We start from the raw sequence: 115,343 nt of genomic DNA, 5'->3' as shown, positions 1-115,343 counted from the left end.
CTTCACCTGCACCAAGGCGGTCGGCAACAAGCCGGCCGACATGAAGACGCTGGTGGTGGGGCCGTACGGCGAGCCGTTCCTGACCGATGGACACCACTCGTTCACGTCGATCTGGGACGCCGACACCGGCGGCGCGCAGTCGAAGATGTGGATCCGCGTGCAGGACAACCTGTCCACGCTGAACCGCGCCACGTTCTTCCGCACGCTGCGCGAGCGCAAGCTGATCTGGTCGAAGGACGGCGCCAACCAGCCGACCTACCCGGCTGACCTGCCGCGCGCGCTGGGCCTGAAGAACGGCCTCGGCAACGACCCGTACCGCGCGCTGGTCTACTTCACGCGCGACATCGGCTACAGCCAGCCGACCGATGCCACCGAGTTCACGGAGTTCTATTGGGGCGATTGGCTGCGCGGCGTGGTGGACCTGAAGACGGTCAACCTGGACGACACCGCGAGCTACCTCGACGCCGTGCACCGCGCCTCGGCCGCCATGGTGGCGCTGGCGCCGGACGCCGTGGTCAGCAACGGCAAGACCGCCGCGCAACTGGGCGGCCTGACCACGCTGAACGAAACCGAGTTCACGGCGCTCTCGCAGCCGGTGGGTTCGACCAAGCCCGGCAAGCTGCCGTACGCAGTGGCCTACCGCCTCGGGCTRAAGCCGTAAGGCAAAAAAAGACGCCCGCTGCAATAGCGGGCGTCTTTTCATAGCAGCGGGCGTACCCGTTTCTGCGTGGGCGGATTACTCCGGCTGGATGTTCGCCGACTTGATGATCCGGCCCCATTTGGCCGATTCCTGACCCTGGAACTTGGCCAGCTCGGCCGGCGTGCTCGTGAACACCTCGGTCCCGGTTGACTGATAGAACGTGGACGCGGTGTCGCTCTTCGCCGCCTTCACCAGCAGCTGGTTGAGCTTGGTCACCACCGCCGGTGGCGTGCCGGCCGGTGCGTAGGCCGCGAACCAGTAGCTCATCTCGTAGCCCTTCACCCCTGCCTCGTCGATGGTCGGCACGTCCGGCGCCAGCGGCGAGCGCGCCTTGCCCGACACGCCCAGCGCGCGCAGCTTGCCCGACTTCACCTGCGGCAGGCCGGTAGCGGTGTCCGTGATCATCATCTGGATCTGGTTGCCGAGMAGGTCGGTAATCGCCAGCGGATTRCTCTTGTAGGGCACGTGCAGCARYTGCACGTGTGCCATCTGCTGGAACAGCTCGCCCGCGATGCGCGACGACGAACTGCCGCTGCCGAAGCTCAGCTTGCCCGGCTCCTTCTTGGCCAGCGCGATGAACTCGCCCACGGTCTTGGCCGGCACCTGCGGGTTCACCACCATGATCTGGCCGCCCCGGCCCAGCGCCGTCACAGGCGCGTAGTCCTTCACGGGGTCGTAGGGCAGCTTCTTGAACAGGTGCTCGTTGGCCGCGTGGGTGGTGTTGGTGGTGATCAGCACCGTGTAGCCGTCCGGGCTGGCCTTGGCGACGTCGCTGGCGGCGATGAAGCCGTTGGCGCCGGGCTTGTTGTCCACCACCACGGTGACCTTGCTGTCCACGGTAATGGCCTGGCCCACGGCGCGCGCGAGCTGGTCCGTGGCGCTKCCGGCCGCGAACGGCACGACGAAGCGGATCGGCTTGTCGGGGTATTCGGCCCAGGCGCTGCCGGCCGGCAGGGCCAGGCAGGCGAGCGCGACCAGGGTAAGCGGGCTGCGGAATCCGTACATCGTTGTCTCCTCGATTTGTTGTAAGAGGTCGCTGGATCAGAAAAAAGCGAAGAATCGATCAGGAAGTGCCGGCGGCAAGGCGCGGCGGCACGGGAATCGGCAGGCCCAGCAGCAGGAACGCGAGCGCCTTGCCGTGCGTGTCGAGATTGAGGGCGTCGTTGACGCCGCCGTCGAGCACGCCATCGATGACGAAATTCATCGCCTGGATGGACGGCACGACGTAGCGCTTCACCGCCGTGGGCTGGCGGTGGGCRAACAGGGCCCGCACGGCGTCTTCGGTCACATGGGTCACGAGGTGATCGAAGTCGCGCGCGTCGTAGGCGATGACGCTGATATTGGAGCGGTCGCCCTTGTCGCCGGTGCGGCCGTGGGCAAACTGGTAGAGCGGGGCGGTGGCGGCGGTGGTGGCAGTCATGGCGGTCTCCGGTCAGGCAACGAGGACGTGGGTGGGCGACACCGCATCGCGCGGCACCAGGCACGACATCGCATTGAGCCGCGCGCGCAGCGCGGTGCGCACGCCGCCGCCGCCGGCCGGGCCGCAGGTGTAGAGCGCGTTGACCTCGCGCAGCAGCGTCTGGGCCACCGCCTTGTCCTCGTGGGCGAGCGCGGCGCGCAGGCGCACATCCTGCGCGGCGGCCTCGCCCGGCTGGGGCGCCGCCAGCATGGCGCCGCCATCGTCGGCAAACACGCTCAGCACGCCAATCAGGTCGAAGCGAATCGGCACATCGTGGCCGAGGCCCTGCATCCGCTTGCGCAGGATGTCGGCCGCCAGCCGGGCGCGCGCCGCCGCGTTGGGCCCCGCATAGGAAATCTCGCCCTCCGCGAACCATCCGCCCTGATAGAACAGGTTGGCCTTGAGTTGCTCGGGCCGGGGGTGGCCGTGGATGTTGCGCACCGCCACGCGGTCCGGGCCGATCTGGGACACGGTCACGGCGCCGATGTCCGCCACAACGTCCGGGGTCAGGTAGGCGCTCGGATCGTGGACTTCGTACAGCAAYTGCTCCTTCACCGTGCGGAGGTCCACGCAGCCGCCAGTGTTGGCCGCCTTGAAGATCTCGATGCCGCCGTCGGCGTCGAGCTGGGCGATGGGGAAGCCCACCGCGTGCACGTCCGGCACGTCCTTCATGCCCGGATCGGCAAAGTAGCCACCGCTGACCTGGGCGCCGCATTCGAGCAGGTGGCCGGCCATGGTGGCGGCGGCCAGGCGGTCCCAGTCGTCCCAGGCCCAGCCGAAGTGCGCCATGGCCGGCCCCACGGCCAGGGCGGGGTCGGCCACGCGGCCGCAGACCACGACCTGCGCGCCGTCGCGCAGGGCATCGGCAATGCCGCGCGCGCCGATATAGGCGTTGGCGCAGACGAAGCGCGCTTCCGGGAAGGACGGGCCCACGATGCCGCGCAGCACGGCGCGGCCGGCGTCGTGCGAGAGGTCGTCGCCCTCCACCACGGCCACGCGCGGTGCCGCGAGGCCAAGCTGCGCCGCCAGGGTGCCGATACGGCGCGCCGCCGCGCGCGGGTTGGCCGCGCCGAAGTTGCCGACGATGGGGATGCCGTTGGCCAGGCACAGGCCGAGCACGGGCGTCAGGAGTTGGTCGAGCAGCGGCTCGTAGCCATGCTCGGGATCGCTGCGCCGCGCAAGTTGCGCCAGCGCCAGCGTGCGCTCGGCCAGCGTCTCGAAAATCAGGGCCGCCGGGCCGCCGGCGGCGATCAGCGTGCGCACCACGGGCAAGGCGGCATCGGTACGGTCACCGGAGAAGCCGGCGCCGGAGCCGATCAGCAGGGGAGCAGTCATGGGCGTTCGCGGAAGAGGGGGGGAAGGCGATCCGATTCTAGGCTTCGCCGCYCCCACCATCAAACAGATCATTTGGATTAATCTATCGGTTCTGTGGATAAATCCMGCCYGCCATGATCCCGAACCTGTCGGTCAAGCACCTGCGCGCCTTCGTGGCGCTGGCCACGCACCGCAATTTCACGCGCGCGGCGCAGGCGTGCCACCTCTCCCAGTCGGCCTTCAGCACGCTGGTGCAGACGCTGGAGGAGCAGGCCGGCAGCCGGCTGTTCGAGCGCACCACGCGCCATGTGGAGCTGAGCGCGGACGGCCGCCGCTTCGAGGAAGTGGCGCGCCGGCTGCTGGCCGACTTCGAGACGGCATTCGAGGACCTGCGCGACCACGCCGAGCGCCGCAAGGGCCGCGTGGCCATCGCCGCCCTGCCCTCGCTGGCGGGCGGCGACCTGCCGCCGCTGCTCGCGGACTTCCATCGCCGCTACCCCGGCATCTCGCTGGAGTTGCACGATCAACTGGCCGATGGCTGCATCGATCTCGTGCGGCGCGGGCAGGCGGACTTCGCGTTGGCCCCGGCGCCGGCCCAGGACGCCGACCTGCGCATCGAGCCGCTGGTCCACGACAACTTCCATCTGGTCTGCCCGGCAGACCATCCGCTCGCGGCAAAGCGGCGCATCGCGCCACAGGCGCTGGCCGGGCTGCCCTTCATCCAGCTCTCCCGCACAAGCAGCGTGCGCCAGCACCTGGATGCGGCGCTGCACCCGCTGCGGGTCAATGGCGTGATGGAGGTGGAGCACCTGGCCACCGTGGCGGCGCTGGTGGAGGCGGGGCTGGGGGTCTCGGTGGTGCCGGCGCTGGCGCTGTTCCAGTTCCGGCGCGAGGGGCTGGCGGTGCGGCCGTTGCAGATGCCGTCGCTGGTGCGCGACATCTGCCTGGTGCGGCTCAAGGAGCGGGGCGATTCGGCCGCCGCGGCGGCGATGATCGACTGCCTGCGTCAGAAGTGGCCGAGGTAGCCGCCATCGACGGCCAGCACCTGCCCGCTGACGTACGATGCCGCCGGTGAGGCGAGGAAGACCGCCGCGCCGGCCACTTCGTCCGGCTGGCCCCAGCGGCCCAGCGAGGTCCGGTTGCGCAGCCATTCGGCGACCGTGCCGTCCGCCACCATCGACTGGTTCGGCTCGGTGGCGAAGTAGCCGGGCGCGATGGCGTTGACGGTGATGCCGTGGCGGCCCAGATCGGCCGCCATGGCGCGCGTGAGGGCGTCCAGCCCGCCCTTGGTGGCCGGATAGAGCACGTCGTTGGCGCGCGCCACCTGCCCGGCGATCGACGAGACATTGACGATGCGCCCGTACTGCCCGCGCTGCATCAGTTGCGCAGCGTGGCGACACAGCGTGTAGGGCGCGACGAGATTGGTCTCGAGCATGGCGCGCAGGTCACCAGCGTCGAGATCGACCATGGAAGCGCGGTTGCGGGTGCCGGCGTTGTTGACCAGGATGTCGAGCCGGCCCGGCCGGGTGGCGAGCGCCGCGAAGGTGGCGGCGACGGCGGCTTCGTCGGTGATGTCGAGCGGCAGGGCTTCGGCGCTGCCGCCACTGGCCTGCAACTGCGCCACGGTGTCCGCCACGCGGTCGGCGCTGCGCGCGCAGACCAGCACGTGGGCGCCCGCGGCGGCCAGGCCGGCGGCAATCGCGCGGCCAAGGCCCTGCGCGCCGCCGGTGACCAGCGCGACGCGGCCATCGAGCGAAAAGGGGGACGGGGAGACTGCGGTGGAAATCGGCATGCGGCGACTATACCGCAGCGCAGCAGCCGGAAAAACACCCCGGCATGGCGCCGGGGGTTCCCTGATGCGTCAGCGAATCAGCTTGCCCGTCGACGAGACGATCGACATCTCGACGAACGACGAGCCGGTGTGGCGCGTGGCGCTGTAGCTGATCAGGATGCCGCCGAGGTCGTAGTCGCGCAGGCCTTCCAGCGCGGTCACGAGCTTCTCGCGCGTGGGCTCCGCGCCGGCGCGTCGCAGCCCTTCCACAAGCACCTTCGCCGACATGAAGCCTTCCATGCCCGCGTTGCTCGGCTCCACGTTCTGGGCCTTGGCCATGCTGCGGTACTCGCTGGCGATGCTCATCTGGCTGGAGTTCATGCCCGGCACCACCTGCGTGATGATGAGCCCGCGCCCGTCATCGCCCAGTTCCTTGATGAAGGAGTCGGCGGCGTTGTTGGAGAGCGTGACGAACTGCGCCTCGCTGCCGGCGCGCTTCAGTTCCTTGATGATGCGCGCGGCTTCCGAACCCGAGCCGATCACCATCACGGCCTGCGGATTGGCCTTGTGGACGTTGGCCACGCCCTGGCCGATATCGCCCATCGGCCGGTTGAACGAGGCCGCCGCCGCCGGCTGCACGCCGCGCGCCTGCAGCGCGGTGGTGAAGCCTTCGAACACGTCCTGCCCGAAGCCGTCGTTGGCGTAGAAGATGGCGATCCGGCTCATGCCGGAGGTGGCGAGGTGGTTGATGGCGCGGGCCACTTCGTCCTGGTACTTGGCGCGCACGTTGAACACATAGCGGTTGACCGGGCGATGCAGCGTGATGGCGCCGGTCAGCGGGGCCACCAGCGGCACCTTCTCCGCGCCGATGATCGGCAGGATGCTCTCGTTCTGCGGCGTACCGCGCACCATGAACAGCGCGAAGACCTTGTCCTCGGCAATCAGCTTGCGGACGTTGTCGGGGGTGCGCTTGGCGTCGAAGCCATCGTCGTAGGTCACCAGCTCGATGCGGCGCCCGGCCACGCCGCCGTTGGCGTTGACGGTCTTCAGGTAGACCTGCGCCCCGGCGATCTGCTCCTTGACCGAGCCSGCTACCGGGCCGGTCACGCCGGCCGACTGGCCGATGCGGATGGTGCCCTTGCYGATCCCCGGTTCCGCGTGCGCGGTGTGCACCGCCACGGGCGCGACAAACCCCAGCGTGGCGGCAAGCATGCCGCACGCAAAGCTCCTTGCGTTCATTGTGACCCCTCCAAAAGCTGCTGGCTGACTAGTAATTTTTTGCCGCTGCGGCACACGGCGCGCCCCGTGGGGACGACCGTGCGATGCCCGCAACTTACCTCAACGGGGGTAAATGTTCAAACATCCAGATGGGGAGGGTCGGGAGGGGTGTTGCTGCGGCAGCACACCGTTTGCCTGTAAAGCTCCGGGTGGCGGCGCGGGTGTGGCCGCAGCGTGGCGCACGACAAGCCGTGCGCCGGGGCGCGCCACGGGGGCGCGCAGGCTAAGCGTTGCAATGCAGCGAAGCGTTCCGCGAAGGGCCCAGGAAGGGCTCAGGGGAACGCCGGCACTGCGGGGTCCATCCCGGCGAAGCGGGCTTCCGGATGGGCGCGCTGGAGCAGCATCTCGATTTCCTCGATGCGGCCACGCGGYACGTCCACCATCAGCAGCAGCTTGCCGTCCTCGATGTCYTTCTCGAAGGCGCGCAGCCGGCTGTTGGGGGCCGAACTGCCGATCATGCTCGAGGCCCAGGCCCCGAACACCGCGCCCAGCACGGCCAGCACGCCGACCAGGCCCCACTGCGGCGTGTCGCTGACGATAGGGAACATCGCCACCACCACACCGGCCACGATCCCCACGCCACCGCCCACCATCAGCCCCATCTCGGCGGCGTGGACGATGTCGGAGGTCTGGAACAGGTTCGCCTCATGCAATCCGGTCATGTCTGACCCATCGCGCGCCACGAAATGGATGTGGCTATTCTCGATGCGGGCCAGCAGCAAGTCGTCCATGGTGCGGCGGGCGCTTGGCAGGTCGGGCAACAACCAGAAGATGCGTTTGCGCATGGCTWGTCTCCTCTTCAGGCTCAGGCCGCCCCGGCTTGGGTATCCGTCGGTGCGGGACGGGATAGGTTCGTTCTACTCCGTTCGCAGACCGGTTGCAAGGCGCGCTGCGGCACGCTCCGTGGTGACGCGCGCTTGAAACATCGCGCATGCGCGCCGCGCGTCACCTCGCGCTATCTGCCTGCGTCAGAATGTGATCGGCAGGCGCAGCGTGACAGTCAGGTCCGGCGTGTCGCGGGTCAGGCCGGCACCCACCGACAGGTTCAGCGTGTAGCGTGGGCTGAAGCGGTACGAGTAGCCCACCAGCAGCGTGCCCTGCGTGATGCGCACCGAGCCCGGAATGGTCTGCCCGTTCTGCTTGGTCGGCCAGATGATGCTCTGGTCATAGCCGATACTGAACGAGGCATGCTCGTTCAGCGAAAGGCCCATGCCGAAGTTGAACTGGAAGATGTCCCCCGGGGCGATCTTGCCCAGCGACTCGGTCTGGCCGTTCAGCACGGTGCGGCTGACGTTGTCCCGCGCGAAGTTGTGCAGGTAGCTGAAGGTGCCGAAGAACACCGCCGGATCGGTCGGCAGCAGCCAGGTCACGCCCGGCTGGATCGCCTGGAAGCCGGTACCCGTCGGCATGCCCAGCGGCAGGCCGGTGCCGGTGGTATTGCTGACGCAGCGCGTCACGCAATCGGTCACCACTTCGAACGGATCTTTCCCGGTATTCGACTTGTAGCGGAGCCAGCCGATGAAGTACGGCATCTTCTCGTTGCCGTAGTTGAGCTGGTAGCGCAGCGTCGCCTCCACGTCGCCCAGGCCGTTGCCGCTGGAGTTGAACACGTTGTCGAACGCGCTGCCGGTGAAGACTTCCCGGCTCACGGTCTGCGACTTCGCGCTGACGTAGGGGACCTTGGCTTCGATCTCGAGCCGCTTGGTCAGGCCGTAGCGGAACGCCACCGCGCTGAGGTAGGTGGTGGTCTTCACCTCGCGCACATCGATCAGGCCGATCAGCACGGCCGGGATCACCGTGTAGCCGACCAGCGCCACGCGGTTGTTCGACGAATAGCCGTACTGGAAGCTCGGTTCCACCACCAGGCTGCCCTGGGCCGTCAGCACGCCAGGCTGGTCGAAGATCGGGGCGATCTCGGGCGGACGGCCGTCCGACACCGGCGCGCGGCCCACCGGCTCCTCGGCGCCGGCGAGGGACTCGCCCTGCTGGGCGCCCTGCGCCACGTTGTCTGGCGGGGCCTGGTTCTGCGGATCGCCCGGACCGGCAGGCTGCTGCTGGGCCTGCTGCTGCATGCCCTGCTGCACCGTGTTGTTGATCTGGGTGGCGCTGCTGCCGGCGGCCGCAGCAGCCGAGTTGGTGGACACATCGGCGCCGGTACGCTGGCCGCCGCGCTTGCGCGCGAGGGAGTCGGGGCTGATGGTATTGCGCAGCTCGCGGATGGTGGCTTCCTGCTCCGCCAGCGCGCGCTTCATGGCTTCGAGCTGCCGGGACTGTTCGGTCAGTTCCTTCTGCAGCGTCTCCAGCCGGGCGGCGGCCGGTGGCCCCGCGTCCGGCGGTGTCTGGGCGTGGCTCATGCCGCCCAGCAACAGCATCGTCGAGCAGCCGGCAAAACGGATGCCCTGCAGCGAACGCTTCTTCATGACGTCTTCCTCCCCCGGGGACGGCGGGCTGTCTCGCAGGAGCCCGCAACCTGTACCGCTTGTCCGCGTATTCGCGACTTACCTCATGCTGGCTGTCCTTTGGATGACACTGTTCAGCGCAGTATTTGCCATCTGCGTGCGGAACGCCGCCAGCGTGTTCACGCTGGCGTTGATTGTCATCAGGCTCTGGATGCTCTGGTTGTTAAGCGTATTCTGGATCACCGTGCTCGGCATGTTCGCCATCGCACCAACGTTGGCCGTATTGCCTGCGCCGTTCTGCACGACGTTCGACAGGCCATTGGTGGTCACCGTGCCGGTGGCCGTGGCCACGGCCTGCGAGGCCATGCCCGCCGCGCCCTGCGCCGTGGCATTGGCACCCTGCGCGGCTGCGTTGGCCGCTGCCTGGGCCGTGCCTGCCGCGCCCTGGGCGCTGGCGGCCGCGCCATTGGCCGTGGCGGTGGCCGACTGCCCCGCCGCGCCCGCCGCACCCTGTGCATTGGCGGCCGCGGCATTGGCGGCTGCCACGGCGCCGGTGGCGGCGTTGTTGGCGTTGGCTACGGCAGCCGCCACGCCGCCCAGCGTGGCTTGCAGCTGCTGCGCCTGCGCCGCCGTGATGCGGCTTACATCGGGAATGTTGATGCTGGTGGCCACGGCCAGCGCGCCGTTGACGAAGACCGCGCGGTCGATGCCGAAGCTGACCTGCAGGCCGGCCACGTCAAACCCGCCACGCTGTTTGTCGAGCCGCGCCTGCGCCACCGGTTTCCATTTGGCCATGCCGCCGCGTGCATCGGTCACCGGCGCGTCGGGGTCGCGCGTGGCAACGGTCATGGCCTTTGCCAGCGGATCCTCGGCTGCGCGGTGCTTCGCCGTGGGGGCCCTGGCCACCGGTCCCTCGGACGCAGGCGCTTGGGCAACAGGGACAACAGGGTTAGCGGAAGGTGCCGCCACGCGTTCAACGGGCGGCGGCACGGGGATATCGGCGGCCAGCTCCACTTGCGTGGGCATCGCTGGCAGATCGATGGCATGGGACACGGCCACGGCCGGGAGTTCCGGCGCTGCGGGCACGGTAGGGACGTCGGCGGTCGCGCTCAGCGCGATGTCGATTGCCGTATCGGGCATGGGCGCACCCATGTCGGCGTAGGCATTGCCGGCGCAGGCCAGACCCGCGCCCAGCAGGGCCATCGCCGCCGCACTGCCGGCTCTGCGCCGGAGTGCGGGTGAAGCGGTTGTCAGGACCATGACTGCTCCTCGACTCAGAAATCGTTCACGCCATGCTTGGGCATGACGGTGAAATACAGGCTGTCGCGGTTGATCCCCGAAGAGTAGGGGCCCGAGGGCGCGACGCGCCAGTCGGACACCAGATTGAAGCGCGCGTTTTCTGTGCGGTTGTGGATCACGAACAGCAGCTGGCTGTCCCAGATCCGCTCGAAATGCTCCCGCTCCAGCGCGCGCGTGCCACGTGCCGGATCACCGATCAGCACGCGGTTGCCCTTCACGCCCTTCACCACGACGAAGTGGTGATAGCCGTTCTCGACGATCAGCACGATCGCCGGTACCTGCGTTTCCTCCAGCTTGGAGAGCGGCAGTTCGTAGCCATCGGCCAGGAACCCGCGCGACTCCAGAAAGCGCTTCATGTCGAGCAGCGAGAACCCTTCGGCCCGAATCTTGGCCTGGTCGCCGTTGACGTACATGTTGGCAAAGACCACCTGCTCCGTGACCGGGTAGCCGTATTGGTAGGTCAGCAGCGTCGCGATGGCGGCCGAGCCGCAACTGAAGTCGAACTGCTGGCGGATGGTGGTGCGATACCGGGCCTCGCGGAGGCTGGTGACCGGCACGTAGTAGTTCTTGCCGCCGTCGGCGGGCACGTTGATGTAGTCGGCGCGGGCAGCGGAGAAGCTCCCCAGCGTCGCCGCCACGGTAGCGGCGGCCAGCAACAGGCGGCGCATGATCATTTGAACTGGACGTTGAGGATGGTCGCGTTCTGGATCAGCACGTTATTGCCCGAATTCTGGATCACGGTGGGCAAGCCCGCCGCGTTCGAGAACGCGCCATCGGAAACGATGTTGCTGCCAGACAGCGTGTTGATGGCGGCGTTGTCCGCCACGGTGCCGTGCAGGCGCATGTCGTTGACGACGAGTTCGGAGCCGCCGCGTACGCCGTCCAGCTTGTCGCTGCCAACCGCGCGTGCCGTGGTGCCGAACAGATTGTTCCTGGGTGCCGCGTCCGGCTTGACCGCCGTGACGCTTGCCGCTGCGCCGGCCACCGCGGTGGCTGCGCCCGATTCACTGCTGGCCACTGCCACGGCCGATGCCTCGGCGGTCGGTGGTCCTGCTACAGCCTGGGCGAACGGCCAGGCCAGGAGAGCTGTCGTGACTGCCATGACAGCGGAGCGATGCGAACACATGGTGCGTCTCCCTCTTGTTCCGACCTCGCGGCTCCCATCCGGGCCACGGTATCGGACCTCCCAGGCACCTCGACAGACAAGCATCCCGGCCCTTGCAGGCGCCGGGATACCCGTCATCTCGAATGCCAACCGTGCAAGCCTCCGGCCGAAGCCGGAGGACTCACTCGGACTTAGCGACCGGCATTCACGTTCGCCTGGACGTTGACGCTTTGCTGCACCAGCGACGCCATGCCGCTGTTCTGGCTGGCGATCATGACGCCTGCGGCGGATTGCCCGACGCTGGTCATGGTGTTGGACATGTTGAAGGCGCCAGCATCGACGACGTTGTAGCCGCCGTTGCCGCCAGCGCCGCCCACTGCACCGTTGCCGGTACCGCCCGCGCCGCCATTGCCCACGCCACCGGCGCCGCCTGCACCGCCCGTGCCCGATGCGGCACCCACAGCGCCGTTGCCGGCCGTGGCGCTACCGTTCGAGGCCGACGATGTGGCGCTGCCATTGGCCGCCGCGCCGCCCGTGCCGCCGTTGCCGGCAGTGCTGGTTTGCGCGCCGCCTGCGCCGCCCGAGGCCGTTGCCGCGCCAGCCGTGGCCGTTGCCGCACCGCCCGTGCCTGCGCCGCCGGCGCCGCCCGAGCCCGTGGCCGTGCCGCCCACTGCCGTCGAGGTGCCCGTGCCGCCGGCCGCGCCTGCGCCGCCCGTGCCCGAACCCGAGCCGCCCGTGCCGCTACCGGCACCACCGCTCGCCGATACCGCACCGGTCGTGCCCGTGCCGCCTGCGCCGGCCGTGGCCGTGCTGGAGCCACCAGCGCCATCGCCGCGCTCTCTGGCCGCGCTGCCGGCACCGCTGCTGCCGCCCAGTGCCGCGGCTGCGCCCAGTGCCCCSCCGCCAGCGCCCAGTGCGCTGCCGCCGGCGCCCAGTGCGCCACCGCCRCGGCCACCGTCGCCGCCAATCGCGCCGCTGTAGCCGCCGCCAGCACCCGCAAGGGCCGAGCCGCCACGGCCACCCACGCCAAGGCTGGCGCTGAGGGAGCTGCCGCCGCTCGCGCGGGCGTTGCCGCCATCACCGGCGCTGCCGCTGGCGTTGCCGCCACGACCGCCATTGCCTGCCGTGGCGCTGCCATTGGTAGCCGCGCCGTTGGTAGCGCTGCCGTTGGTGGCGCTGCCGCCCGAACCGCCCGAGCCGCCATTGCCGCTATTGCCGCCGTTGCCGCCATTGCCGCCGCTGCCGCCTTCGCCGGTCCCGCCAACCCCACGGCCGCCTGCACCACCCGTAGCGCCATTGGCATTGCCGCTGTTGGTGGCATAGTTGCCGATGTTGCTGATGGTATTGCCGGACACCGTGCCGCTGAGTCGGCTGACGGCGATGGCCTTGGTCGAGTTGAAGGAGTTGGCGATCGACGACGTGGCCGTGCCGCCATTGGCCGCCGCGGCATTACCGTAGCCATCCACGCTCTGGCGAACGCGGGTGCTGACGCGGGTGGACGTCTTGTTGAGCGTCAGCGTGGCGGTCCTGTTCGAAGTCCTGTTGGTGGTAGTGGTGCTGTTGTCCTGAGTCGCAGTGGAATTTTCGTTGGCGTTGGCGCCATCGCCTTGGGTGGAAGTTGCGGTGGCGGTCTGCGTGTTGTCGCCCTCGCCCGAGTCGTTGTTGGTTGTCGGGTTCGCATAGGCCTGGCTACCAAAGAAGGCCAATGTGATCGCCGACGCCAGTAATGTCTTTTTCATACGATGCTCCCAGGAAGTTTGTGCTGCGGCTCAGCCTCCGGCCGGCGCTCTCGAGAACATCGGCTGGAGGTTCAGGTCCGGCACGGGACCAGACCAGCCTCCCCTTGCGCACAAACAGTGCCAGCGGGCGCCCCGCGCCGTGTAATCCGTTGAAATACAAGGGCTACCAACCGGTGACCGGGAACTTTTCTAGCGGCCACCCATCTCCGGCGATGCTGCGATGCTGTGAACCGCAGTAGACATGTCACACCGTTGAGACACCGCCAGCCGCATGGCTGCGTGGGGGCCCSGTGCAATTGCGAAAAAACCGTGATTTTTCAGTGGCTTGGCGCGRCGCCTAGGGGAACCCCGCAACGCTGCGGCCCGTTACGGCGGTGAAACAGCCGGGCCGAGGTGACCGCTACGCAATCACATGGCCTGTGCGAAGTGCCTGATATGTCAAGAATTGCAATCCCTGATAGGCACCCTACCCCGCGCCCCGGCGCCAGTGCGACGTGAGCACCGGCTTTCAGAGGGAATCCCGCCCGGCGGCGGGCCTTTCTTGCGCGCGCCGCGCCGGCGATGCGGGACCGCAACAAATGCGGGCGTACGGAGTGCTCAGAGCGCCGCCAGCCTGTTTCATGCTAGGCTCTATGTCTGATTTAACGTACATTAGTCTCGTCTAGGACTTGTCAGCGCATCCGCAAGGGAAACCATGAGTGAAGCCGTCGTTCCCCTGTATCACCAGATTTACGTAGTCCTCCGCCAGCAGATCGTGGAAGGCCGTTTCGGGCAGGGCCCGCTGCCGGGCGAGATCGACCTCGCCAAGCAGTTTCACGCCTCCCGCGTGACCATGCGCCGCGTGTTCGACCGCCTGGTGCAGGAAGGTCTCGTGCGGCGTCATCGTGGCCTGGGGACCTTCGTGAACCCGCATCCGGTGAAGCCGGCCGCCACCGAAGAGCGCACCACCAGCCTGCTCGGCAACATCATCGACATGGGCGAGAAGACCGCCGTCAAGGTGATCTCGATCGACGAAGTGCACGCCACCCCCGATGTGGCCGAGGCGCTCAAGATCGAACCGGGCGACCCCGTGGTGAAGGTCGTGCGCGTGCGCCACTACCGCGACCGTCCGCTCTCGCATATCACCGTCTACCTGCCCGTGGACCTGGGCCGCCCGCTGCAACGCAAGGATCTGGAAGGCACGCCGATCCTGCGCCTGCTGGAGGCCGCCGGGGTGGAACTGGGCCGCGCCAGCCAGGTGCTGACCGCGCGCCTGGCCGACGTGGTGGTGGCCCCGCTGCTCGACGTCCCCGTGGGCGGCGCGCTGCTGGCCGTGCGCCGCGTGGTGCTCGACAAGGCGGGCCGCCCGGTGCAGCTGCTGCTGGGCCAGTACCGGCCCGACCGCTATGAGTACCGCATGGACCTGTCGCCGATGGGCGGAGACAGCGCCAACGTGTGGGTGGAAAACGAGACCCGCACCGGCCTGCGCGACTGMCCCCCCTCCTGTCCACTGCCGCGCGCGGCGGATTCCGGGCGATACTGCGCACTCCTGATCACACTGTCGAGGAGCTACCGTCATGCCAGTCGTCCGCCCGCGCGCGCACCAGCTCGCTTGTCCGCCTGCCTGTCCGCCCGCCCGCGCTGCTGTTCTTCGCCCCTTCCACCGTCTGTTCCAACACCTTCCCGCCGCGCTGATGGCTTCGGCCTCGGCGGCGCTGTGCGTGGCACTCGTGCTGCCCGCCGGCGCGCACGCCGCGGTAGCCGGCGGCAAGCCGATCCGCATCCTCGTGGGTGCGCCGGCCGGCGGCACCACGGACACCCTCGCGCGCACCATCGCCCAGGAAATGTCGCAGTCGCTGGACCAGCCGGTGGTGGTGGAGAACCGTCCCGGCGCCGGCGGCAACATCGCGGCGGACATGGTGGCCAAGAGCGCGGCCGATGGCAGCACGCTGCTGATGAGCTTCACCAGCCATACCATCAACGCCACGCTCTACAAGAAGCTGCCGTTCGATCCGATCCAGGATTTCACGCCGATCACGCTGGTGGCCACGGTGCCGAGCGTGCTGGTGGCCACGCCGAAACTGCCGGCCAACAACATCCCCGAACTGATCCGGCTGGCCAAGTCCGAGCCGGGCAAGCTCAATTTCGGCATCGGCTCGGTTGGCTCGTCGGTGCATCTGGCCGGTGACATGTTCAAGATGATGACCGGCACCTATATCGTCAACATCCCCTACAAGGGCACCACGCCGGCCATCACGGACCTGCTCGCCGGGCAGGTGGACCTGATGTTCGCCAGCACGCTCAACGTCGCCCAGCACGTGAAGGCGGGCAAGCTCAAGGTGCTGGGCGTGACCAGCCCCGCGCCGCTGCCCCAGTTCCCGGGCGCGCAGCCGATTGGCGCGACGGTGAAGGGTTTCGAGTCCAGCGCGTGGTTCGGCCTGTTCGGGCCGGCCAACCTGCCGCCGGAGGTGACCCAGGCGCTGTATCAGGCCGCGCGCCACGGGCTGGAATCGCCAGCGGTGCGCAAGCGGCTCGAGAACGACGGCGCCCAGCCGAGCGCGATGGCGCCGGACGCCTTCGCCACCTTCGTCAAGCAGGACGTGAAGCGCTGGGCCACCGTGGTCAAGTACTCGGGAGCCCAGCCGGAATGACGCTGCCGAGCGGCCACGCCGCCGAGCCCCCCGCCSCCCCGCCGGCCACGCTGGCGCAGAAGCTGGTCGCCCGGGCCGCCGGCGTGGCGCACGTCACGCCCGGCACGGTGGTGATGTGCAAGGTCGATCTGGCGATGGCGCACGACTCCAGCGGCCCGCGCCGCGTGGCACCGTTGCTGCGCGAGCTGGGCGTCAAGGTGTGGGATCCCACGCGCTTCGTGGTGGTGACCGACCACTACGTGCCGGCCGCCGACCCCGACGCCGAGGCCATCGTCCAATTTACGCGCGACTGGGTCCGCGAGGCCGGCATTTCGAACTTTATCGATGGCCAGGGCATCTGCCACGTGGTGCTGCCCGAGCAGGGCCACGTGCTGCCGGGCCGCTTCATCGTCGGCGGCGACAGCCACACGCCCACCGGCGGCGCGTTCGGCGCCTATATGTTCGGCATCGGCGCCACCGAGATGGCCGGCGTGCTGGCCACCGGCGAGATCTGGCTGCGCGTGCCGCAGACCATCCGCATCGACTGGCGCGGCGCGCTGGGCACCGGCGTCTGCGCCAAGGACATGATGCTGTTCCTGTGCGCGCAGCTCGGCATGGCCGGCGGCCACTACGAGGCCATCGAGTACACCGGCGCCGCCGTCACCGCCCTGCCGATGCAGGAACGCATGACGCTGTGCAATATGAGTACCGAACTGGGCGCGCAGACCGGGCTGGTTGCGCCGGACGCCACCACGCTCGCATGGCTGGCCGAAGCCGGCGTGGATGCCACCGCGCTGGCCGCCATCGACACCCGCCACTGGCGCAGCGACGCCGGTGCGCCGGTCCTGACCACCCATTGTTTCGATGCCAGCACGCTCGCGCCGCAGGTGGCCGCGCCGCATTCGCCGGCCAACAGCGCGCCGGTGGAAGTCAGCGCCGGCCAGCCGGTGGAGATTGCCTATCTGGGCGCCTGCACCGGCGCCAAGCTCGAGGACTTGCGCATGGCCGCCAGCGTGCTGCGCGGGCGCAAGGTGGCGCCCGGCGTGTCGCTGCGCGTGGCCCCGGCCTCCCTGCGTGACCAGGAACAGGCCGCGCGCGAAGGCACGCTGCAAGTGTTGACCGATGCCGGCGCCGCGCTGCTGCCCAACGCCTGCAACGCCTGTGCCGGCTATGGCGCGAGCCGCTTCCCGGCCGGCAGCCACGCCATCGCCTCCACCGCGCGCAACTTCGCGGGACGCATGGGCGATGCCGGCAGCGAAGTCTGGCTGGGCTCCCCGATGACCGTAGCTGCCAGCGCGGTGACCGGGCGCATTACCGATCCCCGCACGCTGCTCGCCTGACTCGCTGCACCCGCATCATCCGTAGCATCCCCATAAAAACCAGAAAGAGACAGACAACGCGTTACATGCCCCCCGCCCCCGAATTCCCCCTGCCGCAAGCCGGCCGGATCTGGCGCTTTGGCGATGATGTCGATACTGACGCCATGGCGCCCGGCACCTATATGAAGGCCGGCATCGACGTGCTCGCCCAGCATTGCCTGGCCTCGCTGCGGCCGGAGTTTCCGGCCTCGGTGCGCCCCGGCGACCTTGTCGTGGCCGGCAGCAACTTCGGCATGGGGTCGTCGCGCGAGCAGGCCCCGCAGGCGCTGCGCCACCTCGGCGTGGCGGCCGTCATCGCGCCATCCTTCGCGGGACTGTTCTATCGCAACGCGCTCAATCTTGGCCTGCCGGTGATGGTGTGCGCCGAGGCGGCGCTACTGGCCGATGGCGCGCGCGCCACGCTGGATCTGGACGGCGCGCGTATCCGGCTCGAAGACGGCACGCACCTGGCGTGCGAGCCGATGCCGGACTTCCTGCGCGCGCTGCTACGGGCGGGTGGGCTGGTGCCGCACCTGAAGGCCCGGCTGGCTGCCCGCGGCGGTGATCGCTGACAACTGCGCCTCACGCAGCAGGGTCAGCGCCTCTTCGTCACTGGTCTGCGTGAAGTCGAGGTAGAAGGCGCCCACGGCGCCGAAACTGTCCGGGGTCTTCAGGCACACCACTTCGTCGGCCACTTCGCGCAGCGAATCGAGCCCGTCCGCCGCCCCGACCGGGGTGGCCGCCACGACCCGCGCCGCGCCGGCGGCCCGCACCGCGTGCAGGGCCGCGCGCATGGTGGCGCCGGTGGCCACGCCGTCATCGACGACAATCACCTGCCGCCCCTGCATCGCCGTCACGGCGTGCCCGCCGCGATAACGCTGCTGGCGCCGGCAGATCTCGTTGAGCTGGCGGCCGCGCTCGGCATCGAAGGCGCCGGACTCCACCGAACGCTGCGCCCACGGATCGTCATTGACCACGGTATGCGGCTCGCCGCCGCTGGCATCGCCCTCCACCACCGCGCCCAGCGCCAGTTCCGGGTAGCCGGCGGCGCCGATCTTGCGCACCAGCAGCACGTCCAGCGCGCCGTCCAGCGCGCGCGCCACCTCGAAAGCCACGGGTACGCCACCGCGCGGCAGCGCCAGCACGAGCGCCGGCTGGCCATCATCGGTATGGCCCATCCCGCGTTCGGCGAGATCCCGGCCCAGATAGGTGCCCGCCTCGCGGCGGTCGGCATAGCACGGCGGTAGTGTCATGGCGTGCTCCCGCAGGCGTTGGCGGTGACTGGAAGGACAGGGGGACAGGCGCCGCGAGGGAGCGGCTCCCCAGCCCACTATAGACCCGTCACGGGAAGGCGGCGGCGCTTTCTGGGGCGAGTGATGGGGGAAGGGTGGACCCTATCGGCCCGATAGGTCCCGACGATTGATGGCGATCGTGAAATAGTGTTTTGAGGCGCGCCCCGATGATCGATACGCATTGCTTGCGTAGGATTCAACCCGTGGCGGCGATCCCGCCCGTCGAACTTCCAGACCCCGGCGCCCAGAACGCGCCATTGACTTGAGCGAGCGTTACCGTGAATCCGCAACAGACTTCCCGCACCGACGACCAGACCGCCCAGCACGACCTGGACCTCGACATCCCCTTCGGCTCGCTCGACGCAGCCGCCATGGCGGAACTGCCCTACACCTTCCGCCAATCGGGCCATTGCACGCGCTACTACAACGAGTTCTTCGGCTGAAGCCAGCCTCCGGGGCCCTAGGCCTCGCGTGGCCGGCAGATCATGAAGACTTGCGAACTGAGCCACCACGGCAGCTGACGCAGGGGGCTGGTGGATTCGGCTTCCACGTCGAAGCGCATGCTCACCTGCGCGCGCAGCTTGCGGAAGTCGAAACCCTTGTGGGTATGGCGGGGATTGTCCGGCCGCGTGACCGGCAACCCCATCAGCGCCCGCAGTGCCTCGCCCGGCGTGTGATCCATGCGTAACGTGCGCTCGCTGACCATGCCGTTGAGCAGCTTCGGCACGATGGCGACGCCATACATCACCGGCACCGAGATGATCAGCGTGCCGCTGGGGCGCAGGATGCGCAGGGCGTCGTCGAGGAAGGTGTCGACCTCGTCCGCATAGAGGTGCTCGCAGACTTCGAACGCGGTCAGCATGTCCACCGAGTCRGCGGGCTGGGCGTCCATTTCGGCCAGATAGCGGATCTCGGGGTAGTCCGGGGTCTTGTAGGGGTCGAGTCCGGCCAGCGACAGGTCAGGCCGCGCCTGGCCAAGCCGGTGCAGGAACAACCCCGGCCCCGCGCCGAAGTCCACCACCGTGCCGCCGTGCGGGCAGCGGGCGGACACCATGCCGAGGCCCAGCGCGATCCGGCTCCGGTGCGCAAAACGTGCCAGCGGGTTGGACGCGTTGATGGTCTGCTTGTCGTAAGTGATCTGCATGGCCCGTGTCTCCCCCTGGGTTGCCGCATGGCAGTTTCCTGCATTCTGGCGAGGGGAGGCGCGCGGCCTCTGTGCGATCCGACACACGGAAATGCCGGGGCGGCCTGCCCGCCCCGGCGCCCTTCAATACGTCTTGTAGGGCAGGAACTTGCCGGACATCTCGATCCGGACGCGGTCCCCGTTGGGGTCCGCTTCGCGCTGGAGGTCCATGCGGAAGTCGATGGCACTCATGATGCCGTCGCCAAATTCCTCATGGATCAGCGCCTTGAAAGTGGTGCCGTAGACGCTGACCAGCTCGTAGAAGCGGTAGATCAGCGGGTCGGTGGGGACCTGGGTGGGCAGGGAGCCCTTGTAGGGCACGGTGCGCAGCCACGGCTCGGCTTCGGCGGGGAGGTCGAAGATCTCCATCACGGCGCGCGCGCCGGCTTCGTCGAACACCATCTGGCCCAGGCACGCGGCCGTCGTCCATTCCTTGCTCTTGCCCACGCGCTCGGCCACCTGCGCCCAGGAAATCCCGCGCCTGACCTTGGCTTCGATGATCAGATCGGTCACGTCACTGCGATTCATGTTCCCTCCGTTGGTATTTGGCATTGGCCCGGGAGAGAACGGCGGATGGGGTCACGGCACGCTGGAGCGCTCCATGACCGCGACGGCATCGCCCCTGTCTTCGAACTGCATCCGCGCGAAACGCGGCACCGACAGCGGGCTCAGGCCTTCGAGCGCCTGCAGGATCAGCACGATGAACATGACCGGCATGACGTCCTCCCTCGGGAATACGGCGAACAGACTGGCGCAAGCTTCGTGCCACGCGCGCGGCCCCGGAATCGGCTGCCGATGACGCACCGTGGGGCGTTTTCGGAGACCGGCGAGGGCGTCGGCGCGGGGTGCGCACCGTTGCGGGGAAGCCCGCCGTGCGGGGCGCACAGGCTGAAGCGTACCCGTTTCTGCGCGAAGCGTGGCGACGTCAATGGATCAGGACAGCGCTGCCCCCGGGGCAAATCTTTGCAGCAGACATTTCCGATGTAACGCCACATTACCCTGGGCCTTGCGGCCAGCCCCGCCGCGGGCGTAGGCGTCACTTCGCCGCAAAGCCTTATCCGACAAGGGCTGGCGGGCGATGGGCCAAGCCGATTGGGAGGCGTTTTCGCCGCATCCGGCGCGAAGACTGCCTTACAAGTGCAACCGCGCGGGGCGGGGGTGCGTCGCTACAGTGAAGCCGTGTTCAACGCGAACCGCCACCGAGCGAATCGCATACGGAGTCCCACATGAAACGCGCCATCGCCCTGACCCTTTTGCTGGCCACCACGAGCGCCCTGCTTTCGGCCTGCATCGTCGTGCCGCCGCGCGGCGGCCATTACCACTACCACGACCGCGGCCGCTATTGATCGGCCACGGCGTCGGACTTCATCGAACAAACCCAATCCCGCAGCTTGCTTTGCCCGACCGGATGACCCGGTAGAAGGAGAACCACCATGAAACGCCAACTGATGCTTGCCGCCGCTGTCCTTGCCGCCGGGAGTGCCTTCGGGCTGATGTCGCCCGCCCAGGCCCATGGCAATGGCTACGACGACCGCCCGCCGCCGCCGCGCCATGAAGTGCGCCCGGCGCCGCGGCCCGGCAAGGTCTGGGTGCCCGGCCACTACGACCGCGTGCAGGGCAACTACGCCTGGCGCGGCGGCTATTACCAGGCGGCGCGCCCCGGCTACCGCTATGTGCCGGACCGCTGGGTGCAGAGCCCCCGCGGCTGGGTGAGRCGTCCAGGGTATTGGGCGCGCTAAGCGTAGCCATTGAATAAGGAAACGGGCCGGACCATGGGCATGTGGTCCGGCCCGTTTCCTTTTCGTTTCCCTTCCTTTTCCTATTCCGGCAATCGGTCCATTGGGCTTTCAGCCCTCCCCCGGGAGGTGGGGTGTATCCCCACGAAGGTGGGTGGCAAGCCGGGCGCCGCCCCCTTAACACCCTCGATTACTTTCCTCCGGAGGTGGGATTTCACTCTCATCCTTTTGCACTAGGCCACGAGACTCCCCACGAAAGGAGAACTGCTCCTGCCGCCATCCGCCAGTCATTTTGTAATGGTTGCAAAACTGGCGCATAAAGCAGACTTTCGTTAATGCCATACCCCCCAGTCGGGTGAGCTTTTTCCATTTATCGTGTGTCTTTTATTCAATATGGTTGCAGTGGTGAAACATATTCGGGACCGCCTGTATCAGGCCTGCAACCGGGCGGCCAGCCTGTGCCAGATGGCGTTTGGCGAACATCGCCGCCCAAACGCATGAGGGGTGGCTCGGTTTAGCAACGGATTATGAGTTCGTTTTCATTCCACCTCAGCAGACGCTGAATTCCACCCGCTTGCTTTCGGATGAACCAGCCCATAAGATGAATTTAAGCCGAATTTAGGAGCGAGATTTTTTCGGGTTAGGGTTCGGGTCAACCTTCCGGTCGCGCGGCAAAGTCCAATCTCACAACTGGACATCGACTGACACGGAAGCACGGGGTTCAAGCGGTCTTCGCGGCATCTGTCATGGGTGGCCGCCCTGCCGGTGATATTCCCTTACGCAAAGCGCCCGCAGCTCACCCGCCAACGGGGAGTGAAGAATAATGAACGCCTTGCTGATCGAGGAGCATCCACTGCTCCGCCTCGGGCTGTTGCAGATGCTCGAAACCATCCAGGAATCCGGACATGTACTGGCGCTTGCGCCAGCCGACATCGGCAAACTGGACACCCCACWCCGCAATGCCGACCTGCTGGTCTTCGGTATGCCCGCCGACGAGTTCGCCGGCTGGACACAACTGGAACTGGCGCGCGAACGGCTTGCGCCGCAACGCATCCTGGTGCTGTCCGACCAGCTGCCGCTGCATGCGCCCACGGCTGACGCCGCGCGGGGTATCTGCGGCTGCCTGCCGAAATCGGCCTCGCTGGCCGTGATCGAAGCCGCCATCCGGCTCGCCATCTCCAGCGTGCAGGGCCTGATGTTCGCGGGCGATGCCCTGCCGGCCGCCGTGGCGACCGCCCCGGCCGCCTCGCGTTCGGCGCTGCCGGCCACGCTGTCGCTGGCTTCGGCTGCGCCGCTGCCGCTGACCGCCACGGTGCAGACCGATCCGCACGCGCTGGCCGCCTGCGCCGCCACGCCCCGCGCCGCAATGGGCGCCCTGCGTGCCACGGCCCAGCCGCTGACCGAGGACGAACCGAGCTACGACGAAGCCGAGATGCTCAAGATCACGCCGCGCCAGTACGAGGTGCTGGTGCTGCTGGCACGCGGCTATCCGATCAAGACGGTCAGCCGCATGCTCAATATCTCGGTGGCCACGGTGAAGAGCCACGCCTGCACGCTGTACCAGCGCCTGAAGGTCAAGAACAAGGGCGAAGCGGTCTACGCCGCGCTGCAACGCGGCGCCACGCTGGACTGGGTCAGCGGCGACGAGCGCGCCACGCGCGCGGCGCCGGCGGTACGGCGCGAGGCGTCCTTCCCCACGCAGCCCGGCATCTGAGCCGCGTTTGCTCCCCCCTCCCCGGGGCTCCCCGCGCGCAGGCGCGGGAGCCGGGGAGTGAGTGAGCGAGCGTACAGACCCCGGTGGCCGCGCCTCCCAGACTGACGAAGACAGCCGCACAGGCTGCAAACGACGATACGGGCACCAGCCCGACGGGAGAAATCGCCATGTCAGCCAGCTTCCTGCCGACGTTCTCGCTGTGCATCTGCACGCGAAACCGGCCCGACGACCTGCGCCGCGCGTTGCAATCGGTCCAGACCTCCACGACGCCCGTGCACCAGCTGATCGTCTCCGACGACAGCACGGATTACCGCACGCGCGACATGATGCTGGGCGAGTTCCCGGCCATCACCTACGTCGAAGGGCCGCGCCGCGGCCTCTGCGCCAACCGCAACCGCGCCCTGGCTGCCGCCACGGGCACGCACGTGCTGTTTATCGACGATGACGCCACGCTGGGCGAGACCTTCCTCCAGCAGATGGCCGAACGGCTGCTCGACGACCACGTGCACCACGTGGCCGCCGGCGGGCCCGCCAACCGGCTGATCCTGACCGGCACCGAGGTCTGCCACGGCGAGCGCGTCCGGCCGCACAAGGGCGCCTTCCTCGGCTTCCAGCAGCACAACTACCGCTGCGGCGAGCGCATGTACTCGATCGTGATCAACAGCACCGTGTTTCCGCGCGAGCTGTTCGAACACGTGGCCTTCGACGAGCAGCTGGTCTATGGCTACGACGAGATCGACCTGGCCAGCCGGGCGGTGTTCAAGCACAACTTCCGCATCGAATGGCTGGCCAGCGCGGCCAATCATCATTTCCCGTCGCCAGCCAACCGCGACTACTACCGGCCGTTCCTGCACGCCTCGCGCATCTACACCACGTTCAAGCGCTATGGCTGGAGCGAACGCCGCCCGGCCAAGGCCGCGGTGTTCCTGATGGCGGCCGTGTCCCACAACCTGGCCCACAACGTGCGCCAGCAGGGGCTGCGCGGCGTGGCTGAGGCGTGGCGCACCACGCGGCTGGCCTGCGGCTACATCCACCGSCACGCGCGCGGCGCGGGCACCACCGGCGGCGTGACGCCGATAACCGCCGACTCGGCGACCGGTTCGGCAACCGGTTCGGCAACCATCACGCCACGCTGATCTATCTAATTAGTCAGGAAGGAAGTCAGACGGCGGGCGCGTCCTGCGCCACGCCGTCTCGGCGTGCCACGTCGGCCACGATGCGGTCCACGGCCGTGAGCATGGCCTGGGGGGAGAAGCGCGCCACCGCTGCCGCGCGGGCGCGGACGCCCATCCGGTCGCGCTCGGCGGCGTCAGCCAGCCGGGTCAGGGCCGCCGCGAGCGCCGGGGCATCGTCGCAGGGGATCAGGATGCCGGTCTCGCCATCGTCGACGATCTCGGTGACACCACCGGCCGCCGTCGCCACCACCGGGCGCGCCGCCAGCATGCCCTCCACCACCACACGGCCGAATGGCTCGGCGCGGGTCGAGGCATGCACCACCACGTCCATGCAGTGCATGAGTTCGGCCACATCGGCCCGGAAGCCGGTGAAATGGACGCGCCCCGCCAGGTCCGGCTGCGCCGCGCGCTCGCGCAGCGACGCCTCGTAGGCGTGCTCGCCGAACAGCGCCCCGCCCACCACGACCATGGTGGTGTCGGGCATGCGCGACACCGCATCCATCAGCACGCGATGGCCCTTCCAGGACGTCAGCCGGCCGAACAGGCCGACCACCAGGCCCCGGGCGGGCAGGCCGTTCGCCACGCGCAGCGCCATGCGGTCGCGCTGCAGCGCGGCGTCGAACGGCGCGGGATCGATGCCGTTATGCACCACGTCCACCGGCACGCCTTCGCCCGCCAGCCTGCGGAACGCRTCCGCGCTGGCCTGCGAGTTGGCCACCACGCGCGAGAGCCCGCGCGACAGCCAGCGGATCGCCAGTAACTGCGTGCCGCCGAAAAAGCTGTCATCGACGATATCGCGCAGGTGCCAGACCACCGGGCGGCGATGCAGCCACTTGCCGAGCACGCAGACCGCCATGGCGCGCTGCGTGTTGGCGTAGACCACGTCCGCGCCAGCCGCACGCCGGGCCACGCGCCGCACCAGCGAGGGCAGCGCCAGCAGGCCGCGCAGCGCGCTCGCGCCGAATCCGCGCTGGCGCAGCGCCGCCACGGCGTCGCTCGCCTCCACGCGCACCACCACGCCCTGCGCGGCCARGCGCTCGCGGAACGGGCCGTCGGCGAGCAGCACCACCTCGCTGTCATGCCGGCGATGCCGCGCGATGTCGAGCAGGCTGAGCTGCGCACCGCCGATCTCRCCGCTCTGGTCGACGAACAGCACGCGCCGTGCAGGCGACGGCTGATGGTTGCCCGTCCTGGCGCCATGGGCCAGCAGGTCTACGTGCAGCATACGTGGGGGGTCCTGTTCAGCCATGGCGCGCAAGCTCCTTGGCGGGCTCGGTCACGCCGGCGACGGGAAGGGGGGCATGGGGGRCGTGCTGGGGCGGTCGCGCCYCCGCCAACTGCTCGGCCAGCAATTCGGTGTAGATGGCGCCGTAGTCGCGCTCCACGCGGTCCACGCGCAGCCAGTCGATGTCCTGTGCGGCGCGCGCGCGCCAGCCGTCGAGCGTGTCGCGGTCGCGCAGCAGGCTCGACAGCGCCTCGCCCAGCAGCCGGGGCCGCTGGGCCGGCACGATCAGGCCCGCCGCGCCGTAGCCGAGCGCCTCGGGCACGCCACCCACCGCCGTGGCGACGATGGCGCAGCCCGCCTCGCGGGCTTCGCTCAGCACCAGCGGGAACGACTCCGAGTGCGAGGCCAGCACGAATACGTCGGCGGCCCGCATCCACGGCCGGGGGTCGCGCGCGAAGCCGGGCAGGTGCACGGCGTCGCTGACGCCCAGATCCTCCGCCAGCTGCACGCAGGCGGCGCGGTCCGGGCCGTTGCCGACCAGATAGAGCTGCGCGCCCGGCACGGCGCGGTGCACATCGGCGAAGGCATCGATCAGATCGAGCACGCCCTTGCGCGCGTAGAGGCCGGATACCGTGACGATCGACGGCCCCGCCAGCGTCTTTCGTGCCGCCGGCAGGCGCGCCAGCCGGGCCGAGCCGATGGTGCCGTTGCGCACCACGCGAATCTTGTCCGCCGGAATGCCGCGCCCGGTCATCGACGCCGCCACGGCGCCGCTGACGGCCACCACGCGGTCGCCCAGGCGCATCAGGTCCGAGCTGCGCTGGAATTCGTTATGGACCGTGGTCACCAGCGCGTAGYGCCCGCCGCCCGCGCGGCGCGCCAGCGCSCCGACCAGCGCSCCRGACACCATATGCGCRTGGACGATGTCCGGCGTGGTCTCCCGCGTCAGGCGGCGCAGTTCGCGCACCGCCAGCGGCAGCGCGAGCGGCTTGCGCTGCGCCAGCGTCACGTGCCGCACGCCCGAGCCGGCCAGCAGTTCGCCAAACCCGCATTCGGCGGAGGCGATGGTGACCGCGTGCCCGGCCGCGGCCTGCGCCACCGCCAGGTCCACCATGACGTTCACGATGCCGTTGCCGACATCGCGGGCGTGGTTGGCCAGGTGAAGGATCCTCATGTCTTCCCTTCGTGGTTAGCGGGCGCGGCGACATCCGGTGCCGCGCCATCGGGCGTGGGGCGCGGCGACACGCGCCGCCAGGCCGACTTCGCCACATCCCGGAACGTAGCCGAGCTGTGCAGCGACCATCCCATGTTGCAAAGGGCGAGCGCCGTGCCCGCCGCCAGGCAAGGGAGCCAGCCGTCCACGTGCGATGCCAGCAGCAGCGCCAGCGAGACGAACACCAGGTGCGGCGCCATCTCATGCACCAGCGGCCTTGCGCGCATGCCGCAGAGCCGCAGCAGCGCCGCATACTCGGCCACCCCGCGCACCAGCACCGCCATCACCGCACCCTGGATGCCGAACACGTAGACCCCGCCCCACAGCAGCAGCGCAAACGCCGGCAGCAGCAGCAGCGACACGTGCGCCACACCCGCCTCCTTGCCTTGGGCCAGCATGAGGTTGCGCGCCACGGTCGTCTGTCCGCCAAGCCACACACCCAGGATCATGATCCGGCCGATCTCGCCCGAGCTGGACGACAGCTCCTGCCCCACCCACGAGCGCAGGAACGGCTCCAGCACGAACAGCGCGCCAATCGTCACCGGCGTGAGCAACGTCTGGAGGAAGCCGAGCGCGTGATGGGCGATCTCCACCGCCTCCTCGCGCGGGGCGGCGGCCAGGCGCGGGAACAGCGTGCGCGAGAGCGCACCCGAGAGCAGGTTCAGCCGGGACACCAGGTTCTGCGGCACCGCGTAGTACGTGACGAAGCGCGGCGGCTGGAGCGCGCCGACCACCACGCGGTCCAGCGACTCGCCGATCATGTTGGCCGCCACGGTCAGCTGCAGCCAGCGGCCGTAGCCGAACAGCGCGCGCACGCAGGCGCGCTGGGCCCGCTGGACGGTGTCGATCTCCAGCACCCGCACCGCCGCCACGCCCAGCATCAGCGCACTGATGGCCCGGGCGATCACCGCCGTGCACAGCGCCACCTGCAGGGTTGGCGCGAACACGAASGCCGCCGTCACCGGCAGCACCTGGAACATCACCGTGCCGATGGTCTGGTTGATGTTGAAGACCGAGAAGCGCTCTGCCGCGCTGATGGCCCCGGCGAACACCAGCGCCACGTTGCCGACCGGGATCGACAGCGCGATCCACGGCAGCGCCCGCGTCACCTCGTTCAGCAGCGCCTCGGGCGCGTGCGTGGCCCAGTGGAAATAGGCGCCGGCCACGCCCCACAGGATCACCGCGCCGATCAGCCCGGTGACCAGGCTGGTCCAGAGCGCGCTCCAGAACGTCAGGGCGATGTCGGTGCGGTCGGCGACGGCCAGCGCGCGGGCGATGCGCTTCTCGCCGGCCAGGCTGATGCCGAAGTCGCACAGCGTGAAATAGCCCACCAGCACCCAGACCAGCGTCATCACGCCGAAGCGGTCCACGCCCAGCACCTTGATATAGAGCGGCACGGTGACCAGCGACACCAGCGTCGGCAGGGCGAGCCCGGTCAGGTTGATCAGCAGGTTGCGCCGCAGGGTGACGTCCATCATGGCCGTTTCGCCTCCCCGGCCGATGCCGCCGCCACCGCCGCCGGGCGCCACCGGTACATCAGGTTCTTGCCGCGCGCGTCTTCCTCGACGAAGACCACATACTCGCCATTGGGGCGRCGCAGCGCGGTGATGCCCATCGGCACATCGACCCAGCCGCTCTCGTTGCCGACCTCGCCGCCCGGCGTCATCACGCCGATATGCCGGCCGGTGCGGTTCTCCAGCACCCGCACATGGGCCTTTTCGGCCTCGACCAGGAACATGTAGTCGCCGGCCACGGCGATGCCCTCGATGCCCTGCGTCGGGCGGCGGCCCGGCAGGCTGTCCAGCTCCACCACGTAGCGCGGCTTGCGCACGGTGTTGCGGCTGGTGCCGCGCCAGTTGTCGTAGCGCGCCACCACGCGCCCGATCGAGTCCCACTGGCCGGGGTCATAGGGCTTGGCGGCCGTGGCGCCGGTCAGGTACATGGTGTCGGTCTCCGGGAAATATTGCAGGCGCTGCACCTTGGTGAACGGCGCCGGCATCKGCTCGCGCTCCACGGTGTCGAAGCTGTAGTCGGGATTGCCCTGGCGGTCCAGCCCGCGCAGGCGGAAGCGGCGGATGCCCTGGTCGTAGGAGCCGGCCCAGACGTCGCCCCGGTCGTCCACCCACCAGGCCTGCATGGCGGGGGCGTCGCGGCCGCTGTTGCGCTCGAACTCGTTGGCCTGGAAGCGGGAATCGCCGTTGTCGTCGTGCCAGATCCATTCGCCCGATGGCGGCTGGAACGGCGGCCAGTTGCCTTCGATGCGCCGGGTCGAGATGAACCCCGCCGGCACGGCCAGTTCCGAGCGGGCCGGATCGAAGCGATAGATCTTGAGGTACTTGGCGTGGCGGTCCGTGAAGAAGCCGAACAGCCGGCCCTGGATGCGCCGCATCAGCGGAAAGCCGCGCCCCTCGGGGCCCGCCGCGAAGGCGGCGTCCTGCGGGTAGCGGAACGGGTCCTGCGTGATGCCGGTGTAGCGCCACTCGCTGCCGGGGTCCATGTGGTCGAAGTCGAGCCGGAAGCGCCGGGTGCCGGTGTAGGCCCAGCCGGGGTCGCCCGGATCGACATGCACGGTGTCGAGGAACAGCAGGCCCTCCAACCGCCAGCGCGGCTTGGCGTCCGGCGTGTAGCTTTCGAGCACGGCGCCGAAATGGTAGGGGCGATGGCCCACCGGGCGCGGGCCCATGCCGCTCATCGCCACGTAGATATTGCCCTTGCGATCCAGGCCCACGCTGGTCAGGCCCTGGAAGCGCAGCGGTCCCACGCTGCCCGCGCGCGCGCCGTTGCGGGTGCTGTAGGCGCCGCCGCGCTCGCCCAGCTCGCCCGCCGGGGTCACGGTGTTGCCCTCCACCTGGAACCAGAGCAGGTTCTGGTTCGGGCCGTTGTCGGCGATCAGCAGGCGGCCGTCCACGCCCACGGCGATGTCCACCGGCAGGGTGCCGGCCGGCAGCGGCACCTGCGCGGTGCGCTTGCCGTCGGCRTCGAAACGCACCACCTGCCGGCCCTGCGTGCCCGCCGTGCGCAGGATCACCCACAGGTTGCCGGCGCCGTCCGGCGCCATCTTGCCCGGCTGCTCGGCCTCCCAGGTGCCCAGCCGGCGCATGGTGCGCGTGTCGAAGCGGTCGATGCGGTTGCGCAGCGGCGTGGCCGCATAGAGCACGTTGTTCTGCACCGCCAGCCCGCGCACGGCGGCGTCCTCGCCCTCGCGCACGGCGGTGATACGCAGGAAGCTGTTCAGCACCGGGCTCGGGTTCACGTCGTCGGCATTGCCCACCCCGCCCTCGAACGGCGCGCCGCGCGACAGGTGGTCGAGTTCGCGCCGCATCAGGCCGAACCAGACCGTGTTCTTCTCGGGATAGCCGGGCCGGTTGGCCAGCTTGCCGCCGGCATTCTCGATGCGCGCCGCCGTAAAGGCGTAGCCGTCGCCCACGGCGATCGCGTCGCCGCCGAAGTTGCCCCAGCCGTGGGTGTGGTCGCCCACGCCATCGACCTTGCCGTCGCGGATGAGCGTGATCTCGCCGCCGGCCTCGTCCCACTCGGTGTTGGTCACCACCACACCCTCCGGCGTGACGGCGATGTCCTCCACGGCGTTGGGCACCCAGCGGCCATTGCCGAACCCCAGCGTATTGCCGACCCAGGACGTGCGGTAGTCGAGCCCCGCCGCGCCCACTGGTGTGCACAGCAGCAGCAGGACGATCAGCCCCAGCGTGGCGAGGAAGGAACCGAGACAGGGACCGAAACGCGTCTGGCCTGGCCGGGGCACGCACGCGGGCGGCACCCGGTGCGCATCAGCCATCGCGCCACCCCGCAAAGCCGTCGAGCTGGTCATCGCGCACGGGCTGGGAGGCATCGTCGCCCCCGCCGGACGACTTCCCCCCGGCGGCGATGGCCCGCGCCCGCGCCACGAAGCCCAGCAGCGCCTCGCGGAACTGGTCGGCCGARAACTGCTCGGCGTTGAGCCGGCAGTACTCGGGGCGGAACAGTTCGGGCTGGCGCTCGAAGCGCTCCACGGCGTCGATAATCGCCGGCACGGTCTGTTCGGCAAAGAACAGCCCGGTGGGCATGGCGCTTTTCTCGTCGCGCACCGTCTCCAGCGCGCCGCCCCGGCCATAGGCGATGACCGGCGTGCCGCAGGCCTGCGCCTCCACCACCGAGATGCCGAAGTCCTCCTCGGCCGCGAACAGGAAGGCCCGGGCGTGCTGCATGGTGCGGCGCATGGCCTCGAACGGCAGGTGGCCCATCACCTGCACATTGGGCCCCGCCGCCTGGCGCACCTTGTCCAGCTCCGGGCCGGTGCCGACGATGATCAGCTTGCGGTCCGGCATCTTCGCGAAGGCCTCGGCGATCAGCGGCACGCGCTTGTACGGCACCAGCCGCGACACCGTGACGTAGTAGTCCTCGCGCGGGCCGCCGGGAACGAAGGCTTCCACGTCCACGGGCGGATGGATCACGCTGGCATGGCGGCCGTAGATCTTGCGGATGCGCCGCGCCACGAACGCGGAGTTGGCGATGTAGTGGTCCACGCCATCGCGCGTGCGGGCRTCCCAGTTGCGGATGTAGTGCAGCAGCAKGCGCGCCAGCACCGAGCGCAGCCCGTATTGCAGGTTGCTCTCGCGCAGGTACTGATGCTGGAGGTCCCACGCATAGCGGATCGGCGTGTGGACGTAGCTGATATGGAGCTGGTCGGGGCCGGTCAGCACGCCCTTGGCCACCGCGTGCGAGCTGGAGATCACCAGGTCGTAGCCGGACACGTCGAGCTGCTCGATGGCGAGTGGCATCAGCGGCAGATAGCCGCGATAGCGCGTGCGCGCGAACGGCAGCCGCTGGATGAACGAGGTGGTGACGGGCCGCCCCTGCAGGAAGGCGCGTTCCTCGGCGAAGTCGATCAGGCTGAACACGTCCGCCTCGGGATAGCAGCGCAGGATCTGCTCGAGCACCCGTTCGGCGCCGGCGTAGGCCACCAGCCAGTCATGGACCACTGCAACTTTCATCTTTACTCCCTCGATCCTGCTGGCCTGTTCATTCGCATTGATTGACCGCCTCGCGGTACACCTGGGCCACCTTCGCCGCGATGACCGGCACGTCGAAGCGCTCGCGCACGTAGCGGCGGCACGCGTAGGCGTCCGGCAGCCGCAGGTTGCCGCGCAGCGCATCGGTCAGGCCGGCCGCCAGCGCGCTCATGCCGCTGGACGGCAGCACCAGCGCCTCGGACAGGTCGCGCACGGCCTCGGGCAGCCCGCCCACGGGCGTTACCAGCACCGGCGTGCCGGCCGCCAGCGATTCCACCGTGGTCAGCCCGAATCCCTCCAGCGAGAGCGTGGGCACCACGCTCACGTCCGCCGCGCGGTAGATCAGCGGCAACTGGGCATCCGGCAGCGCGCCAAGCAGCCGCACGTGATCCTGCAGGCCGATGGCGGCGACGCGCTCGCGCAGTTCGGTATCGAGCGTGCCGCGCCCGACGATCAGCAGCAGCGCATCCGGCACGCTCCGGCGCACGCTCGCCATCGCATCGATCAGATCCTCCAGCCCCATGCGCCGCACCAGCCGGCGCAGCGTCAGCACAATCGGGCGATCGGTCGGCAGGTTCAGCGCCTGGCGCGCGGCGCGGCGGTCCATCGGCACGTTGAAGCGCGCCGCATCGACACAGCCCGGCACGATGCGGATCCGCGCCGGGTCCACGCCGTAGCGCGTTTGCAGCACGCGGCCGAAGGCCATCGACAGCACGATATGGAGCCGGCAGCGCGCATAGACGGCGGCCTCCACGCGATGCTGGATGCGGCTGGCCGCGTCCGCCACGCCCTCGGCCTGGTTCTCGGCGGCCCAGGGGCCGTGGAAATGCATCACGGTCGGGTAATCGCGGATCAGGTCCAGCCCGGGCAAGGTGTAGAGGGCGAAATGCGAGGCGATGACATCGGGCTTCTCCTGCGCCAGCATCGCGCGCAGCGTCCGGCGCGCACGCAGCAGCCGCATCGGCACGCTCGCGTCGGCCGGCGCGAACGCCTTGATGGCGCCGTGGGTGTCGGCCGCCGCCGCGCCGGAGCCGGCCAGCATGCCGCGCACCTCCACCCCGGCTGCCGGCAGCGCGCCGGTCAGCGCGTGGTACATGCGGTCCAGCCCGCCCGCGCGCTCGGGAAACCAGTGCATGCCGATCTGGAACGCGGACAGCGGCGGGCGCGCGGCTTGCGCGAGTTGTGCCGCCAGCGTCTCGGGGCCGGCGTCGTTCGCGCCCGGCTGCACGCGCAGCGCGCCAGGGGGATGATGCGGTGCAGTCAGGTCGCCAATCGCCAGTCGTGCGGTCATCGGGTCTCTCCCTTCAGCGTCATGTCGGATTCCTGCGATCGGATGGGTACGGGCCGCACGGCCAGGCGGCGGTAGAGCTGCAGGTAGTGCTGGCCCATCGCGTCCCAGCCCTGCGCCAGCATCGCGGCGCGGCCGACCTGCCCCATGCGCCGCAGCGCACCGGGGTCGGCCGTGAAGTGGCGGATCGCGGCGGCCAGCGCCACGGCGTCGTCGGGGTCGTCGATCACGATGCCGGCGCCGTCCGGCACCAGTCCGGCCGCGCCCGTGGAGCGCGCGGTCAGCACCGCCATGCCGCTGGCCATGGCCTCGAGCACCACAAGCCCCATCGGCTCGTACCGCGACGGAAACACCAGCGCGTCGCAGCTGCGCATCAGCGTGGGCATGTCGGCCACATGGCCGAGGAAGTGCACGCGGTCAGCCAGCCCGAGTTCGCGGGCGCGCTGCGGATAGGGGCTGCCTTCGGCGTTGCCGGCCACGGCCAGCGCCACGGGCTCCGGCACYTGGGCGAGCGCCGCCAGCACGGTATCCAGGTTCTTGCGCGGCGTGCGCAGGTCGCCCGCGAACAGCAGCAGCGGCACGCCCACCGGCAGCCGGAAGCGCGCGCGGCAGACCTTGCCCGGGGCGAACTCGGCGGTATCCACGCCGTTCGGGATGACCTCGATGCCRTCCACCGGCACGCCGGTCGCCCGCAGTTCCGCCACGATGCGCGGCGACACCGCCACCACCGCCCGCGCGCGGCGGAACGCCATGCGCTCCAGCCGGGCGTTGAGCCGCGTGTAGGCCCATTGGTAGGCGGCGCGCGCGCCGTCGCGCAGGCGGTAGGGGTAGTAGCCGGAATGGAGCCAGCCGTGGTGCACGAAGTGCGCCGTGTTCACATCGGCATGGGCCCAGGTGATGAAGCCGTTCACGTGGACGATGTCGAACTGCCGGCGGTGCCGCGCCAGCCACCAGCCACTCGCCACGGCGAAGGCCTGGTAGCGCAGCAGCGCCGTGGGCAGCCGCGCCTCGGGCACGGCGTGCCAGCGCACGCGCGGATGCTCGCGCCACATCGCCGCCACCTGGCTGGCCACGAGCGTCACCTCGCAGCCCGCCGCCAGCGCCGCCGCCACGATCTCGTGGTTCACGCGGCCCTGCCCGTCGTTGCGGTCCACCACGTGCGTGACGATGGCGACACGCAGCGGCGGCACGGCCGACACTGCCGAGGCCCCTGTGGCGGATGCCGGCATCATGGCGTGGCCCCGCCCGATGCGGCCAGCATGCGCGCGTAGCGATGGCCGATCACGGGCAGCGTCACGCCGAGCTGGAACAGGATGCCGTCGAACGCGTTCAGCGTGTTGCTGAACACCAGCATCGACACCAGCGCGATCGACGTCCCCACGGCGGCGGCAAGCAGCCGGTTGGACTTCATCGCCAGCCCGCGCTTCATCGCCCGGCCAATCATCCACAGCAGCCCGGTGAGGTAGAGCAGCGTGCCGGGCCAGCCCATCACGAACGGAATCTCCATCAGCCCGCTGTCGAACACGCCGAACTTGCCGAGCTGGCTGGTGGCGGAATCGAGCTTGGTGCCGATGCCGACCGAACCCATGCCYGCCCCGGCGATGTCGCTGGTCGCCGCGGCCAGGAAGGACTCGTAGAAGCGCATGCGGATCTGGAAGCTGCGGTCGTCCTTGATCGAGGTGACGCTCTCCATGCGGTCCAGCACCGGCTTGGCGAACTCCTCAACGGCGAACATCGGCACGGACAGCGCGGACACGATCAGGATGGCGAGGATCACCCGGGCACGCGTGCGGGCGTCGATGCAGGCCAGCGCGTAGATCCCGCCGATGATCAGCCCGCCCCAGGCCGAACGCACGGCGGTGAGCATCAGCACCACCAGCCCGGACACCGCGCCCACCCAGACCACCTTGCCGCGCCCGGCCAGCATGAACAGCAGGCCGCCCATCAGCACCGTGGCGAGCGGCCCCGGCGAGTTGAGCGTGCTGAACACGCGGAAACTGAACGGCAGCGGCTCGCCCACCGAGCCGATGCCCGATTTCAGCATCCACATGGCGTCCCAGGGCGGCATCAGCACGTACTGGATCACCCCGTAGATGCCGATCACGAACATGCCCCAGCTGAACGTGGAGACCAGCACGCGCGAATAGACCGGGAAGTGCTTCCAGGTGGCCAGCACATGGAAGCCGACGAAGACCGGGATGATGGCGTAGCCGAACGAGAACAGCGCGGACGGCACCGAGTTGCGGATGCATCCCACCACCAGCGCGTACGTCATCGCCAGCACGATCAGCAGCGACGGGAAGGCGCGCYTGGTCGCCACCACGCGGTAGTGGGTGAGCACGGTCAGGCCGCTGAGGATGGCCACCAGCACCGGCGCCATCTGGATCGGGCTGATCGGGTTGTAGGCGCCGTTGAAGAAATCGGCGATGCGGCGCACCTCGGGCGAGAGGAAGTAGAGCCAGCACATGAAGGACACGTACTCGGCCGGGTTGCGCCGGTAGCACATCAGCCCCACCAGCACGGCGCCCACCGGGTACGCCAGCTCCACCACGCGGCCCAGCCTGAGCAGGATCAGCACCAGCACGAAGGCGAAGAACAGCCCCGGCACCAGCGCCGGGTGGAGCTGGCGGTTGGCGCGGCGGGGGCCGTCGAGGGCGAGGGTCATCACGGGCGGGCTCCCGGGAGGGGTGCGTGGTGTGCGTGACGTGCGGGGCGGCGCATCAGGCGGGCTGCCCGGACGCGCGCGCGAGCGTGTCGCTCAGGCTGTCGGACTGCGGCACGGCCTCGCCGACCACGGTGTTGAGGATGCCCCCCACCACGTTGCCGCCAGCGCGCTTGAGCCGCTTGACCGCATCGACGATCTGTTCCTCGGTATGGGCGCCCGTGCGCAGCACCATCACGGTGGCGCCAGCCAGCGCGGAGACGGCCATCGCATCGTTGTGGTCCAGCACCGGCGGGGTGTCGATGATGACGAGGTCGTAGGTGCGCGAGTAGGTGTCCAGCGCCTGGCGGAAGCGGGTGTTCATCAGCAGCTCGGCCGGCGTGGCGCCGAAGTTGCCGGCGGGCACGATCCAGAGGTTCGACACGCCCGTGGGCACCACGGCCTGGTTGGCGTCGATGCGGCCGCCCAGCATTTCCGAGAGGCCCATGCCGGCGGCCCGGTTGAAGTAGCCGGACAGGCGCTGGCGGCGCAGGTCGCCATCGATCAGCAGCACGCGGCGGTTCGACTTGGCCAGCAGCGTGCCGAGGTTCGACGTGACGAAGCTCTTGCCGACCCCGGAGGTGGCCCCGACCATCGCCACCACGCGGTGGCCCATCTGCTCCAGCGTGAACTGGAACTGGGTGCAGATGCCGCACAGCGCCTCGATGGCCTCGTCGTGCGGCCGGCTCTCCGCCAGSACCGGACGGGTGGCGGCGGGCAGCCATTCCTCGGCGCGCTCGGGCGTCACCGGCACGTGCTCGGCGCCGGCCAGTTCCACCGGCAGCGGCAGCTCGGGCGGGGCCGTGGCCTCGAGCCGCGAGTAGTCCTCCAGCCAGCTCTGCGCCGGGCTGAACGGAATCTCGCCGAACATCGGCAGCGCCAGGCGGCGTTCGATCTCCTCCATCTCGTGCATGCGGCCAAACACCGCGCGGCGCATGAACACCGTCAGCACGGCCAGCACCAGTCCGAGGATCAGCCCGGCCGCGATGATCAGCGCCCGCTTGGGCTTGACCGGCGACGACGGCACCAGCGCCTCGTCCAGCACATGCACATTGCCGACCATGCCGGCGCGGTTGATCATCAGCTCCTGCGTCTTGTTCTGCAGCGAGATGTAGATCTCCTGGGCGATCTTCACGTCGCGCTCCATGCGCACGCCGGCCTTCTCGGACGCGGGCATGTCGTGGAAGCGCGATTCCAGCTTCTGTTGCAGCGCGCGCAGCTGCCCGAGCTGCGTGTCGATGGTCTGCACCTGCGGATGGCCCGGCATGAAGCGTTGCAGCAGCTGCGTGCGCTGCAGGTTCAGCTGGGCGATCTGGCGATCCAGCTCCAGCCCGCCCGCGAGGTAGGACTGGGCTTCCGACGTCGGCTTCACCGCGCCCTGGCGCTGTTGCAGCGCGGCCAGCGCGTCCTCGGCCTTCTCCAGGTCGGCGCGCACGCGCGGCACCTCGGCGTTCAGGAAGTCGAGCGTGCGGGCGGTTTCCTCCTGATGCCGCTCCAGGTTCTGCCGCACGTAGGACTGCACCACCGCGTTGGCGATCTGCATGGCGCGCACGCGGTCGCTGCTCTCCATCGAAATCTGCACGATGCCGGTCTGCTTGCCCTGCTCCAGCACCAGCAGCGACTTGGCCAGCCCGCCGATGGCGGCAAGCTGGTTCGAGCGCGTGACCGTGAACTCGGTGCCGGGCCGCGCCACGAGCTTGCCGATGCGGATCTGCAGCGGACCGTCGTCGGCAATCTCGCCCACCTGCCCGGTCAGCAGCTTCACCCCTTCGGGGTCGTACAGCGCGAAGCTGTCGTTGCCGAGCGCGCGCAGCGTCAGCGGCACCCCTTCCAGCGCCGCCGGCACGCCGAGCAGTTCCAGGTCGATCTGCTCGCCGCCCCAGGCGTAGCGCGACAGGCCGAACCAGGCCGGCGCCGGCTCGCCCGACTTGGCGAAGCGCCGCGCCAGGTTGCCGAGATAGGGCATCACCACCGGCGACACCGAGACGTTGAGTCGGAACGCGTTCACCACCGGCTCAAGCACCGAGCGGCTGCGGATGATCTCGATCTCGGTCTCGGTCCCCAGCTGCGAGGTGCCGCCCATCACCTGCGAGGCACGCGACAGCGGGCTGTCCGAGTTCTTCGCCTGCACCTGGAGCAGCGCATCCGCCGCGTAGATCGCCGGCAGCGAGTAGGCGTAGAGCGTGGCCACCGCGGCCACCACGGCCGTGATGCCGATCACCCAGCCAAGCTGCTGGCGCACCATGCGCACCAGATCGCGCAGGATGAACTCGTCGTCCTCCAGGGGCAGTGGCGTACCGTAGGGACGCTGGAAAGGGGTATTCATGTCGGCTCCGTCCTGACGATGCTAGCGAGCCAGTTCCACTGTGAAGAACAGGGTCTGGATGGTGGGGGTGATCTGGTCGAGCACGCGGTTGAAGCGCACGGCGTCCGAGGTGCCGACGTAGACCACATCAAGTGGCTCGAGCCGGAACTGCGTGGACAGCAGCATCGCGTCCACCTGGGTCATGTCCAGCCGGTACACGTCGGGCGTCTGCGGCTTGTCGCGCATGCCACGGATCACGAAGATCTGGCGCGGGTCGGCCGCCTTCACGTCGATGCTGTTCACGCCTGCCAGCGCGTCGGCCAGCGACAGCCGTCCCTTGTTCATCAGCAGCGACTGCGGGCGCGCCACCTCGCCGAGCACGAAGATGCGGCTGGACAGGCGGTCCGGCACGTAGACCACGTCGCCGCCGCGCAGCAGAAAGTCATGCGCGCCGTTGCGGCGTTCGATCAGCGCCTCGAGGTCGAACTCGAACAGCTTGCCGTCGCGGGTCAGGCGCACCTTCTGCACGTCCGCCTCCGGCGCGAAGCCGCCGGCCCGCGTGATGGCGTTGACCAGCGTCACCGGGACGTCCGTCACCGGCAGCATGCCCGGCGTGCGGACCTGCCCGGTCACGTCCACGCGCTTGCTGCGGTAGGCGATGACGCGCACATCCACGCGCGGGTCGCGCACGGTGTTCTTGATCGCCCCGGTGATCATGGCGCGCACCTGGTCGACGGTCTTGCCGCCCACGCGCAGCTTGCCCACCGGCGGGTAGTACATCTCGCCGGTACGGTCCACGCGGTAGCCGCTCTGGTCCGATGGCAGCCCGGTCGGGGTGACCTGYGGCACGCCGGGCACGGGCGCGGTGGCGCCGGTGACCGGGGCGGTCAGCAGGCCGGAACTCATCTCGGGGTGGTCGAGCACGGTCACGCCGACGAGGTCTTGCGGTCCGATCAGGTATTCGTAGCCGTCRAGGTCGTCGCCCAGCTTGCCCGTGCGGGCCGGCGAATCGGGCACGGCGGCGGCCAGCGCGATGGAGTCCGGTTGGGCGCGCACCACGTCGGCGGTGATCAGCTTGACCGGATAGACATCCGTGCCGGTCTTGGCGGACAGGTCGTCCTGGATGCGGCTGCTGTCCAGTGCGGGCCCCGGTGCCCAGGTGCAGCCGCCAAGCGCGGCCAGCATGGCCAGCGTAACGAGGCGGGGGAGGAATCGATTTACCATGGCAGCTTCTCCTTGTCGGCGCCTGCGCGCCCTTGTTGCTGCATACCGATGGGAGTCATTGAAGCGCCGCCGGCATCGGGGCGGACGTCTGTTTCCGCACGTTCGGGCACACCGGACGTGGGCGGCACCACGTGGGGCATGCGCCGCATGGCGTCGGGGGCATGCAGCGCCATCAGGGCGTCGGCCCGGGCGCGCTGCGCGAGCGCCATGCGCCGCCAGGCGCGGCCACCCTCGCCGCCCAGGCACAGCGCCAGTGCGCGCAGCCAGCCCGGGTAGTTGCGCGAGCCCGCCAGCACCTGCCACGCGCCCGCCATCGCCCGGCGGCTGGCCGGCACGCCGGTGGCGCGCAGGTGCTCGTCGAGTACCAGGTGGAGGTTGTAGCTGGCGTTGTAATAGGACTCGGCGTTGAAGACCGCGCGCTGGTCGGCATCGGCACGCGGCGCCGGAAAGTGATCGACACACAGCGCCGGGTCGTACAGCAGCCGCCAGCCCGCACGGCGCACGGCCAGGCTGAAGGCGAGGTCGTTGTGGACCTGGGCGCCCGCGCCGCGCAGCCGCGTGTCGAAGCGCAGCCCGGCCACCGCGCTGCGCCGCCACGCCATGTTCACGCCCTTGAGCACGTCCACGTCGCGCGGCGCGCCGGCGCCGATGTGATGATTGCCGATCACGCGGCCGTACCAGCGCACCTGGCCCACGCAGTTCGCCGCGCCTTGCAGGACGCGGCCGGCTTCGTGCACGCGGTCACGCCCGCCCACGCCGCCGAGGCTGGCATCGCGCGCGAAATGGCCGCCGATACGCGCCAGCCAGTCTGGATGCGGCGCGGCGTCGTCGTCGGTCAGGCACAGGATGTCGCCGCGCGCAGCCGCGAAGCCGCGGTTGTTGGCGGCCACCTGGCCCGGCTCGTCCACCGTCACCAGGCGCAGGCCCGGCAGGGTGTCGGCGCTGGCCGTGGAGAGCCAGCGCGAGAGCAGCGCCAGCGTGGGCGCGTCGTCGGCGCGCGCCACCACCACCACCTCGTCGGCGGGGCGCTGCTGGCGCGCCAGCGCGCGGAGGCAGCGGTCCAGGTCGTCGCAGCGCCTGTAGCTGGGAATGATTACCGATAGGTCCATCTTGGCGTCCCCCGGCGGATCAGCGGGCGGGCTCCATTGCCGCGCTGCCTTGCCGCCACATCACATACCGTGTCTCAGTACGCCCGCGCTGCTCTCAGTAGGCATTGCGCCGGAGCAAAATGCACGCCGGCGTGCGCAGGATGATCTGCATGTCGAACCAGAACGACCAGTTCCGGATATAGAACAGGTCGAACTTGACCCGCGTTTCCATCTTTTCCACCGTGGACGTCTCGCCGCGATACCCGTTCACCTGCGCCCAGCCGGTCAGGCCAGGGCGGATGCGGTAGCGGTGCATGTAGCCCTCCACCAGGTTCTTGTAGAGATCGTCGTGCGCCAGCGCATGCGGGCGCGGCCCCACCAGCGACATCTGTCCGCGCAGCACGTTGAGCAGCTGCGGCAGTTCGTCGATCGACAGCGCCCGCAGCACCGCGCCCACGCGCGTCACGCGCGGATCGCCGCGCCGCGCCTGCGTGACCGTGCCGGGCGCCTCGTCGTGCAGGCACATGGTGCGGAACTTGAGGATCTCGAACTCGCGGCCGTCGTAGCCCTTGCGGCGCTGCCGGAAGAACACCGGCCCGTGCGAGGACTGCTTGACCAGCGCCGCCACCACSACGAACAGCGGCACCAGCGCCACCAGCGCCAGCGCAGCCGCCACGCGGTCGAAGATCTCCTTCGGCCAGAGCTGGTATTCATCGGCCGGCGAGACGGCCAGGTTCAGCGTGGGATAGCCGAGCACCTTGTCCACCGAGCACTGCAGRTGCGGCAGGCCGCGCAGGTCCGGCATGTAACGGATGTCAACAAAGTCGTTGCGGAACTCGCGCACGAAGCGGCGCACCAGATGCTGGTCCGCCAGCGGCAGCGCCAGCCAGATCTCGTCGATGGCGCGCGCGCGGACCATGCCGGCAAAGTCGCGGAAGTTGGCGCAGACCGGCACGTTGTGCAGCCACTCGGGGGCATCGTCGCTCTCGTCATAGACGCACACCGCCCGATACTGCGCGCCCGGCGCGTGGGCCAGCTGCGCCAGCATGTTGCGGGCATGGGCGCGCGTGCTGACCACGGCCACCGTGCGCGTGCGCGTGGCCGCCCGGCCCAGCCGCCGCGCCACCCAGCCCGGCACCAGCCGCGCCAGCACCAGCATGCCCGCGGAGGCGGCGGTCACGGCGATGAACCACGAGGTCGGCACGTTCTCCAGGCGCGGCGTGCACAGCAGCGCCATGCCGGCCAGCGCCACCACGCCGCAGGCCGCCAGCACCCGGTGGGTGAGCTGGCTGAGCGAGCGGTCGCGCCACTGGCCGTAGACCCCGAACGCGGCGAACAGCACCACCGCCAGCAGGGCGTTGAACAACACCAGCATGGTCTGCGTGTCCGACCAGGCCAGCGGCAGGCCATGGCCCGGCAGCGCGGCGGGCACCATGAGCTGGTGCACCAGCAGCGCGCTGCCCGCCACCAGCAGCAGGTCCAGCGCGCAGGCAATCAGCCCGGTCATCGCGGCATCTCCTTACTTGCGGCCATAGTTGTCCTCGAAGCGCACGATGTCGTCTTCCCCCAGATAGGCGCCCGACTGCACCTCGATGATCTCCAGCGGCGTCTTGCCCGGGTTTTCGAGCCGGTGCAGCGTGCCGATGGGGATGTAGGTGGACTGGTTCTCGCTGAGGATGCTGACGGTCTCGCCGCAGGTGACGCGCGCGGTGCCGCGCACCACCACCCAGTGCTCGGCGCGGTGGTAGTGCATCTGCAGCGAGAGGCTGGCGCCCGGCTCGACCACGATCCGCTTCACCTGGAAACGGTCGCCATGGTCGATGGCGTCGTAGCAGCCCCACGGGCGGTGCACCTTGCGATGGTTGACCACCTCGCTGCCATGCTCGGCGCGCAGGCGCTGCACCACGTTCTTCACGTCCTGCACGTGGGCCTTGTCGACCACCAGCACGGCGTCGGCGGTTTCCACCACCACCACGTCATGCACGCCCACGCAGGCAATCAGCCGGCCTTCCGAGTGGGCGAGGCAGGCCGTCGCGCCATCGAACACCACGCGGCCCCGCGCGGCGTTGCCAAGCGCATCCTTGGGCGCGATGTCCCAGATCGCGGCCCAGGAGCCGACATCGGACCAGCCCGCATCGAGCGGCACCACGCGCCCGGGCACGTCGGGCAGGCTTTCGAGCTTTTCCATCACGGCGTAGTCGATGGAGTCCGACTGGCACGCGCCGAAGGCTTCGCGGTTCAGCTTGTACGTGTCGCCACCCGCCTCGCCAGCCTCGTAGGCGGCGCGGCACTGCATATACATCTCGGGCTGGAGCTGGCTCACCGCGCGCAGCCACACTGCCGCGCGCACCACGAAGATGCCGCTGTTCCACCAGTAGCCGCCCGAGTCCACGTAGTGGCGGGCCAGTTCCAGGTGCGGCTTCTCGACGAATTTTTCGAGCGTGTAGGCGCCATCGACCGCCGTGCCGCCGGCGCGGATATAGCCGTAGCCGGTTTCCGGCGAGACCGGCACCACGCCGAGCGTGACGATGGCACCGGCGTCGGCATGGCGCACCGCCGTGGCGAGCGCCTGGCGGAACGCCGGCACGTCCGTCACGCTGTGGTCGGCCGGCGTCACCACCAGCACCACATCGCCYCCATCCGTAGCCGCCATCGCGTGCAGCGCCGCCACGGTCAGCGCCGGGGCGGTGTTGCGGCCGCAGGGCTCGGTCAGCAGGCGCGCGGGCTTGCCGGCGCGCTTCATCATGTCCGCGATCATGAAGCGATGTTCCTCGCCGCAGACCACCARCTGCGGCGGCTCGATGCCGGCCGGGCGGCCTGCCAGCACCGCCACGCCGTCGAAGCGGTGCGCGGTGGCCTCCAGCAGCGTGTCTTCCGCCACGAGGTTGAGGAGCTGCTTGGGAAACTGTTCGCGCGAGAGCGGCCACAGCCGCGTGCCGGCGCCACCGGCCATGATCACGGGCTGGATCGGAAACTGGATGACGGGCAGTGCCGCGGTCACGGGCGGCGCGAGGGCTGCGCCGAGCGTAACGGGCGGCAGGCCCACCGGAATCGGTTGGTTCATGGAATGCTCTCCCGGCCGGGCCGCATGCGGCTCAGCGTGTCAGACGGAACAGCCGGGCGCGCGCGCGGGGCGGCTGCCAGACCATGCCGATGAAATGCGTACCGTGTTCCAGGTACGGGCCCTCGCGCTTGCTGAAGCCGAACCCCTCGCAAAATTCGCGCAGGTAGAACGGCACCTGGATGCCCACCGGCGCACCGGGCCAGCGCGTCTGGATGGCCTCCTGCGCGCTGCGCATCAATGCCTCGGCCGTGCCGTCGCCGCGACGCGACATGCGCGTGAGGAACTTGTCGATCCGGATCTCGCTGCCTTCCCCCTTGAGCAGGCGGGCGTAGGCCACCACCTGCTGTGTGTCCTCGGCCGGCTCCACGCCGAGCACGTGCGTGCCGACGATGTCCTTGCCGTCGACGTCGAGCAGCAGACTGCCCTGCTCCACGATGAAGACCTCGCTGCGCACGCGCAGGATCTGATACAGCTCCCGCGTGGTCAGCTCGCTGAATTCCTTGTCCACCCAGTTCATGCCCGCCTTCCTGGTCTGTCCAAAGGCATGGACGGCGCTGCGCACTGCGCTCACGCTCCCCATGCTCACCGCTGTCTCTCAATGCGCGCGCCGCAACGCTGGCGGCACGCGTCCCAATCCATGAGTTGCAGTGTAGGAACGGCCCCTCGCCGTCTCTGTACGCTKCCGCACACCTTGCCCGGCGTGCGGTGGCGTGCCCATCAGAGCGCGAAAAGGCCGGGAAAAGTGCCACTGCCTGCACGCGGCCTGCCCCTTGCCGGTGCCCCGCCAGCATGCGCGCAAACGTGCACCTTGCTGCGGCGCCTGTGTTGCCTCGCGCACCAATCTTTGGCGCGGTTGGGGCTGTAATGGAGACCGTCTGGCCGCGCCCGGCTGCGCGGCATGCCTACACAGCGGAGGAGAATCCATATGAATGTCACGGCGACCCTGGCACGCAGCACGCCGCAGCCCGCGCCGCATGCGCTGCATGGCGAGGACGTGATCTGGCAGGAGACCAACTGCTACATCGACCTGTGGATCGAACTGCTCAACGGCTGGGGGCTCGARCCGCGCGCCGCGCTGCCGTTCACCGTGACGCAGGACTTCGAGGGCGATCACTTCACCTTCTTCAAATACCCGACCAACGACATCGAGCGGCTCTACGGCACCGTGGTGCAGGAGATGGCGCTCTACGATGCGCTGGAGGCGCATCTCGTCGAACAGGTCGGGCGCGGCCACACGGTGCTGGTGGAGGTAGACAGCTACTACCTGCCGGACACCAAGGCCACTTCCTATCGGCAGAAACACGTCAAGACGTCGATCGGCGTGGACATGATCGACGCGCAGGCGCGCCGGCTGGGCTACTACCACGGCCTGGGCTACCACACGGTCAATGGCGACGACTACGAGGGCCTGCTGCGCCTGACGCCCGAACTCTCCGGCAATCCGGACCTGCTGTTTCCCTACGCCGAGTGCGCCAAGCGCGTGCGCGCCCCGGTGGCGCCGGGCATGCTGGCCGATGCCTCGGTGCGGCTGCTGCGCGAGCATCTGGCGCGGCGCCCCGCCGCCAACCCGGTGAGCCGGCTGCGCGCGGTGTTTCCGTCGCATATGGAGCGGATGCTGGCGCGCGGCGATGCCTACTTCCACCAGTACACCTTCAACGTGCCGCGCCAGCTCGGCGCCAACTTCGAGATGCTGCATCACTACCTGACGTGGCTCACGCGGCAGGGGCACAAGGTGCCCGAGCCTGTGGTGGACGCGGCGCACAGCATCGCCACGGAAGCCAAGGTGCTGCAGTTCCGGCTGGCCCGCGCGGTGGCGCGCGGCCGGACCGATGCCTGCTCGGACTGCCTGGATGTGCTGGAGTCCGCCTACGACCGCACGCTGTCTGGCCTGGTGGCCACGTTCGGCGCGGCGGGGCCGGTGCACGTCCATGCGGGTGCCTGAGGGCGGCGGCGCCATGGGCGGCGCGGGCGACGGCCCGAACGAGGACGGACACGGGGACGGACACGGCGGCCACGGGCCGCATGGCCCGGGGATGGTGCACGCCCTGATGGAACCGCTGCTGTTCGACGGGTGCTACGGCTGGCTGCACCGGCCCATCGTCCCCCTTGCCCCCCTTGCCCCCCTTTCTGCCGATCCCTGCGGCGTGGTGCTGTGCAACCCGTTCGGGCAGGAAGCGATCATGACCCACCGTGGCTGGCGCTACCTCGCCACGGCGCTGTCCGCCAACGGCATGCCGGCGCTGCGCTTCGACTACCACGGCACCGGCGATTCCGATGGCGACGAGAGCGATCCTGCCCGGCTGCAGGCGTGGACGGCCAGCATCGTGGCCGCCGTGCGCGTCCTGCGCGAACGTACCGGCGTGACGCGCGTGGCCTTGTGCGGCATCCGCCTCGGCGCGCTGCTGGCGGTGCTCGCCACGCAGGAGATGGAGGCGGAGGCGATCGACGCGCTGGTGCTGCTGGCGCCGGTGGTGCGTGGGCGTGACCATCTGCGCGAACTGCGCGCGTTGCAGAGCACCGCGCGATCGTCCCCGGCCGACCAGCTCGATCCGGCCGAGACCGAAGACTTCATGACCGTGGTCGGCAACCGCTTCTACCGCGACACCATCGACGCCATCCAGACGTGCGACCTCGGCAAACCCGGGCAGCTGCACCAGCGGCCCGCCGCACGCATGCTGATCCTGTCGGCCAGCACGCTCGACGGCGCCGGGCGGCTGGCCGAGAGCGCCGCCGCGCTCGGCTGCGACGTGACGCAGGCGCCGTTCGACGAATACGAGACCTATGTCAGCTACCCCGAGCTGAACGACCTGCCCTGGCAGGCGTTCCGGCACACCACGGCGTGGCTGGCCGGCGTACCCGAGACCGATGTGCGCGAGCCCGACAACGCGCGCGTGCGCCGCCTGTCCGCCGACGACGCGCCGGTGCTGCACGGCGACCGCTTCGTGGAGCGCCGCGCGCACTACGGCGCCGACGGCCTGTTCGGCATCCTGTGCGAGCCGCCTGCCGCCGCGCGCGGCGACGGCGCGCCGGTGGTGCTCATCATCAACACCGGCGCTGGCCATCATGTGGGCGATGCGCGCATGGGCGTGCTCTGCGCGCGCTACCTTGCGCGGCGCGGCATTGCGTCGATGCGGATGGATCTGGGCGGGATTGGCGACAGCGTCTCGCTGGCGCTGCCCCAGTACGCCTTCCAGCCCTACGGCAGCCACCTGCGCCGCGACGTGACCGCCGCCGCCGCGTGGCTGGCCGCGCAGGGCTTCGGCCGGGTGGTGCTGTTCGGCATCTGCTCGGGCGCCTTCGTGGGGCTGCACGCGGCCACCGGCAGCGAGCACGTGGCGGGCGCGGTGCTGGTCAATGTGCAGAAGTTCCAGTGGCCCGAAGGGCTCGGCATCCAGGACGTGGTGCAGCAGCGCCCCAGCCCGCGCCAGGCGGCCACGCGCGTGTATCTGACCGCCGCGCTGGACACGCAGAAATGGGTACGCGTGTTCAAGGGCGACGCGGAAATCGGCTCGATTGCCATGGAGTTGAGCCGCCGCATCGTGGCCCGCGTGCGCACGCGGGCGCAGACACTGGCCGCGTGGATTACTCGCGCTGATACGCCAGTGCGTCAGGTGCACGGCCTCATTCGTCGGCTCGATGAACGCAGCGTGCCGGTGTGGCTGGTCTTCGGCGGCTACGATCCGGGCCTGGGGGAACTCGCCACGCACTTCGGCGCGCGCGGGCGGCAACTGCGGCGCTATCGTCATGTGAAGTGCGTGATTTCGGATGAAGTGGACCACGCGCTGCGGTCCTACGCGGCACGCGAGGCGGTCTACGCCATGCTCGACCAGTACCTGCGTACCCATTTCTGCGAGGACGCAGACACCATCGCGGCCCTCGTGGCCGGCATCGATCCGGAGCCGGCGCTGCGCTGAACCAAGGCGGTACAGCGGTCGAWCGGGCGCCCGTAGCCGGGCACCCAAGGCACTCAGAACACGAACTCCCGCCGCACGTGGTCCACCACGGTGACCGTGCCGGTGCTGGTCATATGGTGCGAGCCGATCAGCCGCCGGCCGAAGTCSGGGTCGATGCGGCGCACCTCGCGCTCGCGGTACGCCTCGTCGGAGACCGCCAGCACCTCGTTGACGATCAGCCCTTCGCCRTAGCGGTCGAAGCCCTGGCGCTGCGCCAGCCGGTAGATGCGCCCGCCGTCCATGATCAGGCCGGCATTGCGCCCGCCGGCCGGGTCAATCCGCACCGGGTTGGCCGCGCAGGGCGTCCAGTCCGTGCCGAGCGGGGACGGCCCCGAGAACAGGTACAGCTCGCTGCAATGGTCCTTCACGTCGGCGGGGTCCATGCTGGTCAGCATCCACCATTTGCCGTCGCGCGGGAACAGCACGGTGTCCGCGGCGGAGACGTTGTCCATCAGCACGGCGGCCAGCTCCCACTTGAGCGGGAATTCGGCGCACCGATAGACGCGGATCTGTCCGGACCCCGAGCATTCGGGGCACATATATAGCGCCCCTTCGTACGAGAACAGGTACGGGAACGACATGTGGTACGGCTCGACGATCACCGCGCCAAGGTCCACCGCGCGATGGCCGACGATTTCCAGCGCCGAGATATGGGCGCGGCCGGTGGCGTAGCGGTAGTCCTCCACGAAGCAGACCACGCGCCCATCGGGCCCGGTCCACAGGAAGGGATCGGCCCAGAAGCGGCCGCGCGGCGCGGTCACCTCCACGGCCTGCCGCAGATCGGCGTTGCGCCAGGAGCCTTGCAGGATCGAGATGCCGAACTTGCGCCGCATGTGCAGCGCGCGCTGGGTGCCCTTGATCGCCGCGCGCTTGAACAGGCGGCCCGCGTAGCCGACGAGGTCGCGCGCACGGGGCCGGGCCAGCCCGGGAACCGGCGCGCCGGCSGGCGAGGGCAGCGTGCCCGTCGTGGCGATGCCCGTCAGCAGCGCGCGCAGGTGCACATCGGCCTTGCGGTACAGGTGGGCCTGGTTTTCGAGGTAGCTCACGCGCGTGCCCACCCGGCCCGCGCGCAGCACGCGGCGCGTGCCGTCGATGCGTTCGATGGCGAAGCCGGTGGCCGGCTCGGCGTGCCGGCATTCGTCGAAGCCGGCGGCTGGCGCCACGCCGCCCCGGCCATAACGCATCCACAGCGTGCCGATGCGCGCGGCAGCCGCAATCCGCGCATCGACCGTGGCGGGGCCGAAGCCGAGCAGCAGGTCCAGCCCGAGGGCGCGTACCTGTTCCACCGCGGCGACGTCGAACTGYATGTGACCGTTGGCGCCGGGCATCGGCGCGGCAATGTCCAGGCGCTCGGGGATCGAGCGCGCGAGGTCGTGGCGGGTCAGGTGGCCGCGATAGGTACCGCGCAGCACCGTGCCTTCGGCCCGCATCAGGCCGCGCAGCGTGGCCGCGAGCAGGCGGTCCCACGGCGAGACGCCGCCCTGCACGGGCCCGTGCACGATCAGATGGGTGATGGCCAGGCCCGGCTGCTTGCGGGCCCAGAGCACGAGCTGGTAGAGGTGATGCAACGCCTGCGGGCTGTCCAGCAGCAGGCCGATGCGTAGCGGGACGACTGCCGCCTGGGCGTCGCCGCCCGGCTTGGCATCGAGGTCGGGCAAGTCAAGCGAGGTGACCGTCATAGCGGGCTCTCCGGTTGGCGCAAGGATCCTTCGGCAGGAATGCGATGCGGCGCGGCGTGATGCCGCGCCGCATCGCCCTGCGGAAATCAGGCTTGCACCAGCGCCGGCAGCAGGCGGTCGTACTCGCGCTTGACGAGCTTGTAGCATTCGCAGGAATGCTTCTCCAGCCCGCAGCGATCCAGCACCGTGATGTGGCCACGGCTATGGTGGATCAGGCCCAGGTCCTCGAGCTTGCCCGCCGCTTCGGTCACGCCCTCGCGGCGCACGCCGAGCATGTTGGCGATGACCTGCTGCGTGATCACCAGTTCGTTGGAGCTCATGCGGTCGATGGCCAGCAGCAGCCAGCGGCACAGTTGCTTGTTGAGCGAATGGTGGCGGTTGCAGGCGGCGGTCTGCGCGATCTGCGTCAGCACGGCCTGCACGTAGAGCAGGGTCACGCGTTGCAGGGCGGGCATGTGGGCCAGTTCGGCACGCAGGGCGCGGGCGGGGATACGGTAGGCGAAGCCGGGGCTGCGCACTTCCACGCGGCTCGGCATGGTGTCGCCGCCGGTGACCACGGGAATGCCGACGAGTCCTTCGTTGCCGACGGCCGCGAATTCCACCGTGGCGCCGTCTTCGAGCAGCGACAGCAGCGAAACCACCGACGTGGTCGGGAAGTACACGTGGACGATGCGCTGGCCCGAGTCGGTCAGCAGCTCACCGGCGCGGAGCCGGACCAGTTCGAAATGCCGCGAAAGCGTTTCCCATTCGTGACGCGGCAACGCGTTGAGCAGGTGATTGACATGCAAGTCTGACCGATGCGTAATCATGGTGATTCTCCTCCCTCTGACCCGGGAGCAGCATCGGTCCTCCACCCCGCATGGCAATCTCCATGCAGGCTGTGACCCGATCTCGCCGCTCCACCCGTTTGCGTTTTCTGGCGATCTCTGGCAGCCCCGTAGCTGCCACCCTCTTTACCCCCGGCACCTCGCGGGCCCCGGTTTTGCTATCTCGTTGTTGACTCTATTAAGGGCCATGCAGATCAGAATCGACAGTAGGCAGACGGTTGGTGCGGCGGTCATGCTTTGGGAGGGAAGGAGGATACAAACGGCGGAGAGGCGGGGATGACGCGGGGATGACGCGCGACGGGCCGGASCCGGCGGATRTGCCGCCCTGCCGCGCCGCATATGGCGCAGCGGGCAGGGGTTGAGAGGATGAGATCAGGCGTCGTAGGAGAGCGGGCGCTCGGCGTTCAGGGCGGAGATCTCGCCTGAAGGAATGGCGTCCGACCCGCCCCCTCCCCCTGCCTCATTCATCAGGCGGATACGCCGCGATTCCCCCGGTCCRAGGTGGAACCAGTCCTGCTCCGGGCGGTACGCATGGTCCTCGATGTGCACCCAGCGTGCAAAGCGCTGCGCGCTGACGGTCAGCCACCACACGCCCTCCAMCTGTTCCACCTGSGCACTCAACCCTGGCGCGCGCAGCGCGGCGGCGCGGCGGTCCGGCAAATACGCCGCCTGGCTGAGCAACGCGTTGCTGTCCGCGGGGTCGTGCAGGGTGGCCAGGACGACGTCGTGCGCGGGCGGGCCGAAGCGGTAGGCGTAGGTGAAATCGAAAAAGTGATCGATGAGTTCCGCCGCGACGAGCCGGCGCGTCTCGCGCGGGGCCAGCGTGAGCGTTTGCGTGGCGTGGACGGTGGCGATTTCGCCATCGCGCAGGCAGCGGAAGGTCAGTTGCACGGTGCGYGGCGTGGCCGATTCGTTGACCACGTGCACGTGCAGCCCGTTCAGGCCCTCGTCGGTGATCAGCACCTGGAGCGGCTGCCAGACCTGCCGCAGCGCATGCCAGGCCGATTTCGGCCGGCCCCGGGCATCGACGATGCCCCAGCCGGCGCCCGGCAACAGGTCCTGCAGTTGCCAGACCAGCCCGCCCATGCAGGTGGAACCGGCGCGGCGCCATTCGCTGAAGACGTCGGTCATGATCTCGGCCACCACGGCGCGCGAGAGCGCGAGGTAGCGCGCCGGCTGCTCGTAGCGCAGGCGGGGCGGATCGACCTCGTACAGCGCCCGCAGGTAGAAATCGCGGATGTCCTCGAAATCCCAGGCGGAACCGGCGTCGCGCGGCACGCGCGCCTTCCAGCGCGGGTCGTGCAGCGGCTGCGAGAGCCCCGCCTCGGTCAGCGTGCGCGCGCACGGCACGTTGGCGAAGGCCAGGCACTCGGACGTGAAGCGCACGTTGGCCAGCCGGGCATCGGCCAGCGGGCGCTGGTAGGCGCCCACGCCGTAGTAGTGCGTGATGCCGGTATCGGGCTGGAACGGCCAGGCGCCTTCGCTGGGCGAATTGCGCACATAGACCACATCGGGACGATGCTCGGCCACGAGCGCGGGAATCAGGGTGTCGAACAGCGGCTGGCGCCACGCGCCGCGCGGCGTGCCGAGCATGGCCGCCTGCTGCTCGGCCTCGCTGCCGCCGCAGAGCACGGCGAGGCTGGCATGGGCGCGCGTGCCGGCCAGCCACTGGGCGACCTCGCGCGCGGCGTCGTCCATCAGGGCCGGCGACGCGCTGGTCTCGCTGCCATAGTCGAAATTGGCGAACATGAAGTCCTGCCAGACCATCAGGCCGAGGGCATCGCATTGGCGGTAGAACGCTTCGCCGGGATAGCAGGTCACGCCGCTGACGCGGACCATGTTGGCGCCGGCATCGCGCGCCAGCCGCAGCCAGTTGGCCACGGCGTCGTCGGTGTCGGCCAGGCCCGGCAGGTCGTGGCTGGAGACGCAGGCGCCCCGGCAGAACACGCGCTCGCCGTTCACGCGCAGCGCAAACGCGCCGGGCTCGCCGTCGCGATCTTCGGTGATGGTGCGGAAGCCGGTCTGGCCGCAGGGGATGGCATGGCCACCCACTTCGGCCTGCACGCGATACAGCGCCGGCTCGCCGTGGGTATGGGGCCACCAGCGCCGGGCATCGGGCACGCGCAGGGTGCCGGCCAGCGAATGCGCGCCCACACGGCGCAGTTCGCCCTGCCAGACCCCGCCATCGGACCCTTCGGCCCGGAAGCTGCCCTGCATCGGCGCCGGGCCGGGAAAGTGGAGTTGCAGTGCCACCACGCCGTCGCGGCCATCGAGATGACCGGCCAGCACGGCGCGCGCGCCATGCACGACGTCCGCGCCTTCGGGGTGCAGCAGTTCGATGTCGCGCCACGGGCCCACCGCGTGCACGGGCGGGCACCAACCGGGCATATGGCCGAGCAGCGTGGTGCGCACCGCGCGCAGCGTGGGCGGCTGGATCATGCGCGGCTTCCAGCGCACCGCGCCGCGCTGCGTGCGCAGCCACGGATGCAGCGCGCGGAAGCAGATATGGAGCACGTTGTCCGCACCCTGGAGTTGCACCGCCACCTGGTGCGCCACGAACATATGGCGCGTGGTGAGCACCTGCACGCCGTTGAGCCAGACTTCGGCCAGCGTCGCCAGCCCGTTGCAGCGGAGCACGCGGCGGCCACTGCCGGCGAAGTGGAGCCGATACCAGTAGTCGTGCTGGTGCAGCGGGGGCGGGGCGGACTCGTCCCACCGGCCGGCGGCGCGCAGCGCGCTGGCCACCGTGCCCGGCACCGGCGCGGGCAGCCAGTGCCCGTCCTCGCCCAGTTCACGGGGATGCGTGGCCGCGCCGGCCAGCGTCTCCAGGAAGGTCCAGTCGCCCTCCAGCCGCGCATCGCCCACGGCCACGCCGGACCACAGGACAGGTTGCAGCGCCGGTTCCGGATCACGCGCAGTCATGAGACGGTCTCCCCGAAATAAGCGGCCAGCGCCGGCACGGTGCCTTCGTACGACAGCTCGAGCTGGTCGAGGCAGTCCTGGCACGGGTCCGGCTTGTGGCTGATGACGGCGCGCATCAGGCGGAACTGCATCACCATCGCCTCGGACGCCATCGTGTAGCAGGCTTCGCAGATGGCGTCTGGCAGCGGCTGGCCGTGYTCCGAGAGCCAGCGCAGGTAGCGCCCCAGCAGCTCGAAGTTGGCGCCAAGCTGCCGCAGCACGCTGGCCGCGTAGACCTGGAAGTTGGGCTCGCCGCGCGCCATCAGCTGCTCCAGGTGCGCGGGAAACGCGCTGCGGAACGCGGTGATCGGGTTCTGGCGGGGCCGGCAGGCCAGGTGGTGACGCAGCAGTTCCAGCGAGGCCGCGACCAGCGCCTCCCCCGCCTGCGCCGGAAAGCGCCGGCGCACGACCTCGGCATGGGGGAACGCGGGCGCCTCCCACTCGGGGGCGATGGTCGCCTGACGGAAGATGGCCGTGTAGTCGTCCCCGCTGGCCGTGTGGTAGCCATCGCCATGATAGAAGCCCACGGCATTGGCCTCCGGTACCAGCACGTCGATGCCGATGGCCGAGCGCGTGTGCTGGCGGCGGTAGGCATTGGGCGGCTGCGGCAGGTAGAAGCCGTCCACTTCCAGCAGCACCACGTTGCCCCGGCAGGTCTGCGCGGCCACGTGGGTCTCGAGCTTGTCGTAGGTGGACAGCTCGTTGGTGTGGATGCCGTACAGGCGCTCAAGATCCCCAGGCGGAAAGCTCGCCAGCGTGAACTGGTCGCCCTCGAAATCCTGTGTCACGGCAAACGGCAGGGCCGCCACGGGCTCCAGCTCCCATCCATGCAGCAGCTCGACCCAGAGATCGATATGGCGATTGGCGTGTGCCCACACCGGATTGCCACCATGCAATGCCGGGCCGCCCCGCGGCCGAAGCCTGCCGTCACCGTACATTTACTGGCCTCCGAGCGTTTCCCGTACCGACTGCGGCCAACGGGCCGGATCCAGCCCGTGATGCTTGAGCAGCGCCAAGGTGAGACGCTCGATGCCAAAACCCACGCAGCCGGTGTGCGCCGTGCCGCCATCGGCGGTGCGGATGCCCCACAGCGCGCCGAAGTGGTCCATGTGATAGTTGAAGCTCATGCAGGCGGTGGGCCCCAGCCCGTCGTTCACCGGAATCAGCAACTCGAACTTGAGCTTCAGCTCGCGCTGGCTGTCCGCCACGATCTTGCCGCCGCGCCCGAAGAACGGGTCGTTGGCCACCTCCACCTCCATCGGCAGGCCCAGCGCCTGCACGGCGGCCTGGCCGCGCTCCATCCACAACTGGCGGAACGCGATGATCTGCTCGGGCGAGCCSATGCACACGTATTCGTGCTGGCGGAACAGCTGCATGCGGGTGGGCTCCAGCGACGGCTCGTGCCGGTAGCAGTAGGACATCACGTTGATGATCTTGCCCTCGGGCGGCAGCGGCCCGCGCCGCGCGACGACCGGATACACCGGATAGCAGGCGGCCGGCGTCAGCACCACGCCGGTGGGCTGCTGCTGGTCGGTCCAGTCTTCCTTGTCCTCGAGCCGGGCCAGCAGGCGGCGATGGCCGCGGTCGTCGCCGCAGAAGCTGTGGATGGTGCCGGCGAGCTGCGGAAAGCTCTTCAGGTACTCGCTGGTCTCGAAGTCGTGCTGGCCGATGGCCGGCGGGAAGCGCAGCGTCTCGGCATGGTGATCCGCGCCCAGCCGCATCACCATGCGGTTGAGGCTTTCGGCGATGGCCTCGAAGGTCTCGCTACGGCCATACAGCCCCAGCACGCCGCTGGGAAYCAGCAGCCCGGCCTCGGTCAGCTGCTCGAGGAAGGTGGGCGCAGCCGCGCTGCCACCGGCTCCGCCGATGGCCTGCGCGTCTGCCGTTACGGTTTGGGCGTCCATGGAAGCTCCTTGTTTCGACTTCTCTCAGGTCCGGTCGGCCAGCAGCAGGTTGGCCGTGTTGGACAGGATGCGATCGTTGTTGATCATCAGCGGCGCCGACCACAGGTCGCGCAGATGGCGCCCCAGGCTGAACGGCGTGCCGTGCTTGTAGCCGGCCATGCCGCAGACCAGCATGGCCTGCTGCACGACTTCGAGCGCCATGGTGGAGACGGCCGTCTTCAGCCCGTTCATCTCGGCGGCCAGGGTGAAGGACGACACCCCCTGGGCCACATGCCGCGCGCGCTGGTGGGCGAGCGCGAGGTCCAGCCGGGCCTCGATCATCTGGAGCAGGCTCACGGCCTCCGCCACGCGCGGCGCGGACGGCGGCATCGAGCCCGGACGCGCGCGCGCCTGGCCCTGGAAGAAGGTCTTGGCGCGCTGCACGGCATCGCCGGCAATGCCGAGCCAGAGTGCGCTCCAGACGATGTGCGACACCGGCGTCATGGTCTCGTCGGCAATCTGGCCGAACGGCACCGGCAGGATCTGCGCCACGTCGCCCGCCGCTTCGAGGCGGAAGCCGTTGCTGCAGGTGCCGCGCATGCCGAGCGTGTCCCAGGTGTTCAGGCTCTGCAGCGTGTAGTCAGCCTTCAGCGCGCAGACCAGCACCTGGTCGGACGGCGCGGCGTCGGCGCTGCGGCGTGCGGTGATCAGGATGCCGTCCGCGTGCGCGCCGTACGAGATCGTCGGCGCCATCTTGAGCAGGTGGAAGCGCTCGCCCTCGGCGTTGACCGCGCAGCCGCTGTTGCGCAGCGCGCCGCCAATGGCTTCCTCCGAGGTGGCCGAGGCCAGCAGCAGCTGCTCGCCCGCCACGCGGGACAGCAGGCCCTCGTGCCACGGGCTGCCCATGCCGTGCTCGAGCACGCACGCCACCTGGATCTGGTGCATCGCGTAGACCATGCCGGTGGCGGCACAGGCGCCGCCCAGCACGCGGCAGATGGCGGCCACGGTATCGAGCGTGGCGCCGGCRCCGCCGAGGTGCGTCGGGATCATCGCGCCGAGCAGGCCGTGCTCGCGCAGCGTGACGAAGGCTTCATCCGGGAAGCGCGCGTCGCGGTCCACCGCATCGGCATGCGTGGCGGCGACGGCGGCGGCAGCCTGGGCGGCGGCGATCAGGGCGGCGGGGTCCGCCGGTGCGGGATGCGGCGACGCCTGGTCCACCGCGGCGAGAACGGGGTTCATCACGCAGCCTCCTGCAGTTGCGAGGCCGCCGCCGCGAGCGAGTTCACGCTCTTGAAGAGCTGGCGGGTCAGCATGTGATCCGGAATCTCGATGTTGAACGCGTTCTCGATGGCCAGCATCACGTGCACCGTGGCCAGCGACGACAGGCCCGCCTGGTAGAGGTCGGCCTGATCGTCCAGCGTCTCGATGGGGACGTCGAGGCGGGCCACTTCGGCAAGGATCTGTCGGATGGTTTCCTTCATGGCGTATCTCCTGGTCAGAAGGCAGGTGTGGCGGCGGCCGTGGCGGGCGCCTGTTTAGGATCGGTTCCTGCTCACGGTGCCATTGGGCCGCAGCGGGGGCACGGCTTCGGTGCGGTGTCCAACAAACTCCCCGGGGCACGCGCGACAGGTCACATTGCCGCGCCGGGTCAGCCGTCAGTAGGCGTCCCGGCCGGTCCAGCCGTAGACGGCGGTGTGGCCGATGATGCGGAGGTCCAGGACGAAGGACCAATTGCGGATGTAGAAGATGTCGAACTCGGTACGCCGGCGCATTTTCTCCACCGTGTCGGTGCGACCCCGGCAGCCGTTGATCTGCGCCCAGCCCGTGATGCCGGGCTTCACGCGGTGGCGCAGCATGTAGCGGTCCACGATCTCCTTGTAGAGCTCGTTGTGCTCGATGGCGTGCGGGCGTGGGCCGACCACGGACATCTCGCCGCGCAGCACGTTCAGGAACTGCGGCAGCTCGTCCAGGCTGGTGCGGCGCAGGAAGGCGCCCACGCGCGTCACGCGGGGGTCGCCGGGCGCGGCCTGCGTCACGCCGGCATCGGTGTGCGCCACCATCGACCGGAACTTGAAGACGTGGAACGGCTGGCCGTCCATGCCGAGCCGCGCCTGCCGGAACAGGACCGGACCCGGCGAGGACAGCCGCACGGCGAGGGCAATGGCGAGCAGCAGCGGCGACAACCCGAGCAGCACGGCCAGCGCGAACACGCGGTCGAAGCTGGCCTTGACCAGGCCGGTCACGCCCGAGTCGGGCGGGCTGTTGAGGTCGATCACGGGCAGGCCCATGAATTCGGAGAAGCGATGGCCGAGCAGCTCGACGGACATGATGTCCGGCACCCAGCGGATATCGACAAGATCGTTGCGGAAGTGGAAGACCACGTCGTAGAGGTCGCGGCAGGCCGCCATCGGCAGCGTCAGCCAGATCTCGCGCACGCGGTGGGCGTGTACGAAGGTGCAGACCTGATCGAGCGAGCGCAGCGGGGCCACGCCTTCGGGGAGGTCGTCGGTGCCGGCTTCGTCGTAGATGCCCACCACCTCGTAGCCGGCGCCCGGAATCTGCGCCACGCGGCGGAACATGTCGTGCCCGAGCGGCCCGTAGCCGAGGATCACCACGCGCTTGGCGTTGATGCCCTGCTGGCGCACGCTGCTCAGGGTGCCGTAGAGCACCACGCGCGAACTCACCAGCCCGACCGCCGACCACGCCACCCAGAGCACCGACCACAGCCGCGACACGCCAGCCACCTGGTGCAGCAGGAAGGCGGACACCAGCGCCAGCAGGCAGACCACGCTCCAGGCCGCCAGCACGCGCACGGCCAGCCCGGCCTTGCTGCGTCCGCGCCAGGACCCGTACAGGCCGCAGGCGGGAAAGATCAGCAGCGCGCCCAGCGCGCAGAAGGCGGTCAGGAAGCCATGGACCGGCGCGGCGCCGCGCAGGCCTTCGGGGAAGACCAGTTCGCCGATGGCAAAGCCGGTGGCGCCGATGACGAGGGCGTCGGTCGCGCGGTACAGGTACTGGAAGGTTCCCTGTCGCCCAGCGACGAAGGCGCGCACTGCTGACATGTTGGTTCTCCTGCCGGGGCGGAGCGGGCCACCCTGTCAGGTATCGTCGTGCTGCCGGGCGGSCGGGTCTGTTTGGTGGCGCACACAGCGCGCGGCGTCGCCGGTCAGCGCGGCAGCGTGTCCCTGTCGCGCTTCATGCCTGCCGTGCCCACCCAGCCCATCGTGCCATTCGCCGCGCCGGTAGGGCTCCTCCCGCCCGGCGAGATGGCTGGCGATGCGCTCGAGCATGCCATGCGTCGGCAGGCTCACCGACGGATGCGGCGCCGCCAGCGCCAGCAGCAGCACGACGCCCGCCACCACRCGCGGCGCGGCGCGCAGCGGCCGGGCGGACCAGACCAGGAAGCTGGCGCTCGCGCCGAAGCCCAGCGCCAGCCCGGCCACGATCTCGGCCGGCGAATGTACCTCCAGCGCCAGCCGCGACACGCCCACCACGATGGCAACCGCCACGCTCACTGCCACGGCCACCACCGCCATCACGCGATGGCGCTCCGGCACCAGCAGCCGCGCCAGCACCGGCAGCACGGCGGCGGCCATCGTGCTGTGCCCGGAGATGCCGGTGAAGTCGAAGGCGCGGCTGCCGATGCCCCAGCCCATGAAGGCCAGCTTGCTGGCCACGACCAGCGCCACGGCGCCGCCGAACGTGAGTGCCCAGCGCATGGCGTTGTCGCGGTCGTGCGGGGCGCGGCCCGACTGCAGCCACGCGAACACGACGAGCGCGCAGGGCATGAGCAGTGCGCTTTCGCCAACGCGGGAGACAAGGGGCCAGACAGACATGGTGCGGCAGCTCACAGAAAAGGATGACGGGGTTAGGCCGGCTGACGGAGGTTCGCACCGTCGCGCCCGCAGTGTGCGACGCAATGTTCAGCCGCCTCAACCAGCCAGAAGGTGGAGACGGTGCCGCGCGGCGTGCCAGCGGCGGGCGCGCGCCCGGCGCGGGGCATGCGTTTGCGCGGGAAGGTGGAGGCCCGGTGACCGGGGCGTGCGCCCCATGCGGCGCGTGATGCTTCTGGCCAATACGCCCGTTGCCGGCGTTTGGCTATCGTCACATGAATGGCGCACGTCCAGGACGGCGCCATTTCAAAGCCCGCATGGTCCCCCGGTCGGCGGGCTTCTTTTTTGGCGCGACGCCTCGTCGTCGTCCGCCGCGATCATCGCGCGCGCGGTGGCCATGTGCCGGGTGGCCTCCCGCTCGCCGAACTCGCACGCGGCGAGGACGGCGGCCGCCTCGGTGGCGAAGCACCGGCCGTGCAGCTCGCCCCGAAACAACAACGGCCCGCCTCCTGCGATGGCGAGCCGAATCTCGAAACAACATGCCCACTTGCCCCGGCCCTCGCGCACGGCAAAGCCATGCACGACCAGGATATTGACTCCGTGTTCCATACGACCCCCTGCGTCGCCACGGCGGCCGGCCTCTCAAAGGCACCGGCTTCAGACCGTGGACTTCTCGCAAGCATAGGTCGCGCGACGCGGCCGCGCCTTCATCCGGTTGCCGTAGTGCCGTCAGCGGAGTGGGGGTGGGGGTAGAGGTGGGAGACGGGCGCGGTGCCGGCATGGCGCGGCTGGGCGCGCAGCAGCGCCAGGGCCGCGCGCGGGAAGCACTGGCCGCCGGCCCAGACCAGCGCGGCGGCGGCACAGACCAGTTCGATCGGGGCGGGCACGGCCAGGCAGCCGCTGGCGCCGATCTGCGCGGCGTAGACCATCAGCGCGGCATCGAGCGAATCGGACAACACGAGCCAGCGATGCGGGGCCAGCCGCTCGCGCACGCGGTCCAGCAGCGCGCGGGGGTCGCCCTCCACGCCGCTGCAGTCGACGATGGCCATGTCCACCGGGGCGTCCGGCACGGTCTCGGAGGCGTCCGGATTGTCGATGGAGGCGGCGCGCGCCTCCGGGTCCGGGGTATCGAGCAGCCAGTCAGGCGCGTGCCATCGCACGGGCATGGAGATGTCCTGCCCCTCCATGCGTCTGGCGAGGATGCGGCACATCATTTCGTTGCTGGCGATCAGGTAGGTCGTCATCGACAGAGATCGGGCATGTTGGACGTCTGCGCGGCGCGGCRTGGGTCACCGCTGGCGCGACGGTTATCGGACGTCGGTTCACTGAACGCGTGCCGATTGGGCACACGCACGACCTACCCGCGCGGCAGGCGCAGCCGGGAAGGCACAGATGGCAGGCTGGGGATGGATGACGGTGGCGGCGTGCGTCGGGTGACGCCGTCCGCAATGGGTCTGCAAATCGGCCTGCAATAAAGCTAGCAACCGCAGCCGGTCACCGCCTCATGCTTTCGGATGAGGGCGGGCCGGCAGAAGGGGGACGCGAGCGGATGGCTGCGCGACCGCGCTCAGGCGGCCTCACAGGCCTCCCGGGACTGCAGGACGGCGGACGGGCGGATCGAGGCCGGCGCGGTGACCGTCGGCCCTTGCCAGTTCAGCGTGGCGCCGCGCTGGAGCGCGACGTAGACCGCCTCGCCCTTGTTGCGCACGTGCAGCCGCTGATAAAGCGTGCATGCATGGGTCTTCGCCGTGGCCACCGAGATATTGAGCAGCCGGCTGACGGTCTTGATCGGATAGCCGCGCGCGAGCAGGGCCAGCACTTCGTACTGTCGCTCGGTGATATTGAGCAGATGGGCGCCTGCCGTCGGGGTTTCCAGCGGCGTGGCGTGCGACTGCGGGCCGTGGCTCGGCACACCGTGCAGCGGCACGACGATCGGCGCGGCGGCATGGCGGCTGTCGCGGCCGTCGGCGTAGGCTGCCGGCACCGGCACCGGCGCGGCGTGGGCATGCTCGCCGCCCAGTTGGGCGTACGGATGGGCAGCCGGCTCGGCGCCACGCATGACCGGGAGCTGCGACGGGAAGCATTCGCCCCCGGCCAGCACCAGGCGGATGGCGGCTTCGAGCGCCTCGGCGGAGCAGGCTTTCGCCAGCAGGCCGCGCACGGTCTCGGGCAGGCCGAATTCGGGCAGCGGCGCCGGCACGTGTTCGGCCAGCACCAGCACGCGTTGCGGCTCCAGCCGCTGGCACAGGCCGGCGAGGCCAAGCCAGCCGGCTTCCGCATCGGCGGGCAGGCCATAGATCAGCAGATCGGCGTGGTGCGTCCAGGGATCCGGTTCATGCAGGGACTGGGGGTCGATATCGACGAGATCGCCGGGAACATGCGCCTGTGCCAACAGGTGGCGCAGCCCAAGGCGGAGCAAAGGATGTGGCTCGAGCAACAGGATGGTGGCCATGGCCGCTCACTTCTTATTGGCGCGCGCGGATGCCGCGTACAATCCACTGCGCGCTGATTGGACATGCTCCGCTTTTGGCACGGCTGCACGCCCATACGATAGGTATCGCCTCCTGAGCCTCGCAGCGTTTCCCGTCCTGGCTCGCTGCTGTCCTGCCCGGCCCTCCCTCGGAGGATGCCTACCGCCCCGTTTCGCGTATGACACGCGTTAGATGCTTCGCAACTCAGATTCAAATTAAATTGAATTCTGGTGTTCAGCATAGGAAGCACGCGGAGTGATTGCAAGCGAATGCTGCATTGCGGGGGTTTTCCCGTGTTGGGTTTTTGCCTAGGCTGCTTGCGGCACAAAATGCCTCATCAAGCACTTTTACAGCGGGTGTTTGCCATACATCACATGTATGACACCCGCGCTCACCACGTATATTTCGCCCCGATCCGGGCCGCATACTGGTGGAAACTTTGCGCCCCCCAGGCGCCCGACACGTTGGCCCAGCCGGTCCAGCGCGTCGAGATCGACAGGTTGAGCCCCAGCTTCAATTCATAGCGATTCGACGGATACAGCGTGCCGAGCGGCACCTCGTTGAAGCGGACGCTGCTGTCCGTGCTGGTATGCCACCAGTTCACAGTCACGTACGGCTGCCACTTGCGCGCGTCCGCACGGACATAGGTGCGATGCAGCCGGACGCCGAGCCGCGTGATGAGGCCGGTGGAGTCGGCACCCGCGATACGCGTGCCGTTGGGCTCGGTAATGTCGTGTTCGCGGTAGTCGACGTAGATCAGCTGCCCCTGCGGCTCGATCACCCAGTCGTGGCGCAACGGCACGGCGTAGCCCAGTTCGCCCGAGACCGCCCAGCCCTGCGCGTGGTACTTCACGGTGGGCAGGGTGTCGCCTTCGACCTTGTTGTCGAACCAGCCGTACTGGAACCACGTATCTATATAGGTACCGAGCTTGCGTTCGTCGTTCTGGTACCAGGTGCCGTACGCGCCCACGCTGAAGCCCTCCACCTTGCCGCTGGCGGACGCCGGGTTGCCGGCCGCCTTCGCGTCGCTGCTGGCATAGCCGTAGCTGCCCATCAGCCCCAGATGCAGGCGGTCTTCCTCACTCGCCACCTTCCATTTGGCGAGTTCCGCGCCCCCGTGCAGCAGGAAGCTGTCGGTATCGACCTTGAAATTGCCGTCCTGGCTGCGGCTGCCCTCCCATTTGCCGACCACGCGCAGCCATCCCGAGCGCGGCTTGTCCTCGGCCTTGTCGAACGGCTGGCCTTCCACGTACTGCGGCTCGCCCAGGCGGTCGTGCAGGCTGTGCACGAACATCTGCCCGGCCAGGCGCTGGTTGGCGAGATAGGCGGCCACCTCGGGGCGGAACAGCGCCTGCCCTGGCGTGGGCGGCCCCGGCGGGGGCGGATCGGGTGACGGATCGCGCTCGGAGCGCAGGTACCAGGCATCGGCCTGACTGCCGTCCAGGCTGCCCCGGTACAGGCGGTACTCATAGGGGCCGGCCACGGCGCGGCGGGCCAGCGCGAAGCTGCCGGGAGCGGTGGTGCCGCCGTTGACGGCATCGACGACCAGGATGCCATCGCGCTGCGTGATCGCGCCGGTGCCGCCGGCGTTGGTGATCGTCAGCCCGGTGGTGCCGGACGCGGTGCCGGTGTCGATGACGAGCCTGTCCGACGGTGCGTTGTCGCCGGCCAGCACCGTGTTCAGGCCGATGCCGCCCGCGGCGCCCGTGTAGGTGTTCACCGTCAGCGTCTTGAACGTGCCCGCCGACGGCGGCGTGAACAGGATCTGGCTCGCGGCGTTGGTGAGCGTGGTCAGCGTCGAGTTGCCGGTGAGGTGCCACGTGGTCTGGTCGCGCAGGGTGACGATGGACGTGGTGCCCGGTAGCGTGGTCGCCGCCCCGGTCAGCGTTGAGGCCGAGACATCGACGGTGGCGACATCGCCCACGGCCAGGGGCTTTTTGATCGCTGGCAGGGGGGCYGCGAGCGGCGCGACCGAATCGGACGGCGGGGTTGAGGGRTCGTCGACGGACGGCAGCGGCTCCGGCCGGGCGATGGGGGCCTCGGGCGGCGGCAGCGTCGGAAAGTCCCCGATCGAGCCGACGCGGAGCCACTCGACGCCCGAAACCGTCGAGCCGGCCAACGTCACGGTGCCCGGCCCGGCCACGGCGATGGCCGGGCCGCTCCGGCTGGTCAGCACGGAGGCGGTGAAATCCGCGCCGGTGGGCACCTGCGCGGTGAACGTGTCGTTGTAGCCGGCCACGTAGAGCGCGGCGGCGTCCGCGTTGCTGGCGGTCACGGTCGCCCGGTTGCCGCTGACCTGGCCGGCGTCCAGCGCCACGGCGCCGTGCGCGCCCACGCCGCTGGTGCTCACGGTGGCGTTGTCGATCAGGACGAGGCTCAGCGCGTTGCGCGCAAAGGCGCCATGCGCGGCGGCCCCTTCGGTCGTCACGCTGGACCCGGACAGCGCCTCGACCCGGCCTTTCGACACGGCGCGCAGCCCCATCGCGCCCGTGCCGTGCGTGATGACGGTGGTGCCATTGGTCAGGGAGACCCGCGCGGGCACGTCGAGCACGGTACGCGCCTGCGCCAGCGCGCCGTGGGCGATCTCGCCCATCGTCTCGATGTGGGACGCCGTGGCTACCACCGTTGCCACGTTGGGCTTGAGCGGGTCCACCCCCGCGTAGACGGCGATGCCGTTGCGGCCGTCGGTGAGTACTGAGGTCTGGTTGATCTCGATCGTGCCGCCATCGTCGGCGGCCACGCCAATCGCCTCGTCGCCCCGGTTGTGGATGGCGAGGCCATTGGTCACGAGCCGCGCATTGGGCAAGGCGGCCGTGACGCCCTTCACGCGCTGGGCGCGGGCCGTGGTGCCGAAGGTATCGACCGTGCCGCCGTTGATCGTCGCCAGGCCGTCCTGGGTGATAGCGATGCCGGGYGCGTTGGCGCTGCCCGTGGAGACGATCGCCACGCCCTCGGTGGTCAGGGTCGAGCCCACGCCGCCGACATTCACCGTGGGCACCTGCCCGCCACTGCTGAGGGTGCCGCGCGTGATCGACATGCGCGAGCCGGACCCCAGCGCGATGGCGGCACTGCCCGCGCTATCGACCGAGACGTCGGTCAGCATGGCGTCGCTGTTGCCAGTGACCGACACGCCGCGATAGGTYGGCGCGCTGACCGTGCTGTTCGTCAGGGTCGCAATGCCGCCCAGGTCGACCGCGACCCCGGCGGAATTGTTGCCGCTGGCACGGATCGTAGCCTGGTCGATGGTGGCCGAGGAGCCGGTGCCCGACACGAACACGCCGTGCGCCATCGTCGCCGGCCCGCCGGTGAGCAGGTTGCCGCTGCCGCCAATGGCAATGCGACCGCCCGATACCGCGGCGGCGGCGGCCACGGGGCCGCTCGCGGCATTGCCAGTGCCGGTGGCCGTGAGCGTGCTGCTGGACAGCTCGATGGCGCCGCCCAGTTCGGCGCGCGCGGCATTCGAGAAGTTGGACGCCACCGCGACGGTGTTGCCGGAACCGGTGATCAGGCTGCCCGCGCCGGTGGCCACGAGCCCATGGTTGAAATTGCGCCCGCTGCCGGCGGCGCCCACGGTCAGGTTCGATTGGGTCAGCGTCACGGACCCGCCGCCTTCGGCCCGTACGCCCTGCATCGACACCGAGTTGGCCGGCGCCAGGTTGAGCCGGACGTTATCGGCCACCACGCGGGAGCCCGCGCCAACGGCCTTGAGCCCAACCTGGCTGGCCGCCGCCGCACCGTTGGAGGTGGTATTGATGGCGCCGCCCGTCAGCGAGACCCGGGCCCCGCTCAAGGCGTTGACGCCGTTCGCATTGGCCACGCCGAGGCTCAGCGTGACGCCGGACGCCGTCACATCCGCACCGGCGCCGGTGCCGGTGATCGCCACCGGCGCCGCTRCCGTGGTGCCGATGGCCGAAGCGCTGACCGTGCAGGCTGTGGTGGCGGATACCTGCCCCGTGCCGATGGTCGGGCAGGCCGCCTGCCCGTGCGCGGCGGGAGACAGACTCGCCAGAACGACGCCGCCCACGGCGCCCACGCCGACGCCGGCCTTTCTCCGCCTGCTGACCATGGGTCGCCTCCCTTCGCCCGCTTGGTCTTAACACTGACCAGCGAGGTTTCCTCATTCTGGAGACTGGGCTGAAGAACGGAAGTCAAATGTTTGGGGGTCTGTTTTAAGCGTTTCAGCGAAACCGGCAGACGGTGAGCCCAGGGGGCCATCCCGGGCAAATCCCTTGGCTTCCCATCGAAAATAATTTACATTGCACTTTGATATTCAAAAGTGCCTGGTACGGATTGGCACTCCGCTAAAGTTGTTATAACTCAATCACTTACCACCCCTTCTTCATGAGCACGGATCCCGACACGCTCGCCGCTACCAAGCTCACTCGAACCGAATTTGCAGTGGTGCGGGCGTATGCCCAGGGCATGCGGCCGGTGGACATCGCCAATCGCTACCTGCTCGATCCGGACGATGACGATGTGCTGACCGAGCATCAGGCGGTACAGCGCATCCTGACGCTGCGCGACCGGCTGGTGCAGTTCGCGCTCCAGCACGACCGGCCCGATATCGCGGCCATGTTCGAGGCGCTGCGCGGGCGGTCTGACGCCGGGATGACGCGCCGGGTGGACGCGTTGTCGTCCATCGAGCGGCTCGGCCAGGGCCGGCCGCTGCCGGGGCATCAGGTATCGCTGTGGTTCCGCCCCAGCCTCGCCCGCCGGCTGGCGACGGGGGGCGTGCGCACCATCGCCGATTTGACTGATCTGGCGAACCAGCGTGGCAGTAGTTGGTGGCGTGCCGTGCCACGCATCGGCCAGCAATCCGCCGAAGTCATCACACGATGGTTGGGTCAGCAGCAGTCGGTGATCGCGACGGCGGTGCGGCCATATGTGCTTTCGCCGTCACAACACCGGAGCAGACCCGCACTGGTCCCGGAGCGGCTGGGGCCGGCGATGCGCGAACCCGTTCCGCTCGAACACATGCTGGCGCCATCGTCTGGCGACCCCGGCGCGGCGGTGCTCSGGGATGACCTGCGGTTCATTCGGGACTGGKTAGCCCGCCACAGCGGCTCCCCGCATACGGCCGGGAGCTATCGACGGGAGGCGGAGCGGCTACTGCTCTGGGTCGCCCAGCAGCGTGGTTCGGTCCGGGGGCTGGAGACGGATGATCTCGTGCGCTACCGCAGCTTTCTGGCGGATCCCCAGCCGGCGGCCTTCTGGTGCGGCCCGGCGGGCGCCCGAGACCGGGCGCACTGGCGGCCGTTCGAGGGACCACTCGGCGCGAGCTCGATCGAGGCTTCCCTGCGTGTGGTTCGCGCCCTGCTCCGGGCGATGGTGCGGGCGGGGGTGCGGCAAGGCGGTGCGGCTGTACCGGCCGGGGGCGTACCCGTTGCTGCGTCGGAATCTATCGAAACGAATCGCTCGAATTTGCTTCCGCCCGGTGTTGTCGATGACTTCCTGGCATGGCTCGGGGCGGTGGAGGCCTCCCCCAGACACCGGGCCGCACGGGCGACGGCGCTGCTGGTGCATCGGCACGGGGTGCGGATTTCGGCACTGCCGGCGATGCGGCTGGGGGATGTCCGGCTCGCCGGACGCGGCGCGCGGCTGCTGCCCGGGGCCCGAAATGAATCCGAAGATTCAGGTTTGCGGCTCGATGAAGACGTCTGGATGGCGCTGCGCGCGCACTGGGCCGATCGCGGGATTCAGGTGGAGGCCGGCTGGAACGCCGACGCCGCCCTGCTCGCACCAAGCGAATTTCCGGCCACGGCGCGRGGTCGCGCCAAGCAGGCGCAGGTCGGTGCGGGCTACGCCGCGAGTGGTTTGGACCAGTTGCTACGGGGTACCTGGAAGCGCTTCGCGGCGGGGCGAGAACTGGCCGAAATTGGGTTCACGCCGCGCCTCCTGGCGCTCGCCGGGCGTCCGTTGCCGGACGGCCCAAAATGACCCCGAGCGTACCTTTTGCTGCGATCCAAATGTTCGATGAAACAATGAGTTAGCGAACGCGACTGCAAAAAACTCAGAGTAGCGTTTTATCCAATCCGAAGCGTGCCTTAAGGACCTCGAGCAGGTCCTCCCGGGCATTGCGGTCGGACAGCTGAACATCGAGCATTACCCGGCCCGAATCCCACTCCTTGATCGTGCCCAGAAGCTGCCCCGACTCGGTCCGGATCTTGTACTGCCGGCTGATCTCCTTGACCTTGCGCGACTTCCCTTCCTGCGCATGTTTACGGATCGCCTCGACCTCGCGGCTGGACAGGCCGTCGTTCATGATGCGCGTCGCCAGATCACGCGTGCGGTCTTCGCCGGCGATCTTGCAGAACAGCGTCAGCTCGTAACCGGCGGCAATCCCGATGGCGCTCGGTCGCTCACGCATCACGCCGAGCACCGAGTCCGGCAGCTTCAGCAGCGCCAGGGTCTTGTTAACCGTGCCCGCCGACATCCCGGTCAGCTCGCAGATCTCCTCCTCCTTCTGGACCTTGCCTTCGTCCAGCAACTGCCGCCAGGCAATCGCGTTGTCGAGTGCGGACTGGTCCGAGCGCTGCTCGTTGAGCAGGAACGAGAGTCGGTAGAAATCGAGGTCGCTGAGGTCGCTCTCGATAAAGCATTCCATCTCGAGCTTGCCGGCCGAGGCCAGGGCGCGCTTGCGATAGTGACCATCGATGAGGATGTAGTGCCCGGGGCGCACCGGGTCCGGCGCCGCCAGACCGGGCGTTTTCTGCCCATGCGTAGCGATCGACGCAGCACGTTCCTGGACCACTGCGGGATCATAAATTCGACGCGCATTGAAAGGATTGTCGTGCAGTTGCGCAATGGGGATCTTGATCAGCGTTCGACCCGTTTCAGTCGGTTCCGCACTTTCAGCGCTGAAAGTTTGGATTTCGGCAACTACCGGACGCTCGGGACGCTGGGTCTGGAGCAGGCCATTCGGGTGCTGGGAGATCGCCGCTTCCGCCCTGGCGAAGCGATCCATCGTGTCGTTGCGGGTTTTCTCCGCCGCCATGCCGGCCAGCATGCCGGCCTTCAGGCTTTTCAGTTTCGTTGCCATGGGAATTACTCGATCAGGGACAGGATTTCGTCGACCATCATGTCGACCTCCTGCACGGCCTCGCGGGCGCCCGGCACACCGTGCACGGTGCAGCCAATGGCCTGGCATTCCCGGAACGCCGAACGGGAGCCGATCAGGGCGTTCAGCAGCGGCACATCACCGTCATCCCCCAGGATCTCGATGGCCTGGCGGGCAATCGAGACGCGTCGCTGGACCATATTGGCCATCACGCGTATCTGCAGGGTCTCATTCTGGACCTGTGCATGCTGCGCAAGCGTCTTCGCTGCGACGGCCGCCCACAGGTCAGGCGGCGACGGGACAACCGGAATGATCGCGAGGTCGGAAATCAGGAGCGCGCTCGACGGCGCGGCCGAATGCACGGCGGGCGGGCAGTCGACAAGGATGTAGTCGTAGTCGTGGATGAATTTGCGGACTTCGCGGTGCATCGCGCCGCCGGACGGCGCCAGGCCGATCACGGAAGCGGGAAATGGGCGTTCGTCGGTCGCCTGTGCGGCCCATCGCGTGGCGGTGCCCTGCTCATCCATATCGACAAGCATGGAACGGGCGCCGCGCAGGCCCAGCGTGCCAGCCAGGTGCATGCTTACCGTGGTCTTGCCACAGCCGCCTTTCTGGTTGAACACGGTAATGATTTTTGCTGCCACACTGGCCTCACTTTCAGCGCTGAAAGCGCACATGACGAGTTCTCTACAGGCGGAACTGTAGCCAAATCGGCAGTGCGCTACAACCCATTTTTCATTATTCAAATTTTATGTCTCGTAGCGTGATACCTCCACGCCACGGTGAAAGGGTAAACACCGCCTACCTCAAATTTGCGGAGATTTCCTCTTGAAAAGAGGCAGAGAATCCGCCTAAAGTAAAGATAGTGCGCATTACCCCGCACATGACACAGCAGAACAAACTGGTTATGATGCGCGCTACAGTCGAGTCAAGTCGTGTCAACCTCGTTGGCTTCCGTTCGGTATCTACGAGACCTCAACGTGCTTGAACGGTTGTTTGCGTTGTGTACAAGAACTTGCTTCGAAAGGAAATTCCTATGGCAACCGGTACGGTCAAGTGGTTTAACGAGACCAAGGGCTTCGGCTTCATTACCCCGGACGACGGTGGTGCAGATCTGTTCGCGCACTTCTCGGAAATCCAGGGCTCGGGTTTCAAGACCCTGAAGGATGGTCAGCGTGTGACGTTTGAAGTGAAGCAGGGCCCCAAGGGTCTGCAGGCATCGGCGATCAAGCCCGCCTGACCCTGTCTCACTGAACGTCCTGCCATGCGCGCAAGCGCGTGACGGGTAAAAGAAAAAGGCAAGCGCTCGTCGCTTGCCTTTTTCGTTCCAGCGGTCAGTTCGCCTTCAGGCCAGCTTGCGAACGCTCGTGCGGGACGGCTGCAGGACCAGGGCTTTCGACGAATCGGCGTCGACCTTGGCGCCCGGATACACCACCAGCACATCCTTGAGCGCCTTGCGGAACAGCGCGCGGAACTTGCGCTCGCTCTCGGTCTCGGTACCGAACTGCATCTGGAGCGCTTCCCAAGGGATCTCGGTGCGTCGTTGGATCGTGAAGAACCGGTAGGTCAGCCACGAATACACGTCCAGTGCGAACGGCGACTGCTTGAGCGCCTTGAGCGCGCGCATATCGACCGGTACGGGACGGTTCACCAGCTCGTTGAAGAACGGCTCGGAGAGCACCACGAAGCTCTCGAACATCGAGCCCTGACCGGGCTGCATCGGGTCCCACCACGTCGACAGCTGGTCGGCCAGCAGGTAGCCCACCCGGTCGATCGACAGGGGTTCGTGATTCGGCGTCTGATTGGGCGTCGGCGTCGACTTGTTCTGCACGATCGCAATGGTCGCCGAGAACAGCCGGATCATTTGCTGGCGCACAAGCGTCATGGTTCCGCGCTTGCCGCCGGTGGCCATCGGAATGCCGAGGTTGTACATGAATTCCGACAGCGAATTGCCGAGCGAGATGCGGCGGTCCTCGACCGTGCCCGTAAACTCGCCGCGCTTCTTCTTCGCCATGATTTCCTTGCCGATCCAGGCAAGCATCAAACGCGGATAGGAGCCGTACGGATACCCGAGTGAAACGGTTTCGGAGACGAGCTTCTGACGACCATTGGCCGCTCGTTCGGAGCGCTGCTGCGTGAAGTAGCCCGGCTGGATCATCAGCGAGATGTTGCCGCTGGTGCGCGTCCACACGGGCGGCGCGCCCTTCGGGGCGCGATACGGCAGGGTTACCTGCACGCTGGCGCGGCTCAGGAAGCCCACTTCGCCACTGTGCCAGGCGTCCTCGCGCTCCATCGCCTGGGCCTCGTCGAAGAGGCGCTGGAATTTCTCGGACGGAACCAGGACGTTCTCGTTACCGGGAACGATGATGCGGGAAGGCTCGTGATCCCCTTGCAGGACGGAGCGATCCCCCTCGGTGGCCAGGGAGCGTTTGATGGGCATATTGACGGGCTTCGGATTACCCGCCTTTTTACGCGAACCCGTAAACGTTGTCACGCAGAAACAGGTACGTATACGTTCTTTGTGTGTTTTGGTTGTCCGGTCGCGTTGCCCCCGAGCTTGCGGTTCCCTGTCAGCGCTGACGGGCTTCTCTGCAAGCGATCTGTTTCGGGTGTCGGGTTTCTCACGACTGGCAGGATGGCCGGCATGCGGTGGGCAACCCGCCAGGGTTGTCCACGGTTGGCGGCGCATCAGCTACAAGTAAACGATACCGTTACGGGTTAACTACTTGTAAACCGTATACGGAGGGAAAACGCCGTTGATTTCAAAAGGGAAAAGTACGCCCCGCGAACCCGATTCTGCGTGGAAGCGTACTCGATTCTGCGAAGCCCCGAACCCGAATCTGCGGCTGGGCGAACCCGTTTCAGCGGAAACAGCGAACCGGATTCTGCGGGGATAACTCACTGATCCCACAGGCTTTTCCACAGCGGGATGGGCAAAAAGCGTACCTGTTTCTGCGCGAACCGTACCCGACGGCCGTTTCCCTGCGTGGAGGGGCTGTGAACAACCGCGTTATCCCCGCAGAAATGGGTGCGCCGTGAGGTTTCCAGCCAGTCGATGCGTACCCGATTCTGCGGGCCAAGCGGCTCAAAGCGTACCTATTTCTGCGCTGGGCCGGTTCGAAGCCTCCCAGCCTCGTTGCGTACCAGTTTCTGCGGCGTACCCAATTCTGCGAGTTGGCAGCATTTTGCTGCGCTGCCGGGAACCGTACCCATTTCTGCGGCGATTCCAGCGCCAGCAAATGCCAAGTGCGTACCCAATTCTGCGCAAATTGCGGGCGCAATGCGTCAGCCTGCAAAACCAGTCCGACTATAGCATTAGCTTTGCTTAAAAGCCAGTACTCACTCTCAACGTATACCGAATCAAACCGAGGAATCCGCTGCGTACCCGTTTCTGCGCTACGTTGACGCCCCGCAGTGCCGCTCGGAACGTATACATCTCCCGCGCCCTGAGCGACCGTACCCGTTTCTGCGCGTGCATCCACACCTCCGACGTCACCTGCTGCTGAAACCGTACCCATTTCTGCGACCCCATACGAGGCTGCGGACCGTATACGGCGGGCTTTCGCGGCGTACCCGATTCTGCGGGGACAACTCGCGGGGGATTCCCACCCTAGCCAGGCAAAAATCGAAGGAAACCGGCCTCGAGCGATGGGACGCCACAAGCCAATGCGTACCCGTTTCTGCGTGCGATAGCGGCCTGCCGAGGCGACGGCCAGCCGCCAGCCGTACCCATTTCTGCGGAGATCAATCAGGAAGGCGTACCCGTTTCTGCGGCGCGACTGCGCGGGGCACGAAAAAAGACGCACGACAAATTGAAGCCGGTCGACCTGAAGCCCGATCCGGCGGAAAACAGGCGAAAAAAAACCCCGCCAGTGATGGCGGGGCTCTTTCGGTTGCTGGCACACCTTGCGGCGTGCCGGAGCTACCTTGGCTTACAGCGGCGTGATGTTCGCAGCTTGCAGACCCTTCGGGCCGTTCTTGACTTCGAACGACACGCGTTGGTTTTCCTGCAGCGACTTGAAGCCGTCGGCGCGCACTTCGGAGAAGTGGGCGAACAGATCATCACCGCCTGCGTCCGGCTTGATAAAGCCGAAGCCCTTGGCGTCATTGAACCACTTGACGATACCGGTTTGCATGGTATTGCTTTCCAAAAAAAGATAAAAAAGAAACCGATGGTGCACACACCATCGCACTGCCAACTCAAGGAAAGGACACCATGGACAACCGAAGTACCAACGGTGGCTAACGAATGAACTGTTGCCTCGTCGCTTGAATCTAGCTGTGGTTTATACGGGGGATTCGCGGCTTCGTCAAGGTGGGGATTCCCCGCCAGGGGCTGGCACCGTCACGTTGGCCTATGGGATCATCCCGCCTTTTGCCTATTGTCTGTCATGCAGCCCATGGCTGCCGCCCGGGCCGGGCGAGCCAGACGAAAGCAGGCGCAACACATTCCAGGAGACCCTACATGTCCCTACCGGACCCCGCCGAGCGGCCGGGCAGCGATTCCGCGCCCGCCTTCCAGTCCAGCCAGGCCAGCGCCAGCCTGGCCGAGCGCCTGTTCCGCCTGGCCGAGCACAACACGAACGTGCGCACTGAAGTGCTGGCCGGCGTGACCACGTTCCTGACGATGGCGTACATCATCTTCGTCAATCCGAGCATCCTCGGCGATGCCGGTGTGCCCAAGGACGCGGTGTTCGTCGCCACCTGCTTGGCCGCGGCCATCGGCACGCTGATCATGGGGTTCTTTGCGAATTATCCGATCGCGATGGCGCCGGGCATGGGCCTCAACGCCTACTTTGCCTATACAGTCGTCAAAGGCATGGGCCTGCCGTGGGAAGCGGCGCTGGGCGCGGTGTTTATCTCGGGCTGCCTGTTCCTGCTGGTCACGCTGTTCCGCATCCGGGAGATGATCGTCAACGGTATCCCGCATGCGATCCGGGGTGCGATCACGGCGGGCATCGGGCTGTTCCTGGCGATCATCGCGCTGAAGAACGCCGGCATCATCGCGGCCAGCCCGGCCACCCTGGTGACCATCGGCGATCTGCACCAGCCTCCCGCGATCATGGCGACTATCGGGTTCTTCGTGATCGTCGCGCTGGACCGCCTGAAGGTGAAGGGTGCGATCCTGATCGGCATCCTGCTCACCACCGTGCTCAGTTTCCTGTTCGGCGGCAACACCTTCCACGGCGTGTTCTCGGCCCCGCCGTCGATCGCGCCCACGCTGTTCAAGCTAGATATCGCCGGCGCGCTGTCCATCGGCATCATCAACGTGGTGCTGGTCTTTTTCCTGGTCGAGCTGTTCGATGCCACCGGCACACTGATGGGTGTGGCCAACCGCGCCGGGCTGCTCAAGGCTGGCAAGATGCACCGGCTCAACAAGGCGCTGATGGCCGATAGCACTGCCATCATGGCCGGCTCGCTGCTCGGCACGTCGTCGACCACCGCCTATATCGAGAGCGCGTCTGGCGTGCAGGCCGGCGGCCGCACCGGCCTGACCGCCGTGACCGTGGCCGTGCTGTTCCTGGCCTGCCTGTTTATCGCGCCGCTGGCCGGCACGGTGCCGGCGTATGCCACCGCGCCGGCGTTGCTCTATGTCTCCTGCCTGATGCTGCGCGAGCTGGTCGACATCGACTGGACCGATGTCACCGAGGTCGTYCCCGCCGTGCTCACCGTCCTCGGCATGCCGTTTACGTACTCGGTGGCCAATGGCGTCGCGTTCGGCTTTATTGCCTACGCGGTGCTGAAGCCGCTGACCGGCCGCGCGCGCGAAGTACCGGTCATGGCGTGGATCATCGCCGCCGTGTTTCTGTTCAAGTTCTATTACCTGCCGGGGCACTGAAACCGACCGAAAACGTCCGACGCCGTACCCGATTCTGCGTTAAATGTGAGCGCTCATTAACCTGACGGGTCGCCTGCAGTGTGAGATTCTGATCTCACACTAAAGTATGAGACATGGCTGAAACCGATCACTTCGGGCTGGACAAACCGTCTCAAATGCACTGAACTAGAGGCGAAGTAGAAGAAGGGCGCGTGAGAGCGCCCTTTCTTGACTCCGGCCTATATGGAGGGCCGCGGCCCGCGCGCGGCGGCCGCCATCGGCCGAGAGCGTCCAACGAGACCGTCTCGCAGCGGCGGCGGGGCCACCAGGAAGTCACAGAAGTCATAACAGACCACACGGCCGACACGTGTGGCAGACAACAGACAGCTCAAAACCAAACATAGACAGTGGTAATCGTACGCAGTGCCGGGGGTGTTGTTCAACGGGGAACAAATCATGACCGCAGGAGAGATCCGGCGTCCCGAATTCGGGCCCATCAGTGCATCCGCCAGTCGATCGATTCACCGCGCGCCATTGGCCAGTGACGCGTCCGATATTTCACTACGGGACGCCGACCTAGGCGGCCCGGACACCGAAGTCGCCGTGCTGCTCGCCGAGGACACGGAGATTTCGCCGCGCACGCGCCAGGCCGTCGAGGCCCTGATGCAACGCCATCGCATGCTGGCCGAGGAACTCGCGCGCCAGCGCACGCTGCTCCAGGAATGGATCCTGAGCCAGCTCACCTACAAGGCGCTTTACTTCCAGTACTCCGGCCAGTCGCCCGAAGCGCCCAGCGTGGACCTGATGCGCGAGAAAGACATGGTGCGCCGCCGCATCCGCGACGAACTGCACGCCGGCCGTGACTACGACAGCGTGCTCGAAGAACAGTCTCGCAGTCTGTCCAGACCGTGATGCCGACGTTGCGCGCGGGGGAGCCCCCGCAGCCGGCGGAAACCAGCCGGGCCATGTGGCCCGCTTCCGGCCCGATTGCCGGGGTGGCCACCGCGAACAAAAAGACAAACGTCAGGGAGAACGGCATGGACCGACTGTGCAAAGCGTCGACACGCTCCGCACAGATCGTGCTGGTGTCGCGTTTCGAAGATTTTGGATTCAGTGCCGAGCAATTCGGCCAGGGCTGGGAGATCCGGCGCGTGCAGCAGGTGCGCGACCTGGAGCGCGTGGTGCGGGGCAGTGCCCCCATGGCGGGCATCCTCGACCTGCAATCGACCTATTCCGATGCGGAGCTGACCCAACTGGAGCAGGGCCTCCAGCATCTGCACGTGACCTGGGTGGCGATCACCTCCAACGAGATGATCGAGGACGAACGCATCCGCCGCATGATCCGCGACTATTGCGTGGATTACGTGCGCACCCCGTTCTCGTTCGATGAACTGGCGTACACGCTCAAGCACGCCCACGGCATGGCCAGCCTGCATGGCGTGCGCGCGCCCGAGCATGTGCCGCACGGCCCGATGATCGGCGACTGCAAYGTCATGCGCGTGATGTTCCGCTCGCTGGCCAAGGTGGCCCACAACGACGCGCCGGTCTTCATCTCGGGCGAGTCGGGCACCGGCAAGGAACTGGCCGCGCAGGCCGTCCACGAGGCATCGAGCCGCCGCAAGGGCCCGTTCGTGGCGATCAACTGCGGCGCCATYCCCTCGCACCTGGTGCAGTCGGAACTGTTCGGCTACGAGAAAGGCGCCTTCACCGGCGCCAACGCGCGCAAGATCGGCTGGATCGAGCAGGCGCAGGGCGGCACGCTGTTCCTCGATGAAATCGGCGACCTGCCCCTCGAGAGCCAGGTGGCGCTGCTGCGCTTCCTGCAGCAGGGCTGCATCACGCGGCTGGGCGGGCATCAGTCGATTCCGCTCGACCTGCGCATCATCTCGGCCACGCACGTGGACCTGGTGCTGGCGCAGACGGACGGCCGCTTCCGCTCCGACCTGTTCCACCGRCTCTGCGTGCTGACGCTGACGATTCCGCCGCTGCGCGATCGGGGCGAAGACATCCTGCTGCTGGCCAACGCGGTGCTGACCGAGCACGGGCACGAGGCCCACCGGCGTATTCGCGGCTTCTCCGCGTGCGCCACGCAGGCGATGATGCAGTACGCCTGGCCGGGCAACGTGCGGGAGCTGATCAACCGGGTCCGGCGCGCCATCGTCATGACGGACAACCGCAAGATCACTGCGGAAGACCTGCAATTGCATGGGGGCGTGGAGTTGCCGCGCAAGACGCTCGATGCCATCCGCGAGGAGGCGGAGCGCGAGGCGATCCGCACGGTGATGGCCAGCCACGGCTTTCACGTGGTGCCGGCGGCGCGCGAACTCAATGTGTCGCGCGTGACGCTGTACCGGCTCATGCACAAGCACAACATCCGCGTCGATTCGCAACCGGGCGCCGTGGCGGAGTAATTCGCCCCGGGCACGCCCGTGCCGAAGTGCCAGGGGGAACCCGGCGACGTCCGCTCGCCGGACCCCCTTCGTCCCACCGCCCGGACAGCAGCGGCAGGCTAGCGCGGCCTGGCCCGCGCGGAGATCGTCCTCAATCTCGATCGCACACAAGAATCGTTCCTGCCTCCCTCCCTTCGTTCCTTAGTCCATTCAACTCATGCTGATCTTGTCGCGCCGGTGCCTTGGCGGCGTGGCGTCGACTGGCCCGCGCGTGGGCAGCGGGTCGCGCGGCTCGGCGCTGTCGCGCGCCTGGCGCTCGTCGGGGTGGTTCGCGCTCTGGTCGGGCGCGAAGGTCAGATCGCCCCAGGCCCAGGCGAAGCTGCGCACATAGCTGTCATTGCTGAGGGCGGCGTGACTGTTGAGGTTGGCGCAGTCGGGCCGGTCGAAGTACGCGTAGTTGCCGGCGAACGCGGCAGTCGTCGCGGTCGAGAGCAGCGCCAGCGCGATGATGGCGGGGACTCTGGCGTTCATGGGTGGCTCACTCCCTTGCTGGAAAAAGGTGCCCGCCGGGGGACGGAGCACGTAAAGCTTTCAAATACTGCAAGCAATGCCGATGTCGGCTGTCATCTCATGTTGTCCCTGCGGCGTGCCCTCAGCCTGCCGGCAACCCGTTGCGGCGCCGGCTGGCGGACACCGCCAGCGTGCGGCTGGCCGCGGCGCAATACGAGGCGATCGGGCGCAGTGGCTGGCGGGGCGACGGAAGCAGGGGCGGCGACAGCAGGTCAATCACGGACGGTGCGGGGCCCGCCAACCGATGGGCGCGCCTGCGTGCCGTCATTCGCGCGGGCGGATGACGCATGGCGGAGGTTCCTCCTGCGTGTCAGTCGAATAGTTGTCTAAGGCGCGTGCTTCTCCCTGCCCGGTACAGAGCGACAAGTGTGCCAATGCGCGCCGAACGCTTGTTTTATAGGGGCTGCGCGACGTCGGCACCTGTGCCAGCCCCGGAACGGGACGCCAGGCGGCGTCGATCGGTTTCGCCGCTGTAACGCAAGCGGACGGAGGCGCGCGTGGTCGTGTGACATGTGGCAGGGCGGCTGGGGCGATCGGCGCGTCATCGCGCGTTGCCCTGGCCCTTGCCAACGCTGCCAAAGTGGGAGGCGGCAGCACATGTCGCCCCCGAATGACCGCGCGGCGGCACGCCGTTGCGCGTGCCGGTGGGGCGGCAGGGCCGATGGCGCGTCCTGATGCGCAGCCCGGACGCGCCCGCACGGAGGCGCGGCACGCGTGTGCACCCGGTTGCAGGGCTGAAACATGAGGGTGGCGGGGAGGATCGACGCAGAAACGGGTACGCTCGCCGGGCGTCGAGCCGGCGTGGCAGGGCAGGGGAGGATGGGCGCGAGGCGCCGGCGGCTAGCGCGGGGTGCCCGACGGGACCGATGCRCTCGGCGCCATCGGTGCCGGACGGTCGCCCGGGGTCACATTGGACGTGGCGCCGGAAATGGGCTTCGGCCCCGGCTGTCCACGCTGTTGTTCGCAGCCGGCCAGCGCCAGCAGGCCAAGGCAGAGCGCGGCAACGGGGCGCCTGATCGAGGTGCGGATCACGGAAGTCTCCTGTTCCTGGCCGGGCGCGGCGGGTCCGCGCGCCGGCGGGTGTGCCTGAACTTACTGTAGCAGGTTGCACCGGCGCCGCTCCGGATGCGCATTATCATGAACGCAGGTCGGACGCGCGCGGWCAGACAGCCCCGGCCGCGTCGTCCATGCTCTGAACGTGACGAGGTCATCACCCTCCACCATCCGAGATCCGGCATGCCTCCTGAACAAGCTTCCCGGCCGCCCGAGGGCGCGCCGCCCCGGCCCCAGCGTGGACGCATCCTGCCCGACCGCCACACGGCCGCGCGCACCTTCCGCGTGGTCTCGGCCGCCATCCAGTCCTGGTTCGAGCACCGCGCGGCCAGCAAGGGCGCGGCGCTCTCCTTCTATATGTTGTTCTCGCTCGCGCCGATCCTGGTGCTTGTGATCTCGATCGCCGGCCTGTTCTTCGGCGCCGAGGCTGCGCGCGGCGAGATCTTCTCCCAGCTCAACGGTCTGGTGGGCGAGCAGGGCGCCGCCGCCATCCAGGGGATTCTGGCCGCCACGCACCGCGCCGGGGGTAGCGGCGTGGCGGCGACCATCGCGTTCGGCATCCTGATCGTCGGCGCGACGAGTGCCTTCGCCGAACTCAAGAGCAGCCTGGACGACATCTGGCACGCCCCGCCCCCGGCTGGCGCGGGCTGGAAGAAGCTGCTCCGCGCGCGGATGTTGTCGTTCAGCATCGTGCTGGCGCTGGCCTTCATGCTGCTGGTCTCGCTGGTGGTCAACGCGGCCCTGGCCGTCATCGACCGCTTCTGGGGCGCGCTGTGGACGGCCTCCTGGTTCGCCCCGGTGGCGGATGCCATTTCCACGGTGTTCTCGTTCTCGGTGGTTACGGCCCTGTTCGCGGTGATCTTCAAGATGCTGCCGAACGCGCGCATCGCCTGGCGGGATGTGACGATGGGCGCGATCATCACCGCGCTGCTGTTCGCCGTAGGCAAGCGGCTGATCGGGATCTATCTGGGGAACAGCGCGGTGGCGTCGTCCTATGGCGCGGCCGGCTCGGTCGTGGCGCTGATGCTGTGGGTGTACTATTCGGCACAAATMTTCTTCTTCGGCGCCGAGCTGACGCGCCAGTACGCGTTGCAGTTCGGCAGCCTGCGCGGGCGGGATCCGGCGATGGAAAACCGCGCGGGGCCGGGTGCCGCGCACGGCGCCACCCCGCCGGGGGCCGCGAACCGGTAAAATACCGCCCCATTCCCTGTGCCCCGCCCGGGGCCCTCCACCCGATCCTGCCTGTCAGTCACCAGATTCCGTTGCCGTGAGCTCGCTCGTTTCCGAAATTGCGCGTCGTCGCACCTTTGCCATCATCTCCCACCCTGACGCGGGTAAGACCACGCTGACCGAAAAACTGCTGTGGTTCGGCGGCGCCATCCAGGTGGCCGGCGAAGTGCGTGCCCGCAAGGCCGACCGCCACGCCACGTCCGACTGGATGGAACTGGAAAAGCAGCGCGGGATCTCGGTGACCTCGTCGGTCATGCAGTTCCCTTACCGCCGCCGGCCGGACGTCCCCGAGAACATCGTCAACCTGCTGGATACCCCGGGCCACGAGGACTTCTCGGAAGACACCTACCGCACGCTGACCGCCGTCGACTCGGCGGTGATGGTGATCGACTCGGTGAACGGCGTGGAAGCGCAGACCATCAAGCTGCTCAACGTCTGCCGCCTGCGCGACACGCCCATCCTGACCTTCATCAACAAGCTCGACCGCGAAGGCCGTTCGCCGATCGAACTGCTCGATGAAATCGAGGACGTGCTCAAGATCCAGTGCGCGCCGATGACCTGGCCGATCGGCATGGGCAAGGCGTTCCGCGGCGTGTATCACATGATCGAGGACAAGGTGCAGCTGTTCGACCCCAAGGGCGAGAAGGGCACCGCCGCGATCCTGGACGGGCTGGACAACCCCGAACTCGACCGCATCCTGGGCAGCCAGGCGGACGAGTTGCGCGTGGAAATCGAACTKGTACGCGGTGCATCGCATACCTTCGACAGGGAAGCCTTTCTCTCCGGCAAGCAGACCCCGGTCTACTTCGGCTCGGCGATCAACAACTTCGGCGTGCAGTCGATGCTGGACGCGCTGTGCGAGCTGTCGCCCCCGCCGCTGGCCCGCCAGACCGAGAGCCGCGTGGTGGAGCCCGAGGAAGCCAAGTTCACCGGCTTCGTGTTCAAGATCCAGGCGAACATGGACCCGCGCCACCGCGACCGCATCGCCTTCGTGCGCGTCTGCTCGGGCAAGTTCGACCGGGGCATGAAGCTGCTGCACGTCTCGGCCGGCAAGACSGTGGCCATCAACAACGCCATCACCTTCATGGCGCAGGACCGCAACACCACCGAGGAAGCCTACGCGGGCGACATCATCGGCGTGCCGAACCACGGCACGATCCGCCTCGGCGATGTGTTCACCGAGGGCGAGGGACTCAAGTTCACGGGGATTCCGTCATTCGCGCCCGAGTTCTTCCGCCGCGCGCGGCTGAACAACCCGCTCAAGGTCAAGCAGTTGCAGAAGGGGTTGCAGCAGCTGGCCGAAGAGGGCGCGACGCAGATGTTCCGCCCGCTGGCGTCGAACGATCTGGTGCTCGGCGCGGTCGGTATCCTGCAGTTCGATGTGGTGGCGCACCGGCTGGAGCACGAGTACGGGGTCGATGCGATCTTCGAATCGCATGAATGCGCCACGGCGCGCTGGCTGCGTGGCGATGCTGCCGAGATCGAGAAGCTGATCGAGAAGGCCGGCCACAACGTGGCGCTGGACGGCGCCGGTGACCACGTCTACCTGGCACCCAGCATGGTCAACCTGCGCCTGACGCAGGAGCGCTTCCCGAACCTCCAGTTCCTGGAAACGCGCGAGATCGTCTGACCTGGGGAAGTGGGGATCGCGCCGCTGGCTCAATCCCTCTCCCCCGGCCCCTCTCCCGCATGCGGGAGAGGGGAGCAAACCGGCAGCGTTTGAGCTGCCAGCACAATCGCTCAATACGCCAGCGATGCCTGGATGTAGAACGTACGCGGCATGCCCACGTACTTGCCGAAGTTGTTGTCGGTCGAGCGCGTGAAGTAGCGGCGATCGAACACGTTCTTGATCCCCACTGCCAGCTTCAGGTTCTGCGCCGACTTGCCGAAGTCGTAGCCCAGGCGCATGTTCATCAGCGCGTAGCCCGGAATATCGCCCAGCCGGCCATCGGCCGTCTCCGCCGTCTGGTAGGCGGTGGCCGTGGCGGGGTCGCCCGGCGAACGCTGCTTCGACTGCGCGAAGCCATCCAGGTTGAACGCCCAGCGGTTGCGCGCATAGCGCATACCCAGCGTGGCCACGTGGCGCGAGTAGAACGGCAGGTCGCGGCCGGCGAAGTTGCCCTGGTTGTACGTGGCGTCGGTGAACGTGTACGTGGCGTACGCGCTCAGGCCGGCCAGCGTCTTCGACAGCGTGCCGAAGTCATAGCGGATCGACGATTCCACGCCCCGGTGCGTCGTGGCGCCGAGGTTGGTCCACGCGTCCGGCGCGCCGCCCGTGCCGCCGCGCAGTTGCAGTTCGTCGTCGAAGTCGATGTTGAACAGCGTCAGCTCGCCGCCCCAGCCGTTGGTGCTGTTGAAGTGCGTGCCGACCTCGTAGGTCTTGGCCTTCTCCGGCACGAGGCCGTTGGTGGTCGAGGCGATCTGGAAATACTGCAGCGGCCCGAACGACACGCCGGCGTTGGCGAACGCGGTCCAGTTGTCGCTGATGTGGTACAGCACGGCCAGCGACGGCAGCGGCTCGTTCGACGACACATCGGTGCGCACGTTGGTGAAGCGGTCGGTCAGGTCCGAGCGGATGAATTCGTAGCGCAGGCCGGGCGTGATGGTCCAGTTGCCGAAATTGATCGTGTCATCGATATAGACCGCATTGGCCGTGGTGCCGCCCGTGCGCCACTGGTAGACCGGCGCGGCGAGGTCCGGCGCGTTCACCGAGCCGGGCCGATAGAACGCCGTGCGAGTGGCTTGTTCATCACTTGCTTCGCGCAGGTAGCGGTAGCCCACGCTCACTTCGTTGCTGACGCTGCCGGTACGGAAGAGCTGCGAGTAGCGCGGCTCGAAGGCGAACACGTGGTAATTACGCGGCGCCGTGGTCAGGCGGCGTTGCGCGGCCTGTGCGCCCGTGCCCTGCTGCTCGATCGTGCTGCCGCGGAAGCTGTCGGTGTAGTACGTCAGCACCTCGAACTTGCGGTTGGCGTCGTTGTGCGAATACTTGAGCGAGATATCCGAGCGACGGCCCGAGAAATCGTCATACGGGCGATCCGACTGGAACGGATTGGCCGCGTACTGCGCCGAGGTCAGCCCGCCCGGCATGCCGGCGTGGGCTTCGTAATAGTGGAAGGCCGCCGAAATTTCGTCGTTCTTCGAGATCCGGTACGCGCCCTTGAGCATCAGGTCGTCGATATCGACGTAGTCGTTGCTCTCGCGGTAGCCATTGCCGTGCACGCCCGAGTACAGCAGCGCGCCGCCCAGGCCCTGCTCGTTGGTGCCGCCGATGAACGCGGTCGGATTGGCCTTGGCGTTGCCGCCATGGCTGTAGATATCGGTCTCGATCGAGGCATCGGCCGCGAACGTCTTGGGAATCGGGCGCGACACGAAGTTGATGATGCCGCCCACGTTCTGCGGGCCGTAGCGCACCGAGCCGGCGCCACGCACCACGTCGATCGCTTCCAGGTTGCCGAGCGACAGCGGTGCCATCGACAACTGCGGCTGGCCATACGGCGCCACAGCCAGCGGCACCCCGTCCATCAGGATCGTGGAGCGCGGCGAAAGCCGCGAGGTCAGGCCGCGCACGCCCACGTTCAGCGAGATGTCGCTGCCGCCCGTACCGTTGCTGTCCTGGACCTGCACGCCGGGAATGCGGCGSAGCACATCGCGCACATTGTTCGCGCCGGTCTCCTTGATCGCTTCGCGGTCGACGATGGTCCGCGCGCCCGGGTGCTCAAGCACCTTTTCCTCGTTCGGCGCCTCGAGCCAGTTGCCGACCACCGTCACGGCGTTCAGCGTGCTGCCGTTGGCAGGGGCGTTCGGGGTTTCGGCGGATTCGGGAGCGGTTTGTGCCGAGACCGACACAGAGAGGCAGAGCAGGGCGACGCCAGTGGCGGCGACGTTGAGGCGAAATGCGGGCAGCACGATGAGGTCCAGGGAATACTTGCCAAAAGTTGCCCGGATTATAAATACGAATGATTCCCATGACGGCGCAATTTGTCCCCGGTGTGGCGGGAATGCATCAACATTGATACATGGAGAATTCAGCGCCCTCGGGTCGGGTCGGCTAGAATTCTCAGCTTTGTACGATGACCGACGAGCCGCGCGCCCGTTTGCCATCACGTGTGTCATCCGGCGCACATCGCATCCCTTCCTGCCGCCCCCCATGTCCACCGCCACACCTGTGCCGGCCGCCGAGCCGGACACCGTTTTCCGCGACCCCGCCTTCCGACATTTCTGGTTCGCCAGACTCTGCACGACCATCGGCTACCAGATCTTCACGGTGGCGGTGGGCTGGCAGATGTACGACCTCACGCGCGATCCCTTCATGCTCGGCATGGTCGGGCTGGTGCAGTTCCTGCCGTCGATCGTTTTGCTGCTGATGTCCGGCCACGTGGCCGACCGCTTCGACCGCCGGCGGATCGTGCGTACCTGCCAGGCGCTGGAAGCGGTGATTGCCGTGTCGATGGCCGTGGCGAGCTTCTCGGGCGGGATCACGCGCGAGTACATCTTCCTGTTCGTGGCGGCCATCGGCGCCTGTCGCGCGTTCGAGACGCCCACGCTCCAGGCGCTGCTGCCCAGCGTGGTCACGCCGCGCCAGCTGCCGCGCGCGGTGGCGCTGGCCAGTTCCGCCAGCCAGACCGCCATCATCATCGGCCCGGCGCTGGGCGGCTTCGCCTACGTGGCGGGCCCGGGCGTGGTCTATTCCATCAGCGCCGTGCTGTTCGCCATCGCCGCCGTGCTGGTGGCCACGCTCAAGCTGCGCCAGGCCGCGCAGCGGCTGACCACGCCGGTCAGCATCAAGACGCTGTTTGCTGGATTTGCCTATATCCGCAGCCATCAGGTGCTGCTGGGCGCGGTGTCACTGGACCTGTTCGCGGTGCTGCTCGGCGGCGCCACGGCGCTGCTGCCGATCTATGCGCGGGACATCCTCCACACTGGCCCGTGGGGGCTGGGGCTGCTGCGCTCGTCGCCGGCCATCGGCGCGCTGGTCACGGCGCTCTGGCTGGCGCGGAACCCGCTGAACCGGCGCGTGGGCCGCGTGATGTTCGGCGCGGTGGCGCTGTTCGGCGTGGCGACGATGGTCTTCGGCATTTCCAGCTGGCTGCCGCTCTCGATGGGGGCGCTGGTGGTGCTGGGCGCGTCGGACATGATCAGCGTGGTGGTGCGCCAGACGCTGGTGCAGCTCGATACCCCGGACGACATGCGGGGTCGCGTGGGGGCGGTCAACTCGGTGTTTATCGGGGCGTCGAACCAGCTTGGCGAGTTCGAATCGGGCGTCACGGCGGCGCTGCTCGGGCCCGTGGGCGCGGTGCTGCTGGGCGGCGCCGGCACGGTGCTGGTGGTGTTCGCGTGGATGCGGCTGTTCCCGGCGCTGGCCGATCGAGACCGCCTGCACGATCATCCCCACGACCGCCCGGCCCCGGCGCGCTGACCGCTTCCGATCCGGGCAAAGCGTACCCGTTTCTGCGCACACCTTCCCGCCGGGCCCTGTTGCCCGCGCTCTCCATGCAGGGATTACAACGGCTCACGGCCGAAAGTTGTAATCCCTGCACTCCCTCTGCCTTTTCTCCCCCGACTGTGATGTAAGCGGCGCGCCGTGCGGGCCGCCGTGAGCCATTGCGTGGCAACGGCCCACGCAGAAACGGGTACGCTTTGGGATTGCCCGGCGGGCTGGCTGGCACGTCCTTCGCAAGTCGGCCCGGGTTGCACTGAGGAGCGAACGCATGGAATTGCCGTATATCGACGCCGACAAAGTCCAGGCCACCTGGGCCTATCTCACCCAGTTCGCGGTCAGTCAGGGGCTGAACTGCCTCGCCGCGCTGGCCATCCTGCTTGCCGGCTGGTGGCTCTCCGGCCGCGCCGCGCGGGCCGTCAGGCAGGGCCTCCATCACACCCATGTGGACGACACACTGCGGCCGATGCTGGCGAGCGTGGCCCAGTGGGTGGTGCGGGTGCTGACCGTGGTGCTTGTGCTGTCGCAGTTCGGCGTGCAGACCGCGAGCATCATCGCCATGCTCGGCGCCGCCGGCCTGGCCATCGGCCTGGCGCTGCAGGGCACGCTCCAGAACATCGCCGCCGGGATCATGCTGGTGCTGCTGCGCCCGTTCCGCGTCGGCCAGTACATCGACGCCCAGGGTGTGGCCGGCACCGTGCGCGAGACCGGGCTGTTCATGACCGAGCTGACGACTTTCGACGGGGTCTGCCTGCGCGTGCCCAACGGCAAGCTCTGGGGCAGTTCGATCATGAACTACAGCGAGAACGTCACGCGGCGCATGGATATCGAGATCGCCGTGACCTTCGACAGCCCCGTGCAGGCTGGGCTGGATGCCCTCAAGGCCATGCTGGCCAAGGAGCCGCGGCTGCTGGCCGAGCCCAGGCCCGAGGTCATGGTGACGAAGTACACCGACCGGGGCATCGCGCTGAACGCGCGCTACTGGACCTCGAATGACGATTTCTGGAACGTGCAGTTCGGCTTCTTCAGCAAGCTGAAGCCCACGCTGGAAGCCGCCGGCTGCCGGATCGCCGTGCCGGTGCAGGAAGTCCACGTGCCGGAGATGGATGAGGAGGCGCTGGCAGACGGGGCCGACGGCGACGGCAAGGCGGACCGCTACGACGCCCGCCGCACCCCGCCGCGCCGGCCGAACTAGCGCGGCTCCACCCCTTCGTCCGCGAACAGCGAGCACGCGCCGGTCTCGGCCGTGCTCACATGGGCGCGGAAGCCGCCGAACAGGTCGCGCCCCACGCCGTGCCGGTTGCGCGAGAGATCAGGCCGATCGGCCTCGCGCGCCGCCAGGTCGGCATCGGCCAGCTTTACGGTCAGCACGCCGGCTGGCGCGTCCACACGCACGATGTCGCCGGTGCGCACCTTGCCGAGGGCCCCGCCCAGCAGCGCCTCCGGGCAGACGTGGATGGCCGCCGGCACCTTGCCCGACGCCCCCGACATCCGCCCATCCGTCACCAGCGCCACGTGGAAGCCACGGTCCTGCAGCAGCGTCAGCGTAGGCGTGAGCTTGTGCAGTTCGGGCATGCCGCACGACGCCGGCCCCTGCCACGGCAGCACCGCCACGAAATCGCGCTCGAGTTCGCCGCGCTTGAAGGCGTCCAGCAGGTCATCCTGCCGTTCGAAGACGATGGCCGGCGCCTCCACCACCTGATGTTCGGGTTTCACGGCGGATGTCTTGATAACACATCGCCCGAGATTGCCGTCGAGCAGCTTGATCCCGCCATCGGGCGCGAACGGCTGGTCGGGCAGGCGCACGATGGTGTCGTCGAGCGAGGCCGTGGGACCGTCGATCCAGGTCAGCTTGCCGTCGCGCAGCACCGGCTCGCGCGTGTAGTCGGCCAGCCCCTTGCCGGCGATGGTGGTCACGTCGTCGTGCAGCAGCCCCAGCGTCAGCAGGCCGCGAATCACCACTGCCAGCCCGCCGGCCGCCTGGAACTGGTTCACATCGGCCTTGCCGTTCGGGTAGACGCGCGCCAGCAGCGGCACCACGGCGGAGAGTTCATCGAAGTCGTCCCAGGTCAGCTGGATGCCAGCCACGCGCGCCATGGCGATCAGGTGCAGCGTGTGATTGGTGGACCCGCCCGTGGCCACCAGCCCGACGATGCCGTTGACGAATGCGCGTTCGTCGAGCACATCGGCCACCGGGGTGTAGCGCTCGCCGCCATGCACCAGCGTCAGCGCGTGGGTGGCCGCATGGCGCGTCAGCGCCTCGCGCAGCGGCGTGCCGGGGTTGATGAAGGCGGTGCCCGGCAGGTGCAGGCCCATGATCTCCATCAGCATCTGGTTCGAGTTGGCGGTGCCGTAGAAGGTGCAGGTGCCCGGGCCGTGGTAGGACCGGGTCTCGGCTTCCAGCAGCTCCACGCGCCCGATCTTGCCTTCCGCGTAGAGCTGGCGGATGTGCGCCTTCTCCTCGTTGCCGATGCCGGTGGTCATCGGCCCGCCCGGCACGAACACGGCCGGCAGGTGGCCGAAGGACAGCGCGCCCATCACCAGGCCGGGCACGATCTTGTCGCAGACGCCCAGGTACAGCACGCCGTCGAACATCTGGTGGGACAGCGCCACGGCGGTGGCCATGGCGATCACGTCGCGCGAGAACAGCGACAGGTCCATGCCGTCCTGGCCCTGCGTCACGCCATCGCACATGGCCGGGGTGCCCCCGGCGAACTGCGCCGTGCCGCCGGCGGCCAGCGCGGCCTCCTTGATCCAGCGCGGGAACGCTTCCAGCGGCTGGTGGGCGGACAGCATGTCGTTATAGGCCGAGACGATGGCCAGGTTGGGGCGCTCCTGCGCCTTGAGGCGGATCTTGGCGTCGTCCGGCATGGCGGCCACGCCGTGGGCGAGGTTGGTGCAGGACAGGTTGGCGCGCTCGACCTTCTGCCCGGCCATGGCGCGGGTGCGGTCGAGGTAAGCCTGGCGCGTGGCGTGGCTGCGGGTCACGATGCGGGCCGTAACCCGCTCCAGGACAGGGTGGCGTGGCATGGAGTGTTCTCCTGTGAGGCGTGGGGCGCTTCGTGCGGCGCTCCATCAGCGTAGTCCAAATCGGCCGGATGCGCCCCGGGGCGGCTGGGGCGCGAAGTGAGCGGATACAGGTCGGATCGCTCACACGCCCGGATGTTCCGCGCCGGCCTGTGACAACGGTGTGAACCCCGGTGCGACCCCCGTGTGCCGTCCGCGACGCTACGCAGAAACGGGTACGCTCGGGGTCCGCCCGCCGGCCGAATCCGCCCCGCCCACTGCCCAATCCCGGGCGAGTGACGTAACATGGCCGGAACTTATCCGCCCCTCGCCGGCACTCAGTAGAGGCCGGGGCGCCCACTTCCCCCCGCAAGGAGCCCAGGGTGAGCATGCCCGATTTCGACATGGTGCTGTTCGGCGGCACCGGTGACCTGGCGCGGCGCAAGCTGCTGCCGGCCCTCTTCGACGCCCACCGCTGCGGCGTGCTGCATCCGTCCGCGCGCATCCTCGCCACGGGCAGCCACGCCCAGACCACCGAGCAGTACATCGCCACGCTGGAAGACACCGTGCGGCCCGCGCTGGAGCACGCGCCGCCCGACGCCTGGGCCTCGTTCCTGCAACGCATCTGCTACGTCCAGGCCGACGCGCGCGAGCCCGCCCACTTCGACGCCCTCGCCGAGAAGGTGCTGGCCCGCAAGCCCGAGGTGGTGGTCTGCTACCTGGCCACTGCCCCCCATATCTTCGTGCCGATCTGCGAGCAGCTGGGCCGCACCGGCCTGAACACGCCCAACGTGCGCGTGGTGCTGGAGAAGCCGCTGGGGCACGACCTGGACTCGTCCGAGGCCATCAATTCCTCCGTGGCGAAGTATTTCGCCGAAGACCAGATCTATCGGATCGACCATTACCTGGGCAAGGAATCGGTCCAGAACCTGATGGCGATCCGCTTCGGCAACGCGCTGTTCGAGCCGCTGTGGCGCCGCGAATGGGTGCAGGACGTGCAGATCACCATCGCCGAGGAACTGGGCGTGGAGTCGCGCGGCGACTTCTACGACCGCACCGGCGCACTGCGCGACATGGTGCAGAACCACCTGCTGCAACTGCTGTGCATGGTGGCGATGGAGCCGCCGGCGAGCCTGTCGGAAGACGCCATCCGCGACGAGAAGATCAAGATCCTCAAGGCGCTGCGGCCGATCCAGCCGCAGGACGTGGCCGAGAAGACCGTGCGCGGCCAGTACCGCGCCGGTGCGGTCGGCGGCAAGCCGGTGCCGGGCTATATCGACGAGCCGGGCATCGCCCCGGACAGCCGCACCGAGACCTTCGTCGCCATCAAGGCCGAGATTGCCAACTGGCGATGGGAGGGCGTGCCGTTCTACCTGCGCACCGGCAAGCGCATGCAGTCACGCGTGGCCGAGATCGTGATCCACTTCCGCGATGTGCCGCACGCCATCTTCCCCAAGCCGCTGACGCTGTCGCCGCAGAACCGGCTGGTGATCCAGCTCCAGCCCGAGGAAAGCATCAAGCTGTATTTCCTGGTCAAGCAGCCGGGCGATACCCTCGAACTGACCCCCACCTCGCTCGACCTGGACTTCGCCAACTCSTTCAAGGTGCGCCGCGCCGGSGCCTACGARCGSCTGCTGCTGGACGTGATCCGCGGCCGGCTGGGCCTGTTCGTGCGTCGTGACGAGCAGGTGCAGGCGTGGCGCTGGGTGGAGCCGATCATCGACACCTGGGCCGACAGCACCGTGCCGCCCAAGTCGTATACCGCCGGCACCTGGGGGCCTGCGGCGTCGTCGGCGCTGATGTCGCGCGACAAAGCGCTCTGGCACGAGGAAGTCTGACCCACCGCCTGTCTATATATAAAAGGGACCGATCATGCGCCAGTACGAACATGCCTCCGTGATGGATCAGGCCGAATCGCTGGCCCTCTCGATCGGCCATGCGCTGGATCTGGTGATCCAGGCCAAAGGCTGGGCGGTGCTGGCGGTGTCCGGCGGGCGCTCGCCGGTGCCGATGTTCGAGCGATTGCGCTATCGGCCCATCCGCTGGGACGCCGTGACCGTGACGCTGGTGGATGAGCGCGCGGTGCCGCCCGACCATCCCGACAGCAACGGCGCGCTGGTGCGCCACAACCTGCTGCGCGAGGCCGCGGGCGTGGCGGCCTGGGTGCCGCTGGTGGAGGATGCCGCCGAGGCGTCTCAGCCGGAGCGCGCCGTGGCGCGGCTCAACGAACGCTTCCAGCAGCCGGACGTGGTGGTGCTGGGCATGGGCGAGGATGGGCACACGGCGTCGCTGTTCCCGGAGGCGCCCGAGCTGCAGACCGCGCTGTCCGAGCCAAAGCCCGGTTTCCTCGTCACCCATCCGACCAGCGCGAACCACGCCCGCGTGACGCTGAACCTCGCCGCGCTGCTGGCCGCCGAACGCACCTTCCTGGCCATCACGGGCGAGAAGAAGGCCGAGGTGCTGGCCCGCGCGCTCCAGGCGCCCACGCCGGCGCTGCCGGTGAGCCTGGTGCTGGCGCGGCACCGCCATGGCGTGGATGTGTTCCGCACCTGATCGCCCGCCAACGTTCGTTTTCGACAAAGGGTCCCGATGCCTCCTCCTGATTCGCAAGCCGACTCGTTTCCCCGCCTGCTGGCCGACGTGGGCGGCACCAACGTGCGGATGGCGCTGGAGACGGCGCCGCTGCGAATTGGTGCGGTCACCGCGCTGAAGGTGGCGGATTTTCCGTCGCTCGAAGCCGCCATGCAGCAGTACCTGCGCGGCCTGCACGACCTGCCGCGCCCGCGCCATGCGGCCATCGGTCTGGCCAATCCGGTGACCGGCGACCACGTCAAGCTGACCAACCACAACTGGGCGTTCTCGATCGACGCCACRCGCCGCGCACTCAACTTCGACACGCTGGTCGCCATCAACGATTTCACCGCGCTGGCGCTGGGGCTACCCTACTTGCCCGCCGAGGACCTCGCGCTGGTGCGCGACGGCACGGCGGTGCCCACGGCGCCGCGCGCGCTGCTGGGGCCGGGCACGGGGCTGGGCGTCTCGGGACTGGTCCCCGCGCCCGGCGGCGGCGCGGTGGCGCTGGCCGGCGAGGGCGGCCATATCGAAATCATTCCGGACACCGACGACGAGTGGAYCGCCTGGCGCTACGCCCATCAGCATCTGGGCCGGGTCTCGGCGGAGCGGATGCTGTCGGGCATGGGCCTGTCCCAGATCCATGCCGCGCTGGTCGCAGAAACGGGTACGCCCCTGGCCCAGCCACTGACGCCGGCCGAGGTCACGGATGGTGCGATCAAGACCGGCGACCCGCTGTGCCAGCGCGCCTTCGCGGCGTTCTGCGGCCTGCTCGGCTCGGTGGCGGGCGATGTCGCGCTGGTGCTCGGTGCGCGCGGCGGGGTCTACCTCGGCGGCGGTATCGTGCCGCGTTTCGTCGATGCCTTCCGGGCCTCGCCGTTCGCCGCGCGCTTCGCCGCCAAGGGTCGCATGGGCGCCTATCTGGCCGACATCCCGGTCTACGTGATCACGGCCGCCTACCCGGCGCTGCCCGGGCTGGCGCGCGCGCTGGCAGACCGCCTGGAGGGCGACATGCGCCATGCCGGCGCCGCCCACCCCTGACTGATTGATCCCGATATGCGTGTACTGCTGGTGGAAGATGACGCCATGATTGGCGAAAGCGTGAAGGTGGCGCTGCGCCAGGAGGGCTTTACCGTCGATTGGGTGCGCGATGGCGATGCCGGCCTCGACGCCGCGTCTGACCAGCACGGCCCCCGCGCCGACGGCGGCTACGACCTCGTGCTACTCGACCTCGGCCTGCCGCGCCGCTCGGGCCTGGACGTGCTCAAGACGCTGCGCGCCCGCAACGTGCGCACACCGGTGCTGATCCTGACCGCCCGCGACGCCGTGGCGGACCGCGTGGCCGGCCTCAACGCCGGCGCGGACGACTACCTCGTCAAGCCCTTCGACCTCCAGGAACTGGCCGCGCGCATGCACGCGCTGGCGCGCCGGGCTGAGGGCCGTGCCGAGCCGCTGCTGCGCTATGGCGACATCGTGCTCAACCCCGCCACGCGCGAGGCCACGCAGGCCGGCACGGCGGTGCGGCTGTCCGCGCGCGAGTTCGCGCTGCTCTCCGCGCTGATGGCGCGCCCCGGGCAGGTCTGGTCGGTGGCGCAACTGCAGGAGCGCCTCTACGGCTGGGACGACGAGGTGGGCAGCAACACGGTCGAGGTYTATATCCACGCGCTGCGCCGCAAGTTCGGCGCCGCCCTGATCCGCAATATYCGTGGCGTGGGCTACATGGTGCCGAAGCAAGACGGCGCCGACGAGGAGCATCCGTCCTGATGCGCTCGATCCAACGTACGTTGTTGTGGTGGCTGGCCGCCGGGCTGGCGGCGGGCATCGCCGTGGCCACCGGGCTGATCTACGCGCAGGCCCGGCAGGAGGCCAACGCGCTGTTCGACTACCAGATGAAGCAGGTGGCGGCGGCGTTGCCGAGCCAGTTCCCGAGCCCGATGGCGCCGCCGTTCGACGGCGGCAATGGCAGCGGCGCCAGCGCGGACCTGCTCCATGCGGACGAGGACGTGGTCATCCACATCTGGGACGGCACGGGCCGCAGTCTCTACCTGTCTCACTCCCACCCGGTGCTCCCGCCACGCGCGGAACTCGGCTTCTCCAGCGTGCTGACGGATTCCGGCGAATGGCGCATCTACAGCGTGCAGCTGGGCCCGACCGTGGTCCAGATCGCCCAGCCGATGAGCGCGCGCCGCACGCTGGCCGCGCATATGGCGCTGCGCACGGTCGCCCCGCTGTTGCTGCTGCTGCCGCTGCTGGCGTGGTTGATCTGGATGGCGGTGGGACGGGGTTTGCGCCCGCTGCGCGAGATTGCCACCGAGGTGCGCGCGCGCGACGCCAACACGCTGGCGCCGCTGGCCTTGCGCCAGATGCCGGACGAAATCGCCCCGCTTTCCGACGCGCTGAACCAGTTGCTGGCGCGGCTGGCGCAGGCCATCGACACCCAGCGCGCCTTCGTGGCCGACGCTGCCCACGCGCTGCGCACGCCGCTGGCGGCGCTGCAATTGCAGGCGCAACTGGTGGAGCGCGCCGACAGCGCGCCGGCCCGGCAGGAAGCCGTGTCGCAGCTGCGGCAGGGGCTGGAGCGGCTGACGCACCTCGTCGCGCAGTTGCTGACGCTGGCGCGGCAGGAGCCCGGCGCCGCRCCGCCGCCGCATGAGCCGGTGGACCTGCGCGCGCTGGCTGCGGGGGTGATCGCGGAAATGTCCCAGGCGGCCATCGACCGSGATATCGAYCTGGGGCTGGAGGCCGATGATGCCGAAGGTGCCATGGTGCGGGGCGATGCAGACGCGCTGCGCATCCTGCTGACCAATCTCATCGACAACGCCCTGCACTACATTCCGGCCGGCGGGCGGATCGATGTGCGGGTGGCGMGGTTGTCTGATGGCGGCGTGGAACTGCAGGTCAGCGACAACGGCCCGGGCATTCCCGCCGACGAACGCGCGCGCGTGTTCGACCGTTTCTACCGCGTACCGGAGGCGCCCACGGGCGGCAGCGGGCTGGGGCTGGCCATCGTGGCCGAGATCGTCCAGTCGCACGGCGCCCGCGTGGCGCTGGAAGACGCCGCGCCGGGGCTGCGCGTGCGCGTGACTTTCCCCGTCGCGGCCTGAGCCTGTCGGTGCTTAGCCGACCGGCGCGAACAGCGGCTCGCCCGCGAAGTGCCGGCGCGCGTTCTCCAGGAACTGGCTGACCGACGCCAGCACCGCTTCCGGCGACCAGCCGGCCATGTGCGGGGTCAGCACCACGTTCGGGCAATCGAACAATTCCTTGGGCGGCAGCGGCTCGCTCTCATAGACATCGAGCCCGGCGCCGCCCAGCTCGCCGGCGCGCAAGGCATCGGCCAGCGCCGCCGTGTTCACCACGCTGCCCCGCGCGATATTGACGAGGTAGCCGTGCGGCCCCAGCGCGCGCAGCACCGGCGTATCGACCAGATGCCGCGTCTCCGCGCCGCCCGGCGTGGCGATGATCAGATAGTCGGCCCACTCGGCCAGCGCGCCCACATCGGCAAAGTACGAGAACGACACGTCCTCGCGCGCCCGGCGGTTGTGATAGCCGATCTCGAGGTCGAAGCCCTGGCCGCGCTGGGCAATGCGCCGCCCGATGGTGCCGAGGCCGATGATGCCGAGCCGCTTGCCCGAGAAGTTCGGCGGCAGCGGCAGCGTGTTGCGCCAGATGCCGTCGCGCGTGGCGTGGTCCAGCGCCGGCACGCGGCGCACGGTGGCCAGCAGCAGCGCCATGGCGTGATCGGCCACGCAGCTGTCGTTGGTGCCCGCGCCGTTGCCTACGGCAATCCCGCGCGCCCGGCAGGCGGCCAGGTCGATGTTCTCGTAGCCGGCGCCCAGCGCGCACACCACCTCCACAGCCGGCATGGCCGCGATCTCGGCAGCAGTCAGGCCGACCGTGCCATTGGTCAACACGGCGCGGAACGTCTTGCCGTGCGCCGCCACCTCCGCCGCCCGGCCCTCGGCCGTGGGCGCGTAGCGGACGTCGTACTGGGCGGAGACGAGTTCAAGATGAGCGGGTTCGAGCTGGATCAGGACAAGCAGGGCGGGCTTCATGACGTAACGGCGAGGGAAGTGAATGGAGGATGCCGGCGGACCGACGCGACATTCTATGCCCGACGCCGGATCAATGCTTGACCACGCAAGGGTCGGGGCGCGCAGAAATGGGTACGGTTTGGGGGCGGGGGAGGCGGAAGGCGGCGGAAACGCCTGCGCAGAAACGGGTACGCTTTGGCCCCATCCGGGCCGGATCAGGCGACCGCGAGATCGGCGTCGAGTACCTTCTGGGCCAGGGTTTCCGCACGCCGCAGGAACTGCGCGGCCAGCGCGGGATTGGCGATCTGGCTCGCCACGCCCGCATCGACGAATCGCGTCATTTCCGCGTGGAACGCCTTGGCCGTCTCGGGTTGGGACAGGAGCGCCAGCCGCTCGCGCAGACGGTCTTTGTACGACGGCACGGTCCAGCCATAGTCGATCAGCTTCCTGCCGATCAGCGCCATGTCAGGCGTGAGCTGGCGGTCCGTCAGGAACTTGATGTCCCAGACGTCGCGCGCCTTGATGTAGGGGCGGGCGCCCAGTGCCACCATCTTGTCGGCAAGGATTTCGCGCGGCGTCTCCGCCGTGACGATCATCTGGCGGAGGGGTTCCGGCAAGTGCGGATAGTTGGCGCTGACCGCGACCAGATCGGGATCGTGCGCCGGCACATTGGCAACCTCGATATGGATGACCTGACCCTGCGGCACGCTGCGGTCGGCCTGTGGCATCTGCACGCGTGCGCTCCAGCGCGCGACGTGAACGTCCGACGGGGCCGCATCCTTCGCGGGCGTGCGGATCTCCACCTCCAGGCCGTAGGCATTGGCAATTTCCCGTCGGAGCAGGGCCTCGAACGGCGCCATGACAGTAGGATCGAATGCGCGTCCGGCAACGAAGTCCAGGTCCTCGGAATAGCGCGTGCCCTGATAGCAGAGCCGCAACGCGGTGCCGCCCTGGAAGGTCAGCGCGGCGGCCGCGCCGCTCTGCAGCAGGGCGTAGAGGATTTCGTAGTGGAGGATTTCCTTGGCGATCGTGCCCGCCGGCACGCGCCGCTCGGTGGCGTATCGGCCGGCCAGTGCCAGGAGATCAGTACGGGTGCGAAATGGCATGGTCCGAATGGGGAGACTGCGAGGGAATCTGCACGAGATCGACATTGCGCCCGGCGCGGCGCAGGTCCTTCAGCGCGCGTTCGGGCTTGGCGACATACATTTTGCGCCGTGCATCGAAGACGAGATCGTCGCGCAGGGTGTCGATGTGCCGCGCCGTATGGGTGAATTCGAGCGTCCCGTACGGCGTGTGGAACGTCTGGCTGCGGCCTGTCGTCATCAGCGTCAGCYGCGAAGGGAGTTGCGACAGCCATCCCGCCTCGGATAACGCCGATTCGAGGCTCAGGTAGTTAAGGTCCCACGGGCGCAGGAACGCCGGCAGGGCGCTGAGCACGTCGGGCGGCAGGGAGCGTGCCCGCGGATTGATATAGAGCCCACGGGCGATCCGCTCGATCATCCCGGTGCGCTGGTGACGGGACAGCGACTTGTTGAGCGTGTCGCCGGACTCCCCAAAAAGCTGGCTGAGGACGGGAAGCGAAAAGCTCCAGATGCCGGCGCGATCCCAATRCTCCAGGGTGGCCAACAAGGCACTGARGATCATTATCTCTACGATAAATGGACAGATTTGGTCATTATATGTGCAGATCCTGCGGGTGCCCAGCTTATCTATACAGTAACAGGACATAAATAGGCGGTTTTCGTATAGATACCATGCCTTCACCGCACGGTGGCGTCCGCGCCACTATGCTTGGGAGCATTCACGTCCGGAATCTCATGTCCACCCTCCTCACCACTCCCCGCTGGCGCTGGCTGCCCGCCCCTGATACCTGGCAATACCACGCCCTGCTTGGCGCGGCGGGGATGCTGGTGCTTGGGCCGCTCGGCTGCGTGGCGGCGGCCTATATGAACTTCTCGCTCGGGTTCTTTATTGGCGGGCAGGTGCTGGCCGGCATTCTGGGTTCGGCGGTGACGGCGGGCTATGGCGCGGCGGGGCGGCATGGGGCGAACTACATCCAGACGGCGGCGGCGTCCGTGGCCGGGATGGGCGGGATGGTCGTGGTGATCCAGGCGATGGGCTGGATGGGCATGGATGCGCCGCCGCTCTGGCACCTGATCGGCTACATGCTGTGCATCGGCATGTATGGCGTGGGTGTGGGCATGCTCTACACGCCCTTGCTGGTGGACCGCATGCAGCTGACGTTCCCGTCCGGGCTGGCCGTGGCCAACATCCTGCGCGCGTTGACCGATCCGGTGCTGCTGCGGCGCTCGGTGGCGCGGCTGGGTGGCGGCATCGCGCTTGGGGCGGTGGCCGGGGTGGGGGTCACGCGCGTGGCGTGGCTGGGCGCCATCGACCTGTCCGCGTCCACCTTCGGCGCCGGGATGATCGTCGGCGCGCGCATCGGTATCGCGGCGCTGGTCGGGGGGCTGGCGGGATGGGCGCTGACGCCGTATTTCGTGTCGATTGGCTGGCTGGCGCCGGGCGACCCCTATCGCAAGATCACCTTCCTGATCGCGCTGGGCATGATCATGGGCGCGGCGCTGATCGATGTGTCGATGCTGCTCGTGCGGGCCTGGCGGGAGCGGCAGCCGGCCAACCCGGCGCCGGCCCCCGCCTCCCAACAACGCGGCCTGCCGATGCGCTGGATCTGGCTCTGGGTGGTGGTCTGGGGCGCGGCGGTGGTGGCGGCCGGCGCGGTGTGGTTCGGCCAGCCGGTGGGCTACCAGCTGATGGCCGTGGCGCTGGTGCTGGTGTTCGCGCTGGTCAACGGCATCTCGGTCGGCATGGTGGACTCCAATCCGATCTCGTCGGCCTTCGTGCTCACGGTGATCCTGATGGCCGCCGTGGGGCTGCGCGAGCCCCATATCGGCCTGATCGCCGCGACCGTGCTGCTCGTCTCCACGGCCGAGGCGTGCGACATGCAGCAGGACCGCTCCACCGGCTGGCGGCTCGGCACCAACCGGATGACGCAGTTCGGCTATCAGGTGGCCGGCATCGTCGTGGGCGCGGTGCTGGCGGTGCTGCTGGCGCGGCTGTTCATGCAGGCGTATCCGGTGCTGCGGCTCGACCAGACCCTGCTGCCGGCCGATCAGCAGCCGGCGCGCTGGACCTCSGCGATGACCTACAAGATCGTCGGCGCGCTGCGCAGCATGACCGAGGACCGGCCCTACCAGCGGCTGGCGGTGTGGATCGGGGTGGGTATCGGCCTGGTGACCGAGGTCGCGCGCAAGACGATCCGCGCATCGGCCCGCTACCGGCGCTTCGCGCAGTCCGGCGGCACCGGCAAGACCGTCGATTTCCTGCTCGATGCAGCCGTGTTGCCGTCGCCGTACGCGTCGTCGTTCGGGGGCTTCGTGAACCTGCCGGCCGCTGCGTGGATGGCCGCGGGCGGGGTGCTGGCCAGCGTGGTGAATAGTGTGGCGAACAGCGTGGCGAAAAACCGCTCGGCGCCCGCCGGCGATGCCGCGCTGCCCGAGGACATGAGCACGACCTCGCTGGTGGGCGGCGGGCTGATCGCCGGCGATGCCTTGGCGGCGCTGGCGCTGGGCGTGGCAGGGTTGGTGGCGGTCGTGGGCTGACCGCCTTCCAGCCGGGCGCTCACACCTCCTTCGTCATCCCCTTGAAGTCGATCCACTGGCCGAACTGTTCCTCGGTGACGTGGCCGGAGGCGATGGCGGCCTCGCGCAGGGACAGGTTTTTCTTCACGGCCAGCTTGGCGATTTCGGCGGCYTTGTCGTAGCCGATATGCGGGTTCAGCGCGGTCACGGACATCAGGGAGCGTTCGAGCAGTTCCTGGATGCGCGCGCGGTCGGGCTCCACGCCTTCCACCATGTGTTCGGCGAAGCTCGACGCTGCGTCGGCCAGCAGTACCACAGACTGCAACAGGCTATAGACGATCACCGGCTTGTAGGCGTTGAGTTCGAGCGTGCCGAGGCTGTTGGCCAGCGTCACCGTCGTATGGTTGCCGATGATGCGGCAGCAGACCATGGCGAGGGCTTCGGCCTGGGTCGGGTTGACCTTGCCGGGCATGATCGACGAACCGGGTTCGTTGGCCGGCAGTTGCAGTTCGGCAAACCCGGCGCGCGGGCCTGAGCCGAGCAGCATGAAGTCCCGCGCGATCTTCAGGAACGACGACGCCGTGGTGTTCAGCGCGCCCGACAGATCGACCAGCGCGTCATGGGCGGCCTGGAGCGCGAAGCGGTTCGCCGCGGGCTCGAACGGCAGGCCGGTGTAGCCGGCCAGCGAGCGGGCAAACGCGGCGGCGAATCCCGGGGGCGCGTTCAGGCCGGTGCCGACGGCSGTGCCGCCCTGYGCCACCGGCATCGCGCGCAGCATGGCCTGTTGCAGGCGCGATTGCGCGTCCGCCACCTGCGTCATGTAGCCGGAAAATTCCTGGCCGAGGGTCAGCGGCACCGCGTCCTGCAGGTGCGTGCGGCCCACCTTCACGATGTCGGCAAACGCTTCCACCTTCTTTGCGAAGGTTTGTTGCAGTTTTTCGAGCGAGGGGAGCAGGGTCTGCTGGATAGCGCGCGTGGCGGCGATGTGCATCGCCGTGGGAAAGCTGTCGTTGGACGACTGGCTCGCGTTGACGTGGTCGTTCGGGTGAACCGGCTTCTTGCTGCCGACCTCGCCGCCCAGCAGCTGGATGGCGCGGTTGGAGATCACCTCGTTGAGGTTCATGTTGGTCTGCGTGCCCGAGCCGGTCTGCCAGACCGAGAGCGGGAACTCGGCCGGCCACTTGCCGGCGATGACTTCCTCGGCGGCCTGCTCGATGGCTTCGGCAATCTCGGGCTTCAGCACGCCCAGGTCGCGATTCGCACGGGCCGCGCAGAGCTTGAGCACGGCGAACGCCTCGATCAGCGCCGGGGGCATCTTCTCAGTGCCGATGCGGAAATTCTGGCGGGAGCGCTCGGTCTGGGCGCCCCAGAGATGATCGGCCGGCACGGCCACATCCCCGAGGCTGTCTTTTTCGAGGCGGGTGGCTGACGAGGGGTTTGCGGGCTTGGCGGACATGGACGGACTCCTTGAGGGAAGGCTGCAGGATCAGGCAGGACTGCTAGCATAGCCTTCCCGCGTCACATTCGCGCTGAAGCCCCTTTCGCCGTCAGGCGGTTAGATTGCCGTGGAGATTGCTGTCGATGCCGGCGGGTCAGGCGGTCATCTTGAGGCACATTTCCATGCAGGCCTGGCACGCCGCGGCGCATTCCTGGCAGTGCCAATGGTCATGTCGTTCACATTCTTCCTTGCACCATTTACACACTTCGGCGCAGTCTTCACAGACGAGGGGAGCAAATTCGCTATTGCGCAGCATGTAGGAGGCGGCGAGGGTGCAGATGCCGGCGCAGTCCATGTCCAGGGCGATGCAGCGGGTCATCTTCCGGGCGTCTTGCTCCTCGAGGCAGGCGGCCGCGCACTTCAGGCTGGCGGCCGCACAGGCATTGCAGGCGGCGATACAGTCGGCATACCGGTCAAAATTCTCTCGCACTGTGGGTCGAATCATCGGGTGTCCTCCTTGGGGGTGGGTGGTCGACAACCAGCAACCGTTATCCACAATAGCAGGCGCCTCGGCGTCCTGCCGCAATGTGGCGTGGTCTACAATGGCCGCCTCAGGTTCGGCGCCGTCAGCGTTGGATAGTTCCGGTCCATCGATTTGAATGGCCGGAGAAGCGTGAAGAAGTTGCAAATTGGCAGCGATAAGCTGCGAGAAAGGACGGCATCATGGGTGAAGCAAAACGGCGGGGCACGCCCGAGGAACGGGCGCAGCAGGCGCAGGCACGAATCGACGCCCTGCGGCCCGCACAACTGGTCTGCGGCGCGTGCAAGACCTCGTTCACCAATTTCGATGCGATTCCGGCCCCCGGCCTGCGCGGCATCGACGCCGTATTCGGCGGCGAGTGCCCGAGCTGCGGCAACGATGTAGTCGTATTCAAGGGCGAACCCCAGGCGGTGGCCGAGGCCATGCTGGCCTACGAGCGGATGATGGGCGAGAGCGCGCGGCTGGGCTACCAGTCGGCCGATGGCCGGCACGTGCCGTTCGACGAAGCCGCGCCGCAGGCATCGGACGCGTCCGACGACTCGACCAAGCACTGAGCCCCCGGGCGGGTGGCGCTTTCAGCGCCGAAAGTCCGCCGGTGATGCCCCTTCAGGGCGTCAGGCTTCCAGCGCCATCAGCTCCGCCGGGCCAATCTCGTAGCGGCCCCGGCCGAGCGCCTTGGCGCGGTAGAGCAGCGCGTCCGCCATGCGCTTGAGCGTCTCGTCCGTCATCGGGCTGCCGCGATAGAGCGCCACGCCGATGCTGACGTCCACATCGGCCATCATGCCGTCGAAGTAAAAGCGCTGGCCGATGGAGTCCAGGATGGACTCGGCAATGCGCTGGGCCGTGGCGGGCGAGGGGATGTCTTCCAGGATGACCGCGAATTCATCGCCGCCCAGCCGTGCGACGTGGTCCTGGTCGCGCACGCAGCGGCGCACGCGCAGGGCGAACGACTGCAGCAGCATGTCGCCCGTGGCATGGCCGTGCGCGTCGTTCACCGCCTTGAAGCGGTCCATGTCGAGGAACAGCAGCGCTATCAGACTATTCTCATCACGGCTGCGCGCCATGGCCGCGTGGAGCTGGCTCTCGAAGGCGCTCCGGTTCTCGAGCTGCGTCAGGTGATCGGTTTGGGAGATCCGCGCCAGCCGCTGGTGCTCCAGCTTGCGCTGGGTGATGTCCTGCACGTGGATGTGCACCCCCACCACCTGCTTGCCGTCCTCGCTCCAYTCGGGGCGGTAGCTCATTTCCATCCAGTGCGGCTGCGGCGTGCGGTATTCGCTCTCGAACGTGATCACCGCGCCCGCCAGCGCCTGTTGCAGGAAGGGGCGCGCCAGCGCGTAGCGCTCCTCGCCCAGCAGCTCCCGCACAGTCTTGCCCCGGATCGCCTCCACCGGCATGCCGAATGCCTGCTCGTAGGCGATGTTGTTGAAGACGTAGCGCTCGTCGTTGTCGACAAAGGCCAGCAGCGAAGGCAGGTTGTCCGTGACCGCGCGCAGCCGGCGCTCGCTGCGCGCCAGTTGCTGGCCGCGCTGGCGCACATCGCGCATCAGGCGGATGAACGCGCGCGTTACGTCGCCGATTTCATCGCGCTGGGGGCGGCGSGGCAGGCGCTCGAAGGCGTCGGCGTCGTCGGCGCTGGCCTGCACCACCTGATGCAGCCGCGACAGCGGCATGAGCAGCCGCCGCACCGCCAGCCAGATCGCCAGCGCCACGCCGCCCAGCACCAGCCCCGCCATCATCAGGAAGCGTCGCTGCATCTGGCGCAAGGGCGCGTAGGCCTCGCGCGCGGGCAGCACGGCGATCAACTCCCAGCCCGTGGTGGACATCAGGTAGCGCGCGATCACGGGCCGTTCCGGCATCAGGAATTCGAACGTCGCAGTCTGGTCCGTCTCGCCGCAGGTGTCGCCCACGGCGCGGGCCGGCTGGCGGGCCTGGCGGGTGTCCGGATGCTGCACGTAGACCGGCTTGGCACCCGCTGACACCAGACAGTAGAACCCGGTGCTACCCAGCCGGCTACGCGCGATCTCGACCAGGAAGTTCGAGCGCGACAGATCGAGCCAGCCGCCCACCAGGCCGAGGAACTGCTTCGACGCCGAGACCACCGGCATCGCCACCAGCACGCCAATCGTGCCATCGACGCGCGCGTGGATCGGCGCGGCCACCACCGGGTTCAGCGTGCGCACCGCCTCGCGGAAGTAGTCGCGGTCGGACACCTCGATCGGCGGGCCGGAGGATGTCAGCACGCTGCCCGTGGCATCGGTCACCACCACCGAATTGAACGCCGCCGGCACCGGGATGGTCTTGCCGATGACGTCGAGCAGGTCGGCGCGCACGTCCTCCCGAGCCCGGCCGTGTGCGCCCTCCAGCACCGCGCCGATCTGCGGTGCCATATGGGCCAGCATCACGATGCGGTCGTCCATGGCCGTGTCGAGCTGGTCGGCAGAAAGCTTGACGATGGAGTCCTGCTGGTTCTGGAGGGCGTCCTCCAGGTCCCGGTGCGCGTAATAGAGCGAGCCGAGTACGATGCCCGTCCCCAGCACGGCGGCGAGCACCGTGGTGATCAGCGCGATGCGCGCCTTCAGGGAGGGTTGGATGCGGGGCATGCTGACAAACGCGGGCAATACGGAGGGCGAGGGCGCGCGGGAGTGGAAAACAATGCTGCTCACGCACTTCCCGTGCCTGATTCCGGGGGTGCGGCAGCGGGGGGAACCTATCACGCATCACCCGTTTGAGTCAGCCGGGGGAAACGGCGTTGACAACGGCCGCGCATTTCTGCTGGCGGCCCGCGCATGTGTGTGCGGAAGCACTGTGCGCCGTTGGGCCGGCACGGTATAGTGCGGCCGGCGTGTCGAAATTGCCCCCCAAACGAGGGGGGGGGCGGCGCCATTTTCCACCGTCTTTTATCCTGCCTTCATGACTTTGTCCGCGTGGTTGCCCGTTCTGCCCTGGCTGCTGGTTGCAGCGGGCGGCGCTTTGGCGGGCTGGGCGGCGCGGGCTTGGTGGAGCCGCCGGGCGTCCGGGCAGGTGACCCAGGCCCAGGCGACGCAGGACCAGACCGAACGCCGCCGCGTGGACGAGTACATCCGCCATCTGGCGCAGCACGATGCGCTGACCGGGCTGCTGAACCGCGCCGCGCTGCACAGCCGCACCGAGGCCGTCCTCGACGATGCGCGCCGCCATGGCGAGCGCGTGGCGCTACTGCTGCTCGACCTCGACCACTTCAAGCACATCAACGAAACCCTCGGGCACCCGGTGGGCGACGACGTATTGCGCACGATTGCCCAGCGCCTGCGCGGCACGGTGCAGCCGCGCGACGTGGTGGCACGCATGGGCGGCGACGAATTCGCCGTGGTGCTGGGCGGCCTGCGCCATGACAGCGAGGCCGAACTGACGGCGGCCAAGATCCTGGCGCGCGTCTCCGAAGGCTTGCAGCTGGCCGGGCACCTGGCCGGGCAGCCGCTGCGGGTGACGCCTTCGCTCGGCATGGCGATCTATCCCGACGATGGCGAGACGCTGACCGACCTCCTGAAATCCGCCGATTCGGCCATGTACGCGGCCAAGCGCGGCGGCCGGGCGCAGCTGCGGCGCTTTGCGAGCGAGATGGCCGAGGCTTCGCTGACCCGCTTCACGATCGAGGCGCTGCTGCGCCGCGCGCTGGCCGAACAGGAATTCCGGCTGCGCTACCAGCCCATCGTCGACCTCGCCACGCTGAACGTGGTGGGCGTGGAGGCGCTGATCGCCTGGGAAACCCCCGAGCGCGGCGTGATGCAGCCATCCGAATTCATCCCGATTGCCGAGCAGTGCGGGATGATCGACGCGCTGGGCGAGTGGACGCTGGCCACCGCATGCCGCGACATCCAGACCCTGCGCAACGAACTGGGCCGCGACATCGACGTGGCGGTGAACATCTCGCCCTTGCAACTGCGCCGGGCGGACTTCCCGGAGACCGTCGCGCGCTGCCTCCAGGCGGCCAGCCTGCCGGCCCCGAGCCTGACCATCGAGGTCACCGAAGGCATTCTCGTGGATGGCGGCGAGACCACGATCGAGTCGTTCCGGCGCGTGCGCCAGTTGGGCGTGAGTGTGTCCATCGACGACTTCGGCACGGGTTATTCGGGCCTGGGCTACCTGACGCGGCTGCCGATCAGCAAGCTCAAGATCGACAAGTCATTTGTCGATGACCTGGCCGTGCCCGGCCACGACCGCGCGGTGGCGGCCGCCATCATCGCGCTCGGCCATCAACTGCACCTGCACGTGGTGGCGGAAGGTGTGGAGTCGACCGCGCAGCTGGATTTCCTGCGTGGCGAGGGCTGCGACGCGGTGCAGGGTTTCCTGTTCTCCCAACCGCTGGGGCTGAACGCGCTGCGCGACCTGCTGCTGGCCGGAGACGGCTTCTCGCGCGTCGCCTGAGGCCCCTCCGGCACCCATCCGGCGCCGCAGAAACGGGTACGCTTCAGGTTCGCTGTGGCCATGAAAAAACCCGGCTGGCGCTCAGGCGCACAGCCGGGTTTGTCTTGTCTGGGGATCAGTCGGGGCTCAGCCGTTGACGATGGACGCCGCCGCGTCCTCGCCGTTGGGCGAATGGAGCCGGCGGTACAGTTCGTCGATGCGCAGCCGGCTGCTCGCCAGTTCCTCGCGTCCCTGTTCGGTCAGTTGGTAGACCCGCCCGATACCGTCGCGCAATACACTTTCCAGATACCCATCCATCTGCAACGCGCGCAGCAAAGGCCGCACYGTGCCGATATCCACCTGGAATCCGTACTCCATCAGCATTTCTGCAAGCATGGCCACGGTGGCGGGCACCTCCATGGCGAATTGCAAGACGTAGACGCGGGCTAACAAGCCGAGGAACTGTCGTTTCATGAGGCAGGCAACGCAAAGGGGGGACTGGCGGTTGACGCGGATTTTACCGCGCGCGCTGCGGCGCTGCCCAAGAGRTGCCGAAGTCGCATACGATAGGCGCTTTCCGACGGMAGAAAAAAAAGAAGCCGCCAGGGTTGCCTGGCGGCTTGTCGGGAATGCGTCGGAGGGGTCAATTAACTCTGGCGCAGAACAGAGTTTAGCGGAATCGAATACGCGATGTCACGCCCTGTGCTAGGGCTCCCCACATATGGGGGGTAGGTATGAAAGGCATCCGAAAGCGATTCTGCGGCGATTCCGCAACAATGGTGATCTTTGCCCCACTTTTGGGCAGACTTTGCGACTTTTAGCGCGTGTTCTTTGGCCATTTTCGTGGTCAGGATCAGGTCCGATTYCAGCGCGCAGCCTGCCGTCGGGCGCGGTGTAATGGCAGTACGGTGTCGCGCGTCGTGTTGTTCAATCAACCTACGGCACGGGGCATATCGATCGATTTTTCGTCGTTTTGTATCCAATGCGCAACGGTTTCGCGGCAGGCGCCCGAATCGTTGCTTCTCACGAAGCCCATGAAACCCTCCGACCTGATTCGTCTGCTGTCGCTGTCCGCCATCTGGGGCGCCAGTTTCCTGTTCGTGCGCATCGGCGCGCCGGTGCTGGGGCCGCTGCCGACAGCGTTCTTCCGCGTGCTGATCGGTGCCGTCACGCTGGCGGCCTGCCTGATGCTGATGAAAGTGAAATGGGATATGCAGGGCAAGTGGCGCCCGGTGATCGCGCTGGGCATCATCAACTCGGGTATCCCGTTCGTGATGTATTCGGTGGCTGCGCTGTGGCTGCCGGCGGGCTATTCGGCCATTTTCAACGCCATGACGCCGCTGATGGGCGTGCTGATCGGCAGTCTGTTCTTCGCCGAGAAGCTGACGCGCGCCAAGGGGATGGGGGTGCTGATCGGGCTGGCCGGGGTGGCGGTGCTCACGCGCACTGGCCCGGTGGTGTTCTCGCAYGACGTGTTGCTCGGCGCGCTGGCCTGCCTGGTGGCGACCTCGTGCTACGGGCTGGCCGGCTTCCTGACGCGCCGCTGGATCACCGCGCGCGGCGGCCTGGATAACCGGCTCGTGGCGGCGGGCAGCATGGTCGGCGCGACGCTGTTCCTGCTGCCGTTCAGCCTGGCCGCGCTGGCGCGCGAGAACACGCTGCCGGCCGCTGGCCTGGGCGTGTGGGCGGCCATGCTCGGCCTCGGCATGGTCTGCACGGCCATCGCCTACGTGCTGTATTTCCGGCTGGTGGCGGATCTGGGCCCGGTGCGGTCGCTGACGGTGACCTTCCTGATTCCGCCGTTCGGCATCGTCTGGGGCTGGATGTTCCTGGGCGAGACGCTGTCGTGGGCGCATGCCGCCGGAATGCTGCTGATCGGCGCGGCGGTCTGGCTGGTGCTGAAGCCGGCCGCGCCGGCGGTCAARCCCGCTGCGGCAAGCTCCTGACGACTGGCTTATTGGTCTGACTTATTGGTCTGACTTAGTGGCGGTGGTCGCCACGGTCACCATGGTCGCGGTGGTCGTCATGGCCGCGATGGTCATCGTGACGGTCGCGGCCATACCCATAGCCMTGGCCGTTGTCGTGACGATGCCACGCCTGGTACTGGCGGCGGTCATACCAGCGGCCGCCATCCCAGTAGCGATCGCCATGCCAGCCGATCACGACCGGCGCCACCACCACCGGCGCCGGACGATAGACCACCGGCGGCGGCGGCATGTAGACCGGGGCCGGACGGGGCTCGACATAGACGGGAGCGGGTGCCACGTAGACCGGGGCCGGCGCGCCGAGGTTGACGTCGATATCGACGCGCGCCATGGCGGCAGTGGAAGCTGCCAGCGCGGCGGCGCCAGCGACGAAAACCAGCAGGGAAAGGGGACGCTTGTTCATAGTATTCACCAGGGGGTGAGAGGTTATGACTCCACTCTACCCATCTGGCGTATTACTATTCACGCACATTTGTAACAGAATCGGCYAATTCTGTAAGAGATCCGGCCGGCACTTCTGCCCGGCCGATTACTCGCTTCCCGGCACCACCTGGCAGGCCGGGCACAGGCCATAGAGCACCAGCATGTGCTCGCGCARCTCGAAATCATTCTCGGCCGCCACCTTGCGCTGGCGTTGCTCGATCCCCTCGTCACGGAATTCCTCCACCACCCCGCAGCTCACGCAGATCAGGTGGTCATGGTGGCCGCCYTCGTTCAGYTCGAACACGGCGTGGTCGGCYTCGAASGTGTGYCGCAGGAGGATATTGGCCTGCACCAGCTGGTTCAGCACGCGATAGACCGTGGACAGGCCCGCATCCACTTCCTGCGCCAGCAGGATCCGGTAGACATCTTCCGCGCTCAGGTGGCGGCGGTCGCTGCGCCGGAACGCCTCCAGCACATGCATGCGGGGCGACGTGGCTTTGAGGCCGGCGCGTTGGAGAGGGGTAGGGCTGGACTTCACGGATGACAGGGACATGCGGCGGCTCGCACCGGGCGGGGTGCGCTCAGTTAGTTGACTCCACGAGGATTCCGAAGGCGGTGGGCGCGGGTATCGAGGTATCGATGGCCCACCGGCCGAGGCGTGCTGGAAATCAGGCGAGAAGCACCCGGGCCGGACGACGCAGACTGGCAGCCCGTCCCGGGCGGCGCGCCGTGCCTGACGGCGCGCGGAATAAAAAGGTGGCCTGGCTTGTCGCAGGATGACGCGATCGGGAAAACGGGGTCTGGATGTTTTCCCGATCTTCCTGCGACTGGCTACTACCAAACGCTCCGTGTGTCGGAGCGGTCCCCACAAAAGTCGGTAACAGGCGCCGCATTGCTGCCACGCCCTGAAAACTGTTTTGTCTGCGCCGGCGGTGCCGTTCGTCAGACAGTGAAAGCAGTGTAAATGGGAATCGATCTCATTTCAAGAGGAATTTTCAGGAATTTTTGATGGGCGAGTCCGTTGTGAAAAATGGACAAAGCGGCCGCTGCACGGGCGACAGTACCCAATAGGGGGGATGCCGTAGGCGCCACTTTCGCTTATGGTCTGCCCGGTCTGAAAAAAGAACAGCCCCCTAAATAAAAGCGGGGTTGCGGGAGAAATCGGGTGCAAAACAACAAAAAACGAGGCGGTTGCCAGCACGGCGCCGCAGGGGTGGCGCGCGCAGGKTCCACGGGCATGGCGAGGGTCTTCCGGCGATGGCTGGGAACGATCCTGGCGCTGTGGCTGATGGCTGTCGCGCAACTGGCATGGGCGGTGCCGCCCACGGTGACGTCGATCAGCCCTTCCAGCGGATCCRCCGCCGGCGGCACGATTGTGACGATCATCGGGACCGATTTCACAGGCATACCCGACGTCAGGTTCGGCGCGACCTCGGCCAGCTTCGTCGTGGGCAGTTCGACGAATATCACCGCCACAGCGCCCCCCGGGGCCGCCGGCACGGTCGATGTGACCGTGACCACGGCAGACGGCACCAGCGCCATCAGCGCCGCAGACAGGTTCACCTATGTCACGCTGCCCACGGCGGGGGCGGTATCCGCCACGGTGGCCTACGGGAGCACCAACAACCCGATCACGCTRAATCTGACCGGCGGCGCGGCCACCAGCGTCGCGGTGGCGACGGGGGCCTCCMATGGCACCGCTACGCCGTCGGGCACGACGATCACCTATACGCCCACTGCCGGCTATGCCGGCCCGGACAGCTTCACCTACACGGCGACGAACGGGGCGGGTACCTCGGCGCCGGCCACGGTCACGGTCACGGTTTCGGCGCCGACGATCAACTATGCGCTGCCCTCGCCAACCGCCGCCACCGCAGGCGTGCCGTACAGCCAGTCGCTGSCCATGGCGTCCGGCGGCGCCGCGCCGTACACCTATACGCTCGCCTCGGGCGCACTGCCGTCTGGGATCAGCCTCGCCTCCAACGGTACGCTGGCCGGCACGGCCACGAGCGCCGGCACCTACAACTTTACGGTCAGAGCGACCGACAGCAGCACRGGTGTCGGCCCGTTCTCCAAGACGAGCAGTCCGCTGACGTTGTCGGTCCTTCCGCCAACCCTCTCGATGAGTCCGAGCACCTTGCCGACTCCCGTGGTCGCCATCGCCTACAGCCAGACCATGTCGACAAGCGGCGGGACCGCGCCGTACAGCTATGCCGTGACGAGCGGTACGCTCCCGTCCGGGCTGGCGCTAAGCCCGAGTGGGGTGTTAGCGGGCACGCCAACCGGGGGCGGCGCTGTCGCTTTCAGCATCACCGCGACCGACACCGCAGGCTTCTCGACTACGCAGAGCTACGTGATGACCGTCGGCGTGCCGAYGGTGACCATGAGTCCGACGGCCGTGCCAAACGGCACCGTGGGTGCGCCCTACAACCAGGTCCTGACGGCAGGTGGGGGCACGGCGCCGTATACCTATGCCGTGACCAGCGGGGCGCTGCCGGCTGGCGTAACGCTGTCCCCGGCGGGCTTGCTGTCGGGGACGCCGACAGCGAGTGGYGCCTTCAACGTCACCGTAACCGCCACGGACAGCAGCACCGGCGGTCCATACACGGGCAACCGGCCCTACACGCTGATCGTGGGAACGCCGACGCTGACGCTGTCGCCCGCCACGCTGTCCACGCCGACCATCGGCACCGCCTACAGCCAGACGTTGACCGGYGCYGGYGGTGTSGCACCCTACACCTTCAGCATCTCGGCCGGCACGCTGCCGCCCGGATTGTCGTTGAACSCGAGCACTGGTGTGCTGAGCGGTACCCCGACCACGCCGGGYGCCTCCACCTTYACCGTGAAGATCATGGACAGCAGCACGGGGGTGGGCGCGCCATTCACCACCACCCGCAGCTTCACGCTGGCCACGGCGCAGACGATTCCCACAGCGCCGCCGGTGGCGGTGACCACGGCCTCCAACGGACCAGTGACGATCCATGCCGCCGCCAACGCCACGGGCGCGCCGTTCTCGGGCGTGACGATCACCACGCCGCCGGCCAGTGGCAGCGTGGTCGTCAATGGGCTGGACATYGTCTACACCCCCACGCCSACCACCTCGGGCGCGGTGACGTTCGCCTACGCGCTGAACAATAGCGCCGGGGCCTCGGCGCCGGTGACGGTCACCGTCAACGTGAACGCGGTGCCGATCGCGGTGGCCCAGCGGCAGCTCTCGACCCTCGCCAACCGGCCGGTCAGCGTGGACGTGACCGAGGGCGCCACGGGTGGCCCGTTCACGGGCGTGACCATCGTCTCGGTGACGCCGGCCAACGCCGGCAGTGCCACCGTGGCCGCCAGCGCGGCCAAGAGCCCCGCCAGCGCGGACAAGCAGGTGGCTGCCGCCGCCGGCTACACGGTGACGTTCACGCCGGCTGCCGCGTTCTCGGGCGCCGCCGTGGTGACCTACACGCTGAGCAATGCCATCGCCACCTCGTCGCCAGCCGTGCTCGAGCTGAGCGTGGCCGCGCGCCGCGATCCGTCGACCGACCCGGACGTCTCGGGCCTGATCAACGCCCAGATCCAGGCCGCGCGCCGCTTTGCGACGGCGCAGCTCAGCAATTACAACCAGCGTCTGGAGCAGCTGCACGGCAAGGGCCGGGCGCCGTCYGGCAACCAGATCACGGTGCAGATGCCGCGCACCGAGGGCGATACGCGGCGCTGCGAGTCCGAGCAGAACCTGACCGCGCGCGATGCCTGCCTGCGCGGCGTGCTGCCCGCGAGCCGGCTGGCCGACACGGGCCGGCGCGGTGGGRTGGATAGGGGAGCGGGATCGCGCGAGGCCGCGGTGGCCGCCGAAGCCGGCGCCGGCGATGGGACCGGCGATGGGACCGGCGAGGGCACCGCACCAGACCTGCCGAATGCCGGCGCCGCGTCGACGCCGGACAAYGACGATATCCGCCTGGCCTTCTGGACCGCCGGCACGGTGGACTTCGGCTTCGCCAACACCACGGCGCAACGGTCYGGCTTCCGCTTCACCACGGGCGGCGTGACCGCCGGCGCGGACTACCGGTTCTCGGACGAATTCACGCTCGGCCTCGGCTTTGGCTACGGGCGCGATTCGACGGACGTCGGGGCCTCCGGCACGCAAAGCAAGGCCGACGCCTTCAGCGTGGCGCTCTACGGCAGCTATCGCCCGAAGCCCTCGCTGTTTATCGACGGGGTGGCCGGCTACGGCTCGCTGAATTTCGATTCGCGCCGCTGGGTGGGCGACGAAAGCGCCTTCGCCTATGGCAGCCGCGACGGGCATCAGGTCTTCGCCTCGGTCTCCACCGGCTACGAGTACCGCGACTCGGCGTGGCTGGTGTCGCCCTACGGCCGCCTGTCGGTCTCGGAAAGCACGCTCGACCGGTATTCGGAAACGGGCGCCGGCTTCAGTTCGCTGACCTACTTCGGGCAGACCGTGACCGCGGTGTCCGGCACGCTGGGCCTGCGCACCGAGTACGCGCAGCCCACGCGCTGGGGCCTGTTCCTGCCGTTCGCGCGGGTCGAATTCCAGCATGACTTCAACGGCCAGAGCGGGGCCGGGCTGGCYTATGCCGACCTGGCCGGCGCCGGGCCGGCCTACACCGTGAACGGCTCGCCGTACGGTCGCGACCGCGTGCAGGTGGGTCTGGGCGCCAARCTGCGCACCCGCTCGATGCGCTTCGGGCTGGACTACAACGTGATGTTCGGCATGGGCGGATTGCAGCAGGGMGTGCGGCTGACCTTGGCGGCGCCGTTCTGATTTACGCCGCCTTCACGAAATCGATAAAAGCGCGCAGCGGCGCGGGCACGTGGCGATGGCCGGGGTAGTAGAGGAACGGTCCGGAGAACGTCTGCCACCACGGCTCCAGGATGGGCTCCAGCGCGCCGCTGTCGAGGTAGCGGCGCAGGCCGCCCTCGAAGAAATGGACCACGCCGCCGCCCGCCAGGGCGATCTCGAAGGCGAGGTGGAAGGCGGCGGCCGGCTTCACGACCAGCGGGCCGGGCGGGTCCAGCGTCACGACCTCGCCATCGCGCTCGAAGATCCACGGCGGCATGGCGCCGCCGGCGAACTGGCCGCGCAGGCAGGCGTGGCCGAGCAGTTCGCGCGGATGGCTGGGCCGACCGTGCCGATCCAGATAGGACGGCGCCGCAGCCGTCGCAAAGCGCTGCACGCGCGCGCCAATCGGCACGGCGATCATGTCCTGCTCCAGCCGCTCGTCATAGCGGATGCCGGCGTCGCAGCCAATCGTCAGCAGATCGACAAAGCTGTCCTCGACGATCACCTCGACGCGGATATCGGGATAAGTCTCAAGAAAGCGGGGCAGCAGCGCGGTCAGCTCCAGCGTGGCCACGCTCGACGGCACGTTGAGCCGGAGCGTGCCGGTGGGTTTGTCGCGGAACAGGTTCAGCACGTCGAGCGAGGCTTCCATCTCGCTGAACAGCGGCGTCAGCTTCTCCAGCAGGCGCAGCCCGGCTTCGGTCGCCGCCACGCTGCGCGTGGTGCGGTTCAGCAGCCGCAGGCCGAGCCGCGCTTCCAGCCGGCGCACGGCAATGCTCAGGCTCGATGCGGATACCCCGCCGATCCGTGCAGCATCCCGGAACCCGCCCGCGCGGGCGACTGAAACAAAGGCGGCAAGGTCGTTGAATTCCATCGCAGCAATGGCACGGACTGTGCAGATTATTGAACAACCTGTGCAATCTAGATGGGATTATCGAACAGCGCAATCGCTCTCATACTCGCTTCACCCACTTCCAAGGAGCGCGTCATGTCGGCATCCCAACCCCTGAACACCTTTTCGCTGGCCGGTCGGACYATTCGCCGCCTCGGCTACGGCGCGATGCAACTGGCCGGCCCCGGCGTATTCGGCCCGCCGAAGGACCGCGACGCCGCCATCGCCGTCCTGCGCGAGGCCGTGGCGCTGGGCGTGAACCATATCGACACCAGCGATTACTACGGCCCGCATATCACTAACCAGCTGATTCGCGAGGCGCTGCACCCGTATCCGGACGATCTGCTGATCGTGACCAAGCTGGGCGCGGTGCGCGGCGCGGATGCCGCCTGGATTCCGGCGCTGGAGCCGGAAGACCTCGCGCGCGGCGTGCACGACAACCTGCGCAACCTGGGGCTGGAGGCGCTGGATRTCGTCAATCTGCGGGCGATGGGCGATATCCACGCGCCGTCCGAAGGATCGCTGGAGCGGCAGGTGGTGGCGCTGGCCGAACTCCAGMAAAAGGGCCTGATTCGCCACATCGGTCTGAGCAATGTCACTGCCACGCAGGTGGCGGAGGCGCAGCGCATCACGAAGATCGTCTGCGTGCAGAACCAGTACAACCTCGTGCACCGGCACGACGAGGCGCTGATCGACGATCTGGCGCGGCAGGGCATCGCTTACACGCCGTTCTTCCCGCTGGGTGGGTTTTCGCCGATCCAGTCCACGGCGCTGGCGGATATCGCGCGCTCGCTGGGCGCTACGCCGATGCAGGTGGCGCTGGCCTGGCTGCTGCACCGGTCGCCCAATATCCTGCTGATCCCGGGCACCTCGTCGGTCGGCCATCTGCGCGAAAACCTGCAGGCAGCCACGCTGGCGCTGGCGCCGGACGTGCTCGCGGCGCTCGACCGCATCGGCGCGCCGGACCCCGCCTCACGTTGAGGACTTGCCCTCCACCTCCACCATTGCTGCCGGCTTGCGCCATGGCCAGCCCAGCGTCATGCCGGCGGCGGCCAGCAGGATCAGCGTCGCCCCGACCAACTGGGTCGGGTGCAACTGGTGGCCGAACGCCACCCGGTCCACCAGGATGGCGACGATCGGATAGATGAAGGACAGCGCGCCGGTCAGGTGCGTAGGCAATTTCTGAATCGCGCCGTAGAGCAGGATGTACATCAGGCCGGTATGGACCACGCCCATGGTGGTCAGCGTGGCCCACGGCACGAGGCCGGACGGCAAATCAGACGACACCGCCATCGGCAGCAGCATCACGGTGCCGACGATCACATGGATCAGGGCGATCAGATGCGGCGGCGTGCCCTTGAGCTGTTTCGCAAACATCGCGGCCAGCGCGTAGCAGAACGCCGCGCCCAGCGCCAGCAGGATGCCGACCAGGTAGTCGCCGTGCGGCGCGCCGGCGCCGGGCTTGGCCTGCACGATCAGCAGCATGCCGCCGAAGGACAGCAGCAGCCAGCCGAGCTTGGCCAGTGTGAGCCGCTCGCGCAGGAACACCGCGCCGAGCGCCACCAGCATGAACGGCTGGGTGTTGTAGACCGCCGTGGCAATCGAGATGGACGCCCCCGCGTAGGCCGAAAACAGCAGCAGCCAGTTGGCGACGATGGCCACGCCGCCCGCCACCGCGAGCAGCAACTGGCGGCGGTTCAGCGTGCCCGGCTTGAGGTAGCCCTTGGCGGCGCAGACCGCCAGCAGCACGGCCGCGCCGAACGCGCAGCGCCAGAACACCACCTGCGTCACCGGGCGGCCCGACACCACCACCAGCCAGCCGATGGTGCCGGAGATGACCATCGCCGCCACCATTTCCATCATCCCGCGTTTGCGCTCGTCCACTGCGAATCCTCCTATCGAGGCTAGGCAGTTTACGAGGTCGTCCGCCCGCTGCCCATGCCGGAATGTAGGCAAGTCGCCTATATTCCTTACTTAATTAGGCAAAAGGGGGAAATTTCCTATGTCGATCGACGATCTGGACCGCCGTATCCTGGCGCTGCTCCAGCAGGACGCGCGCATGCCGGTGAAGGCGCTGGCGGAGCAGGTGGGGCTGTCGTCGCCGGCGGCGTCGGAGCGGCTGCGGCGGCTGGAGGAGCGCGGGGTGATCCGCGCCTTTACCGTGGATGCCGAACCGCGCACGCTCGGCTACCCGATGCAGGCCATCGTCCGCATCCGGCCGCTGCCGGGGAAGCTCCAGCAGGTGCAGAAGCTGATCGAATCGATTCCGGAATTCGGCGAATGCGACAAGGTGACCGGGGACGACTGCTTTATCGGACGGCTGTACCTCCGCTCCATCGARCACCTGGACCATATTCTCGAGCGGATTACCGATATGGCGGAGACCAGTTCGTCCATCGTCAAATCCCAGCCGGTCAGGCGGCGGCTGCCGCCGCTCTGACAAGGATTCAGGTGTCGAATAACGCATTATTGCGATCTGAGACAAAGTCGCCGAAATGTGCCAATCCTGTTGTGTTGTCAATCCCCCCACAGCGGGTTGGCCGGCGCAAGACCACTCCCTGACACTCCACGCCGCCGGGCATCGTAGATTTGCCCGCGGGTACGCGCTGCGGGTCGCTGCGCGGGGAAAGACATCATAAGAAAGAGGTCAGGGATGAAATCGAGGATTTTGTTGACGGGTTTGGCGGCTGCGGTGCTTTCGGCCTGCGGCGGCGGCTCCGGGGATGGCACCACCAGCACGCCGGCCGGCGGKKCGGGCAGCGCGCCGGTGACCACCAAGATCAGCGGCACGGCTGCGGTCGGTGCGGCGCTGGCTGGCGCCACGGTCCAGGCGAAATGCGCCACGGGTAGCGGCACGGCCACCACGGCCGCTGACGGCACGTTCACCCTCAATATCGACAACGCYGTGCGTCCGTGCGTGCTGGCCGTGACCACGCCGGACGGCACGACGCTGCACTCGGTGGTGGAAGGCGGCTCCGGCACCAGCGCCGTGGCCAACATCACGCCGCTGACCGAACTGCTGACCGCCTCGCTGGCGGGCGGGAGCACCACGACSTTCTTCACCCAGTTCGACAAGAATGCCCAGAACCTCGTCACCGCGGACGGCCTGACCAAGGCCAACAATGCCGTGAGCCTGGTCCTGACCGGCGTGGTCGACCTGACGGGCATCGACCCGTTCAAGGCACCGCTGGTGGCCGCCAATGGCGGCAACGCCGGCAATGCGCTGGACAAGCTGCTGGACCAACTGATGGCACGCCTGGCCACGGCGAAGACCACGCTGG

At 68.4% G+C, this 115,343-nt stretch carries 91 protein-coding genes and 3 pseudogenes (1 of these 94 running past the window's edge); 34 read left to right on the top strand and 60 right to left on the bottom strand.

Annotated features, from left to right (window positions below; translation table 11 throughout):
- Positions 1 to 661 carry the 3' portion of a ParB/Srx family N-terminal domain-containing protein gene (locus AB4Z27_RS13905; RefSeq protein WP_441644636.1) on the top strand. It extends 1,436 nt beyond the left edge of the window, so only the last 661 of its 2,097 coding nucleotides appear in the window; its start codon lies beyond the left edge, outside the window; the stop codon is at positions 659 to 661.
- A 75-nt stretch (positions 662 to 736) separates the two neighbouring features.
- Here AB4Z27_RS13905 and AB4Z27_RS13900 read toward each other — a convergent pair whose 3' ends face one another.
- The 3 genes from AB4Z27_RS13900 to AB4Z27_RS13890 are packed head-to-tail and all read right to left on the bottom strand — an operon-like array spanning position 737 to position 3,494.
- Positions 737 to 1,705, bottom strand: coding sequence for a Bug family tripartite tricarboxylate transporter substrate binding protein (locus tag AB4Z27_RS13900; protein ID WP_441593784.1), 969 nt, complete (start codon positions 1,703 to 1,705; stop codon positions 737 to 739).
- Between the two features lie 58 nt (positions 1,706 to 1,763).
- Complete coding sequence (locus AB4Z27_RS13895) at positions 1,764 to 2,120, bottom strand: AtuA-related protein (RefSeq protein ID WP_092294287.1); 357 nt, start codon at positions 2,118 to 2,120, stop codon at positions 1,764 to 1,766.
- Positions 2,121 to 2,132: 12 nt separating this feature from the next.
- Complete coding sequence (locus tag AB4Z27_RS13890) at positions 2,133 to 3,494, bottom strand: acyclic terpene utilization AtuA family protein (RefSeq protein WP_092294285.1); 1,362 nt, start codon at positions 3,492 to 3,494, stop codon at positions 2,133 to 2,135.
- A gap of 113 nt (positions 3,495 to 3,607) precedes the next feature.
- Here AB4Z27_RS13890 and AB4Z27_RS13885 point away from each other — a divergent pair, with 113 nt between their 5' ends.
- Positions 3,608 to 4,498 carry a LysR family transcriptional regulator gene (locus tag AB4Z27_RS13885; protein WP_092294283.1) on the top strand — a complete coding sequence of 297 codons (891 nt, stop codon included), beginning with the start codon at positions 3,608 to 3,610 and terminating at the stop codon, positions 4,496 to 4,498.
- Here AB4Z27_RS13885 and AB4Z27_RS13880 read toward each other — a convergent pair.
- The 8 genes from AB4Z27_RS13880 to AB4Z27_RS13845 all read right to left on the bottom strand — a co-directional run bounded on the left by AB4Z27_RS13880 (position 4,480) and on the right by AB4Z27_RS13845 (position 13,064).
- A complete protein-coding gene (locus AB4Z27_RS13880) occupies positions 4,480 to 5,265 on the bottom strand; it encodes an SDR family oxidoreductase (RefSeq protein WP_092294281.1) in 786 nt (261 codons plus the stop codon). The genes AB4Z27_RS13885 and AB4Z27_RS13880 overlap by 19 nt on opposite strands.
- A gap of 69 nt (positions 5,266 to 5,334) precedes the next feature.
- The gene (locus AB4Z27_RS13875) at positions 5,335 to 6,483 is read right to left on the bottom strand and encodes an ABC transporter substrate-binding protein (protein ID WP_441644635.1); all 1,149 of its coding nucleotides are present in this window, start codon (positions 6,481 to 6,483) and stop codon (positions 5,335 to 5,337) included.
- 311 nt (positions 6,484 to 6,794) lie between these two features.
- Positions 6,795 to 7,307: a DUF1269 domain-containing protein gene (locus AB4Z27_RS13870; RefSeq protein ID WP_441644634.1), complete on the bottom strand. Its 513-nt coding sequence runs from the start codon at positions 7,305 to 7,307 to the stop codon at positions 6,795 to 6,797.
- A gap of 183 nt (positions 7,308 to 7,490) precedes the next feature.
- On the bottom strand, positions 7,491 to 8,942 hold the full coding sequence (locus AB4Z27_RS13865; RefSeq protein ID WP_092294275.1) for an acetate kinase: 1,452 nt from the start codon (positions 8,940 to 8,942) through the stop codon (positions 7,491 to 7,493).
- Between the two features lie 78 nt (positions 8,943 to 9,020).
- Positions 9,021 to 10,181: a hypothetical protein gene (locus AB4Z27_RS13860; protein ID WP_092294273.1), complete on the bottom strand. Its 1,161-nt coding sequence runs from the start codon at positions 10,179 to 10,181 to the stop codon at positions 9,021 to 9,023.
- 14 nt (positions 10,182 to 10,195) lie between these two features.
- Positions 10,196 to 10,894, bottom strand: a complete 699-nt coding sequence (locus AB4Z27_RS13855) for a C39 family peptidase (protein WP_092294271.1) — start codon at positions 10,892 to 10,894, stop codon at positions 10,196 to 10,198.
- Positions 10,891 to 11,346 (bottom strand): hypothetical protein, encoded by a 456-nt coding sequence (locus AB4Z27_RS13850; protein ID WP_092294269.1) that lies wholly within the window; start codon positions 11,344 to 11,346, stop codon positions 10,891 to 10,893. The genes AB4Z27_RS13855 and AB4Z27_RS13850 overlap by 4 nt, the downstream gene beginning before the upstream one ends.
- A 170-nt stretch (positions 11,347 to 11,516) precedes the next feature.
- Complete coding sequence (locus AB4Z27_RS13845) at positions 11,517 to 13,064, bottom strand: hypothetical protein (protein ID WP_092294267.1); 1,548 nt, start codon at positions 13,062 to 13,064, stop codon at positions 11,517 to 11,519.
- A gap of 694 nt (positions 13,065 to 13,758) precedes the next feature.
- Here AB4Z27_RS13845 and AB4Z27_RS13840 point away from each other — a divergent pair.
- From AB4Z27_RS13840 to AB4Z27_RS13825, 4 genes and pseudogenes are all read left to right on the top strand, one after another.
- Positions 13,759 to 14,535, top strand: a pseudogene (locus tag AB4Z27_RS13840) (GntR family transcriptional regulator); the annotation flags it as partial.
- A gap of 85 nt (positions 14,536 to 14,620) precedes the next feature.
- Complete coding sequence (locus AB4Z27_RS13835) at positions 14,621 to 15,694, top strand: tripartite tricarboxylate transporter substrate binding protein (protein ID WP_369823416.1); 1,074 nt, start codon at positions 14,621 to 14,623, stop codon at positions 15,692 to 15,694.
- Entirely contained in the window at positions 15,691 to 17,013 is a 1,323-nt protein-coding gene (locus AB4Z27_RS13830; RefSeq protein ID WP_441644633.1) for a 3-isopropylmalate dehydratase large subunit, read from the top strand. Before AB4Z27_RS13835 ends, AB4Z27_RS13830 begins: the two co-directional genes overlap by 4 nt.
- A 65-nt stretch (positions 17,014 to 17,078) precedes the next feature.
- On the top strand, positions 17,079 to 17,603 hold the full coding sequence (locus AB4Z27_RS13825) for a LeuD/DmdB family oxidoreductase small subunit (protein ID WP_092294261.1): 525 nt from the start codon (positions 17,079 to 17,081) through the stop codon (positions 17,601 to 17,603).
- Here the strand turns inward: AB4Z27_RS13825 and AB4Z27_RS13820 are convergent.
- A complete protein-coding gene (locus AB4Z27_RS13820) occupies positions 17,538 to 18,284 on the bottom strand; it encodes a phosphoribosyltransferase (protein ID WP_092294259.1) in 747 nt (248 codons plus the stop codon). The two genes, AB4Z27_RS13825 and AB4Z27_RS13820, sit on opposite strands and share 66 nt — an antisense overlap.
- Before the next feature lie 317 nt (positions 18,285 to 18,601).
- Between AB4Z27_RS13820 and AB4Z27_RS13815 the strand changes: the two genes are divergently transcribed.
- On the top strand, positions 18,602 to 18,766 hold the full coding sequence (locus AB4Z27_RS13815) for a hypothetical protein (RefSeq protein ID WP_177219905.1): 165 nt from the start codon (positions 18,602 to 18,604) through the stop codon (positions 18,764 to 18,766).
- A gap of 17 nt (positions 18,767 to 18,783) precedes the next feature.
- On the opposite strand, the gene AB4Z27_RS13810 is transcribed toward AB4Z27_RS13815, so the two are convergent.
- The 3 genes from AB4Z27_RS13810 to AB4Z27_RS13800 all read right to left on the bottom strand — a co-directional run bounded on the left by AB4Z27_RS13810 (position 18,784) and on the right by AB4Z27_RS13800 (position 20,223).
- A complete protein-coding gene (locus AB4Z27_RS13810; protein WP_255370797.1) occupies positions 18,784 to 19,467 on the bottom strand; it encodes a class I SAM-dependent methyltransferase in 684 nt (227 codons plus the stop codon).
- Between the two features lie 123 nt (positions 19,468 to 19,590).
- Positions 19,591 to 20,034: a cyanase gene (gene cynS, locus AB4Z27_RS13805; protein WP_092294258.1), complete on the bottom strand. Its 444-nt coding sequence runs from the start codon at positions 20,032 to 20,034 to the stop codon at positions 19,591 to 19,593.
- A gap of 51 nt (positions 20,035 to 20,085) precedes the next feature.
- Entirely contained in the window at positions 20,086 to 20,223 is a 138-nt protein-coding gene (locus AB4Z27_RS13800) for a hypothetical protein (protein ID WP_177219904.1), read from the bottom strand.
- Between the two features lie 716 nt (positions 20,224 to 20,939).
- Between AB4Z27_RS13800 and AB4Z27_RS13795 the strand changes: the two genes are divergently transcribed.
- From AB4Z27_RS13795 to AB4Z27_RS13785, 3 genes are all read left to right on the top strand, one after another.
- A complete protein-coding gene (locus AB4Z27_RS13795) occupies positions 20,940 to 21,245 on the top strand; it encodes a YXWGXW repeat-containing protein (RefSeq protein ID WP_092294256.1) in 306 nt (101 codons plus the stop codon).
- 820 nt (positions 21,246 to 22,065) lie between these two features.
- Positions 22,066 to 22,956 carry a response regulator transcription factor gene (locus AB4Z27_RS13790; protein WP_441644632.1) on the top strand — a complete coding sequence of 297 codons (891 nt, stop codon included), beginning with the start codon at positions 22,066 to 22,068 and terminating at the stop codon, positions 22,954 to 22,956.
- Between the two features lie 167 nt (positions 22,957 to 23,123).
- Entirely contained in the window at positions 23,124 to 24,092 is a 969-nt protein-coding gene (locus AB4Z27_RS13785; protein ID WP_441644631.1) for a glycosyltransferase family 2 protein, read from the top strand.
- A 25-nt stretch (positions 24,093 to 24,117) separates the two neighbouring features.
- On the opposite strand, the gene AB4Z27_RS13780 is transcribed toward AB4Z27_RS13785, so the two are convergent.
- The 14 genes and pseudogenes from AB4Z27_RS13780 to AB4Z27_RS13715 all read right to left on the bottom strand — a co-directional run bounded on the left by AB4Z27_RS13780 (position 24,118) and on the right by AB4Z27_RS13715 (position 43,762).
- A complete protein-coding gene (locus AB4Z27_RS13780; protein ID WP_441644630.1) occupies positions 24,118 to 25,356 on the bottom strand; it encodes a glycosyltransferase family 4 protein in 1,239 nt (412 codons plus the stop codon).
- A 16-nt stretch (positions 25,357 to 25,372) separates the two neighbouring features.
- Positions 25,373 to 26,530, bottom strand: a complete 1,158-nt coding sequence (locus AB4Z27_RS13775) for a glycosyltransferase (protein ID WP_441644629.1) — start codon at positions 26,528 to 26,530, stop codon at positions 25,373 to 25,375.
- Complete coding sequence (locus tag AB4Z27_RS13770) at positions 26,527 to 28,047, bottom strand: oligosaccharide flippase family protein (RefSeq protein WP_441591181.1); 1,521 nt, start codon at positions 28,045 to 28,047, stop codon at positions 26,527 to 26,529. Before AB4Z27_RS13770 ends, AB4Z27_RS13775 begins: the two co-directional genes overlap by 4 nt.
- Positions 28,044 to 30,362 carry a hypothetical protein gene (locus AB4Z27_RS13765; RefSeq protein ID WP_441644628.1) on the bottom strand — a complete coding sequence of 773 codons (2,319 nt, stop codon included), beginning with the start codon at positions 30,360 to 30,362 and terminating at the stop codon, positions 28,044 to 28,046. Before AB4Z27_RS13765 ends, AB4Z27_RS13770 begins: the two co-directional genes overlap by 4 nt.
- Positions 30,363 to 30,459: 97 nt before the next feature.
- Positions 30,460 to 31,557 (bottom strand): annotated as a pseudogene (locus tag AB4Z27_RS13760) (glycosyltransferase family 4 protein); the annotation flags it as partial.
- 28 nt (positions 31,558 to 31,585) lie between these two features.
- Positions 31,586 to 32,710, bottom strand: a complete 1,125-nt coding sequence (locus tag AB4Z27_RS13755; RefSeq protein WP_255370805.1) for a glycosyltransferase family 4 protein — start codon at positions 32,708 to 32,710, stop codon at positions 31,586 to 31,588.
- Between the two features lie 152 nt (positions 32,711 to 32,862).
- Entirely contained in the window at positions 32,863 to 34,095 is a 1,233-nt protein-coding gene (locus tag AB4Z27_RS13750; protein ID WP_255370796.1) for a glycosyltransferase family 4 protein, read from the bottom strand.
- Complete coding sequence (locus AB4Z27_RS13745; RefSeq protein WP_441644627.1) at positions 34,092 to 35,531, bottom strand: O-antigen ligase family protein; 1,440 nt, start codon at positions 35,529 to 35,531, stop codon at positions 34,092 to 34,094. Before AB4Z27_RS13745 ends, AB4Z27_RS13750 begins: the two co-directional genes overlap by 4 nt.
- Positions 35,532 to 35,583: 52 nt before the next feature.
- A complete protein-coding gene (locus AB4Z27_RS13740; RefSeq protein WP_092294236.1) occupies positions 35,584 to 37,890 on the bottom strand; it encodes a polysaccharide biosynthesis tyrosine autokinase in 2,307 nt (768 codons plus the stop codon).
- A gap of 21 nt (positions 37,891 to 37,911) precedes the next feature.
- Complete coding sequence (locus tag AB4Z27_RS13735; RefSeq protein WP_092294234.1) at positions 37,912 to 39,093, bottom strand: polysaccharide biosynthesis/export family protein; 1,182 nt, start codon at positions 39,091 to 39,093, stop codon at positions 37,912 to 37,914.
- Positions 39,087 to 40,202, bottom strand: a complete 1,116-nt coding sequence (locus tag AB4Z27_RS13730) for a glycosyltransferase (RefSeq protein WP_092294232.1) — start codon at positions 40,200 to 40,202, stop codon at positions 39,087 to 39,089. Before AB4Z27_RS13730 ends, AB4Z27_RS13735 begins: the two co-directional genes overlap by 7 nt.
- A 94-nt stretch (positions 40,203 to 40,296) precedes the next feature.
- The gene (locus AB4Z27_RS13725) at positions 40,297 to 41,688 is read right to left on the bottom strand and encodes an undecaprenyl-phosphate glucose phosphotransferase (protein WP_092294230.1); all 1,392 of its coding nucleotides are present in this window, start codon (positions 41,686 to 41,688) and stop codon (positions 40,297 to 40,299) included.
- Positions 41,689 to 41,700: 12 nt separating this feature from the next.
- On the bottom strand, positions 41,701 to 43,245 hold the full coding sequence (locus AB4Z27_RS13720; protein ID WP_441591183.1) for a mannose-1-phosphate guanylyltransferase/mannose-6-phosphate isomerase: 1,545 nt from the start codon (positions 43,243 to 43,245) through the stop codon (positions 41,701 to 41,703).
- A gap of 31 nt (positions 43,246 to 43,276) precedes the next feature.
- On the bottom strand, positions 43,277 to 43,762 hold the full coding sequence (locus AB4Z27_RS13715) for a GNAT family N-acetyltransferase (protein WP_092294228.1): 486 nt from the start codon (positions 43,760 to 43,762) through the stop codon (positions 43,277 to 43,279).
- 408 nt (positions 43,763 to 44,170) lie between these two features.
- On the opposite strand from AB4Z27_RS13715, the gene AB4Z27_RS13710 reads away from it, so the two are divergent.
- Together AB4Z27_RS13710 and AB4Z27_RS13705 are read left to right on the top strand one after the other, a co-directional pair.
- Complete coding sequence (locus AB4Z27_RS13710) at positions 44,171 to 45,187, top strand: DUF1839 family protein (protein WP_255370795.1); 1,017 nt, start codon at positions 44,171 to 44,173, stop codon at positions 45,185 to 45,187.
- Positions 45,174 to 47,159 (top strand): serine aminopeptidase domain-containing protein, encoded by a 1,986-nt coding sequence (locus AB4Z27_RS13705; RefSeq protein ID WP_441644626.1) that lies wholly within the window; start codon positions 45,174 to 45,176, stop codon positions 47,157 to 47,159. Before AB4Z27_RS13710 ends, AB4Z27_RS13705 begins: the two co-directional genes overlap by 14 nt.
- Positions 47,160 to 47,212: 53 nt before the next feature.
- On the opposite strand, the gene AB4Z27_RS13700 is transcribed toward AB4Z27_RS13705, so the two are convergent.
- From AB4Z27_RS13700 to AB4Z27_RS13640, 13 genes are all read right to left on the bottom strand, one after another.
- Complete coding sequence (locus AB4Z27_RS13700) at positions 47,213 to 48,877, bottom strand: glucosamine inositolphosphorylceramide transferase family protein (protein ID WP_441644625.1); 1,665 nt, start codon at positions 48,875 to 48,877, stop codon at positions 47,213 to 47,215.
- A gap of 86 nt (positions 48,878 to 48,963) precedes the next feature.
- A complete protein-coding gene (locus tag AB4Z27_RS13695; RefSeq protein ID WP_092294220.1) occupies positions 48,964 to 49,686 on the bottom strand; it encodes a Crp/Fnr family transcriptional regulator in 723 nt (240 codons plus the stop codon).
- Between the two features lie 390 nt (positions 49,687 to 50,076).
- Positions 50,077 to 52,626: a glycoside hydrolase family 2 protein gene (locus tag AB4Z27_RS13690; protein ID WP_441644624.1), complete on the bottom strand. Its 2,550-nt coding sequence runs from the start codon at positions 52,624 to 52,626 to the stop codon at positions 50,077 to 50,079.
- Positions 52,623 to 53,603 carry a DUF1839 family protein gene (locus AB4Z27_RS13685; RefSeq protein WP_441644623.1) on the bottom strand — a complete coding sequence of 327 codons (981 nt, stop codon included), beginning with the start codon at positions 53,601 to 53,603 and terminating at the stop codon, positions 52,623 to 52,625. Before AB4Z27_RS13685 ends, AB4Z27_RS13690 begins: the two co-directional genes overlap by 4 nt.
- Positions 53,604 to 54,569, bottom strand: a complete 966-nt coding sequence (locus tag AB4Z27_RS13680) for an amino acid--[acyl-carrier-protein] ligase (protein WP_441644622.1) — start codon at positions 54,567 to 54,569, stop codon at positions 53,604 to 53,606.
- 24 nt (positions 54,570 to 54,593) lie between these two features.
- Complete coding sequence (locus AB4Z27_RS13675) at positions 54,594 to 55,787, bottom strand: acyl-CoA dehydrogenase family protein (RefSeq protein ID WP_441591187.1); 1,194 nt, start codon at positions 55,785 to 55,787, stop codon at positions 54,594 to 54,596.
- Positions 55,787 to 56,029, bottom strand: coding sequence for an acyl carrier protein (locus AB4Z27_RS13670; RefSeq protein ID WP_092294208.1), 243 nt, complete (start codon positions 56,027 to 56,029; stop codon positions 55,787 to 55,789). The genes AB4Z27_RS13675 and AB4Z27_RS13670 overlap by 1 nt, the downstream gene beginning before the upstream one ends.
- Before the next feature lie 174 nt (positions 56,030 to 56,203).
- Positions 56,204 to 57,610 (bottom strand): undecaprenyl-phosphate glucose phosphotransferase, encoded by a 1,407-nt coding sequence (locus AB4Z27_RS13665; protein ID WP_092294206.1) that lies wholly within the window; start codon positions 57,608 to 57,610, stop codon positions 56,204 to 56,206.
- Between the two features lie 36 nt (positions 57,611 to 57,646).
- Positions 57,647 to 58,336, bottom strand: coding sequence for a phosphatase PAP2 family protein (locus AB4Z27_RS13660; protein WP_441644621.1), 690 nt, complete (start codon positions 58,334 to 58,336; stop codon positions 57,647 to 57,649).
- Positions 58,337 to 58,687: 351 nt separating this feature from the next.
- Complete coding sequence (locus tag AB4Z27_RS13655) at positions 58,688 to 58,990, bottom strand: hypothetical protein (RefSeq protein ID WP_255370794.1); 303 nt, start codon at positions 58,988 to 58,990, stop codon at positions 58,688 to 58,690.
- A gap of 98 nt (positions 58,991 to 59,088) precedes the next feature.
- Positions 59,089 to 59,625 carry a DNA-binding response regulator gene (locus AB4Z27_RS13650; RefSeq protein WP_255370793.1) on the bottom strand — a complete coding sequence of 179 codons (537 nt, stop codon included), beginning with the start codon at positions 59,623 to 59,625 and terminating at the stop codon, positions 59,089 to 59,091.
- Positions 59,626 to 59,948: 323 nt separating this feature from the next.
- Positions 59,949 to 60,833 (bottom strand): response regulator transcription factor, encoded by an 885-nt coding sequence (locus AB4Z27_RS13645; RefSeq protein WP_441591189.1) that lies wholly within the window; start codon positions 60,831 to 60,833, stop codon positions 59,949 to 59,951.
- 410 nt (positions 60,834 to 61,243) lie between these two features.
- Positions 61,244 to 64,918 carry an autotransporter outer membrane beta-barrel domain-containing protein gene (locus tag AB4Z27_RS13640; RefSeq protein ID WP_441644620.1) on the bottom strand — a complete coding sequence of 1,225 codons (3,675 nt, stop codon included), beginning with the start codon at positions 64,916 to 64,918 and terminating at the stop codon, positions 61,244 to 61,246.
- A 275-nt stretch (positions 64,919 to 65,193) separates the two neighbouring features.
- Here AB4Z27_RS13640 and AB4Z27_RS13635 point away from each other — a divergent pair, with 275 nt between their 5' ends.
- Entirely contained in the window at positions 65,194 to 66,789 is a 1,596-nt protein-coding gene (locus AB4Z27_RS13635; protein WP_441644619.1) for a phage integrase family protein, read from the top strand.
- 73 nt (positions 66,790 to 66,862) lie between these two features.
- On the opposite strand, the gene AB4Z27_RS13630 is transcribed toward AB4Z27_RS13635, so the two are convergent.
- Positions 66,863 to 67,891, bottom strand: coding sequence for a ParB/RepB/Spo0J family partition protein (locus AB4Z27_RS13630; RefSeq protein ID WP_092294196.1), 1,029 nt, complete (start codon positions 67,889 to 67,891; stop codon positions 66,863 to 66,865).
- Positions 67,892 to 67,896: 5 nt separating this feature from the next.
- Positions 67,897 to 68,553, bottom strand: a complete 657-nt coding sequence (locus AB4Z27_RS13625) for an AAA family ATPase (protein ID WP_092294390.1) — start codon at positions 68,551 to 68,553, stop codon at positions 67,897 to 67,899.
- A gap of 392 nt (positions 68,554 to 68,945) precedes the next feature.
- Here AB4Z27_RS13625 and AB4Z27_RS13620 point away from each other — a divergent pair, with 392 nt between their 5' ends.
- A complete protein-coding gene (locus tag AB4Z27_RS13620) occupies positions 68,946 to 69,149 on the top strand; it encodes a cold-shock protein (protein ID WP_006159056.1) in 204 nt (67 codons plus the stop codon).
- Positions 69,150 to 69,254: 105 nt separating this feature from the next.
- Here the strand turns inward: AB4Z27_RS13620 and AB4Z27_RS13615 are convergent, their stop codons facing one another.
- Together AB4Z27_RS13615 and AB4Z27_RS13610 are read right to left on the bottom strand one after the other, a co-directional pair.
- Entirely contained in the window at positions 69,255 to 70,349 is a 1,095-nt protein-coding gene (locus AB4Z27_RS13615; protein ID WP_092294194.1) for a replication protein RepA, read from the bottom strand.
- Positions 70,350 to 71,841: 1,492 nt separating this feature from the next.
- Positions 71,842 to 72,045, bottom strand: a complete 204-nt coding sequence (locus tag AB4Z27_RS13610) for a cold-shock protein (protein ID WP_008646365.1) — start codon at positions 72,043 to 72,045, stop codon at positions 71,842 to 71,844.
- A 329-nt stretch (positions 72,046 to 72,374) separates the two neighbouring features.
- Here AB4Z27_RS13610 and AB4Z27_RS13605 point away from each other — a divergent pair, with 329 nt between their 5' ends.
- The 3 genes from AB4Z27_RS13605 to AB4Z27_RS13595 all read left to right on the top strand — a co-directional run bounded on the left by AB4Z27_RS13605 (position 72,375) and on the right by AB4Z27_RS13595 (position 76,138).
- Complete coding sequence (locus AB4Z27_RS13605; RefSeq protein WP_092294190.1) at positions 72,375 to 73,748, top strand: NCS2 family permease; 1,374 nt, start codon at positions 72,375 to 72,377, stop codon at positions 73,746 to 73,748.
- A gap of 435 nt (positions 73,749 to 74,183) precedes the next feature.
- Positions 74,184 to 74,639 (top strand): hypothetical protein, encoded by a 456-nt coding sequence (locus AB4Z27_RS13600; RefSeq protein ID WP_092294188.1) that lies wholly within the window; start codon positions 74,184 to 74,186, stop codon positions 74,637 to 74,639.
- Positions 74,640 to 74,764: 125 nt separating this feature from the next.
- A complete protein-coding gene (locus AB4Z27_RS13595) occupies positions 74,765 to 76,138 on the top strand; it encodes a sigma-54-dependent transcriptional regulator (protein WP_092294389.1) in 1,374 nt (457 codons plus the stop codon).
- A gap of 189 nt (positions 76,139 to 76,327) precedes the next feature.
- On the opposite strand, the gene AB4Z27_RS13590 is transcribed toward AB4Z27_RS13595, so the two are convergent.
- A complete protein-coding gene (locus AB4Z27_RS13590) occupies positions 76,328 to 76,648 on the bottom strand; it encodes a hypothetical protein (RefSeq protein ID WP_092294187.1) in 321 nt (106 codons plus the stop codon).
- A gap of 1,275 nt (positions 76,649 to 77,923) precedes the next feature.
- On the opposite strand from AB4Z27_RS13590, the gene AB4Z27_RS13585 reads away from it, so the two are divergent.
- A complete protein-coding gene (locus AB4Z27_RS13585) occupies positions 77,924 to 78,931 on the top strand; it encodes a YihY/virulence factor BrkB family protein (protein WP_092294183.1) in 1,008 nt (335 codons plus the stop codon).
- A gap of 76 nt (positions 78,932 to 79,007) precedes the next feature.
- A complete protein-coding gene (locus AB4Z27_RS13580; RefSeq protein WP_092294181.1) occupies positions 79,008 to 80,600 on the top strand; it encodes a peptide chain release factor 3 in 1,593 nt (530 codons plus the stop codon).
- Between the two features lie 110 nt (positions 80,601 to 80,710).
- Here the strand turns inward: AB4Z27_RS13580 and AB4Z27_RS13575 are convergent, their stop codons facing one another.
- Positions 80,711 to 82,879 carry a TonB-dependent receptor family protein gene (locus tag AB4Z27_RS13575; protein WP_092294179.1) on the bottom strand — a complete coding sequence of 723 codons (2,169 nt, stop codon included), beginning with the start codon at positions 82,877 to 82,879 and terminating at the stop codon, positions 80,711 to 80,713.
- 241 nt (positions 82,880 to 83,120) lie between these two features.
- Here AB4Z27_RS13575 and AB4Z27_RS13570 point away from each other — a divergent pair, with 241 nt between their 5' ends.
- Together AB4Z27_RS13570 and AB4Z27_RS13565 are read left to right on the top strand one after the other, a co-directional pair.
- A complete protein-coding gene (locus AB4Z27_RS13570; protein WP_092294177.1) occupies positions 83,121 to 84,389 on the top strand; it encodes an MFS transporter in 1,269 nt (422 codons plus the stop codon).
- A 292-nt stretch (positions 84,390 to 84,681) separates the two neighbouring features.
- Positions 84,682 to 85,605 carry a mechanosensitive ion channel family protein gene (locus AB4Z27_RS13565; RefSeq protein ID WP_092294175.1) on the top strand — a complete coding sequence of 308 codons (924 nt, stop codon included), beginning with the start codon at positions 84,682 to 84,684 and terminating at the stop codon, positions 85,603 to 85,605.
- Here AB4Z27_RS13565 and edd read toward each other — a convergent pair.
- Positions 85,602 to 87,440 carry a phosphogluconate dehydratase gene (edd, locus tag AB4Z27_RS13560; protein WP_441591193.1) on the bottom strand — a complete coding sequence of 613 codons (1,839 nt, stop codon included), beginning with the start codon at positions 87,438 to 87,440 and terminating at the stop codon, positions 85,602 to 85,604. The two genes, AB4Z27_RS13565 and edd, sit on opposite strands and share 4 nt — an antisense overlap.
- Positions 87,441 to 87,805: 365 nt before the next feature.
- Here edd and zwf point away from each other — a divergent pair, with 365 nt between their 5' ends.
- Genes zwf through AB4Z27_RS13535 form a run of 5 tightly spaced genes read left to right on the top strand, consistent with a single transcriptional unit; the run spans position 87,806 to position 93,091 of the window.
- Positions 87,806 to 89,254 (top strand): glucose-6-phosphate dehydrogenase, encoded by a 1,449-nt coding sequence (zwf, locus tag AB4Z27_RS13555; protein WP_092294171.1) that lies wholly within the window; start codon positions 87,806 to 87,808, stop codon positions 89,252 to 89,254.
- 34 nt (positions 89,255 to 89,288) lie between these two features.
- The gene (gene pgl, locus AB4Z27_RS13550) at positions 89,289 to 89,969 is read left to right on the top strand and encodes a 6-phosphogluconolactonase (protein WP_092294169.1); all 681 of its coding nucleotides are present in this window, start codon (positions 89,289 to 89,291) and stop codon (positions 89,967 to 89,969) included.
- Positions 89,970 to 90,005: 36 nt separating this feature from the next.
- On the top strand, positions 90,006 to 91,028 hold the full coding sequence (locus AB4Z27_RS13545; RefSeq protein ID WP_441644618.1) for a glucokinase: 1,023 nt from the start codon (positions 90,006 to 90,008) through the stop codon (positions 91,026 to 91,028).
- 15 nt (positions 91,029 to 91,043) lie between these two features.
- The gene (locus AB4Z27_RS13540) at positions 91,044 to 91,751 is read left to right on the top strand and encodes a response regulator (RefSeq protein WP_441591195.1); all 708 of its coding nucleotides are present in this window, start codon (positions 91,044 to 91,046) and stop codon (positions 91,749 to 91,751) included.
- Positions 91,751 to 93,091, top strand: coding sequence for a sensor histidine kinase (locus AB4Z27_RS13535; protein WP_092294164.1), 1,341 nt, complete (start codon positions 91,751 to 91,753; stop codon positions 93,089 to 93,091). Before AB4Z27_RS13540 ends, AB4Z27_RS13535 begins: the two co-directional genes overlap by 1 nt.
- A 12-nt stretch (positions 93,092 to 93,103) precedes the next feature.
- On the opposite strand, the gene AB4Z27_RS13530 is transcribed toward AB4Z27_RS13535, so the two are convergent.
- The 3 genes from AB4Z27_RS13530 to abiEi form a co-directional block, all read right to left on the bottom strand.
- The gene (locus AB4Z27_RS13530) at positions 93,104 to 94,039 is read right to left on the bottom strand and encodes a 2-hydroxyacid dehydrogenase (protein ID WP_092294162.1); all 936 of its coding nucleotides are present in this window, start codon (positions 94,037 to 94,039) and stop codon (positions 93,104 to 93,106) included.
- 194 nt (positions 94,040 to 94,233) lie between these two features.
- Positions 94,234 to 95,124 (bottom strand): nucleotidyl transferase AbiEii/AbiGii toxin family protein, encoded by an 891-nt coding sequence (locus AB4Z27_RS13525; protein WP_092294160.1) that lies wholly within the window; start codon positions 95,122 to 95,124, stop codon positions 94,234 to 94,236.
- Positions 95,102 to 95,647 carry a type IV toxin-antitoxin system AbiEi family antitoxin gene (gene abiEi, locus AB4Z27_RS13520; RefSeq protein WP_441644617.1) on the bottom strand — a complete coding sequence of 182 codons (546 nt, stop codon included), beginning with the start codon at positions 95,645 to 95,647 and terminating at the stop codon, positions 95,102 to 95,104. Before abiEi ends, AB4Z27_RS13525 begins: the two co-directional genes overlap by 23 nt.
- A gap of 188 nt (positions 95,648 to 95,835) precedes the next feature.
- Here abiEi and AB4Z27_RS13515 point away from each other — a divergent pair, with 188 nt between their 5' ends.
- On the top strand, positions 95,836 to 97,638 hold the full coding sequence (locus AB4Z27_RS13515) for an OPT/YSL family transporter (RefSeq protein WP_092294156.1): 1,803 nt from the start codon (positions 95,836 to 95,838) through the stop codon (positions 97,636 to 97,638).
- A 19-nt stretch (positions 97,639 to 97,657) separates the two neighbouring features.
- Here AB4Z27_RS13515 and fumC read toward each other — a convergent pair whose 3' ends face one another.
- The gene (gene fumC / locus AB4Z27_RS13510; RefSeq protein ID WP_441591197.1) at positions 97,658 to 99,073 is read right to left on the bottom strand and encodes a class II fumarate hydratase; all 1,416 of its coding nucleotides are present in this window, start codon (positions 99,071 to 99,073) and stop codon (positions 97,658 to 97,660) included.
- A 136-nt stretch (positions 99,074 to 99,209) separates the two neighbouring features.
- On the bottom strand, positions 99,210 to 99,560 hold the full coding sequence (locus AB4Z27_RS13505) for a four-helix bundle copper-binding protein (protein ID WP_092294152.1): 351 nt from the start codon (positions 99,558 to 99,560) through the stop codon (positions 99,210 to 99,212).
- Between the two features lie 218 nt (positions 99,561 to 99,778).
- Between AB4Z27_RS13505 and AB4Z27_RS13500 the strand changes: the two genes are divergently transcribed.
- A complete protein-coding gene (locus AB4Z27_RS13500; protein WP_092294150.1) occupies positions 99,779 to 100,150 on the top strand; it encodes a hypothetical protein in 372 nt (123 codons plus the stop codon).
- 60 nt (positions 100,151 to 100,210) lie between these two features.
- Here AB4Z27_RS13500 and AB4Z27_RS13495 read toward each other — a convergent pair whose 3' ends face one another.
- Positions 100,211 to 102,196 (bottom strand): diguanylate cyclase domain-containing protein, encoded by a 1,986-nt coding sequence (locus AB4Z27_RS13495; RefSeq protein ID WP_441644616.1) that lies wholly within the window; start codon positions 102,194 to 102,196, stop codon positions 100,211 to 100,213.
- Between the two features lie 310 nt (positions 102,197 to 102,506).
- On the opposite strand from AB4Z27_RS13495, the gene AB4Z27_RS13490 reads away from it, so the two are divergent.
- Positions 102,507 to 104,000 (top strand): putative bifunctional diguanylate cyclase/phosphodiesterase, encoded by a 1,494-nt coding sequence (locus AB4Z27_RS13490; protein ID WP_092294146.1) that lies wholly within the window; start codon positions 102,507 to 102,509, stop codon positions 103,998 to 104,000.
- 126 nt (positions 104,001 to 104,126) lie between these two features.
- Here the strand turns inward: AB4Z27_RS13490 and AB4Z27_RS13485 are convergent, their stop codons facing one another.
- Positions 104,127 to 104,453, bottom strand: a complete 327-nt coding sequence (locus AB4Z27_RS13485; RefSeq protein WP_092294144.1) for a PadR family transcriptional regulator — start codon at positions 104,451 to 104,453, stop codon at positions 104,127 to 104,129.
- Between the two features lie 560 nt (positions 104,454 to 105,013).
- Here AB4Z27_RS13485 and AB4Z27_RS13480 point away from each other — a divergent pair.
- Positions 105,014 to 105,925: a DMT family transporter gene (locus AB4Z27_RS13480; RefSeq protein ID WP_092294143.1), complete on the top strand. Its 912-nt coding sequence runs from the start codon at positions 105,014 to 105,016 to the stop codon at positions 105,923 to 105,925.
- Between the two features lie 34 nt (positions 105,926 to 105,959).
- On the opposite strand, the gene AB4Z27_RS13475 is transcribed toward AB4Z27_RS13480, so the two are convergent.
- Together AB4Z27_RS13475 and fur are read right to left on the bottom strand one after the other, a co-directional pair.
- Entirely contained in the window at positions 105,960 to 106,367 is a 408-nt protein-coding gene (locus tag AB4Z27_RS13475) for a hypothetical protein (protein WP_441644615.1), read from the bottom strand.
- 126 nt (positions 106,368 to 106,493) lie between these two features.
- The gene (gene fur / locus AB4Z27_RS13470) at positions 106,494 to 106,940 is read right to left on the bottom strand and encodes a ferric iron uptake transcriptional regulator (RefSeq protein WP_092294139.1); all 447 of its coding nucleotides are present in this window, start codon (positions 106,938 to 106,940) and stop codon (positions 106,494 to 106,496) included.
- 684 nt (positions 106,941 to 107,624) lie between these two features.
- On the opposite strand from fur, the gene AB4Z27_RS13465 reads away from it, so the two are divergent.
- Entirely contained in the window at positions 107,625 to 111,152 is a 3,528-nt protein-coding gene (locus AB4Z27_RS13465) for an autotransporter domain-containing protein (protein WP_441644614.1), read from the top strand.
- 1 nt (position 111,153) lies between these two features.
- On the opposite strand, the gene AB4Z27_RS13460 is transcribed toward AB4Z27_RS13465, so the two are convergent.
- The gene (locus AB4Z27_RS13460) at positions 111,154 to 112,044 is read right to left on the bottom strand and encodes a LysR family transcriptional regulator (protein ID WP_092294135.1); all 891 of its coding nucleotides are present in this window, start codon (positions 112,042 to 112,044) and stop codon (positions 111,154 to 111,156) included.
- A gap of 114 nt (positions 112,045 to 112,158) precedes the next feature.
- Here AB4Z27_RS13460 and AB4Z27_RS13455 point away from each other — a divergent pair, with 114 nt between their 5' ends.
- Entirely contained in the window at positions 112,159 to 113,043 is an 885-nt protein-coding gene (locus AB4Z27_RS13455) for an aldo/keto reductase family oxidoreductase (protein WP_441644613.1), read from the top strand.
- On the opposite strand, the gene AB4Z27_RS13450 is transcribed toward AB4Z27_RS13455, so the two are convergent.
- Positions 113,035 to 113,946, bottom strand: a complete 912-nt coding sequence (locus AB4Z27_RS13450; protein ID WP_441591202.1) for a DMT family transporter — start codon at positions 113,944 to 113,946, stop codon at positions 113,035 to 113,037. The two genes, AB4Z27_RS13455 and AB4Z27_RS13450, sit on opposite strands and share 9 nt — an antisense overlap.
- A gap of 118 nt (positions 113,947 to 114,064) precedes the next feature.
- On the opposite strand from AB4Z27_RS13450, the gene AB4Z27_RS13445 reads away from it, so the two are divergent.
- On the top strand, positions 114,065 to 114,502 hold the full coding sequence (locus AB4Z27_RS13445; RefSeq protein WP_092294129.1) for an Lrp/AsnC family transcriptional regulator: 438 nt from the start codon (positions 114,065 to 114,067) through the stop codon (positions 114,500 to 114,502).
- A 213-nt stretch (positions 114,503 to 114,715) separates the two neighbouring features.
- Positions 114,716 to 115,343 (top strand): annotated as a pseudogene (locus AB4Z27_RS13440) (hypothetical protein); the annotation flags it as partial.

This window comes from Cupriavidus sp. KB_39 (assembly GCF_052114485.1).
In the GTDB taxonomy this organism is placed as follows: Bacteria; Pseudomonadota; Gammaproteobacteria; order Burkholderiales; family Burkholderiaceae; genus Cupriavidus.
This window is presented reverse-complemented; position numbering and strand designations above follow the sequence as displayed.

Coding starts and splice junctions, on each gene's coding strand:
- AB4Z27_RS13885 (WP_092294283.1), top strand. CDS start 3,608: ATGATCCCGAACCTGTCGGTCAAGCACCTGCGCGCCTTCGTGGCGCTG.
- AB4Z27_RS13880 (WP_092294281.1), bottom strand. CDS start 5,265: ATGCCGATTTCCACCGCAGTCTCCCCGTCCCCCTTTTCGCTCGATGGC.
- AB4Z27_RS13865 (WP_092294275.1), bottom strand. CDS start 8,942: ATGAAGAAGCGTTCGCTGCAGGGCATCCGTTTTGCCGGCTGCTCGACG.
- AB4Z27_RS13860 (WP_092294273.1), bottom strand. CDS start 10,181: ATGGTCCTGACAACCGCTTCACCCGCACTCCGGCGCAGAGCCGGCAGT.
- AB4Z27_RS13855 (WP_092294271.1), bottom strand. CDS start 10,894: ATGATCATGCGCCGCCTGTTGCTGGCCGCCGCTACCGTGGCGGCGACG.
- AB4Z27_RS13850 (WP_092294269.1), bottom strand. CDS start 11,346: ATGTGTTCGCATCGCTCCGCTGTCATGGCAGTCACGACAGCTCTCCTG.
- AB4Z27_RS13835 (WP_369823416.1), top strand. CDS start 14,621: ATGCCAGTCGTCCGCCCGCGCGCGCACCAGCTCGCTTGTCCGCCTGCC.
- AB4Z27_RS13825 (WP_092294261.1), top strand. CDS start 17,079: ATGCCCCCCGCCCCCGAATTCCCCCTGCCGCAAGCCGGCCGGATCTGG.
- AB4Z27_RS13820 (WP_092294259.1), bottom strand. CDS start 18,284: ATGACACTACCGCCGTGCTATGCCGACCGCCGCGAGGCGGGCACCTAT.
- cynS (WP_092294258.1), bottom strand. CDS start 20,034: ATGAATCGCAGTGACGTGACCGATCTGATCATCGAAGCCAAGGTCAGG.
- AB4Z27_RS13800 (WP_177219904.1), bottom strand. CDS start 20,223: ATGCCGGTCATGTTCATCGTGCTGATCCTGCAGGCGCTCGAAGGCCTG.
- AB4Z27_RS13755 (WP_255370805.1), bottom strand. CDS start 32,710: ATGCACTGGTTTCCCGAGCGCGCGGGCGGGCTGGACCGCATGTACCAC.
- AB4Z27_RS13730 (WP_092294232.1), bottom strand. CDS start 40,202: ATGGACCTATCGGTAATCATTCCCAGCTACAGGCGCTGCGACGACCTG.
- AB4Z27_RS13715 (WP_092294228.1), bottom strand. CDS start 43,762: ATGAACTGGGTGGACAAGGAATTCAGCGAGCTGACCACGCGGGAGCTG.
- AB4Z27_RS13705 (WP_441644626.1), top strand. CDS start 45,174: ATGCGGGTGCCTGAGGGCGGCGGCGCCATGGGCGGCGCGGGCGACGGC.
- AB4Z27_RS13695 (WP_092294220.1), bottom strand. CDS start 49,686: ATGATTACGCATCGGTCAGACTTGCATGTCAATCACCTGCTCAACGCG.
- AB4Z27_RS13670 (WP_092294208.1), bottom strand. CDS start 56,029: ATGAAGGAAACCATCCGACAGATCCTTGCCGAAGTGGCCCGCCTCGAC.
- AB4Z27_RS13665 (WP_092294206.1), bottom strand. CDS start 57,610: ATGTCAGCAGTGCGCGCCTTCGTCGCTGGGCGACAGGGAACCTTCCAG.
- AB4Z27_RS13655 (WP_255370794.1), bottom strand. CDS start 58,990: ATGGAACACGGAGTCAATATCCTGGTCGTGCATGGCTTTGCCGTGCGC.
- AB4Z27_RS13650 (WP_255370793.1), bottom strand. CDS start 59,625: ATGACGACCTACCTGATCGCCAGCAACGAAATGATGTGCCGCATCCTC.
- AB4Z27_RS13645 (WP_441591189.1), bottom strand. CDS start 60,833: ATGGCCACCATCCTGTTGCTCGAGCCACATCCTTTGCTCCGCCTTGGG.
- AB4Z27_RS13630 (WP_092294196.1), bottom strand. CDS start 67,891: ATGGCAACGAAACTGAAAAGCCTGAAGGCCGGCATGCTGGCCGGCATG.
- AB4Z27_RS13620 (WP_006159056.1), top strand. CDS start 68,946: ATGGCAACCGGTACGGTCAAGTGGTTTAACGAGACCAAGGGCTTCGGC.
- AB4Z27_RS13615 (WP_092294194.1), bottom strand. CDS start 70,349: ATGCCCATCAAACGCTCCCTGGCCACCGAGGGGGATCGCTCCGTCCTG.
- AB4Z27_RS13610 (WP_008646365.1), bottom strand. CDS start 72,045: ATGCAAACCGGTATCGTCAAGTGGTTCAATGACGCCAAGGGCTTCGGC.
- AB4Z27_RS13600 (WP_092294188.1), top strand. CDS start 74,184: ATGACCGCAGGAGAGATCCGGCGTCCCGAATTCGGGCCCATCAGTGCA.
- AB4Z27_RS13590 (WP_092294187.1), bottom strand. CDS start 76,648: ATGAACGCCAGAGTCCCCGCCATCATCGCGCTGGCGCTGCTCTCGACC.
- AB4Z27_RS13570 (WP_092294177.1), top strand. CDS start 83,121: ATGTCCACCGCCACACCTGTGCCGGCCGCCGAGCCGGACACCGTTTTC.
- AB4Z27_RS13565 (WP_092294175.1), top strand. CDS start 84,682: ATGGAATTGCCGTATATCGACGCCGACAAAGTCCAGGCCACCTGGGCC.
- edd (WP_441591193.1), bottom strand. CDS start 87,440: ATGCCACGCCACCCTGTCCTGGAGCGGGTTACGGCCCGCATCGTGACC.
- pgl (WP_092294169.1), top strand. CDS start 89,289: ATGCGCCAGTACGAACATGCCTCCGTGATGGATCAGGCCGAATCGCTG.
- AB4Z27_RS13530 (WP_092294162.1), bottom strand. CDS start 94,039: ATGAAGCCCGCCCTGCTTGTCCTGATCCAGCTCGAACCCGCTCATCTT.
- AB4Z27_RS13525 (WP_092294160.1), bottom strand. CDS start 95,124: ATGCCATTTCGCACCCGTACTGATCTCCTGGCACTGGCCGGCCGATAC.
- AB4Z27_RS13505 (WP_092294152.1), bottom strand. CDS start 99,560: ATGATTCGACCCACAGTGCGAGAGAATTTTGACCGGTATGCCGACTGT.
- AB4Z27_RS13500 (WP_092294150.1), top strand. CDS start 99,779: ATGGGTGAAGCAAAACGGCGGGGCACGCCCGAGGAACGGGCGCAGCAG.
- AB4Z27_RS13490 (WP_092294146.1), top strand. CDS start 102,507: ATGACTTTGTCCGCGTGGTTGCCCGTTCTGCCCTGGCTGCTGGTTGCA.
- AB4Z27_RS13460 (WP_092294135.1), bottom strand. CDS start 112,044: ATGGAATTCAACGACCTTGCCGCCTTTGTTTCAGTCGCCCGCGCGGGC.